The following is a 113,391-nucleotide window of genomic DNA, read 5'->3' as shown; positions in this document are numbered from 1 at the left end:
CCCGAGGCGCGGCCGTGTCCGGTTTCCCCGCCCGAGACGGTGACGGTCGTGGTGTAGAGGGCGTGGAAGCCCTGCCCGCGATACTTGTCGAGCAGGCTCAGCGGGGGGGCTTGCAGCCCCTTGTTGTCCATATGGCCCGCCCGCGTTGTCAGGCCTTCGGCTTCTGGCTCTGTCGCAGCCACGCTTCGAAAGCGGTCTTGCCCAGGCGTGCCGGGCCTTCCGGTACCAGCGTATCGTCTTGCAGCTCGGCGCCGAAATAGCGGGCCTTGCCATCGACGACAACCTTGCGCGGATCCTTGGTGGCATCGAGATAGCGTTGCACGAGGTCGCTCAGGTGGAAGCGTTCCGGCCCGGCGATATCGACGATGCCGTTGACGGGATCGGCAAGGGCGTGGTCGGCCACAGCTTCGGCCACGTCATCCGAGGCAATCGGCTGGATCGATGCGGATGACAGGCGCACGGAATCGCCATCGGCGCCCGACTGGACGATGCCGCCAAGGAATTCGAGGAACTGCGTGGAGCGGACAATGGTGTAAGGGATGCCGGCGTTCCGGATCAGCGCTTCCTGCGCAATCTTGCCGCGGAAGTAGCCACTTTGTGAGAGCTTGTCCGTGCCGACCACTGACAGCGCCACATGGTGCGCGACACCGGCTGCCTTCTCCGCCGCCGCAAGGTTGCGGCCGGACGTCTCGAAGAAATGCAGGACGGCATCATCCGCGAACGATGGCGAGTTGGCCACGTCCACGACAACCTGCGCCCCGGCAAGTGCCTGGCTCAGGCCTTCGCCTGTCAGCGCATTCACGCCGGTCTGCGGAGACGCGGCAACGACTTCATGGCCTTGCCCGGCAAGCCGGGCGACGACCTTGCTGCCGATCAGGCCAGTACCTCCAATCACAACGATCTTCATCATGCACCTCGATTCTGGTGGAAGGGATGGGCATCCAACCCATGTCCCATGCTAGGCGAAGGGGTGCAGTGACGGTAGCGCCGGCGGCGGACGCATGGTGTTTCCCGTTCGGCACCAATGGTGCGGCCGGGTTGTGGCGTTTTCTCAGCCGGTCACCTTCGACCGATACTCGCTGGGCGAGAAGCCCAGGTTGCGCTGGAACGTAAGGCGCATCCGTTCCTCGCTGCCGAAGCCGCACTGCCTTGCGATCTGCTCCACCGGCAGATGCAGGTCCTGGAGCAGCCGGCGTGCGGCTTCCAGCCGGAAATGCTCAACCCCCTTGGCCGGGGTGCGCCCGGTCTTTTGCTTGTAGACCCGGGCAAAGTTGCGGGGGCTCATTCCGACCTGTTCGGCGAGCTGTTCCACTGACAGCCCTTCCCGCGACAGGTTTTCGATGATCCATAGATGGAGCGCCTCGAACAGCGGCACGTGCCGGCTCTGCGCCAGCAGGATCTCGCTGATCTGTGGCTGCGTGCCCGGCCGCTTGATGAAGACCGCCAGCTCCCTGGCCGCGCTCAGCGAGATATCGTGGCCATAGTCGTCCTCGACCAGCGCAAGCGCCATGTCGATGCCGGTGGTCACGCCGGCCGAGGTCCAGATGCGGTCCTGGCGGACGAAAATGGCGTCCCGGTCCAGTTCGACCGCGGCAAAGCGCGCGCGGAACTGCGCATGCATCGCCCAGTGAGTGGCAGCGCGCCTGCCGTCAAGCAAGCCCGCTTGCGCAAGCAGGAAGGCCCCGCTGCAGACCGAGGCAACGCGGCGTACCTGTCCGGCGGCCTGCTGCAGCCAGGCGACCAGCGAGGTGGCGCTGTCGAGCACCCTGACCATCTCGGGGGCACCCGGGAGGATGATCGTATCGATGTGCTGCAGATCGATTTCCGAGAGCGCCATGGCCTGCACGGCGGTGCCTTCGGCCGAGGCAACCAGGCCGCCGTGCTCGCTTGCCAGATAGCTCCGGTAGCCGGCGAAGCCGCGTTCGCGTGCAAACCGGGAGGCAGCCCAGAACACGGTTTGCGGTCCGGTGAGATCAAGCAGGCTCATGTCCGGGAAGGCCACGAACAGAAGATTGCGTGGCTGGTCGTCAAGTGTCCGGGAAGAGGGCGCAGGCGGAGAGGGAACCATGGCAGGGATCTTGAAAGTCGATGGATGTTATGCCGCCGGCGCGATCCCGCGCAAGGCATGTGGCCGGCAAGCACGCGCAGTGCGACGCCTTCGCCACGGATCGCAGCGGAAGGCCCTGTGGACCGGCGCCTTCCGCTGCTTCATATCTGCATTGTCGCCGCTCGCGCCGGGCCGGATGGCAGAAATCCAGGGGCATCTGTCATTTACCCGGGCATGGCGGGTCATTACGATCATGCCATGGTTGTGCACCGCACAGCGTGGACCCTCATTCGTTGCGCCGCGCCGAAAGGCAATGACATGGACATCGTTGTTCCAGACGTTCACCCGACGTCCCCTGTCAACCGCGGGGGGGCGGATAGAGACGTAACCGGTATGCCGCAGCGGGGCTTTCGCCCCGGCCCGCCGGATCGCGCGGACGGGCTGTCCGCCAGTTTCGCGGCAAGCTACGCCGGCATCATCGCCTTCATGGCGGTCGCCACCGAGGGCAGCTTCTCCAAGGCGGGCGAGCGGCTGGGCATCGGCCGCTCAGCGGTCAGCCGCAACGTCCTGAAGCTGGAAACGCAGCTGAGCACGCGGCTGTTCCTGCGCACCACGCGCACCACCCAACTGACCCGCGAGGGCGAGCGCTTCTTCGAGAACTGTCACCAGGGCGTGGCGCATATCGTCGAGGCCATGAACGACATGCTGGAACTGCGCCTTGGACCGCCAAGCGGCCTGCTTCGCATTAGCGCGACGGCCGGCTTCGGGCGCAAGGTGGTGGCGCCGCTGCTGTCGAAGTTCTCGGCGGCTTATCCGGACATTTCCCTGGACCTGGTGCTCGATGACCGGCCAACGGACTTCGCGGCCGGGAACATCGACGTCGCGTTCCGCAATGGCCGCATCGAGGATTCAAGCATCGTTGCGAAGCAGCTGATCCCGATGCAGATGGCTGTGTGCGCGTCTCCTGCCTACGCGGCGCGGCATGGACTACCGTCGACGCTGGAGGATCTCGCCCGGCACGAATGCATCAACACCCGCATCGCCGGCGCGCGCATCCTTGAATGGGAATTCAAGGTCGAGGGGCATGTGCGCAAGGTTGTGCCTGCCGCAAGGCTGACGTTCAATGACCCTGAGCTGGTGCTGGCGGCGGTGCTCGACGGGCTGGGCATCGCGCAGATGGCGGGCTACCAGGCCTGCGACCGCATCGCCCGCGGCGAACTGGTCATCGCCATGGGACGGTATGCGCCTGACGACCGCGGGCATTACATCTGTTACCTCAGCCGCCAGCACCTGCCCTCGCGCATCCGCGTTTTTGTTGACTTCATGATTGAAGAGATCCGGGCGCTCAATCTGCATTGCCTGGCGGATTTCTACACGGACTACTCGACGACAGGCTACCGGTCCTTCAGATAGCGTTGTTGTAAGGGCGCGGGCAATCGAATGTCCCGCCTCAGCTCCCGCACGCGTGAATCAGGAACTCCCTCAGCGCATCCGCCGGCTTGCCCAGCTTGCGCCCGGGCTGCCACAGCATGCCAACCTCCATGTCCGGCACCGCATTGGCAATCGGGCGGGCCTCGATCTGCTTTCCCTCCAGTGACCACGGGCGATACACCATGTCGGACAGCACGGTGACGCCGAAGCCATGCGCCACCAGCCCGCGCAGGGCCTCCATCGAGCCGGTCCGGAATGCGACCTTGGGTGCGAGCCGGTGGCTGCGCCAGTAACGCAGCGTGGATTCCTCGGCCTCGTCCACGGTGATGAGGATATACGGATAGGCCGCAATATCGCGCAGCGAAGGGCGCTCGACGGCCAGCAGCGGATGGCTGGACGAAGTCCACAACTGGCGCCGGGATCGCATCAGCGTATGGCGCTGGAAGCGCTGGGGCCGCTCCAGGTTCGACAGCAGCGCGATGCCCAGCTCGATCTCCCCCGCCAGCACGGCCCGCTCGATATCGGGCCGGTCCATGTCGAGCAGATCCAGTTCGATGTCCGGATAGTTGGTGCGAAAGCGCGCCAGCAGCCCCGGCAGGAAGTAGCCCAGCACCGTATAGGAGGCGGCAAGGCGCACGCTGCCCTGCAACCCGTGCACCTGGAAGCGCGGCTCGCGCAGCGCATCCTCGACCGAATCCAGGATCTGGCGGGCGTGCTGGAAGAAGAGGTGGCCTTCTGCCGTCAACGTCACCCCATGGGGCCGGCGCTCGAACAGGCGTACCGCCAGGCGCTGCTCAAGCGCCAGCACGGCATTGGTGATGGCCGACTGCGAGACATGCTCGGCGGTCGCGGCCATCGAGAATTGCCCGGTCTCCGCGGCCGCGACGAAGTAGCGGAACTGCCTCAGCGTGACTTCCTTGGCCAGTCTTTCCGAGCCTTCGCGCGCCTTGAACATGGGAATCTCCGGGTTATCCGTTTTTCAGATATCAGGTGTTTGAATTCATGATTTTACGATGACGGCACGGATTTCTAAACTGCTCCGGATACAAGAGAACAAGCACGGAGACTGAGATCGTGAATGCCCCGCTGAACCCCGCCTTGCTCGAAGCCCTGGCCAGCGCCAGCCTGGACGACAAGTACACCCTGGAGCAGGGCCGCGTCTACATGAGCGGCGTGCAGGCCCTGGTCCGCCTGCCAATGCTACAGAAGGCGCGCGACCGCGCCGCCGGCCTCAACACCGCCGGCTTTATCTCGGGCTATCGCGGCTCGCCGCTGGGCGGCGTCGACCAGGCCCTGTGGAAGGCCAAGCAGCACCTGGCGGCCAGCGACGTGGTGTTCCAGCCCGGCGTCAACGAAGACCTTGCCGCGACCGCCGTCTGGGGCAGCCAGCAGGTCAACCTGTTCCCCGGCGCCACGCGCGACGGCGTGTTCTCGATGTGGTATGGCAAGGGGCCGGGCGTGGACCGGTCCATCGACGTGCTCAAGCACGCCAATTCGGCCGGCTCGTCGCGCCATGGCGGCGTGCTGCTGCTGGCCGGCGACGACCATGCCGCCAAGTCCTCCACCGTGGCGCACCAGTCGGAGCACGTGCTGCAGGCCGCCGGCATCCCGGTGCTGTACCCCGCCAATGTGCAGGAGTACCTCGACTACGGCCTGCATGGCTGGGCCATGAGCCGGTATTCCGGCCTGTGGGTGGCAATGAAGTGCGTCACCGACGTGGTGGAGTCGACCGCCTCGGTCGAGATCGATCCCGAGCGCGTGCAGATCGCGCTGCCGCAGGACTTTGTCATGCCGCAGGGCGGACTCAATATCCGCTGGCCCGATTCCCCGCTGGAGCAGGAGGCGCGGCTGCTTGACCACAAGTGGTATGCGGCGCTGGCCTATGTGCGGGCCAACCGCCTCAATCGCGTCGTGCTCGATTCGCCGAACGCGCGCTTCGGCATCATGACTGCCGGCAAGGCGTACCTGGACGTGCGCCAGGCGCTCGCAGACCTGGGCCTGGACGATGACACCTGCGCCCGCATCGGCATCCGCGTCTACAAGGTGGGTTGCGTGTGGCCGCTGGAGGCGCACGGCGCCCGTGAGTTCGCCACCGGCCTGGAAGAGATCCTGGTGGTGGAAGAGAAGCGGCAGATCCTCGAATACGCACTCAAGGAAGAGCTGTACAACTGGCGCGAGGATGTGCGGCCCAAGGTCTTCGGCAAGTTCGACCAGCGTGGCAACGATGGCGGCGAGTGGTCGGTGCCGCGTGGCAACTGGCTGCTGCCCGCGCACTATGAATTGTCGCCGGCGCTGATCGCCAAGGCTATCGCCCGCCGGCTGGAACGTTTTGACCTGCCGGAAGCGGTGCGCGCACGCATTGCCGCGCGCGTGGCGCTGATCGAGGCCAAGGAGCGCGAGGCCGCGCAGCCGCGCATCGCGGTGGAGCGCAAGCCCTGGTTCTGCTCGGGGTGCCCGCACAATACGTCCACGCGCGTGCCGGAGGGCTCGCGTGCGCTGGCCGGCATCGGGTGCCACTACATGACCCTGTGGATGGACCGCAATACTGACACCTTCAGCCAGATGGGCGGCGAAGGCGTGGCCTGGACCGGCCAGATGCATTTCACCGGCGACAAGCACGTGTTTGCCAACCTGGGCGACGGCACGTATTTCCACTCGGGGCTGCTGGCCATCCGCGCATCGATCGCGGCCAAGGCCAATATCACCTACAAGATCCTGTTCAATGACGCCGTGGCAATGACCGGCGGGCAGCCCATCGACGGCGTGCTGACGGTGCCGCAGATTGCGCACCAGGTGCTGGCCGAGGGCGCGAAGAAGCTGGTCGTCGTCACCGACGAGCCGCAGAAGTATGGCGACGGCGCCATGCTGCCGTCGGGCGTGACTGTGTTCCATCGCGACCAGCTCGACGCCGTCCAGGTCGAGCTGCGCGATACCGCGGGCGTCACCATCCTGATCTACGACCAGACCTGCGCGACCGAGAAGCGCCGCCGCCGCAAGCGCGGCACCTATCCTGACCCGGCCAAGCGCGCCTTTATCAACGACGCGGTCTGCGAGGGCTGCGGCGATTGCTCGGCCAAGTCCAACTGCCTGTCGGTGGAGCCGCTGGAGACCGAACTCGGGACCAAGCGCAAGATCAACCAGTCGTCGTGCAACAAGGATTTCTCCTGCGTCAACGGCTTCTGCCCGAGCTTTGTCACTGCCGAGGGGGCGCAGGTGCGCAAGCCCGCGGCAGCGGGTGGCAAAGGCACCGGCGCCGACTTCGAGGCGCTGCCGCTGCCGCGGCTGCCGGCCCTGGAGCGGCCATACGGCGTGCTGGTCACCGGCGTGGGCGGCACTGGCGTGGTCACCATCGGCGGCCTGCTGGGCATGGCATCGCACCTTGAACGCAAGGGCGTGACCGTGCTCGACATGGCTGGCCTGGCACAGAAGGGCGGGGCTGTGATCAGCCACGTGCAGATCGCACCGGGCCCGGACCACCTGCACGCGACGCGTATCGCGACGGGTGAGGCGCGCCTGGTGATCGGGGGCGACGCCATCGTCTCGGCGTCGCCCGAGGTGTTGTCGAAGGTCCGGCATGGCCTGACCGCCGCCGTGGTCAACAGCGCCAACACGCCCACCGCGGAATTCATCAAGAACCCGAAGTGGAAGTTCCCCGGTGCCAGCGCCGAGCAGGACCTGCGCGCCAGCGTGGGCGATGCCTGCGCATTCTTCGACGCCAGCGCATGGGCGGTGACCCTGCTGGCCGACGCCATCTACTCCAACCCGCTGTTGCTCGGCTTTGCCTGGCAGAAGGGCTGGATCCCGCTGCAGCGTGAAAGCCTGCTGCGCGCGATCGAACTCAATGGGGTGTCAATCGACAAGAACCGGCTGGCATTCGAATGGGGGCGGTATCTCGCGCACCATGGCGAGGCGGCGGTCAAGGCGCACTTGCCGGGTGCTCCGGCGGCCCCGGCCGCACAGGTCGTGGCAATCCCGCAGGCGCTCGACACCCTGATCCGCAAGCGCGAGACGATGCTGGCCGAATACCAGAACTCTGCATATGCCGCCCGCTACCGCGAGGCTGTCGAGCGCATCCGCGCCGCGGAGCAGCAACTGGGCATCGACCGCAAGCTGCCGTTGACCGAGGCCGTGGCCCGCAACCTGGCCAAGCTGATGGCCTACAAAGACGAATACGAGGTGGCGCGCCTCTACGCCGATCCCGCCTTCCTGGACAAGCTGCGCGCCCAGTTTGAAGGGGAGCCCGGCCGCGACTACCAGCTCAACTTCTGGCTGGCGCCGCCGCTGCTGGCCAAGACCGACAAGGGCCACCCGGTCAAGCGCCGCTTCGGTCCGCGCACGATGACGGCATTCCGCTTGCTGGCGCGCCTGAAGGGGTTGCGTGGCACGGCGTTCGATGTGTTTGGCAAGACTGCCGAGCGCCGCGCCGAGCGGGCGCTGGTCAACGACTATCTGGCCTTGGTCGACGAGTTCGCGGCGTCCCTGAGCGCGGACAACGTCGACACCGCGCTGGCGCTTGCCGCGTTGCCGGAGGATATCCGCGGCTACGGCCACGTGAAGGAGGCCAGTATGGATGCGGCGGCAGTACGGCGGGACGCGTTGCTGGCGCAGTATCGCGGCGCGGCCCGGCGGGCTGCTGCTTGAGGGGCGGGCGGTTCGAGCCCTGCGCCGAACCGCCCCCCTGTCTATGCTTCGCGCCGGGCGAGCGCCAGAAAGGCGCCCAGGCCCAGCATCGTCACGCCCGACATCCGGGTCATCAAGCGGGCGCGAGCTTCGCGGGCGGCGCCGGACTTGAGCAGACGATGCGCGGCAAACACGACAACAACGTCGACCAGCGTATTGAGCGCGACGCAAATGCAGCCCAACAGCACCAACTGCGCCACCAGAGCTTCGCTCGCCGAGACAAACTGCGGCAGGAACGCCAGAAAGAACAGCGCCGTCTTGACGTTCAGGACCTCGACCATGATGCCCTCGACCAGAGCGCGGCGCGCACCTCTGGATGGCATGGTTTCGAGCGTGACCGGCGCCTGCTTGCGCATCAGCATGCGAATCCCCAGGTACACCAGATAAGCAGCACCCAGATACTTGAGCAGGTTGAATGCCACGGCCGACTGGGCAATGACCAGCGACAGGCCCAAGGCTGCCGCGAGCACATGGAGCAAGCCTCCGAGGGCGGTGCCGAAGCATGAAGCCAGGCCTGCGGATCGGCCGCCAGCCACCGTTCGTGCAACGACATAGGCGATGGCCGGGCCGGGGGTGATGGCGAGAACGATGGCTGCGATCAGGAAGGGGATGAATGACATGGCGGGGTATTCGTCAATGGTGAGGAAAAGCTGAGCGCGGGCCCGGGGGCAATTCAACCAGCCTTGCGCATGGACTGCGCAAGTTCGCCATACCCCCGCGCCTCCAGGGTCTCGGCGGCACCGAGGCGGTCCCGCAACTCCTTGTTCTGGCTGAGCTTGACCTTGCCCACCAGCGAAGTGACGGCGATCTCGATGCCCACGATGTTGCGCAGCATGCTGTCGATGTACTCCGGCGCGGAGTCCCCCATCTTCCAGGGCCTGGGTTCGGCTGCCTCGTGCCGCCGTGTCAGGCGCGCAACCAGGCGGCGAACAAAACGCTCGTCGTCATGCACGGTGATCGTGCCGTGCGCGTGCACCACCTCGTAGTTCCAGGTCGGCACCTGGCGGTGCGCCTCATGCTTGCTCGGGTACCAGTTGGGCGAGATATAGGCCTCGGCGCCCCGGAACACGACCATGACCGGCGAGCCGGTGGGGCAACGCTGCCAGAGTGGGTTCGCGCGGGCCACGTGGGCTGTGAGCACGCCGTGGGTTCCCTCGCCGGGATCGAACTCGAACGGGATGTGGTCGGCATCCAGTCCGGCGCTGCCTTGCGTAACCAGCATCCCCAGCGGGTGCTCGCGGATGATGCGGCCCAGTTCCTCTGGCCGGTTTTCAGCAAAGTGAGCAGGAATATACATGGTGGGGAATCGGAAGCGATGGAATGCTCGATACTGTCGCCGACAACTGGCACAATCGGAAGGTCCGGTTTTCATGATTCTTTATGGGCCAGTCACGCCAGCCAGCCGGTACCCGTGCCGGAGCCACGGGCGCGGGGCGCCGCATCTACGATCTTCTGCGTGCCCAGATCGCGGACGGCACCCTGCCGCCGGGCGCCCGGGCGCCGTCCACACGGGCGCTGGCGTCCGAGTTGGGGGTGTCGCGTACCACTGTCACCGCCGCCTACGAACAACTTGCTGCCGAGGGCTTCCTCGTCACTGCGGTGGGGCGCGTGGCCCGAATCGCCAGCCCCCTGGCGGCACCGGCACCAGCCGGGATCAGCGCAGGCCGGCGCGCCAGGTCCGCCCCAACCCTGTCCGAATTCGGGCGCCGCGTGGCGGGACTCGGCATGCCGGCACTGCTGCAGGCTGAACCGGTTCGTTTCGACTTCCTGTATGGGGCGGTGGCTTCGCGGGACTTCCCAACCCTGGCCTGGCGGCGTGCCTACCAGGCCGAACTGCTGCGCCAGCAAAACAGCCTGTCTTACGCCCCGCCCGAAGGTGAGGCGTCGCTGCGACGCGCCCTCCAGGGCTATTTGCGGCGTGCCCGGGGACTGGCCTGCGAGGCCGAGCAGGTTCTGGTGGTGCATGGCTCGCAGCAGGCCATCGACCTGTGCGCGCGGCTGCTGCTGGATGCCGGCGACGCCTTTGCCTTCGAAGATCCCGGCTACCTGATGGCGAGGCGCTGCTTCGAAGCCACCGGCGCCAGGTGCCAGGCCACGCCGGTGGACGGGCATGGCCTGGATACCGCCAGCCTTCCCCAGGACGATCGTGTGCGCCTGGTGTACGTGACACCGTCGCACCAGTTCCCACTAGGGGGCGTGCTGCCGATCGGCCGGCGCCTGGAGCTGCTGCAATGGGCGCAGCGCCACGACGCCTGGATCATCGAGGACGACTACGACGGGGAGTTCCGCTACGGCCAGCGCCCGATAGACACGCTGCGCTCGATCGACACCGACGGCCGCGTGATCTACGTCGGCACTTTCTCCAAGGCGCTGTCGCCACAACTGCGGCTCGGCTACCTGGTGCTGCCGCCTGAGCTGGTGCCGGTGTTCCGGCAGGCCAAGCGGCTGGCCGACCGCCATGCGCCCGTGCTGGAGCAGCGCGTGCTGGCAGCGCTGATCGAAAGCGGTGCCTACGAACGCCATGTGCGGCGCATGCGCCGGGAAAACGAGCGCCGGCGAGCGGCCTTGCTGGATGGCGTCGCACGTTTCCTGCCAGCGGACGCGGAAGTCTGCGGTACGGCGGCGGGGCTGCATGTGGTGCTGTGGTTGCCGTCGCTGCGGCCCCGCGACGAGACAGCGCTGGTGGCCGCTGCGCGCAGCCAGGATGTGGGGGTCTACCCGGTATCACCGTTGTTTGCAGGGGCCCGGCCGCACGGACAGCGTCGAGCGGCCGGGCTGGTGCTCGGTTATGCGAGTTTGACGGTGGAGCAGATTCAGCGGGGGATGCAGATTTTAGGGGCGGTGATTGCGGCGATGGGGCGGGCGCAAGGCCAGCCATATCAGCTTGATGGCCGCCTGACTACTGGTCAGGAGGCTCCAGGCGGGGGCCGCATCAATAGTTCATCGTCACGTTGAGCATGGCCACCCGCGGATTGCCCACTGGTAGCACGTTGTTGTTCAGGCCGCCCGCGTAGTACATCTTGTCGAACACGTTCTTGACGTTGAACGCCGCGCGCCAGTGCGATGCCACGTAGCCGACGGCAAGATCGGCCACCGTGTAGCCCGGCACGGTGTAGTTAAAGCTGTAGCCGCGCTTGGCGCTCTCGCCGCGCACGCCGGCACCGACGTACCAGCCAGCCAGCGCGCCGCGGAAGCGGTACTGGCTCCACACCGAGAAGCTGTGCCGGGGCACGCTGTTGAGCGGCTTGCCGACGTTCGCAGCCGTGGTGTCTTCGGTGACTTCGCTTGCGATATAGGCATAGGCGCCCGAAACACTGAGGCCATTGCCGAGATCCTGCGTCAGCTCCATTTCCAGCCCGCGCGAACGCTGTTCGCCCACGGCCACGCTGAAGCCTGTGTTAACCGGATCGGTACTGAGCACATTGGTGCGGGTCAGGTCGAACGCGGCCAGGGTCAGCAGGCCGGTCTTGTCCGGCATGTCGAACTTGATGCCCACTTCGTACTGGCGGCCCTTCTCGGGCTTGAACGTGGCGCCGTTGACGTCGGTGCCGGCGTTCGGCAGGAACGAAGTGGCGAAGCTCAGGTACGGACGCGCCCAGTGCGTCAGGTCGTACATCACGCCCGCGCTGCCGGTGACGGCGTTGTCGTCGTTGCCGGTACGCGACCGCGCCAGCCGGTCCGTCGTGCTCGTCTGCGCGGATTCGTAGCGCACGCCGCCGGTCACGGTCCAGCGCTCGGCGATACGGATCTGGTCGCGCAGGTAGAGGCCAACCGCGTTTAGCGTATCGGTCGCGTCCAGGCTATAGGCGGACGGGCAGTTGATGCTGGCGCCATAGACCGGGTTGTAGACGTTCAGCGCTGCCACGCGGCACGTCTTCTGCAGGCGGTCTTCCTTCGTATGGCGGTAGTCGATGCCAAAGGTCACGCTGTGGGCATGCCCCGTGAACGCGAAAGTCCGCTGCACGTTAGTGTCAACACCGAACGAGTCCCCCGAGAAGCTCTGCTGCGTGCCACTGCGGTTCATCGCCTGGCTGTTGACGGCCATGGTGCCGGCCGACACCAGCGTGCCGGTCAGCGACGACGTCTGGTAGCGCAGGTTCTGGTTCAAGGTCCAGCCGGAGTCGAAGCGGTGCGTCAGCGCGTAGCCGATGCGGTTCTGCTCGCCGTCATAAGACGGCGCATTCGGCTCGCCGATGAAGCGGTTGCTCGGCACCACGCCATTGCGGTTCGGCACCAGGGTGCCATTCACTGGCAGGCCCTGCTGGCGCACGTAGTTGCGTTGGCTGTGGCTGGCCAGGATCGTGAAGTCCGTGCGCGTGCCAAGGTCGAGCGTCAGCGATGGCGCGATCCAGCGGTTGCGATACCAGACGTAGTCGGTCGGATCGTCGCTGTTCATCATCAGCGCGTTCAGGCGGAACGCGGCCTTGCTGTCCTTGGCCAGCGGCGTGCCGACGTCGACCGTCGCCTGCCGGAAGCCGTAGTTGCCGACGGTCAGGCCCAGTTCACCGAACAGTTCGGCACGCGGGCGCTTGCTGACCATGTTGACCAGGCCGCCCGGCTGCACCGCGCCGAACAGGATCGAGGCCGGTCCCTTGAGCACTTCCACGCGTTCCACGCCGAACAGCTCCTGCGCCACGCGGTTGTTGCTGTCGACGAGCAATCCGTCGGCAAAGATCGATTCCGATGCACGCTGGCCGCGGATGATGAAGTCGTCCCAGCCGCGCCTGCCATAGACGTTGGTGACCACGCCGGCTGAGTTCTGCAGCGCGTCGCTGAGGTTCTGTGCCTGCTGGCTGTCGAGCAGGTCACGCGTAATGACGGTGATCGACTGCGCGGCGTCGGCCGCGGATTGATCCGACTTGGTCACTCCGGCCGGCCGCCGCGTGCTGAAGCCTACGTCAGTTTGCCCGTCGGCGGCGGCGCTGACCGTCACGGATGGCAGCGTGGCGGGATCTTCGGCGGCGTGGGAAACGACGGGAGGCAGGAGCAGGCAACTGACGGCGGCGGGTATGGCAAGACGGCGGACAAGCATGAGGGCGCAAGGTGAAAACGACGAAAGTGGCGCATCATAAATGAGAATGGTTTGTATTTACAAGAATTTCGTCCGGCAAAAGCCGTACTAACTTTTTGATTCGTATCCATCAACGCCGTTTCTATGGCACATGCTTTCCCTACATAGCGGTCCCTGCGCAGCCCCGTTGCTGCTATCAATGTTCTCTTCCCGGCCGCCTGCCCATGAAACGCACCACCACCATTCCAACCCCGCCGCCCGATGCCGCACATGTCCTGGTGCCGGCCGACGCGCAGGCGGGCCATGCCTGCGCCGACGACCGCAACTTCGTCACCGCGCTGGCACGCGGCATGGAGCTGTTGCGCGCCTTCGGGCCGCAGGACGATTACCTGGGCAACGCCGAGCTGTCGCGGCGCACCGGCATCCCGCGCCCGACCGTGTCGCGGCTCACCTACACGCTGGCCACGCTCGGCTATCTCACCTACATCGAAGCCACTGAGAAGTACCGGCTGGGGCAGGGCGCGATGGTGCTGGGCCACCGCTATGTAGGCGGCGCCGGCATCCGCGAGATCGCGCAGCCGCTGATGCAGTCGCTGGCGTTTGCCTCCGATTGCACGGTGGCACTGGCCATGCCGGACCGGCACGCCATGGTCTACCTGGAAAGCTGCCAGCCGCGCGGGGCGCTGGTGATCCGGCTGGCGCCGGGCGCGCGCCTGCCGATGGCCACCTCGGCGATCGGCCGCGCCTGGCTGGCGGGGCTCGATGCCGATCACCGCGAGGCCGCGCTGGCCGAACTGGCGCGCCACTATGGCTCGCGCTGGCCCGCCGTGCGCACCGGCATCGACCGTGCGCTGCGCGACTACGCACGGCGCGGCTTCTGCGTGGCGCATGCCGAATGGGACCGCACCGTCAGCGGCGCCGCCGCGCCGCTGCGCCTGGCGGGCAGCAGCGAGGTGCTGGCGTTGAATATCGGCGGGGCCGCGACACGGCTGTCGCCCGAGATCCTGGAAAGCAACCTGGGCCCGCGCATCCGCGAACTGGCCGAGACCCTGCAGGCGCGGCTGTGGCAACCCGGCGGCGCGCGCGCGACCGCCCGCTTTGCTTCCGCGCAGCCAGACCCTGATACCCATACCCACGCGTCCAACGCATGACGCGGGCACTGAATTCAACGAGGAGACAACCCATGGAAGTACGCAACAAGACCGTCGTGGTGACTGGCGCGGCCACCGGCATCGGGCGCGCGCTGGCGCTGGCCTTTGCGCAGGCCGGCGCGCGCGGCGTGGCCGTGGCCGACCTGAACGCGGCCGGCGCCGCCACCGTTGCCACCGAGGTCCAGGCCGCGGCGCCTGCGTGCCAGGTGTTCGCCCAGCCGGTCGACGTGGCCGATGCCGCCGCCGTGCAGGGCCTGGCCGACGAGGCCACGCGCCGCTTTGGCCAGGTCGACATCTTCTGTTCCAACGCCGGCATCATCCTGCGCAAGGGGCTGGATGCGAGCGCCGACGAGTGGCAGCGCATCTGGGAAATCAACGTGATGGCGCATATCCACGCGGCCAGGGCGGTGCTGCCGCAGATGCTGGAGCGCGGCGACGGCTACTTCATCAACACGGTGTCGGCAGCGGGCCTGTTGTCGCAGATCGGCTCGGCGCCGTATGCGGTGACCAAGCACGCCGCCATCGGCTTTGCCGAGTGGCTGTCGATCACCTACGGCGACCGCGGCATCAAGGTCAGCTGCATCTGCCCGCAGGGCGTGCAGACCAACATGCTGTTCGGCGAGAAGGGCGAGCGCAAGGGCTTCCTGCAGGAAGGCTCGGTCACCGCCGAGCACGTCGCCGCGGTGACGCTGGAAGGGGTGGCCGATGAGCGCTTCCTGATCTTGCCGCACCCGGAGGTGCTTGAGTACTATCGCCGCAAGGGCCAGGACTATGACCGCTGGCTGCGCGGCATGCGGCGCCTGCATGACAAGGTGATGCAGGAGTTCGGCGGCATCGCGGTATAGAGCTTAGCAGGTTCAGACGGCGGCAGTGGCCGCCGTCTTCACATAGCAGGCGGCCACGCAGCCGCCGGCAACAGGAGGAACACCCATGCGTTTCGGCACCCTTGCCGCGGCAATGCTTGTCACATCCGCGCTGGTCGGCGCGGCCCCCGCGCTCGCGCAAACCTGGCCCGCCAAGCCGATCCGGATCGTGGTCGGCTTCCCGACCGGCGGCGCGCCCGATACGCTGGCGCGTATCGTCTCGGAGAAGATCTCGCCATCGTGGGGCCAGCCCGTGATCGTGGACAACAAGCCCGGCGCGGGCGGCAATATCGGCGCCGAGGCGGTGGCGCACGCGCCGGCGGACGGCTACACCCTGGCACTGGGCACGGTCGGCACGCACTCGATCAACGGCGCGCTGTACAGCAAGATGCCGTACGACATGGTGAAGGACTTCGCGCCGGTCATGATGATCGCCTCGACGCCCAACGTGCTGGTGGTCAACCCCGGCGTGCCGGCGAAGACCACGGCCGAGCTGATCGCACTGGCGAAGAGCAAGCCCGGCGCGCTGACCTTCGGCACCCCCGGCGTCGGCACCTCGCCGCACGTGGCCGGAGAAATGTTCAATTCGATGGCCGGCGTCAAGATCACGCACGTGCCCTACAAGGGCCGAGCCATGGCCATCCCCGACCTGCTCGGCGGCCATATCACCATGATGTTCGACAACCTGCCGTCGGCCTTGCCCGTGGTGCGCGAGGGCAAGCTGCGCGCGCTGGGCATTACCAGCGCGAAGCGCTCGGCCTCGGCACCGGATATCCCGACACTGGCCGAGCAGGGCTTGCCTGGATTTGAAGCCGATTCATGGTTCGCCGTGTTCGCGCCGGCCAATACGCCGAAGGATGTGGTGGCCAGGCTCAACACTGAACTCAACCGCATCTTCACGCTGCCCGATGTGCAGGCGAAGCTGAAGACGCTGGGGCTGGATCCGATCCTGGGGACGCCGGAGAAACTGGCGGCATACCAGCGCCAGGAGATTGCAAAATGGGCGAGGGTGGTGAAGGAATCGGGGGCGAAGGCGGAGTAGGCCTTTAAACCCAGAGGGTTTGCTCCCCTCTCCCGCTTGCGGGAGAGGGGAGCACGCAATCACTGATCAGGCGTCCGGCTCCACCGCCCCCCGCGCAGGTTCCGCGCCGCTGGCATCGCGCAACCTGCTCAGGCTGATCAAGGCCCCCAGCGCCGCCACCACCGCCGCCAGATACAGCGCAATGCGCGCCGCGCCGGTCGGCGTCAGGCTGAACAGCAGCGCCACCACCGCTGTGCCGCTGGTCTGCCCCAGCAGCCGCGTGGTCGCCTGCGCGCCGCTGGCGCCGCCGCTGCGCTCGGGCGGCGTGGCGCCGATCATGGCGCGGTTGTTGGGGGACTGGAAGAAGCCGAAGCCCGTGCCGCACATCGCCATGCGCCAGACGATATCCAGGCTGCCGGCGTCCGGGCCCAGCGTGGCCAGCCCGACCAGCCCGCCCGCCAGCATGGCCAGGCCGATGCCGGCGAGGATGCTGGCCGGATAGCGGTCCGACAGCCGGCCCGACACCGTGGCCATCACCGCCACCATCAGCGGCCAGGGCGTGATCAGCAGGCCGGTTTCCTGCAGGGAGCGGCCGAGCTGGTATTCGAGATAGAACGGCAGCGCGATAAAGGCCAGCATCTGCGTCATGAAAGAGCAGAACGAGGTGCCCACCGCCAGCGTGAAGGAGCGGCTGGAAAACAGGTCCACCGGCACCAGCGGCGCGGGGCGCCCGTGCTGGCGCCGCACCAGCAGCCAACCCAGCATCACAGCGGCGGCCATGCCCGCGGCGCCTGCGATGCGCCAGCGGGCGTGGCCCAGGCCGTCGACGCCGAGGATGAACATGCCGAACACCAGCGCCGACAGCAGCGCGCTGCGGTAGTCGAACTCGCGCGGCTGCGGCGGCGTCGCGGGCAGCGAAGTGCGGCTCAGCACCAGCGCGACGATGGCCACCGGCACGTTGACCGCGAACAGCCATTTCCAGCTGGCGACCGCCAGGATCAGCGCGCCCAGCGACGGGCCCACGGCGATGGTCACGCCGACCACCAGCGCGTTCAGCCCGATGCCGCGGCCCAGGCGCGTGGGCGGGTAGATAAAGCGCACCAGCGCCGTGTTGACGCTCATGATGCCGGCGCCGCCGATGCCCTGCAGCACGCGCGCGGCCACCAGCATCGGCAGGTTGACCGCCAGCGCGCACAGCAGCGAGCCCAGCAGGAAGGTGGCCAGCCCCGCCCGGTACACGCGCTTGTAGCCAAGGATGTCCCCCAGCGACGAGAGCGGCAGCAGGCACACGGTCACCGTCAGCTGATAAGCGTTGACCACCCAGATCGTGCTGGACGGATCGGCCTGCAGCTCGCGTGAGATCGAGGGCAGGGCGATGTTGGCGATCGAACCATCGAGCACGGCCATGATCAGGCCGAAGAAAACAGTGAGGATCGCCCAGGTCCGCTGTGGCTGGGGAAGGCCTTGTTCTGGCTGCATGGGGAGAGACATTGAAGACAATGCCGCGCCAGCATTGCTCAGGCATGGCCAGGACGGCCATGGCGCAGCGTTGCCATTATCGTCCCGCGTGGCGATGCTCGCAAATCCGCTAATTGTGGTAAGGCGCAGCGCGCCGCGCGCATTATTCCGCTGCGGCGGCCTGCGCGTATCCGCGCAGCCGTTCATGCAGGGCTTCGGCCGCGGCTGCGGCGGCCGGGGTCCACGCCTGGGCGCCGTCACACAGTGCTTCCAGTGCCAGGCATGCCCCGACGATGGGCTGGCGGCGCACAATCATGAAGGCGCCGGCTGCGGCATGGACCCAGTGCCGCAATGCCGGCAGGTCCTGCTGCGCAATGATGTGCGCCAACGCTGGCAGGTCTTGTTGCAGCTGCCGGCGCAGCATGGCTTCGTAGCGGCGGCGATCAGCGGTTTCTGCCTGGGAAGCCGCAGCTGGCTCGTCATTGGTGCGAGGGGCCGCGGCATGCCGGCGGCCGGGCAGGCCATGCAGGCATGCCTGCAGGTCCTGCAACGACGCCGGCTTGGCGATAAAGCCGGAAAAGCCGCGCAGGCGCCAGTCTGCGCATGGCTCGCTGCCAGTGAGTGCGCTGAAGGCCAGTACCGGCATGTCGGGATGCTGCGCGCGCACCGCGCGCAGCAGCGCATGGCCGTCCATGACTGGCATATGGATATCGGTCAGCACGGCGTCGATGTGCGTGCTCTCCAGCTCCGCCAGTGCCTGCCTGCCGTTGCCTGCAACGATCGGGTGGCAGCCAAGTGCCTGCAGCTGTTCGGCGATCAGGGTCTGGTTCAGCGCATTGTCCTCGGCGACAAGGATCGTCAGCGGCGCCTCGGCCGATGCCGGGAGTGCCTGCGCCGCCGGCGCGCTGCCGTCTGCCGTCGCAAGCGCCGGCGCCGGGCCTTCGGCCGCCTGGGCCACGCAGTCGAGCAGCGCGCGGTGGCTGTAGGCCGTGACTTCGTGCATGCCGGGGGCGCACTGGCACGGCCGATGCGGGCCCTCCTGCGTCACCCACACAACCGGGACCTTTGCCGCATCGCGCAGGCCGGCCAGTGCGGCCAGGGGGTACTCTTCAGTGGCGACGATAACGCGTGGCACCTTGACCTGGAAAGACGCCAGTGCGGCCGCCTGCGATGCCAGCACATCGGCACGCCAGCCTGCCGTGGCGAGCCACGCGGCCAGGGCCTCGCCGGTGCGCATGTGCTGGCACAGCACGACCACGTCGCCGCACTGCGCCGCGGCGGGCGGGACCGGCGGCAGCGGCGTGCCAGCGGCCGCCGGCAGCGGCACCGAGACCGTGAACGCGCTGCCCACGTCCGGCACGCTGTCCACGCTGATGCTGCCGCCCATCAGCTCGCACAGCCGGGCGCAGATCGACAAGCCCAGGCCAGTGCCGCCGTAGCGGCTGGCGGTTGCGGCATCGCCCTGCACGAAGGGCTGGAACACGCGCGCCGCCAGCGACGGCGGCATGCCGATGCCGGAATCGCTGACGCGGCAGACCAGCCGCTGCGTGCCGTGGTGGTCCTGGCGCAGCTCGCCGCTTAAGGTGATGCGGCCGCTGGCAGTGAACTTGAAGGCGTTGCTCAGCAGGTTGTTGAACACCTGCACCAGGCGCATGCGGTCGCCTGTGACCTCAGCATCCAGCGATGGCGACAGCTGCAGGTGGAAGCGGATGGGGCGGCCGGCCACCATCGGCGCATGGGTCAGCGCCACGCTTTCCAGCGCCTCGACGGGGCGGAAGGGCGCGTTGACCAGCCTGAGCTTGCCGGCATCGATCTTGGAAAAATCCAGCACATCGTTGACGATCCGGCGCAGCGCCTCGGCGGCGCTGTCCAGCGCCCTGAGCCGGGGCGCGTGTGCCGCCAGGCCGCTGCCGCGCGCGAGCAGCTCCAGGTTGCCCAGCAATGCGTTCAGCGGCGTACGGATTTCGTGGCTCATCGCGGCGAAGAAGGTCGAGCGTGCGCGCATCATTGCCTCGGTGGCCTGCTGGGCGGAGCGCAACTGCTCTTGCAGTGCCTGCTGCGCGGTACAGTCCTGCACGGCGCAGAACAGCACTGCCTCATCGCGGTAGCGCGCCGGCGCGTAGGTGATTTGCAGGAAGTGCTGGGTGGCGTCGCCGTGGCCGGATGGCTCATCCGCCGGCACGCGCGGCGGTGCCGCGACGGTAAAGCTGGAAATGGACGCTTGTCCGCTGCTGCCACCGCATGGCTGTTTCTTGAACGCCTCCGCTACGGCATCGGGCAGGTGCCCATGGGGCTGCCATTGCAGCAGCACGCCGGCCAGCGGGTTCGACGTCAGGACGGCGTAGTCGTGCTGGCGCACGATGCAAAGGCCGATCGGCGTGGCATTGACCAGCACCTGGTTCATCAGCTCGCTTTCCAGCGCACGCGAGGCTTCGGCGTGCGTGCGCCGCAGCAGGTGCCGGCTCCAGTAGCGCGCGGCCAGCCCGATGGCGCCGGTCAGCAGCAGCATGGCGCCGGCGATCACGGCCAGCTCCGCTGCCAGCGCCGTGCCCAGCATGCGATACGGCAGGTGGTAGACCAGCTGCCCGAAGCCTGCCGGCAGCGGCTGCACCAGCCGCATGCCCGATGGCGTGACATCCAGCCTGCTGTGCGACAGCAGGCGCGTGCCGGCTGCCACATCGTTGACGCTGGCCGAGGCCGCCGGCCAGTCTTGCGGCGATACATCGATGACCTGACCGGCTGGATTGAGCAGTGCCAGCAGCGCCGGATCCTCCGCGCGCTGCAAGTCGGCCAGGAAGGCGTGCAGGGGCACGCAGGCGGCCACCAGCATGGTGGGCGTGTCGCCGGCATAGGCGGCGCCGGCCAGCACCATGACCGGAGTGTCGTCCACCGGGTGGCGCAGCGGACCCACCCAGACCTGCTGCTCGCGCGCCGGCACGCTGCGGCCGCTGCGCTCCAGCAGCGCCTGGGTCAGCCATGTGCGCAGCAGCGGGATCAGCGCCGGGTCGAGCGCGAGCGGTGGCGCGCCGGCCTCGGGCTGGCTGATGACCACGGCGCTGTCCTCGTTCAGCGCGACCGCGTAGGCCCCGTGGTCGAGATCGAACGCCTGTTGCGTGGCCACCGCAGCCAGGGCAATCTGCCGCAGCCGCACGTACTGCGCCGGCAGCCCGGCGCCCCAGCCCTGCCGCGTTGCCTCGGTGGCAAGCAGGTGATAGTCCTTGCGCACGGCATCGACGTGGAGGCTGGTGGTGCCGGTGCGCCGGAAGGCCCCGAAGCCGGGATCGCGCGATGGCTCCGGTGCGGGTGCATCCAGGTTGTAGCGGATGCCCAGCACGGTGCGCCGCAGGAACGAGGACTCGTTATGCAGCAACTGCGAGACCGAGCCGGCGTACCGCGAGACGTCGCTGCGGCGGTAGTCCAGGTGTTGTTCCGTGGCCAGGCCGGCAAGCAGCAAGCCGGAGAACAGCACGATGGCGATCAGCACCGCAATGGTCACTGAATACTGGTGTTGCTGGCGCCTCGCATTGTCGGCAAGCGCATCGAAGGCGCTGGCCAGGGTTTCACGGGTACGGTCGACGGTTCGCTGCATCGGCGGGTTCCGGCCGTGTCAGATCAGGCGGTTTTCATAGGCGTAGCGGATCAGGCCGGTATTGGTCTGCACCCCCAGCTTGCGCATGGCCACGGTCTTCTGGCTGGAGATGGTGCTGACCGAGCGGCCGAGCTTGCCGGCGATGTCGGTCAACTGCAGGCCCTGCACATAGAGCCGGATCACTTCCAGTTCGCGCTGCGTCAGTTCGGTGGCCGGTGCGCCGGCCAGCGTGGCGTGTTGCAGGATGGTGTGCACCGCGGGGGAATAGAAGCAGCTGCCGCCGGATGCGACGTGGATGCAGGCGCGCACGACCTCCTCCAGGTGGTCTTCCTTGCTGACGAAGGCGCGCACGCCAAGCTTCATGGCGCGGCGGATGATGGCGGGATTGGTCTGGGCGCTGATCACCACCACGCGCGTCAGCGGATGGCGACGCGCCAGGCGGCCCAGCAGGTTGAAGCCGTCCAGCGAGGTATCGCCGTGGCCCATGCAGAAATCGGTGATGGCGATATCGGCGTGATGTTGGTCCAGCGCGCCGAGCAACTCGGTGCCGTTGCGGCATTCGCAGCTGATCTGGGCACTGCCGCTGCGCTGCAGGCAGTCGCGCAGGGCGGCCACGACCAGCGGGTGGTCGTCCGCCAGGGCGACACGCAAGACTCCGTCGTACATAGCTATCTCCGGATGGGCGGCAACCGGTCCACGCCGGCTGCACTGGGCGATTGCGCCACCACAAATCCGAGATTCTGGCTATGTTCCACACCTCCTTGAATCGTAATTCAGCTAGTTCAGGGAACTAGCTGAGGCGGGCATGGACACGGCCAGTTTGGGAAATGCGTGACCTGCCAATAGAACGGCGCCATGCCGCGATGCTTGACCTGGGTTTGCGCAGCATTGCGTCGCTTGTTCCGCGGCGAGCGCGGCCGGCTATTTGCCTTATGTCAATGCGTGGCGGAAGACGCATTCACGCAGCGGCAGGCAGGAGCGCCGCGAGAGAAAGTGAATTCGCGGTGACATCCCCGCATGCGCGCAGCGCGCCGGCTCCGGCACGGCGAATTTTCACGCTTCGGGGCACGGACCGCTGTCCTAGAATGAAGCTGACACGCGCCCCGCGGCGCGTGCACCGCGTTGGGGAACGCCATGCCCGTCTACCAATACCGCTGCGAGAAGTGCGGCCATATGTTCGAGAAAACCGAGCATCTCGCAGAACACGCCTCTGCCCATCCGAACTGCCCGAACTGCGGCAGCCAGTCCGTCCAGCACGCACCGGCCCCGTTCGTGGCAGTGACCCAGCGCAAGAGCTGAGTCCGCTGAGTCCGAACAACTACCTCCCAGGAGGGTTTGCGGCCCGCCGCAGTTGTGCGGCGGGCGCGCAGGTGTGCCGCCGGCCGACGGCCGCGGCATGTCTTTTCCAGGCGTGGTGCCCGTGCACCACGTGCGTTAGCGCTGCGCGCAAGCGGCGATCTCAACCTTGACGGAGGATGCCATGGCAACGAGACCGTTCACCGAATTTCCCGCCGACGAGCAGCAACAGGTCCTGCAGGTATGCAGGCAGGTCGGGCTGGCGGCCGAGATGTTCGAGATTTTCGAGGAAAGCCGCGAGGCCGGGGTGCGGCGCATCAGCGTGCGCCGGGTCGGCACGGACAAGACCAGTGTCTACGAGGCAGGCCCCGGTTCGGTCTGGGTCGAGGAATTCGAGAGCGACCTGGAGTGCGGCCTGTTCGGCCAGGTGACGGCCTGACGGCGAGGCTCAGTGCCGTCCGCGTTCGCCGGTGCGCGACACCACTGACGCGCCGGCGATCAGCTCCTTGAGCAAGGCCAGCGACGCCGCACCGCAGGTGCGGTACGGATCCAGTTCGGCGCGCGCCGAGAACTTGAGCAGGGTGGCGGTGTTGATGCGCGCCGCATTGACCTGGCCCATCGCCCAGCCGGCAAAGTCGCGCGTGCAGGTTTCCTCGAAATGCAGCAGGGTCACGTCGTGGTGGCGCGGGTCGCGTGCGATCGCCTGGAACAGCTGTGATACGTCCTGGCGGTCGCCTTCCAGCGCCTGCAGGAAGATGCCGTTGCCGTGGCACAGCACCCCGGTGATGCCGTGGCGCGGATTGCGTTCCAGGCTGGTGGCCAGGATGGCGTCGAGCAGGGCGGCGTCGATGGCCTGGCGGGCACGGCTGGCATAGAGCAGGCGGACTAGCATGGGCGTGGCGCTCGGTTGTGGCGGCTGGTGGGCGGGGCGTGCGGCCTAGCCGCGGTTGTGGTTCAGCAGCGTGAGGAACTCGCGGCGCAGGCTGTCGTCCTTCAGGAACGAGCCGCGCATCACGCTGTTGGTCATCTTGGCATCGGTGTCGCGCACGCCGCGCCAGTGCATGCAGAAGTGCTCGGCTTCCATCACGATGGCCAGGCCGTCGGGATTCATCTTTTCCTGCAGCAGGTCGGCGACCTGTGCCACCGCCTCTTCCTGGATCTGCGGCCGGCACATGATCCATTCGGCTAGCCGCGCGTACTTGGACAGGCCGATCAGGTTGGAATGCTGGTTCGGCATCACCCCTACCCACAGCTTGCCGATGATCGGGCACAGGTGATGCGAGCAGGCACTGCGCACGCGCAGCGGGCCGACGATCATCAGTTCGTTGAGCTGGCCGACGTTGGGGAACTCGGTCACCGGCGGCGCCTTGGCGTAGCGGCCGGCGAAGATCTCCTTCAGGTACATCTTGGCGACCCGGCGCGCGGTTTCCTGGGTGTTGTGGTCGTTGTCGACGTCGATCACCAGCGCGCGCAGCACGTCCTCCAGGCGCGCCTGCACTTCGGCCTGCAGCTGCTCCATCTCGCCCGGCTCGATGTGGTGCGAAATATTGTCGTTGGCGTGGAAGCGCTCCTGCGCGGCCTCGAGCCGTGCGCGGATGCGGGCGGAGACGCTGTGGGCGTGGGGGTGGCCGGCATCGTCGCCGGCGTTGCTGTCCTTCGCGCGGTGCGCCGCGTCCTTGCTGGTCATGGTTATGCGTGGTGGGATGGATGACTGCGCAGCGGGTGTGCCGGATTCACTATATGGCAGATGCCGTGGCCTCACAACCCGCACGGGGCATGGCAAGGTGCGGCGCGGTGGGCCGATTACGCCACAAGCCGACGTTGCTCCGTGAATAGTTCATGACATCGCTAAAGCCCGCGCCGCACAACGCCGACAAGCGCACATAATGTCTGCACAACGCCAGGCAGCCCGCCATAAAGCCGCCGGCACCCGGCCGCTGCAGCGCGCGGCCTGACTCTTTGTCGGGAATAACGTCATCATGCCGATTGCCTTTCCGTGCAGCAGCCTGATGCTGCTCCATGTGGTCACAGTGCCGCTGCCGGCCACGCCGGTGGAAACTGGCGTGGCGGAACACCACGCCAGTGCCGTGCGCCATGGCGCGACCGGCCTGCGCCGGCCCCTGCTGCAGGCCGCCAACACCCCCGCGGCCAATGACGCCGCTACCAGCTGAGCCAGCAGCCTAAAGCAGCAAAAGCGCCAGTGCCGGCAGCATCGCTGCCGGCATCACCACGGCCCCCACGCGCAGGAACTGGCCGGCGCTGACCATATGCCCTTCGCGCCGCAGCGCCGTGAGCCACAGCAGCGTGGCCAGCGAGCCGGTGACGGACAAGTTGGGGCCAAGGTCAATGCCGATCAGCACGGCACCGGTCACGGCATGCGAGGCATGTCCGCCCGCCAGCGCCGAGGCGGCGATCAGGCCGGCCGGCAGGTTGTTGGCGATATTGCCCGCCAGCGCCACCACCGCGCCCACGCCCAGCAGGGCCAGTGCGCCGCCGTCGCGCGATGCCGCTGCGACGGCATCGGCCAGCTGGCCGATCACCACGGTCTGCTCCAGTGCCGCGACCAGCACGAACAGCCCCGCCACCATCGGCAACACCCCCCATGACACCTCGCGCAGCGCCGGCACCAGCAGCTCGCGCCGGGTCGCGCAGACCAGCAGCAGCGTGGCCACGCCCGCCGCGCAGGTCGGCCAGCCCAGGTCGTTGCCGCGCAGCGAGGCCACCAGCAGGATCAGGCCGGTCAGCACGATGCCCAGCGCGGTCAGCCGGGCCTGCGGCGACAGCGGCGGCACCGGCACGTCATGTTCGATGGGCTCGGCCAGCGCCGCGCGCTGGGTCCACCACAGCGCTGCCAGCGTGGCCAGCACCGCGGCCAGCGACGGCAGCGCGAAGCTCGCCAGCCAGCCCGCCAGCGGCGGCATGCGTGTGCCGAAGATGACCAGGTTGGCCGGGTTGGAGATCGGCAGCACGAAGCTGGCGGCATTGGCGATGAAGGCGCACGCGTACAAGTAGGGCAGCGGATGCCGGACCCGCGCGGCGCGGGTGGCGGCCAGCACCGCGGGCGTCAGCACCACGGCGGTGGCGTCGTTGGACATGAATGCCGTCACCAGCGTGCCGAAGCCGTACACCATCAGGAACAGCCGCGGCGCCGAACCGCGCGCCCGGCGCACGGCGAGCGCGGCGACGTGGTCGAACAGCCCGGTCTTGCGGGCCAGCTCGGAGATCAGCATCATGCCCGCGAGAAACAGGTACACGTCGTAGCCGCGCAGCACCGCCGCCAGCGCGTCGGGCAGCGTCATCAGGCCGGTGACGCACAGCAGCAGGGCGCCGGCGGCGGCCCAGAAGGCTTCGGGCAGGCGGAACGGGCGGAACAGGACGCCGGCCGTGGTCAGCGCGGCGACCGACCAGATCAGCAGCGGGGCGTGGCTGGACATCGGGATCGGGGACAGTGGAAAGCCGGAAGTCTACAGCCTGGCGTCCGCGGGGACGGCCGGCGTGGCAGCGCCGGGCGCCGGCAGGCCAGTTGCCTCGCTGGTGACAGGTGTCGGCGCGGGGGCAGCCGGGGCCGGCGCCGCGGTCCCGCCGAGGTTGCTGGCGACCGGATCGACCGCCGGCGCCGCCGCGGGTGCCGGCGGCGGGAAGCCGATGGCGGCGATGCCGTGGCTGCCATCCGCATACTCCGCGTACATCCAGTCATCTCCCACGCGGACCACGCCGGCGGGCGCTTCAGCTTCAGGCACGGGCACGCCCGCAAGGCGGCCCTCCATATAGGCGGCCCACACCGGCAGCGCGGTGGTGGCGCCGAACTCATGCTCGCCCAGGCTGCGGTTGTCGTCGTAGCCCATCCACGCCACCGTGACGACGCCGCCGGCGTAGCCCGCGAACCAGCCGTCGACCGAGTCATTGGTGGTGCCGGTCTTGCCGGCCACGTCGGCGCGGCGCAGGTAGCGGCGCACGCCGGCGCCGGTGCCGTCGTCGACCACGCTGCGCAGCAGGCTGTCCATGACGAAGGCGTTGCGGGCGCTGATCACGCGCGGCGGGGCCGGGCTGTCCGCGGCGTCCTCCGACTCGGCAGAGAACAGCACCTTGCCTTCGCTGTCGGTGATGCGCGCGATCAGGTAGGGCTCGATGCGGTGGCCGCCGTTGGCAAAGACGCCATAGGCCGCGGCCAGGCGCAGCGGCGAAGTGGTGCCGGTGCCCAGTGCCAGCGGCAGGTAGCGCGGCAGCCGCCTGGGCGCGAAGCCGAAACGGCTGGCGAACTCCACCGTGTACGGAATGCCGATCGCCTGCAGCGTGCGGATCGCCGGCAGGTTGCGCGATTCCGCCAGCGCCTGGCGCACGGTGATGGGGCCGACAAAGCGCCCGTCGTCATTGGACGGCTGCCAGCGCGAACCATTGGGCAGCGGCGCGTCGTTGATCAGCGTGCCGGGCGACACGCCGCGCTCCAGTGCCGCCGCATAGACGAAGGGCTTGAAGGTCGAGCCCGGCTGGCGCTGCGCCTGGGTGGCGTGGTTGAAGCGGCTGGTGGCAAAGTCGGCGCCGCCCACCATCGCCTCGATCGCGCCGGTGGCGCTGTCCAGCGATACCAGCGCACCCTGCGGGCCCTGCGACAGGTCCTTGACGAACTTGCGGTGGCGCCGCGCGTAGCCTTCCAGCCCGCCGTGCACCGCATCGTAAGCCAGGGTCTGGCGCACCGACGACACCGTGGTGTAGACGTTCAGGCCGCGCGTGTAGGCCTCGTCGCCAAAGCGCTCGCGCGCCAGCTGGCGCGCGAGTTCGGCCACGTACTCGGCATGCCCGGCAAAGCTGCCGGGGCTGTCGTCGGAGATTGCCAGGCGCGCGGCGCGGGCCTCGCGGTAGTCGTCCTGGCTGATCATGCCCAGTGCCAGCATGCGGCCCAGCACATATTCCTGGCGCCGCTTGGCGCGCGGGAAGTTGACCACCGGGTTGATGGACGAAGGGGCCTTGGGCAGCCCCGCCAGCATCGCCGCCTCGGCCAGCGACAACGACGCCAGCGGCTTGCCGAAGTACGCATGCGCGGCGCTGCCGAAGCCGTAGGCATGCTCGCCCAGGTAGACCTGGTTCATGTACAGCTCAAGGATGCGGTCCTTGGGCAGGGTCTGGTCGATGCGCCAGGCCAGCAGCATTTCATACCACTTGCGCGCCAGCGTCTTCTCGCGCGACAGGTAGAAATTGCGCGCCACCTGCATGGTGATGGTGGACGCGCCCTGCGCATAGCCCTGGCCCAGGTTGGCCAGCGCGGCGCGCAGCACGCCGGGCATGTCGACACCCTCGTGCTCGTAGAACTGGTCGTCCTCGGCTGCCAGCAGCGCCTGGACCATGCGCGACGGCATCTGCCCGAAGGGGATGAACTCGCGGTGCTCGCTGCCGAACTCGCCGATCTGCACATTGTCGCTGGTGTAGATCCGCAGGGGCACGTCGGGCCGGTAGTCGCGCAGGGAGTCGACTGCGGGAAGCTGCCGCAGGCTTACCACCGCGGCAAAGCCGGCAAGCAAGGCACCGGCTGCAGCCAGCGCCAGTACGGCGCCGCCTGCCTTGACTGCGATTTTTTTCATGCGCGCATTTTACCCGCTGCCTGACTGGCGCTAGCGGCCGGCCGCCAGCGGCAGCGGGTTGCCGAGCTCGTCATGGTCGATGGGCGGCGTGCCGGTGGCGGCCGGCGGTGCGGGCTGGGCTGTAGCCACGCGCAGCCTGGCCTGGCCGTGATGCCGGGCAAATTCGCACAGCGCCAGCCAGGTTTCCTCGCGTTCGATAATGGTGAAGTGATTCGTGGCTGGCACGGTCTGCAACGCCACCGGGCCGGGCCAGGCAGCCATGAGCCGTTCCGAGCATTCATGCGGCACCACTTCATCGGTCTCGGCCAGCAGCACCTTGGTGCTCTGCACGACCTTCTTGCAATGCGAGATCGAATCGAAATGGTGGCGCATCAGCTGGCGCAGCGGCACCAGCGGGAAGCGCTTGCGCACCAGTTCAAGCAGCGAGTCGTAGGGCGTGATCAGCTGCAGGCTGTCGAAGTCCTGCAGATCCGCCAGCTGGATCGCGACGCCGGTGCCCAGGCTGCGGCCCACCACATGCACCCGGGTGTCGGGGAAGACACGCCGCGCATGCAGCAGGAACTGGCTGGCGTCGGCCACTGCGGCGCCCTCGGACGGCAGGCCGTCGGAGTGTCCCAGGCCGCGGTAGTCATAGGTGGCGAAGGCCATGCCGGCGGGCAGCCAGCGCGCGTACTGCAGCGTTTCGAGCACATCCTCGCCACGCCCGGGCAGGTAGAACAGCAGGTCGCGCACGTTGTCGCCGGGGCTATGGTAGATGTAGCCGCGCACCACGCCGCCGGGGATCAGGTGCGAGTAGCCAATGATGCCGTCGGGCAGGTCGCGCGGCGGACGCCGGCGTGCATCGAACAGCAGCCGTTCCTGGTTGAGCGCCAGGTAGGTCCAGTAGCAGGCGAAGCCGCTGGCAGTCATCAGCGCGGCTGCCAGCGTACGGCGGGTGATCAATGGCATGGCTAGTCTTCAGTGTCGCTGCCAGGCGGGGCGCACCAGCGCCGGCCTTGCCGCCCAGCCGCGCAGCCTACCTCATTTTTGTCAGGCGCGAGCGCGCAGCGCAAGCCGCCCGGCGCAGTTCTTGTACGATATACCTCATTCACGCGCGCGCACCCCCTCCCGAGACGGCGCGCATACGGAGCAAACGGGCATGAGCGAGCAGAAACACGAGCAATACCGCGCCGAAGAGGCGCAGGCCATGGAACGCGTGGTCGCGGCCACGCGGCAGGTGCAGGTGGCCTTCACCGCCTTGCAGGCCCACTATCCGCCGCAGGGCAGCGGCAAGCCTTCCAAGCTTGCGCTGCAGACGTTCGATGCGGCGCTGCAGGCGCTGGAAGATGCCCAGGCCACCTTCGACGAAATCCTGAACGACCTGCTCGACGAAAAACGCTGACCCCGGCCCGGCATGGCGCGGGGGCAATACATGGCCGGGAGCCTGTGATAAGGTTGCCGGACTACAGCCGCCCGGCCTGCCGCCGCACCTGAGCTGCACGGCACGCGCCACGGGACGGCAGGCAGCGGCCGCGACGCGCGCCGCCTGCTGATACAGGAGACCCGCCGCCATGCACCGTGCCGCCCATCCCGCTGCGCCTTCCGATGTTGCCCGCCAGGCTGCCCATGTCGACCCGGCCGATGCCGACCGCGCCGGCCTGATCGCCCGCGCGCATGCGCGTTCGGCCGGCTTCGGGCTGGATGTGCGCCATGCGCCCGGCTTCGATGCCGTCAGCCCGCGCGCGCTGGGTGAGCTGGTGGACGCCAGCCGCGACTTGTACCGCCATGCCTTGCCGGTGATGGAGACCCTGCACGCGCAGATCGCCAATACCGACAGCATGGTGCTGCTGACCGACAGCAGCGGCGTGATCCTGCACAGCCTGGGCGACGGCGAATTCGTCGCGCGGGCGCGGCGCGTGGCGCTGGCACCGGGGGTATCGTGGTCGGAGCCGAGCAAGGGCACCAATGCCATCGGCACCGCACTGGCGGAGGCCCGTCCCACCCTGATCCATGCCAGCGAGCATTTCCTCGAGTCCAACCACCAGCTGACCTGCTCCTGCGCGCCGATCGCCAGCCCGACCGGTGCCATCCTGGGCGCGCTCGATGTCAGCGGCGATCATCGCGGCTTCCACCGGCACACCATGGCGCTGGTGCGGATGTCGGCGCAGATGATCGAGAACCACCTGTTTGCCAACCACTTCCCGGACGCGCTGCTGGTGCGCTTCCATGCGCGGCCCGAGTTCGTCGGCACGCTGTTCGAGGGCGTGGCGGCGTTCTCGCCCGACGGCGCCTTCCTGGCTGCCAACCGCAGCGGCCTGTTCCAGCTGGGGCTGGCCCCGCACGCGCTGGCGGACGCCGGTTTTGCCGGGCTGTTCGGCCAGCCGGTGCGCGCGGCGATGCAGGCGCGCGGTGGCGCGGCGGGATCGCTGCAGACGCTGACGCTGCCCAGCCGGGTGCAGGTGTTTGCCCGCATCGAATACCTGGCCGCGCCCATCGCGGTGCGCCAGCCCGGCGCCGAAGACCCGCTGCCGCCGGCACTGGCCGCGCTCGATACCGGCGACGCCGCGGTGGCCGCGGTGCTGCGCCGCGTGCGCAAGGTCAGCGGGCGCGATATCACCATCCTGGTCCAGGGCCGCACCGGCACCGGCAAGGAGTGGCTGGCGCGCGCCATCCACGCCGCCTCGCCGCGCGCCGGCGGGCCTTTCGTCGCGGTCAACTGCGCGGCCATCCCCGAATCGCTGATCGAGGCCGAACTGTTCGGCTATGAAGAAGGCGCCTTCACCGGCGCGCGTCGCCGCGGGAGCGAGGGCAAGGTCGTGCAGGCGCACGGCGGCACGCTGTTCCTGGACGAGATCGGCGACATGCCGCTGGCACAGCAGGTGCGGCTGATGCGCGTGCTGCAGGAGCGCGCGGTCACCCCGCTGGGCAGCGCCCGCGCGCTGCCGGTCGATGTGCGCGTGGTCTGTGCCACCCACCGCGACCTGCGCGCGATGATTGCCGATGGCGCTTTCCGCGAAGACCTGTACTACCGCATCAATGCGCTGGCCGTGACCCTGCCGCCGCTATGCGAGCGCAGCGACCTGCCGCTGCTGGTCGATCGCATCCTGCAGCGGCAGTGCGAAGAAGCCGGCCTGCCGTCCCCGGTGCATGTCGACGCGCAGGTGCTGGCGCTGCTGCGCCGGCACCCGTGGCCGGGCAATATCCGGCAGCTTGCCAACGTGCTGCGCACCGCGGCGATCCTGGCGGAAGGGGAGGCGCAGATCGGGGTGGAGCACCTGCCGGAAGGGTTTGAGCAGGAGTGCGGCGATGAGGCGGAGCGCTGTGACGCGGCGGCTGCCGTGCAGGCGCCGGCGCCATCAAAATCCGCCCGCATGCGCGACTGGGAAGCAGGCCTGATCCGGCAGGCGCTCGCCAGGCACGGCGGCAATGTCAGCCACGCGGCGCGTGAGCTGGGGGTGTCGCGCAATACGATCTATCGGAGGTTGAGGGAGGGGTTGGAGGGCGACGAGGAAGCGGAGCGCTGAAGGCCTTCCGATCCCGCTTGTTTGCTCCCTCTCCCGCTTGCGGGAGAGGGAGCACTCCGTCGGCAAGCAACTACCGACATCAGCAAGCAATCATCCTCACAACCCCGGCTGCGCCGCGAGCCACGCGGCCTCTTCATCGCTGAACAACTCCGACCGGGTCAGGAACCGCTTCCCCGTCCGTCCCTCCAGCGAGAACATCCCGCCCGCCCCCGGCACCACATCGATCACCAGCCGCGTGTGCTGCCAGTACTCGAACTGCGCCCGCGTCATGTAGAACTGCGCGCCGCCGATCTCGCCCAGGCAGACATCGGCCTGCCCCACCAGCAGTTCGCCGGCGGGGTAGCACATCGGCGCGCTGCCGTCGCAGCAGCCGCCGGACTGGTGGAACATCAGCGGGCCATGCCGCGCGGCCAGCTCCGCGATCAGCGCGAGCGCGGCCGGGGTTGCCACCACGCGTGCGACCGGCGCGGTGGCGGGAGCGGACGTCGGGCCCGCCATGGTCAGAAGAACCCGAGCGCGTTGGGGCTGTAGCTCACCAGCAGGTTCTTGGTCTGCTGGTAGTGGTCGAGCATCATGCGATGGTTCTCGCGGCCGATGCCGGACTGCTTGTAGCCCCCGAATGCCGCATGCGCGGGGTAGGCGTGGTAGCAGTTGGTCCACACGCGCCCCGCCTGGATGCCGCGGCCCATGCGGAATGCGCGCGCGCCGTCACGTGTCCAGACACCCGCACCGAGCCCGTAGAGCGTGTCGTTGGCGATGGCCAGCGCTTCTTCCTCATCCTTGAAGGTGGTCACCGAGACCACCGGCCCGAAGATCTCTTCCTGGAAGATGCGCATCTTGTTGTGGCCGGCGAACACGGTCGGCTTGACGTAGTAGCCGCCCGCGAGGTCGCCGTCCAGCACGTTGCGCTCGCCGCCGGTGAGGCACTGCGCGCCTTCCTTGCGGCCCAGGTCGATGTACGACAGGATCTTCTCCAGCTGTTCGGCGGACGCCTGCGCGCCGATCATGGTGCCGGTGTCGAGCGGATGGCCCTGGCGGATCGCGGCCACGCGCTTGAGCGCGCGCTCCATGAAGCGGTCGTAGATCGATTCCTGGATCAGCGCGCGCGACGGGCAGGTGCAGACCTCGCCCTGGTTCAGCGCGAACATGGCAAAGCCTTCCAGCGCCTTGTCGAAGAAGGCGTCGTCGGCAGCCAGCACATCCTCGAAGAAGATGTTGGGCGACTTGCCGCCCAGCTCCAGCGTCACCGGGATCAGGTTCTGCGACGCGTACTGCATGATCAGCCGGCCGGTGGTGGTCTCGCCGGTGAAGGCGACCTTGCTGATGCGCGGGCTCGATGCCAGCGGCTTGCCGGCTTCCAGGCCGAAGCCGTTGATCACGTTGACCACGCCCGGCGGCAGCAGGTCGCCGATCACTTCCATCAGCACCAGGATCGAGGCCGGCGTCTGCTCCGCGGGCTTGAGCACCACGCAGTTGCCGGCGGCCAGCGCCGGCGCCAGCTTCCAGGTGGCCATCAGCAGCGGGAAGTTCCACGGGATGATCTGGCCGACCACGCCCAGCGGCTCATGGAAATGGTAGGCAATGGTGTCGGCGTCGATCTCGGAGATGCCGCCTTCCTGCGCACGGATGCAGCCGGCGAAGTAGCGGAAGTGGTCGACCGCCAGCGGCAGGTCGGCGGCGGTGGTTTCACGCACCGGCTTGCCGTTGTCGATGCTCTCGGCCACGGCCAGCAGCTTCAGGTTGGCCTCGATGCGGTCGGCGATGCGGTTCAGGATATTGGCGCGCTCGGTGGTCGAGGTGCGAGCCCACGCGGCCTTGGCGGCGTGCGCGGCGTCCAGCGCGGCGTCGACATCCTGCTGGCCGGAGCGCGGCACGCGCGTGAACGGCTTGCCGGTGATCGGCGTGGTCGATTCGAAGTACTCGCCGCCGGCGGGCGGCACCCAGGCGCCGCCGATGTAGTTCTCGTACTGCTGCTTGTAGGGGTTGCTGACGCCCAGCTGGGCGATTTCCGCCATGTTCATGTCTCGCTCCGTTCAGAGATTTCTGTGGTGTCGTCACGGCATTCCGGCCGTGCGCACGGCAGGCAGATCGCAAGAGCTGTGCCGGGGCGTGAATCGAACGAAAAAACGGGGAAAAGCGGGGGGCGCGTGCGCGTGGCACGGGTGGGAGATGTCACGCGCCGGCACGGCTGTGCCAGCGCGTGACACCGGGTGTTCCAGAATGGAACACCCGGGGCAGGGCTTACCCCTGCCGCTGGCGCCGGCTGTCGGGCACGAAGTGCCGGAGCGAACCGTCGCCATAGGCGCGCTGCACTTCGGATATCACCACGTGATAGCCGTCATACCACTTGCGGTACTGGCGCTTGGCGTCCAGGTGCCGCGGGTGGGTGGCGAAGGCCTGCAGGGAGTCCTTGTCGCGCCAGTAGTAGCTGGCGTTGGACAACTGGCCATCTGGCGAGCGCCAGGACTCGGCACCGACAAAGCCGGGTATGCCGGCGGCGATCTCGTCGATCAGGGCGCTAAGGCGGTGGAACTCGTCATCGGCCTGGCCGGGCCGGTAAATAAAGGCTGCGATATACATCAGGGGCTCTGCGTGGGAAACGGGTTCAGGCCGGGCGTGAGGTCAGCACCAGCCGCAGCGCCAGCAGCACCAGCACGGCTGCCAGGCCGCGCGACTGCAGTGTTGCCGCCTTGGGATGGCGTGACAGGAAGCGGCGCACGGTGCCGCCAGCCGCGCCGAGCAATGCGTGAAACACGGTGGCGATCACCGTCAGGACCAGGCCAAGCACGAGCAGCTGCCGGGCCACGCCGCCCTTGCCGGGATCCACGAACTGCGGCAGGAAGACCATGAAGAACAGTAGCGCCTTGGGATTGAGCAGGCTGTTGAGCATGGCGCGCACGAACACCGAGCGCAACGACGCCTGCGTCACCACTGCCTCTTTCAGCGCAAGCGGCTGCCGCAGCGCCTTGACCGCCATCCACAGCAGATAGGCCGCGCCGGCATAGCGGATCAGGTCGAACGCCGGCGCCCACGCCATCACCAGGGCGGTGATGCCGGTGGCTGTCAGGACCGTGAGGATCAGGTCGGCCACGGCAATCCCCAGTGCCGTCGCGACGCCGCCCCGAGGGCCATAGGTGATGCCATGTGCCATCACGAAGGCCATGTTCGGGCCAGGTGACAGGAGCAGCAGCATCACTGCCGCGGCGAAGACCGACAGGGTGGTCAGGGCAATCATGTGCAGGAAATGGTTAGCGTTGACTAGGCATGCAGGTTATTCTTCTGGCCCTGATACACGCAAAGCATTGTTCTAGATACAAAGCATGGCCCACGCGCGCTACAAAACCATTGTTGACGAGATTGCCGCGCGCATTCATCGCGGCGAACTGCCTCCGGGCACGCAACTGCCGACGGTGCGTGCGCTGATGAAGCAGTACGGCGTGGCGCTGGCGACCGCGGCACGCGTCTACGTCGAGCTGGAGGCCGTCGGCCTAGTGGTCGGCGAGACCGGCCGGGGCACGTTCGTGCGCGATACCTCGCTGCCGCGTGGCCTGGGGCTGGAGCAGCATCCGGTGCGCGCCGGCGCGGTGGACCTGACTTTCAACTATCCGTCGCTGCCCGGGCAGGTTGAACTGTTGCGCGATGGCTTGCGCAGCATCGCGGCTTCGGGCGACCTTGACGCGTTGCTGCATTCCGCGCCGCAGGGCGGGCGCCCGCACGAACGGCAGGCCGTCGCCCGGCACCTGCGCAACCGCGGTATCCGGGTGCCGGGCAGCCAGGTGCTGATCGTCAACGGCGCGCAGCAGGGCCTGGCGGTGACGGTGATGGGGCTGCTCAATCCCGGCGACGTCTTGGCGGTTGACGCGCTGACGTACCCGGGCATGAAGGCGCTGGCGCAGTTGTATCGGCTCGACCTGGAGCCGTTGCCGGTGACCGCCGCGGGCCTGGACCTGGATCGCCTTGCCGCGCTCTGCAAGCGGCGTCCGGTGCGGGCGGTCTACACCATGCCGACCATGCACAATCCGCTGGGCTATGTCATGAGCGAGGCGGACCGCGGTCGCCTTGCGGCCCTGGCGCAACGGCATGATCTGCTGATCATTGAAGATGGCGCCTACGCCTTCCTTGCCGAACCGGCGCCGAAACCGGTGTTCACCTTCGCGCCAGAGCGGACCGTCTACGTCTCGGGCCTGTCGAAGAGCGTGGCATCGGGACTGAGGATGGGGTTTGTCGCGGCGCCCGCGCCGCTGGTGCCGGCCCTGGAACGCGCCATTCGCGTGTCAACCTGGAACACGCCGTCGCTGACAGTGGCGCTCGGCTGCCTCTGGATCGAAGCCGGCATCGTCGATGACCTGGAAGATCGCAAGCGCAAGGATGCCCGGCGCAGGCAGAGCCTGGCGCGGCGCATCCTGCGCGGCTGCCGCGTCACGGCGCACCCGTCTTCATACTACCTGTGGCTTGAACTCGAGGAGGACCTGCGCGCCGACCAGGTCGTGGCCGCCCTGGAGCACGAGGGTGTGCTGGTGACGACGGCCGAGCCGTTCGCGGTCGGCGCGAGCGTGCCGCATGCGCTGCGGCTGGCGCTCGGGTCGATTTCCATGGATGCGCTGGAGCAGGCGTTGCGCAAGGTCCGGCGGGCGGTGGCCGGCTGAAGCTGCGGCAAAGGCTGCCGCGTCAGCGGAACACCAGGGTCCTGCCGCCGTTGCACAGGACCCGATGTTCCGCATGCCATTTCACCGCACGCGCCAGCGCCACGCATTCCACGTCGCGTCCGATGGCGGTCAGCTGTGCGGCGTCCATGGCATGGTCCACGCGCGCGACTTCCTGTTCGATGATGGGGCCTTCGTCGAGGTCGCCGGTCACGTAGTGCGCTGTGGCGCCGATCAGCTTGACGCCGCGCTCATAGGCTTGCGCGTACGGGCGCGCGCCCTTGAAGCTGGGCAGGAAGGAATGATGGATGTTGATGGCGCGGCCCTCCAGGCGGCGGCACAGCTCGTCGGACAAGACCTGCATGTAACGGGCCAGGACGACCAGGTCGATGCTGTAGTCGCAGACCAGGTCCCACAGCCGCGCTTCTTGCGCGGCCTTGCCTTGCGGCGTGGCATTGAGCAGGGGCAGGTGATGGAACGGGATGTCGTAGCTCGCCGCAAGCTGGTAGAAGTCCTTGTGGTTGGAGACGATGGCCGGAATCTCGATGGGCAGCTGGCCGGTGCGGTAGCGGAACAGCAGGTCGTTCAGGCAGTGGCCGATCCTTGACACCATCAGCATCACGCGCGGCTTGCGCGCGGCGTCGTGGAGGGACCAGTCCATCTCATGCGCGGCCGCCACGCCTGCCAGCGTGCTGCGCAGGGCAGCGAGCGCATCGCCGGCATCCTGGCCTTCGGGCAGCGGCCGCTGGAAGTGCACGCGCATGAAAAACCGTGCGCTGTCGCGATCGCCGAACTGCGCGGAATCGACGATATTGGCGCCGGCTTCCACCAGCAGCGCCGAAATGGCATGGACAATGCCGGGACGGTCGGGGCATGACAGCGTCAGGATGTAGCTGGCGGTTTCGGTCTGGATCACTGGCATGGACACTCCGGTATCCGCTTGCATCGAGGTTCAGGCCTTGGTCCGCTCGCTGGCCGGATCGTACGGCGCGCGCAGGTGGATGCGCGCGGGCAGCAGTTCCCCGGCCAGGTCTACGTGATACTTGCCGCCCTCGATCCATGCCGCGTCGGCCGGACCATCGGCGCGTGCCAGCAAGCCCATGCCCACTGGACAGCCAAGGGTGTGGCCGAACGCGGCCGACGTGACGAAGCCGGCCGGGCGCACGGTGCCGTCCGGGGCGGTGCGCAGGATCGCCTCGCCGCCCCAGAGCATGGCCTCGCTGGCGCCGTCCAGCGTGACCACGGCAACGCGCCGCCGCACCTGCGCGGCACCGCCGGCAGCGCGCAGCTTGAGCAGCGCTTCGCGCCCGCGGAACGGGATGTCCGTGTTCAGCTTGCAGGCAAACGACAGCCCGGCCTCGAACGGATGGATGTCGGTGGTCAGTTCGCGGCTCCAGGCGCGGTAGCCCTTCTCTATACGCAGCGATTCGATGGCGTAGTAGCCGGCGTTGACCAGTCCGAAGCGTTTCCCGGCCTCGTGCAAAGTGTCATGGACGCCCACGGCGAATTCCACCGGGACATACAGCTCCCAGCCCAGTTCGCCCACATAGGTCAGGCGTGTGGCGCGCACCGTGGCATAGCCGAGATCGATTTCTTTCGAGGTGCCGAACGGGAACGCCTGATTGGAAAAATCGGTGCGCGACACGCTCTGCAGCAGCTCGCGCGAGCGCGGGCCCATCACCGCCAGCACGGCGTACTGCCCGGTGACATCGACAATCGCGCAGCGCTTGTCGGCCGGAATCAGGCGCTCGATATAATTGAAGTCGCGCGTGGTCTGCGCCGAGCCGGTCACCAGCAGGTACTGGTCGTGCGCCAGCCGCGTCACGGTCAGGTCGGATTCATAGGTGCCGCGATCGTTGAGCATGGCGGTGTACACGGTCTGCCCCGGCGGCACGGCCACGTCGTTGCTCATCACGTATTGCAGCACGGCCTCGGCATCGGCACCCTTGACGATGTACTTGGAGAACGAACTCATGTCGAACAGCGCCACCGCCTCGCGGCAGGCGCGGTGTTCCGCGCCGCTCCACGGCAGCCAGTTCTGTTGCCCGAACGAGTAGCGGATCTCGGGCGATTGTCCGGCAGGCGCGAAGAAGTTTGGCCGCTCCCAGCCCATCTTGCTGCCGAAATTGGCGCCGGCAGCGTGCAGGTGGGCATAGAGCGGCGAGCGCCGGAACGGCCGCGCCGTATCCAGTTCCCGGTTGGGCCAGGGCATCGCGTAGTGCAGGCCCAGCGTTTCCCTGACGCGGTCGTGCAGCCAGCTTTGGTTGCCGTTGAAGCCGGCAAAGCGGCGGATATCGACCGGCCACAGGTCCATGGTCGGCTCGCCCGCGACGATCCATTCCGCCAGTGCCATGCCGGCGCCGCCGGCAGACGCGATCCCCATTGAGTTGAAGCCCGCGCCCACGTAGAAATTGCGCAGCTCGGGCGCTTCGCCGAGGATGAAGTTATTGTCCGGCGTGAAGGACTCGGGCCCATTGTAGAACTGCTTGACCTGCGCCGACTCCAGTGCCGGAACGCGGATCAGCGCGTTCTCCATCAGGATCTCGAACTGATCCCAGTCATCAGGCAGCAACTGGAACTCGAACGGCTCAGGAATGCCCTGCATGCCCCACGGCTTGGCATTGGGCTCGAAGCCGCCCATCACCAGCCCGCCCACTTCTTCCTTGAAGTAGATGAAGCCGTCCGGGTCGCGCATCACCGGCAGGTCAGGATGCACGCCGGCAATGCGCTCGGTGACGATGTAATAGTGCTCGGCCGAGTGCAGCGGCACGGTCACGCCGCACATCTGCCCGACCTGGCGCGCCCACTGGCCGGCGCAGTTGACGACGATCTCCGCCTCGATGCGGCCTTCGTCGCCGGCCTTGTTGCGCCAGCTCACGCCGGTGGCGCGGCCATCGCGGGTATGGATCGCGGTGATCTTCGTATCCTGCGCGATGACCGCACCGCGGCTGCGCGCGCCGCGCGCCAGCGCCTGGGTCAGGTCAGTCGGGTTGGCCTTGCCGTCGCCCGGCAGCCAGACCGCCCCAAGCAGGTCGTCAGTGCGCATCACCGGCCATAGTTCGCCGGCCTGGGCGGGCGAGATCACCTCGCAATCCACGCCATAGGCCCGCGCCACCGCCGCGGTGCGGCGCAGTTGCGTCATGCGTTCCGCGGTGCGCGCGACCGACAGCGAGCCGCATTGCTTCCAGCCGGTGCCGAGGCCCGTTTCCGCTTCCAGTTCGCTGTACAGCTGGGTGGAGTAGCGGATCAGTTTCGTCATGCTTTCCTGCGAGCGCAGTTGCCCGACCAGCCCGGCCGCGTGCCAGGTGGTGCCGCAGGACAGTTGTCCCTGTTCCAGCAGGACCACATCCTTCCAGCCGAGCTTGGTCAGGTGATAGGCGACGCTGCAACCGATGATGCCGCCGCCGATGATGACGACGCGGGAGTGGGATGGGATGACAGGGGACATGGCGGGAAAACCTCGGCAGGAAAGGGTTTGGCGTTGCCTGCCATGTTATGCAAAAAAACGCCAACAAACAACACAAAATGCAACATGCGTCGACGGATCAGCGCGCCAGTTGCAGTGTCAGGATCCCCGCCAGGACCAGCGCGGTCGCAATCAGCCGCCGCCGGTCGAAGGGCTCGCGCAGCAGGAAGTGGCCCAGCAGCGCGGCAAAGATCACGCTCGATTCACGCAGCGCCGCCAGCTTGGTCACGGGCGCCATGGTCATCGCCCACAGCATCAGCGCATACGAGCCCACCCGGTTGATGCCGCCGATCCACGCGCGCTTCCATTCCGTGCGCATCAGCGTGACCAGCGCGTTGCCGCGCCGGCTGAAGGCGTAGGTCGGCATGAAGATGTGCGACATCGCCTGCAGCCAGACGATGTAGGTGAAGACCTCGCCGTAGCGCTTGACCGCGGTGCCGTCGATCACGGTGCCGGCCGCCAGGCAGGCACCGGCCAGCAGCGCAAAGCCGAGCAGGTCGGGCGATTGCCGGCGCCAGCGCACCAGGCTGACCAGCCCGCAGCAGATCAGCGCGATGCCGGCATAGCCGCCTGGCCCCAGCCGTTCGCTGCCGGCCAGCAGCAGCAGGATCGCCACCATCATCGGCGCCGAGCCGCGCATCAGCGGATAGGCCTGGCTGAAGTCACCACGGTTGTAGGCAGCCACCAGCGACAGCTTGTAGCCGACTTCCAGCGCCACTGTGGCCAGCAGGAAGGGCCACACCTGCGGCGCGGGCAGGGGCACCAGGAACAGGAAGGGCAAGGCCACCAGCAGGCAGAAGGTGTCGATCAGCGCCATCGACGACAAGCGGTCGCCGCCGATCTTGACGATGGCGTTCCACGACGCGTGCATCAGCGCGGACAGCATCACGGCGGCAAAGGCGAGGCCGTGAAAGTCTTGGGGGAGGGGCATGAAGGGTTGAGTTTGCGAACCGATGGTTTGCTCCCCTCTCCCGCTCGCGGGAGAGGGGAGCCTGCTGCTAGGCGAGTGAGGTGAAGATGCTCAAGGGGTCAAGCCGCTTCTGCCAGCGGCGCCTGCATCTTGATCCCCATCTCGCGCAGCACCTCGCCAATCGCCGTCACCACATTGCGCATCTCGTTGTCATCGATCGCACCAATGCACCCGACGCGGAAGGTCTCCATCTGCGTCAGCTTGCCCGGATACAGGATGTAGCCGCGCTCGCGCACCCTGGCGTAGAAGGTCTTGAAGTCATAGCGCGCGTCGGCCGGCGCATGGAAGGTGACGATGATCGGCGCCTGCACCGCCGCCGGCAGGAAGGCGCGGAAGCCGAGTGCGGCCATGCCCTGCACCAGCGTGTCGCAGTTCCTGCGGTAGCGCGCGCCGCGCACCGGCTGGCCGCCTTCTTCCAGGAACTGGTCGAGCGCGGTGCGGAACGCCGCCACCACGTGCGTGGGCGGCGTGAAGCGCCACTGCGTGGTCTTCTGCATGTAGACGTACTGGTCGTACAGGTCCAGCGCCAGCGAGTGGCTGTTGCCCTGGCTGGCTTCCAGCACGTCTTTCTTCACCAGCACGAAGCCCATGCCCGGCACGCCCTCGATGCACTTGCCGGTGGCGGCCACCAGCGCGTCGAACGGCATGGTGCGGGCGTCGATCTCGATCGCGCCGAACGAGCTCATCGCGTCGACGATCAGCCCCTTGCCCAGCCGCTGGCACAGCGCGGCGATTTCCTGCAGCGGGTTGAGCACGCCGGCGCCGGTCTCGCAGTGCACCTGCGCCACGTGCGTGATCGACGGGTCGCGCCGGATGGCCTCTTCTATCAGCGCGGCGGTGGCGGGCTGGTCTTCGGGGATCGGCAGTTCCACGCTGGCGCGGCCAAGCACCTTGCAGATCTTGAGGATGCGCTGGCAATAGGCGCCGTTCTGCGGCACCAGCACCTTGCCGTGGCGCGGCACCACGTTGGCGATGGCGGCCTCCACCGAGAACGTGCCGCTGCCCTGCATCGGCACGCACACATGGGTGCCTTCGCCGTGGACGATGCGCACCAGGTCGTCGCACAGGCTGCGCGTGATGGCGTTGAAGGCGGCGTCCCACGAGCCCCAGTCGCGCAGCATGGCCTGCTTGGTGGCGAGCGAGGTGGTCAGGGGACCGGGGGTCAGAAGGATCGGGTCGTTGCCGCGAATCATGATGAGCTCCTGATTGGGAAGGAGTGGAAACAGGGGAAAGGTCAGTCGTTGCCCTGGCGCCAGGCCTGGGTCTTGCAATCGAGCACGCGTTGCAGCAGGTAATAGAGCAGGCAGGCGAAGGCCGAGGTCAGCACCACCAGCGTCGCCATTGCCGCCGCGGGGCCGATGTCGCCGGATTCATCCAGGTTGACGATCTCGACCGAGGCCAGCTTGGTGTCGGCGCCGTACAGGAACACCACTGCGGAGACCGTAGTCATCGCATTGATGAACAGGTAGCGCGAGATCTCCAGGATGGCCGGCAGGCAGGCCGGCACCGTGACCTTGAAGAAGGTCTTGTAGAACGGCACCTTGAGCGATGCGGACACGGCCTCGAACTCGCTGTCGAGCTGCTTGAGCGCGGTGACCGCCGTCAGGTGGCAGGACGCGTAATAGTGGACGATGGTCACCAGCACCAGGATCCCCAGCGTCTGGTACAGCCCGTGCATCGGGTTGGCCTGCGGCACGAAGAAGAAGATGTAGCCCAGGCCCAGCACCAGCCCGGGCACGCCCATCGGCAGCACCGCCATCAGCCGCACGAAGCTGCGCAGCCAGTCCATGCCGCGGGTCTTCTCCAGCAGGTAGGCGGTGGCGAAGATGAACACCGGCCCGATCACCGCGGCCAGTCCCGCCATGCGCAGGCTGTTCAGGTAGGAATCGACCACGCCGCCCTCGACCAGCCCCACCCGGTAGTGGTTCAGCGACAGCGAGAAGTTGTACGGCCACAGCTTGACGAAGGACGCGTAGATCGCCATGCCCATCACCGCCAGCATCAACGCCGCCATCAGCCAGCAGAGCATCGCCATGGCCAGGTCGAAGCGGCGGCTGCGGCGCGGCACGTAGGGCACCGAGCGTGCCGACATCAGCGCCATCTGGCGGCGCTGCACGCGCGCATCGACATAGTAGGTGACGGCCACCGGCACCAGCAGCATCAGCGACACCACCGCGCCCTGCGAGAAGTCCTGCATGCCGATCACCAGCTTGTAGATGTCGGTGGCCAGCATATGGAAATTGCCGCCGATCACCTTGGGGATGCCGAAGTCCGAGATCGCATAGGTGAACACCACCATGGCCGCGCTGACCAGGCCGTAGCGCGCGCCCGGCACGGTGATGGTGAAGAACTTGCGCACGGTCGAGGTGCCCAGCGCATCGGCCGCCTCGTACAGCCGCGCGTCGGTCAGCGACAGCGCGGTGATCAGGATCATCAGCGCATGCGGGAAGGTGGCGAACACCAGCGAGGCCACGATGCCCAGCGGCCCGTAGATCTGGGTGCTGCCCATCCACGGCTTGAACAGCCCCTGGTTGCCGAACCAGAAGATGAAGGAGATCGCCGCCAGCAGCGATGGCGCCAGCAGCGGGATCAGCGCCAGGTTGCGCAGCAGGCCCTTGCAGGCGATGCGGCTGCGCGTCAGCGCATAGGCAAAGCTGAATGCCAGCGGCAGGGTGATGCAGGTGGCCAGGGCAGAGACCCACAGGCTGTTCCACACCGAGCGCAGCAGCGCGGGCGACTCGAAATACGCGCGGAAGTGCGCGATGCCGGCCAGGCTGCCGTCGCGGTTCTGCACGCTCTTGGCCAGGATCATCACGATCGGCGCCAGCACGAAGCAGGCGAGCGCCAGCGCGGCCAGCGCCAGCAGCACGTGGGCGAGGCGGTCGGTCCAGTGCGCGCGCACGGCGGTTGCGACCAGGGCCGGCGGCGCGGGTTGCGCGCCAGGGTTGGCAGGCCCGGCCGGCCCGCTGGTGGCGGGAGCGGGGATGGTATCGGTGGCCGGCATGGTGGCAGACGTATTGGCCGGCGCCGCAGTGAGGCTCATGCGCATGCGTGGCGGAAAATGCGGATACGGTCAGCGGGAATGGCCAGGCGCAGCAGGTCGCCGGTGTTCGGGCGCAGCTCGTGCAGGTCATTGAGGGAGAGGTCCGCGTACAGGGCGCCGGACGCTGCGTCAGGCAGGCGCAGCGTCAGCCGCGAGAACGCGCCGAGGAACTCGATCTTGTCCACGGTGGCCTCCAGCACGTTGGGGCCATGCTGTTCGATGCCGCGCACGCATACGTCTTCGGGGCGGAAGAACACCTGCACGTCCTCGTCGGCGCAACAGCCCGGGGGCGCGGCGCAGCGCATGCGCACGCCGCCCAGGTGCAGCTCGCCGTCGCCGCAGACGCGCGCGCCCAGCATGTTGGTCTTGCCGACGAAGTCCGCGGCGAACGGCGTGGCCGGGCGCTGGTAGATCTGCGCCGGCGTGCCCACCTGCTCGATCGCGCCCTGGTTCATCACCACGATGCGGTCGGCCATCGACAATGCCTCTTCCTGGTCGTGCGTGACCAGGATGGTGGTGATGTTCAGCCGTTGCTGCAGCGCGCGGATCTCGCTGCGCAGCCGCACCCGCACGCGGGCATCGAGCGCGGACAGCGGCTCATCCAGCAACAGCAGGCCGGGCGAGGTGGCCAGCGCGCGCGCAATCGCCACGCGCTGCTGCTGGCCGCCGGACAGCTGCGCCGGGTACTGGTTGCCGCGCTCGGGCAGCCCTACCAGCGTCAGCAGCTCATCCACGCGGGCGCGGCGCTGGTCACGCGGCATGCGGCGGTTGACCAGGCCGTAGGCCACGTTGTCCGCCACCGTCAGGTTGGGGAACAGCGCGTAGGACTGGAACACGATGCCGTAGTCGCGCTCCATCGGCGGCAGCGTGGAGATGTCGCGCCCGCCCTGGCGGATGGTGCCGGCGCTCTGCGATTCCAGTCCGGCGATGATGCGCAGCAGCGTGGTCTTGCCGCAGCCCGACGGGCCCAGGAAGCACAGCAGCTCGCCCTGGCGCACGTCCAGGTCGATATTGTGGAGTGCGACGAAGGCGCCGCTGCTGCCGCCGAAGCGCTTGTGGATGCCTTTCAGGCTGAGGTAGGTCTCGGCCGTGGATGGGGAGGTCTGCATGGCGTGGGGCCCGGTGAGTTCTGTTGGGGGACCCGGCGTCCTCTGCCCCAGGGGGCGAGGGCGCCGGTACAGGACGGCGCTCAGGCGCTCAGGGCTGCTTCTCCGACTTGCTGGCATAGCGCTTCTGCCACTCGGCCAGCACGCGCTCACGGTTCTTGGCGATATGGCTGAAATCGTTCTTGACCAGCATCTGCTCGTAGTTGGCCGGGATGGTCTCGATCTTCCTCGCCACGCCCGGATAGGCGACGATGGCCCAGTCCTTGGCAAACAGCTGGTTGGCCTCCTTGCTGGCCAGCCAGTCCATGTAGCGCTGCGCGGCCTCCATTTTCTTGGTGCCCTTGACGATGCCGGCAGCCTCGATGTCGTAGCCCAGGCCTTCCTTGGGGAAGATCATCTCGATCGGCGCGCCCGAGGCCAGCGTCTTGTGCGCGCGCAGCTCGAACGAGATGCCGATCGGGAACTCACCAGAGCCGGCCTGCTTGCATGGCTTGGAGCCCGAATGGGTGTACTGGGCGATGTTCTCGTGCAGTGCATCCATGTACTTCCAGCCATCCTGCTCGCCATAGAGCTGCAGCCAGGCGGTCACGTCCAGGAAGCCGGTGCCGGAAGAGGCCGGGTTGGGCATCACGATGGTGCCCTTGTAGACGGGCTTGGCCAGGTCCTTCCAGGTCTCGGGGCGCGGCAGGTTGCGCTTCTTGGCTTCGATGGTGTTGAAGCAGATGGTGGCGCCCCAGACGTCCAGCCCCACCCATGACGGCGGCGTGGCCTTGTCGCTGTAGTCGCGCGTCAGTTTCTCGAAGCCCTTGGGCGAGTAGGGCGCCAGCATCCCTTCCTGCTTGAGCAGTTCCAGGCTCGACGCAGCCAGCCCGGCGATCACGTCGGCCTGCGGGTTGCCTTTTTCGGCGAGCGCCTTGGCGGTGATGACGCCGGTGGAGTCGCGCACGTACTTCAGTTCGATATCGGGCGCCACCTTGGCAAAGCCCTCGGCGTACGGCTTGAGGGTCTCGATCTCCCACGCCGTGTAGACGGTGAGGGTGGTCTTCTGGGCCAGCGCCGTGCCGGAGGCGGCTAGCGCAAGCAGGGCGGCGGCGGTGCGCAGGGTGGAAGTGAAGGACGGTTGCATGGGGACTCCTTCTGGCATTGTAGGTGGAGATATGTGTCAATTTGGTGAATATGTTGCATTGCCATAGGGCGTGCTGCACAACATTGAATCACCGTGAAACCCTTGTGCTACAACACTTGCAAGACATATGCCTGGGTTTTCGCGCTCCGTGCGTCACCATCCACGCCACATCGATGTCTTGATTGTTGACAATATACAAACCGCTTGCTTTAATGGCAATAAGGATTTTCGATATTGCGCAATCCCTCACAAACGGGAGTTTTCATGTCACGCCAAGCACCGCTGGCGAGCGAAATCACCATCCTGCAGAGCCAGTCCCTGGCCACCCTGGTGCAGCGCGAACTGGAACTGCGGATCATGTCGGGCGACCTGCCCCCCGGCGCCAAGCTCAATGAGATCGAGGTGGCAGGGCAGCTCAATGTGTCGCGCGGACCGGTGCGGGAAGCCTTCCGGGCGCTGGAGCAGGCCGGCCTGCTGCGCACCGAGAAGAACCGCGGCGTGTTCGTGCGCGCCATCTCGGTGGAAGAAGCCGATGAGATCTATGAGCTGCGCGCCGTGCTGGATGAGTTCATCGGCCGCCAGCTGGCCGCCCGCATCACGCCCGAGGGCCTGCGCGAACTGCGCGCGCTGGTGGAATCGCTGGGCGTCGCCAGCCAGGCGCGCGATGTCGATGAATACACGCGGCTGAACCTGGAGTTCCACGACCGCATGGTCGAACTGGCCGGCAACCGCAAGCTGCTGGATACCTACCGGCGCCTGGTCAAGGAACTGACGCTGTTCCGGCGCGAAGCGCTGTCCGGCAGCCACGCCGCCATGCCCGACTCCACCCGCGAGCACCGCGCCATCGTCTCGGCGATTGCCGCGCGCGACGGCGAACTGGCCGCGCGCCTGATGCGCGAGCACGTGGAGCGTGGCCGCGCCCGCATGCATGCCGCGGTGGACCCGGCCAGCGCCGACAAGGGCGCCGCTGCCTGAATCCGACCGTATCCATGGAAAGTACCGACCCCGATCGCGCCCAAGCACAGGAACCCCAACATGCCTGACACCAATGCCCGCACCATTACCGTCAACCAGCGCACCTACCGCTGGATGCAGCAGCCCGTCGTGGTGGTCTGCGTCGACGGCTGCGAGTTCGACTACCTGGAAGCCGCCGCCGCCAGCGGCCGCGCGCCCTACCTGAAGCGACTGCTGGAAGCCGGCTCCGCCTTCCACGGCGCCTGCGTGGTGCCCACCTTCACCAACCCCAACAACCTGTCCATCGTCTGCGGCGCGCCGCCGGCGGTGCACGGCATCTGCGGCAACTACTTCTTTGACCGCAGCGCCAACGGCGGGCGCGGCGAGGAAGTGATGATGAACGACCCCAAGTACCTGCGCGCCGGCACCATCCTGGCCGCGTTTGCCGATGCCGGGGCCAGCGTCGCCGTGGTGACCGCCAAGGACAAGCTGCGCCGCCTGCTGGGCCACGGCATGCAGGGCATCTGCTTCTCGTCGGAGAAGGCCGACCAGGCCACGGTGGAAGAGAACGGCATCGACGGCGTGGTCGAACTGGTCGGCATGCCGGTTCCAGACGTGTACAGCGCGGAGTTGTCGGAGTTCGTCTTCGCCGCCGGCGTGCGCCTGATGGAAACGCGCCGCCCGGACCTGATGTACCTGTCCACCACCGACTATATCCAGCACAAGTTCGCACCCGGCTCGGACGGCGCCAACGCTTTTTACGCCATGATGGACAAGTACCTGGCGCGGCTGGACGAACTGGGCTGCGTGGTCGCGCTGACCGCCGACCACGGCATGAACGCCAAGCACGACGACGCCACCAAGGCGCCCAACGTGATCTACCTGCAGGACCACCTGGACGCATGGCTGGGCCGCGGCGTGGAAGACGGCGGCGCGCGCGTGATCCTGCCGATCACCGATCCCTACGTGGTCCACCACGGTGCGCTCGGGTCCTACGCCACCATTTATCTGCCCGACGATGCGGACCCGGCCGCGATCAAGGCCCGGCTGTCCGACCTGCAGGGCGTGGAAAGCGTGCTGACCAATGCCGAGGCCTGCGCGCGCTTTGAACTGCCGCCCGACCGCGTCGGCGACCTGGTGGTGACCAGCGACAAGCATGTGGTGCTGGGCACCAGCCACAGCCGCCACGACCTGTCCGGGCTGGACGCGCCGCTGCGCTCGCACGGTGGCGTGTCGGAGCAGACCGTGCCGCTGGTATTCAACCGCGCCACGGCCGGTATCCCCGGCAAGGCCCTGCTGCGCAACTTCGACATTTTCGATGTCGCGCTGAACCATCTGCACTGAGTGCATCGAGCCGTACCGAACCGTGTTGACCGGAGGAGACTTATGAACGCCCCCCAATTCCCCGCTGGCGCCGTCAGCCCCCATTTCCGCGCCGAGGCCCTGCGCATCGACGGCCAGAAGATCGTGCGCGAGCGCATGATCGAAGTGCGCAACCCGTATGACGGCACTCTGGTCGGCACCGTGCCCAAGGCCACGCTTGACGATGTGCGCCGTGCCTTCGAAGTGGGCCAGGCCTACCGCTCCACGCTGACGCGCTATGAGCGCGCCGCCATCCTGAACCGCGCCGCCGCGCTGCTGCGCGAGCGCACTGAAGAAGCGTCGGACCTGATCACGCTGGAATCCGGCCTGTCCAAGAAGGATTCGCTGTATGAGATCGGCCGCGTCGCCGACGTGCTTGGCTTTGCCGCCACCGAGGCGCTGCGCGACGATGGCCAGCTGTTCTCGTGCGACCTGACCCCCCACGGCAAGAAGCGCCGCGTGATGACCCAGCGCGAGCCGCTGCTGGGCGTGATCTGCGCCATCACGCCGTTCAACCACCCGATGAACCAGGTGGCGCACAAGGTGGCGCCGTCGATCGCCACCAACAACCGCATGGTGCTCAAGCCGTCCGAGAAGGTGCCGTTGTCGGCGTTCTACCTGGCCGACCTGCTGTATGAAGCCGGCCTGCCGCCGCAGATGCTGCAGGTGATCACCGGCGACCCGCGCGAGATCGCCGACGAGCTGATCACGCACCCCGCCGTGGACCTGGTGACCTTTACCGGCGGCGTGGCGATCGGCAAGTACATTGCCAGCAAGGCCGGCTACAAGCGCGTGGTGCTGGAACTGGGCGGCAACGACCCGCTGATCGTGCTGGACGATGCCGACCTGGACCGTGCTTCGGACCTGGCGGTGCAGGGCTCCTACAAGAACTCGGGCCAGCGCTGCACCGCGGTCAAGCGCATGCTGGTGCATGAGGCCGTCGCCGCGCGCTTTACCGAACTGGTGGTCGAGAAGACGCGCGCTTGGAAATACGGCGACCCGATGGATCGCGGCGTGGACATGGGCACGGTGATCGACGAGCAGGCCGCGATGCTGTTCGAGGCGCGCGTCAATGAAGCGGTAGCGCACGGCGCGCGCTTGCTGGTGGGCAACCACCGCAACGGCGCCAGCTATTCGCCGACCGTGATCGACCGCGTGGACCCGTCGATGACGGTGGTGCGCGAGGAGACGTTCGGGCCGGTGTCGCCGATCATTACCTTCCGCGATGTCGATGACGCCATCCGGATTTCCAACGGGACCGCGTTCGGGCTGTCTTCCGGCGTGTGCACCAACAATATCGAGGCCTTCACCAAAATCGCCAACTCGCTGCATGTGGGCACGGTCAATCTTTGGGAAGTGCCGGGCTACCGCATCGAACTGACGCCGTTTGGGGGCATCAAGGATTCGGGGCTGGGCTATAAGGAAGGCGTGCAGGAGGCGGCCAAGAGCTTTACCAACCTGAAGACGGTGACGTTGCCGTGGGCGTGAAGCACCGGGGGAAATGAATCTGTCGCTGGTTTGTCCCCTCTCCCGCAAGCGGGAGAGGGGCATGGTCCTTGGCACACCGCAGCACCCGCTGCGCTAGAATCAGCCCCCAGTCCCTGACGCTTCCGGAGTCACCGTGCTCGCCGAACAACGGCAGAAATACATCCTCGACCAGCTCTCCGCCACCGGCGCGCTGGCTATCAGCGAACTGGTGACCGAGCTCGACGTCTCGCGCGAGACCGTCCGGCGCGACCTCAACGCGCTGGCCGCCCGTGGCCTGCTGGTGCTGACCCACGGCGGCGCGCTGGCTTCTGACCGCACCGAGCCCGATACCCAGACCCGCGCCGCGGTCAATGCCGAAGGCAAGCGCGCGATCGGCGTGCGCGCCGCCGAGCTGGTGCGCGACGGCGCCTCGCTGATCCTGGACTACGGCACCACCACCCACGCGGTGGCGCAGGCGCTGCATGGCCACCACAACCTGCTGGTCTACACCAACGACCTTGCCATCGCCCAGCTGCTGGGCCGGCGCAACGGCAACCGGGTGATCGTGCTGGGCGGGGAGCTGCAGGACAACGAAGACGCCACGCACGGCTGGGACACCATCGAACAGCTGTCGCGCTACCACACCGACTTTGCCTTTGTCGGCATCGGCGGCGTCACGCCGCGCGGCGAGATCTGCGACTTCTCCCGCGCCGCGGCGGAACTGCGCAGCCGCATGCTGCTGGCCGCCGACGTGGCCTGCGTGGTGGCTGACCATACCAAGTTCGGCCGCAATACCGGCGTGACCATCAAGCATTTCGACCTGGCTGCCTGGCTGATTACGGACATGGCGCCGGAGCCGGAACTGGCCGCGGCGCTCAAGGAGCGGGGCGCCAAGCTGCTCATCGCCTGAAGGCCCAGAGCGTCCGCCCCAGTCGGATTCCCAAAGGCGGCGCTGTCCGCTGATCGCACGGAAATCCCCGCCTGATGCACTAAAATGCGGCTTTCACGCCGCTGTCACAGGTGTTTTGACTGTCGTGTGCCCCACGCTGGTGCTAAAGTGCTGCATTGTCCGACAGGCACGGCCCCGCCGTGAATGTGCGGACAACCGGAGGCCACCCACCTTCCATCGGCGCAACGCCAGACGGCACCACAGACCGGCACCAAGCCGGCAAGGCTGCCGGATCCAGCCACTCCAGCACAGCAAGAGACATCCGTGAATTCTCCCTCCCTTGACGCATTCCTGGCGGGGGTTGCCCGCCGCGACCCCAATCAACCTGAATTCCTCCAGGCCGTGAAGGAAGTGATGATGACGCTCTGGCCCTTTGTCGAGCGCAATCCGCGCTACGCCGACCAGGCCCTGCTCGAGCGGCTGGTGGAGCCCGAGCGCGTGATCCAGTTCCGCGTGGCCTGGACCGACGACCAGAACCGGGTGCAGGTCAACCGCGCCTTCCGCGTGCAGCACAGCTCGGCCATCGGCCCGTTCAAGGGCGGCATGCGCTTCCACCCGACTGTGAACCTGTCGGTGCTGAAGTTCCTGGGCTTCGAGCAGACCTTCAAGAACGCGCTGACCACGCTGCCCATGGGCGGCGGCAAGGGCGGCTCGGACTTTGATCCCAAGGGCAAGTCCGATGGCGAAGTGATGCGTTTCTGCCAGGCGCTGGTGACCGAGCTGTTCCGCCACCTGGGCCCGGATACCGACATCCCGGCCGGCGACATCGGCGTGGGCGCACGTGAAGTCGGCTTTATGGCCGGCATGATGAAGAAGCTTTCCAACCAGTCCGCCTGCGTCTTCACCGGCAAGGGCCTGGCCTACGGCGGCAGCCTGATGCGCCCGGAAGCGACCGGCTACGGCACGGTCTACTTTGCGCAGGAGATGCTGCACCGGCGCGGGCGCGCTTTCGACGGCCTGCGCGTGCTGATCTCGGGCTCGGGCAACGTGGCCCAGTACGCGGCCGAGAAGGCGATCGAGCTGGGCGCCACGGTGCTGACGCTGTCCGATTCAGGCGGCGTGCTGCACTACCCGCAGGGCATGACTACCGAGCAGCTGGCCGAAGTGATGGCCTTCAAGAATGAAGAGCGCGGCCGCCTGTCTGACTTTGCCGCCCGCCACGGCATGGCCTTCGAAGCCGGCCGCACCCCGTGGCACGTGCCCGCCGACGTGGCGCTGCCGTGCGCCACCCAGAACGAGCTGGACGGCAACGACGCCGAGACCCTGCTCGGCAATGGCGTGATCTGCGTGGCCGAAGGCGCCAACATGCCGTCGACGCTGGAAGCCGTGGACCGCTTTGTCGATGCGAAGATCCTCTACGCCCCGGGCAAGGCCAGCAATGCCGGCGGCGTTGCCACTTCCGGCCTGGAAATGTCGCAGAACGCCATGCGCCTGTCCTGGCACCATGCCGAGGTCGACGAGAAGCTGCACGCGATCATGAAGGACATCCACCAGAACTGCATCCACCACGGGCAGAAGGCGGATGGCTATATCAACTACGTGGAAGGCGCGAACATCGCCGGCTTCGTCAAGGTAGCCGACGCCATGCTGGCGCAAGGCGTGATCTGACCTGAAGTTCCGGCCGGCGCAATGCCGGCCGTTGCCAGGCGGGTGCAGGCACGTACCCGCCTGGCGCATCTCGCCCCGAGTCCCCCTCTGGCAGTACCCACCCCGCAGCGCTGGGCAGCGCCCTCACGCTCGCCATTTCCCGCCACGGCCCGCCGCCCGACTGCATCTCCCGATTATTCGCAAATCGCGAACACTGTCCTCGGACTTTGCTACGTAGTCAGTGCACGGCGCCTTGCCTACTATGCACACACCCCAGGCGAACACCACTGGTGAACGAATACAGCGGTAGCAATAACTAACTTCACAGCCTATCCAGGCGCCCCTGACCGGAGATCATCATGACGAACCCCAAGCTCGAAGTCCTGACCCCGCAAAACAGCCAGCTGATCTTTATCGACCACCAGCCGCAGATGGCCTTCGGGGTGCAGTCGATGGACCGCCAGGCCCTGAAGAACAACACCGTTGGCCTGGCCAAGGCGGCGAAGATCTTCAATATCCCGACCACCATCACCACGGTGGAAACGGAGTCGTTCTCGGGCTTCACCTACCCGGAACTGCTGGATGTGTTCCCGGACCACAAGCTGCTGGAGCGCACCTCGATGAACTCCTGGGACGACCAGAAGGTGCGTGACGCCCTCAAGGCCAACGGTCGCAAGAAGGTGGTGGTGTCCGGCCTGTGGACCGAGGTCTGCAACAACAGCTTCGCCCTTTGCGCCATGGCCGAAGGCGACTATGAGATCTACATGGTGGCCGATGCCTCCGGCGGCACCTCGAAGGAAGCCCACGACTACGCCATGCAGCGCATGGTCCAGGCCGGCGTGGTGCCGGTCACGTGGCAGCAGGTGCTGCTGGAATGGCAGCGCGACTGGGCCCACCGCGACACGTATGACGCGGTGATGAAACTGGTCAAGGAGCACTCGGGCGCCTACGGTATGGGGGTGGACTACGCCTACACCATGGTCCACAAGGCCGCGCAGCGCACCGCCACGCCGCATGAGGCACTGGCCGCCGTGCCTGCCCGCTGAGCCGGCACTGAACCAGCCGCAAGCTCACCCGATCCCTTGATTGCATCCAGGAGTCCCATCATGACCACCATTACGACGCAGGACGGCACGCAGATCTTCTACAAGGACTGGGGCAGTGGCAAGCCCGTGGTCTTCTCCCACGGCTGGCCCCTCAATGCCGATGCGTGGGACGCGCAGATGCTGTTCCTGGTGCAGCAGGGGTTCCGGGTGATCGCCCATGACCGCCGCGGCCACGGGCGATCGGACCAGCCGGCGCAGGGCAACGACATGGACACCTACGCCGACGACCTGGCCGCGCTGCTGGACGCGCTGGACCTGCGCGATGCCACGCTGGTGGGGCATTCCACCGGTGGCGGCGAGGTGGCGCACTACATCGGCCGCCATGGCACCGGCCGTGTCGCCAAGGCGGTGCTGATCGGCGCGGTGCCGCCGATCATGCTCAAGACCGCGGCCAACCCCGGCGGGCTGCCGATCGATGTGTTCGACGGCATCCGCAAGGGCGTGGCCGACAACCGCTCGCAGTTCTACCAGGACCTGGCGACGCCGTTCTTCGGCTTCAACCGCCCCGGCGCCAAGGTCTCGCAAGGCACCATCGATGCCTTCTGGGCGCAGGGCATGGCCGGCGGCATCGTGGGCCAGTACGCCTGCATCAGGGAATTCTCGGAAGTGGACTACACCGAGGACCTGAAGAAGTTCGACGTGCCCACGCTGATCCTGCATGGCGATGACGACCAGATCGTGCCCATCGATGCTGCGGCGAAGCGGTCGGTGGAACTGGTCAAGGGCGCGACCCTCAAGGTGTATCCGGGCGCTTCGCACGGCATGTGCGTGGTCAATGCCGACCAGGTCAACGCCGACCTGCTGGCCTTCCTGAAGGCCTGAGCCCGATGTCAGTCACCCGCCGGCAATTTATCGCCTCGGCCGCCGCGCTCGGCGCGGCGCCGCTCTCGGAGACCTTCGCCATGCCGCCTGGCAGCCAGCCCAGCCTCATTCTCGTCAACGGCAAGTTCGCCACGCTCGACAAGTCCAGGCCGCAGGCGGACGCCGTTGCGATCCGCGACGGGCGTTTCGTCGCCGTCGGCACGCGCCAGGACATCATGAAGCTGGCCGGCGCGCAGACGAAGGTGGTCGACCTGAATGGCCGGCGCGCCATTCCCGGGCTGATCGACAGCCATATGCATATCATCCGCGGCGGCCTGAACTACAACATGGAGCTGCGCTGGGACGGCGTGCGCTCGCTCGCCGACGCCATGCGCATGCTGAAGGAACAGGTCGCGCGCACGCCAGCGCCGCAATGGGTGCGGGTGGTGGGCGGCTTCACCGAGCACCAGTTCGCCGAGAAGCGGCTGCCCACCATCGAGGAACTGAATGCCGTGGCGCCCGACACCCCGGTCTTCATCCTGCACCTGTACGACCGCGCCATCCTGAACGGCGCCGCGCTGCGCGCGGTGGGCTACAGCAAGGACACCCCGAACCCGCCCGGCGGCGAGATCGCGCGCGATGCGCGCGGCAATCCCACCGGCCTGCTGCTGGCCAGGCCCAACGCCACCATCCTCTACGCCACGCTGGCCAAGGGCCCGAAGCTGCCGCCTGAATACCAGAAGAACTCCACGCGGCATTTCATGCGCGAGGTCAACCGGCTGGGTGTCACCGGCGTGATCGACGCCGGCGGTGGCTACCAGAACTACCCGGAGGACTACAGCATCATCGAGGAACTGCACCAGGCCGGGCAGCTCACGGTGCGCCTGGCCTACAACCTGTTCACGCAGAAGCCCAAGGAAGAGCTCAGCGATTTCAAGACCTGGGCCTCCAGGGTGAAGCCTGGCCAGGGCGACGACCTCTACCGCCACAATGGCGCCGGCGAGATGCTGGTCTACACCGCTGCCGACTTCGAGGACTTCCGCGTCGAGCGCCCCGAGATGGCGCCGTCGATGGAGGCCGACCTGGAGCCGGTGATCCGCCTGCTCGCGGAGAAGCGCTGGCCGTGGAGGCTGCATGCCACCTACGACCAGACCATCTCCCGTGCGCTCGATGTCTATGAAAAGGTGGCCAAGGACGTCCCGTTCAACGGCCTGAACTGGTTCTTCGACCACGCCGAGACCATCTCCGACCGCAATATCGACCGCATCGCCGCACTCGGCGGCGGCATCGCGGTGCAACACCGGATGGCCTACCAGGGCGAGTACTTTGTCGAGCGCTACGGCGCACGCGCGGCCGAGGCGACGCCGCCGGTGAAGAAAATGCTGGAGAAGGGCGTCAAGGTCGGCGCCGGCACCGATGCCACGCGCGTGGCCTCTTACAACCCGTGGGTGTCGCTGTACTGGCTGACCACCGGCAAGACCGTGGGCGGCATGTCGATGTACCCGCAGGCCAACCTGCTCGACCGCGAGACCGCGCTGCGGCTGTGGACCGAGGCCAATACCTGGTTCTCGTCCGAAACCGGCAAGAAGGGCCAGATCAAGGCGGGCCAGCTGGCCGACCTGGCGGTGCTGTCCGCGGATTACTTCAGCGTGCCGGGCGACGAGATCCAGGACATCACCTCGGTGCTGACCATCCTCGGCGGCGAAGTGGTCTATGGCGACGGCGACTTCGGCAAGCTGTCGCCCGCCATCCCGCCGGCCATGCCGGACTGGTCGCCGGTGCGCCACGCGGGCGGCTACCAGCCGCGCCCGCAAGCCCAAAAGCTGGCCTTGAACACAGCCTGCGGCTGTGCCAGTTCATGCGGCGTGCACGGCCATGCGCATGCCAGGGCCTGGACGGCCGGCGTGCCCACCTCGGACGAGAGTACGTTCTGGGGCGCGCTGGGTTGCTCATGCTGGGCGTTCTGATGCCGCTGCGTTGCCGATACCAGGAGACCCGACCATGACTGCCCATCCCATCCGCCCCACGGCGCGCGCGGCGACCACGCCCGGCGCGCCCTCGGCCTGGCTGCGCTGGCTGGCGCTGCTGGCACTGTCCGCGCCCTACCTGCAGGGTGGACTGGTCAAGGCGGCTGACTTCGGTGCCGCCATCGCCGAGATGCAGCACTTCGGCCTGGCGCCGGCCGCGCCGCTGGCAGCGGCCGTGATCGTGCTGGAACTGGGCGCGGCCGCGCTGATGCTGAGCGGGCGGCTGCGGTGGCTGGGCGCGCTGGCGCTGGCCGTCTTCACCTTGTTGGCAACCTTTGTCGCCAACCGCTTCTGGCAGGCGCCGCCGGATGCACGCTTCGGGCAGGCCAACGCCTTCTTCGAGCATATCGCGCTGGCCGGCGGCCTTTGCCTGGTCGCCTGGGAAGACCTGCGGCAACGCCGCGCGGGCAGGGGCCAGGCATGAGCCCGGCCGCCAAGCCCGCGCCGATCCCCGGTGCCGCCGCGCCGGCCGGCGGCAGCTTCGCGCCGCTGGCGCATGGCACCTTCGCCGTGCTGTGGGCGGCGACGGTGCTGGGCAATATCGGCAGCTTCATGCGCGATGTGGCCAGCGCCTGGCTGGCGACTGACCTGTCGGGCTCGCCCGCCGCGGTCGCCATGATCCAGGCGGCCGGCACGCTGCCGGTGTTCCTGCTGGCGATTCCCGCCGGCGTGCTGTCTGACATCCTCGACCGCCGCCGCTTCCTGATCGTGATCCAGGTGGGGCTGGCAATGGTCAGCGGTTCGCTGATGCTGCTGGCATGGCAGGACGGGCTGACCATCGAGCTGCTGATCGGCCTGGCTTTCCTGGGCGGCATCGGCACCGCGATGATGGGGCCGACCTGGCAGTCGATCGTGCCGGAACTGGTGCCGGCCGGTGAACTGAAGCCGGCGGTGGCGCTGAACTCACTGGGCGTCAATATCGCGCGCGCCATCGGGCCGGCCGCGGGCGGCCTGTTGCTGGCCGCGTTCGGCGCGGCGGCGACCTATGGCGCGGACGTGGCCAGCTATCTGTTCGTGATTGCCGCGCTGCTGTGGTGGAAGCGCCCGGCACGCGCCGAAGACCCGCTGCGCGAGCATTTCTTCGGTGCTTTCCGCGCCGGCGTGCGTTTTGCCAGGGCGCACAGCAAGCTCCATGTGGTGCTGCTGCGCGCGGCCTGCTACTTCGCGCTGGGCAGCAGCATCTGGGCCTTGTTGCCGCTGGTGGCGCGCCAGATGCTGCACGGCGGCGCATCGCTGTACGGCATGCTGCTTGGCGCGGTCGGCGTGGGTGCGATCCTGGGCGCGCTGGTGATGCCGCGCCTGCAGAAACGGCTGGACCTGGACCAGCTGATGCTGGCCGCGGCACTGGCTACCGCCGCGGTGATGGCGGTGCTGTCGGTGGCGCCGCCGGCATGGGTCGCCATGCTGGCGCTGCTGCTGCTTGGCGCCGCGTGGATCCTGGCGCTGACCACGCTGGCCGGCACGGCCCAGGCGATCCTGCCCAACTGGGTGCGCGGCCGCGCGCTGGCGGTCTACCAGATGGTGTTCAACGGCGCCATGGCGCTGGGCAGCCTGGTGTGGGGCTTTGTCGCGCAGGGGCTGGGCACTCCGGCGGCGCTGATGATCGCCGCGGCCGCGCTGTGCGTGGCCGCCTTCGTCATGCACCGCGTCAAGCTGCCGCGTGGCGAGGAAGACCTCGGCCCGGCACGGCACTGGCCAGCGCCCGAAGCCGCCGAGGAGGTGGCGCACGACCGCGGCCCGGTGATGATCCTGATCGAATACCGCGTGCGCGTGGCCGACCGCCAAGGCTTCCTGCAAGCCATCCACAAGCTGTCCGAGGAACGGCTGCGCGATGGCGCGTTCAACTGGGGCGTGATGGAGGACCCGGCCGATGCCGAGGCCTACACCGAGTGGTTCCTGGTCGAATCCTGGGCCGAACACCTGCGCCAGCACGAGCGCGTGCCGCACGCGGACGCAGACCTGCAGCGCGAGGTCGCGCGCTTCCACACCGGCGAAGGGCCGCCGCGGGTGCGGCACCTGCTGGCAGCGGGGCGGCCTCTGGAATAAGCAAGCCATAGCGACGGCCTTCCGATCTGCCGCTGCGGAACTCCCCTCTCCCGCTTGCGGGAGCGGGGCAGGGGTGAGGGCAGGCGTGGCGACCGACACCGCCCTTCAGGCAATGCCGCCACCCTGCCACCTACGCGTCCCTCGTCCCCCAAGGACCCCCCATGCACAACCAGCTGTTTATCGACGGCCGCTTCGTCGACGCCCTTGACGGGGACACCCTCGACGTCGTCAATCCGCACGACGGCAGCCTGATCACGCGCGCGGCCGCGGGCGCGCAGCTCGATATCGACCGCGCCGTGGCCGCGGCACGCCGCGCCTTTCCCGCATGGTCGCGCCTCGCCGCCGGCGAACGCGGCAGGCAGCTGGCACGGCTGGCCGACGCCATCGAGGCCGACACGGGTCTGGCCGAACTCGAAAGCGCCGACACCGGCCACCCCATCCGCGATGCGCGCGGCCTCGACGTACCGCGCACCGCCGCGTGCTTCCGTTACTTCGCGGGCATGGCCGACAAGATCGAAGGCACCGTGGTGCCGGTCGAACCCGGTTTTCTCAACTATGTGCAACGAGCCCCGGTCGGCGTGGTGGGGCAGATCGTGCCGTGGAACTTCCCGCTGATGTTCACCGGCTGGAAGCTGGGGCCGGCACTGGCGGCGGGCAATACGGTGGTGCTCAAGCCGTCGGAGCTGACGCCGCTGTCCGCGCTGCGCGTGGCGGCGCTGGCGGCTGACGTCGGTTTCCCGCCGGGCGTGATCAACGTCGTGCCCGGCTTCGGCAACGTGGCCGGGCAGCGGCTGGCCAATCATCCCGACGTGGACAAGATCGCCTTCACGGGGTCCACTGCCACCGGCCGGCGCATCGTCGAGGCCTCGCGCGGCAACCTCAAGCGCATCCAGCTAGAGTTGGGCGGCAAGGGCGCCAATATCGTCTTTGCCGATGCCGACCTGGATACCGCCGTGGCGGGCGCGGCCTGGGCCAGCTTCCACAACCAGGGCCAGGCCTGCATCGCCGGCTCGCGCCTGCTGCTGCATGAGGACATCGCCGATGCCTTCCTCGAGCGCTTCGTGGCGCTGGCGCAATCGATCCGCGTGGGCGATCCGGCCGACCCTGCCACCGAGATGGGGCCGCTGACCTCGGCCGCCCACCGCGACCGCGTGCTGGAGTCTGTGGAGATGGCACAGGCCCAGGGCGGCACCGTGCTGGCCGGAGGCAAGGCCCCTGCCGACCCCGGCCTGCGCCAGGGCTTCTATGTCGAGCCCACTGTGGTCGCTGCGCGCCCGCAGGACCGCATCGCCCAGGAGGAGGTCTTCGGCCCGGTCGTCACGGTGCTGCGCTTTGCCAGCGACGAGCAGGCGCTGGCCATCGCCAACGCCACGCAATACGGGCTGGGCAACGGGCTATGGACGCGCGACCTGGCCCGCGCGCACCGCCTCGCGCGCGATATCCGCGGCGGCATGTGCTGGGTCAACTGCTACAAGCGCGTCCATCCGGGCAGCCCCTTCGGCGGCGTGGGTGAATCCGGCTACGGGCGCGACATGGGGTTCGAGGCGATGCACGGCTACACCGAGTCGCGCTCGGTATGGATCAACGTGGATGCCGGCATTGCGCCGCACTTTGCGCGCTGAAGCCCGCGCGGCACCACCAATCATTTCAGGGAGAACGCAATGAAGCTCTATCTGGTATCACTGGCCGCCGGTATCCTGGTCGGCATCATCTATGCCCTGCTGCAGGTGCGCTCGCCGGCGCCGCCGGTGGTGGCGCTGATCGGCTTGCTGGGCATGCTGATCGGCGAGCAAGTGGTGCCGCCCGTCAAGCGCCTGCTGGCGGGCGAGGCGGTCACGGTGGCCTGGTTCCGTGGCGAGTGCGTGCCGAAGATCACCGGCGCACCGTCGGCGCCGACGGCGGCACGCCCGGCTGCGGAAGCTGCACGGGACGAGCCGCAGGCGCACTAGGCATCGCGCTAGCTCAGCGCCAGCGTGCGTTGCCGCGCCAGTTCCGCCCAGCGCGCCGCTTCGGAAGCGACCAGTGCATTCATCGCCTCGCGTCCGCTGGCCACGACTTCAAAGCCATTGTCGTACAGGTACTGCGTGACGGCCGCTTCGCGCAGCGTCTGGCTGACTGCGGCGGCCAGGCGGTCGAGCTGCGCGGCCGGCGTGCCGGCCGGCGCGATCATGCCGACCCAGGAATAGGTGACCAGGCCCGGCCAGGTGTCGGCCAGCGTGGGCACCGTCGGCAGATGCGGATTGCGCGCAGAAGAGCTGACCGCGAGCGCCCGCAGCTTGCCGGCCTGCAGTTGCGCCAGCACCAGCGGCAGGCTGGCGAACATCGAATCGACATGGCCGCCCAGCAGGTCTTTCAGTGCCGGGGCGCCGCCGCGGAACGGCACGTGCAGGCCATGGGTGCCGGCGGCCTGGTGGAACCATTCGGCGGTCAGGTGGTTGGAACTGCCGACACCCACGGAGGCATAAGACACCTCGCGCCATTGTCGGCACGCCCGCACATAGTCCTGCAGCGTGCGCCACGGCGACGCGGCCGGCACCACCAGCGCCATTGGCGCGCGCACCATATACGACACGCCGGTGAGATCACGCCCGGCGCGGTAAGGCAGGTTCGGGTAGGCCAGCGGCTCGGTCGCATACGAGTCATAGACCAGGCCGATGGTGTGGCCGTTGGCCTTGCTGCGCGCCACGATGCCCGTGCCGATGGTGCCGCCGGCGCCGTCGTGGTTCTCGATCACCACGGTCTGGCCGAGCCGGCGTCCGAGGCCAACATGGACTGCGCGCGCGGTCTTGTCGACCACGCCGCCTGGCGCAAACGGCACGACCAGCACCAGCGGGCCGTTGCTGCGCGCTTGTGCGCCGGTGCGGCCGGCCAGCAGCATGGCCGCGGCGCCGCCCAGCACCAGGCGACGGCGATGCAATGCACGGATCTGCATGACGGATCTGCCCCTCGTTCGCTATGATTGCCGTCGAACTGCCTTCTGATCGCGGCCGGGATGTCGCCGCGCCTCACCGTTGTGCAAGCAACCGCGGTACGTTGTCGGCCTTGCTGGCCCGGCGAGGGCCAGATGGTAGCACTGCGGTGGGTCATGATCCTCTTCGCACGGGTTTGCCATGGACCGTTTTCTCAGTATCGAAGCCTTTGTCAGGGTCGCGGACACGTTAAGCTTTGCCGAGGCCGCGCGCCAGCTCGGCGTGACCAATTCCGTCGTCAGCCACCGCGTGCAGCAGCTCGAGAAGTACATCAACGCGCCGCTGTTCCATCGCAGCACGCGGCACGTGCGCCTGTCGGAAGTGGGCGAGACCTACTACCGTCAATGCGCCGACGTGGTCGCCAACCTGGCCGACCTGACCGACCAGATGCGCGACCTGCGCGCCACCCCGGCGGGGCGCCTGCGCATCCAGGTGCTGCCCGGCTTCGCCATTGGCCACTTCGCCGATATCCTGGCCGGCTTCAGCCAGCAGTATCCGGATATCGAACTGGACGTCGTCGTCAACGACCGCGTCATCGACCCGATCGAGGAAGGCTTCGACGTGGCCTTCCAGATCTTCGCGCCCCAGAACGATTCGCTGATCGCGCGGCGCCTGTTCACGCTGCGCCGCATCTTCTGCGTGGCCCCGGAGTTCATTGAACGCTGGGGCAAGCCGGAGCGGCCGGCGGACCTGATCTGCAGCAAGGTGGCGCTGTACTCCGCCTACCCGACCCGCAACAAGTGGACCTTCTCGCGCGATGCCGAATCGGTCGAGATCGACCTGGCCCCGCGCATGCGCACCAACTCCGTCCACCTGCTGCGCGACTATGCGGTCAGCGGTGCCGCCGTGGTTTGCCTGCCCACGCTGGTCGCCAGCGAAGACCTGCTGGCCGGCCGGCTGGTCCCGGTGCTGCACGACTATGCGCTGTCATCGTTCGAGTTCGCCGCCGTGTATCCGGCCACGCAGCGGCAGGCGCTGAAGGTGCGGGTGCTGGTGGACTACCTGGCGGAAAGGCTGCAGGGCGAGCCGCCGTGGGATGTGCCGTTGATGGAGAGGGGGTGGGTGCGGTAAGGGGGAGCGATAAGCCAGTGCGACGAGGCTTCACTATCGCAGGCCGATGTAGGGGAGCATCGAGCCTTGGGACGTCCGGCGATGCCCAGAGACACGGTCGCGGCATTCATTTCCGTTGCCGAAAGGATGGTTGATATAACGCCCGGAAACGGTATCCGCCCGCTCGATTTCTTCAAACGTGAGCGCCTTGGCCCATGCGCCGAAGGGCCGGGCCTCGGGGTAGCGGGCCAGTTCGTAGAAGCCATCGTGGCCTTGCCACAGGCCTGGCTGTTGCTGACCGCGGCCACCGACCCGTCCGCCTGCAGGTCCACCGCGAAATCCTTGCGTTGGTAGCGCAGCAACTCGGCGGCGCCGGGCATCAGGCCGGGGCCGGCTGCGGTGGTGCGCTGGAACGAGCGAGCCCCGTCAGCGGAAATGCGGCTACGATAGCGTCGATCCCCAATCGTTCACCGCAAGCGATATGCTGGAACTCAGACCGGGCTGCGAGCATTGCAACAAGCCCCTGCCACCCGCATCGACCGAAGCCCGTATCTGCTCGTACGAATGCACCTTCTGCGCAGACTGCGTGGATACGCTCCGCAATGTCTGCCCGAACTGCGGGGGCGGCTTCGTGCCGCGTCCGGTGCGCCCGGCACGCGACTGGAAGAACGGCAACTACCTCGGCAACAACCCGGCCAGCACCAGGGTCAAGCACCGGCCGGTGGACCTCGAGGTGCATGCCCGCTTTGCCGGGGCGATCGCCCCGGTCCCGCCCGAGCAGCGCTAGCGGTGGCCTGGGCTAGCCCTTGGATTTCGGCTTGAGCAACTCGCCAGCCTCCTTCACATTCTGCTCGGCGCGCTTGCTGATCACGGCCAGCGCTTCGGCCTGCGCCTTCTGCGCGGTTTCGGCCAGCGCGCGCATGTTCTCCAGTGCCTGGTGCAGCTGCTGCTGCACGAATTCGCTGTGCTTGGCCATGGCCTCGGCAGGATTGCCCGCGGTGCTGTACTGCTGAGCGGCCGCCTGCAGCTGCTGCATGGTCTGGGCGAAGATCTCCTGCTGCTTCTGCACCAGGGCCTGGATGCCCTCATAGGCCAGCTTGTTGGCCTCGGTCAGGGCCTCGATGTCCTTGCGGCGCGCTTCCATTACCGCGCTCATGTCCACGCCCGGCAGGCGGAACTGTTCCATCATCTTGGTGAAGTCTGCAAAGGGATTGGGAGGCGTGGCCATGCTGGGTCTCCTTCTGGAAGGACTGGCAGGGTGGCCGGCGGCGGGGATGGAGCGTGCCCTTCGGCCGGGTTCCTGTCCACTATAGCCGGTATCCGCACACTTCTGGCCGTCAATCGAGGAAGACCCTAAAGTTTCCGGACCCCATGCCGTTGGCATCCATAGCCCGCAAGTGCGTCGGCCCGAGCGGGCCCGTCCGCGGACGATGAGAGCGAAGAACGCCGCGCCGTCCCAGGCGCGGACCGGCACTTCGCCGTAACCAGTGCTAATCAGGTAGAAGACATGAAGAATCTAGGCATCGGGGTCCGCCTCGGCATCGGCTTTGGGGTGGTATTGCTGCTTTCTGCGTTCATGACGGTATTCGGCATGATGCGCCTGCAACAGGTGGCTGAGCGCACGCACGCGATGATGCAGCAGCCGCTGACCAAGGAGCGGCTGGTCAGCGACTGGTACCGCCTCATGCACACCAGCGTGCGCCGCACCACGGCGGTGGCGCGCAGTGCCGACCCGTCGCTCGGCGCGTTCTTCGCGGCCGAGACCAAGGCGTCGATCGAAGGCATCGCCGCCTTGCGCGACAAGCTCCAGCCCATGCTCAGCTCGGCCGAGGAAAAGGCCGCATTCCAGAAGATCCTGAGCGTGCGCGACCCGTACAACAACGGCCGCGACAAGATCACCAAACTCAAGCAAGAGGGGCTGACCGAAGAGGCCAACCAGGTGCTGGAGAAAGAGTTCGTCCCGGCCGGCGACGCCTACCTGGGCGAGATCCAGAAGCTGCTCGACATCCAGCGTGCCAGCATCGACGCCACCGCGCGCGAGATCAACGGCATCTACGCCAACGCCCGCAACAGCCTGATCGGGCTCGGCGTGGTGGTGCTGGCGATCGGCATCGCGTTCTCGGTATGGCTGACGGCGGGCATCACGCGGCCGCTGCATCGCGCCGTGGCGGTGGCGCGCACCGTGGCGTCGGGCGACCTGACCAGCCGCATCGACGTCGACAGCCGCGATGAAACCGGACAGCTGCTGCAGGCACTGGCGGACATGAACGCCAATATCCTGCGCATCGTGCGCCAGGTGCGCGCGGGCACCGAGTCGATCGTGTCCGGCACCAGCCAGATCGCGGCCGGCAACACCGACCTGTCGCAGCGCACGGAAGAACAGGCCTCGTCGCTGCAGCAGACCGCGGCCAGCATGGAAGAGCTGACCAGCATCGTGCGCCAGAACGCCGACAACGCGCGCCAGGCCAGCACGCTGGCGGTCAATGCCTCGGACATCGCCGAGAAGGGCGGCGACGCGGCGGGCAAGGTCGCCGAGACCATGGAGGAGATCAACGGCGCGTCGAGGAAGGTGGTCGACATCATCGCCGTGATTGAAGGCATCGCTTTCCAGACCAATATCCTGGCGCTCAATGCCGCGGTGGAAGCCGCGCGCGCCGGCGAACAGGGCCGCGGCTTCGCCGTGGTCGCGGGCGAGGTGCGCACGCTGGCGCAGCGCAGCGCTTCCGCAGCCAAGGAGATCAAGGCGCTGATCGGCGATTCGGTCGATCGCGTCGAGAAGGGTTCCATGCAGGTGACGCAGGCCGGCCAGACCATGGTGGAGATCGTTGCCGCTGTCAAGCGCGTGACCGACATCATGGGCGAGATCAGCGCGGCCTCGGCCGAGCAGAGCGCCGGGATCGAGCAGGTCAACCAGGCGGTGACGCAGATGGATACCGTGACGCAGCAGAACGCGGCGCTGGTGGAAGAGGCCGCTGCTGCAGCAGGCTCGCTGGAGGAGCAGGCGCAGCGGCTGAAGGAGGCGGTGTCGACGTTCAGGCTGGCGGCGTAAGCGTAGCCTGTTTGTTTTCTCCCCTCTCCCGCAAGCGGGAGAGGGGAGCACCCCCCATCACAGCAGACGCTCACCGCGCCTTCAGGAACTCCCCCACCTCCAGCAACACCAGCTCGTTGTCGTCCGCCTTGTTCGGCTCGCGGCTGCTGCTGAAGGGCAGGTTGTTGTCGTTGCCCACCACGATATGCGTGGCGTCGACCACGTCGACGTTCTCGATGGTGAAGAACGGGAACGCCAGCACGCCATCGGTCAACGGCTTGCGCGCAAGCTTGCCCGGGTCGGCAATGCGCAGCAGGTCGATATAGCCGATCTTGCGCAGCGGCCCGCCGGCGTTGGCATCGCTCAGCTCGACCTTGTACACGCGCTTGAACTTCGCCACATCGTCAAAACAGTCCGGGCGCTTCTGCCCGGCCGGGCAGGCCTTGTCCGGCGTGCCTTCGCCGTTGTCGCGCTCGATGATAAGGCCGGTGGTGGCATCGATCATGTTGAAGTCGCCGATGGCGTGGCTGGCGCCTTCCAGTACGTACTTCCAGTGGCGGCCGGTCCAGGCCTGCTGCCTGACATCAAACTCCAGCACGCGCAGGTAGGGCTTGCCGCCTTCGTTCTCGTAGCCCTTGGCGGCCTCGTCCCACAGCGCGCCTTCCAGCAGCGCGTACAGCTTGCTGCCATCGGGCGAGGACGCCATGCCCTCGAAGCCCTTGGAGCGCCGCACCTGGAACTTCACGCTGCCGTCTGGCGCACCGGGCGCGGTGACGGCGGGATGGTCGGGCGAGCGCACCACCTTGCCGTCGACCTTGGTGTCGAACACGGCCAGCACCTTGCCGTCCAGGTCCGCCTTGATCAGGAACGGGCCGAACTCGTCGCCGATCCAGATCGCTCCGTCGGCGAACTGGAAGCTCTCCGTATCGAAATCCGACCCCGTCAGGTAGCGCTGCCTGGTGCCCTCGTGGACGATGCGGAACGGCACCTTCTGGTCCGGGTCGTGCAGGAAGATGGTCTTCAGGCGCTGCAGGCGGCCGCTGCCGAAGTCCACCTTGTAGTGGTTCAGGTACAGCATGAAGTCCGGCGAGTTGGCCTTGGCGCCGGCGCCGTTGTCGGTCAGCACCCAGAAGCTGCCGTCGGCCATGCGCTTGATGCCGGAATGCCCCTGTGCCGGCTGGCCGCGGAACGGCAGCGACACGCCGGTGGGGCGGCCATTGGACTTGCCTTCGACCGTGCCCGGCGTGTCCACGCGCTGCGCGGTGGTGAACTTACCGCTGACCTGCAGGTCAGCGGGCGCGTCCTTCGGCACGGCAAGCAGGGTCTGGGCCGGCAGCACCGCGTGGCCTGCCAGCCTGGCGGGGTAGGCGACAGGGGCCTGCGCCCACGCCTGCGCCGCGCCCAGGCAGCCCAGTGCGATGGCCGCCGGGGCCAGCAGCAAATGACGAGACATTGTGGTTTTCCTTGGCGTTGAAGAGGACAAAACCCTGCATTGTCGGCGCCAAGTTTGACAGAACTGTGATCCGTGGGGCGCACGGCCCCGGCATGTTGCGTCGCAGCGTAGATGCGATATGGGCACCGTGCCGGTGCAATCTGCGAACGATCATGCTGTGCGGGCGGGCCCAACGCGGCACCGGCATCCGGATTTCTGCCGATAGCCGCGCAAAAAGCAGTGGGTTTTCAGGCCCCTGAAAGCAAACTGAGGCAAAATTCTATTTTTCGCCTAGTATGCCGCCGCGCTGTGACCCAGCAGGCGGATGTCCTACCACCCGTTCGAGGATCTGAGAGAAGCAATGAGTACCCAGCAACCCACCATCATCTACACGCTGACCGACGAAGCTCCGCTGCTGGCGACCAGTGCGTTCCTCCCGATCATCCAGACCTTCACCAAGCCCGCCGGCATCAACGTCACCACCAGCGACATCTCGGTGGCGGGCCGTATCCTGGGCGAGTTCCCCGAATTCCTGACCGAAGCGCAGCGCGTGCCGGACAACCTGGCCGAGCTGGGCAAGCTGACCCAGCTGCCGGACACCAACATCATCAAGCTGCCGAACATCAGCGCCTCGGTGCACCAGCTGGTCAGCGCCATCCGCGAACTGCAGGGCAAGGGCTACAAGGTGCCGGACTATCCGGAAGATCCGAAGAACGACGAAGAAAAGGCAATCCAGAAGCGCTATTCCAAGTGCCTGGGCTCGGCCGTGAACCCGGTCCTGCGCGAAGGCAACTCCGACCGCCGCGCACCGGCAGCGGTCAAGAACTTCGCGCGCAAGCACCCGCACAGCATGGGCGAGTGGAGCATGGCCTCGCGCACGCACGTGGCGCACATGAAGCATGGCGACTTCTACCACGGCGAAAAGTCCATGACCCTGGACCGCGCGCGTGACGTCAAGATGGAGCTGGTCACCAAGAGCGGCAAGACCATCGTGCTCAAGCCCAAGGTCTCGCTGCTGGATGGCGAGATCATCGACAGCATGTTCATGAGCAAGAAGGCGCTGTGCGACTTCTATGAAGAGCAGTTCGAAGACGCGCGCAAGACCGGCGTGATGCTGTCGCTGCACGTCAAGGCGACCATGATGAAGGTGTCGCACCCGATCGTGTTCGGCCACGCCGTCAAGATCTTCTACAAGGAAGCCTTCGCCAAGCACGGCGCGCTGTTCGACGAACTGGGCGTGAACGTCAACAACGGCCTGGTCAACCTGTACGAGAAGATCGAGGCGCTGCCCAGCTCCAAGCGCGAAGAGATCATCCGCGACCTGCACGCCTGCCACGAGCATCGCCCGGAACTGGCGATGGTGGATTCGGCCAAGGGCATTTCCAACCTGCACGCGCCCAACGACGTGATCGTGGATGCCTCGATGCCGGCCATGATCCGCATCGGCGGCAAGATGTGGGGTGCCGACGGCCGTCCGAAGGACACCAAGGCCGTGATCCCGGAAAGCACTTTTGCCCGCATCTACCAGGAGATCATCAACTTCTGCAAGACCAACGGCAACTTCGACCCGACCACCATGGGCACCGTGCCCAACGTGGGCCTGATGGCGCAGAAGGCCGAAGAATACGGCTCGCACGACAAGACCTTTGAGATCGCCGAAGACGGCGTCGCCAACATCGTCGACCTGGCCACCGGTGAAGTGCTGCTGACGCAGGATGTCGAGCAGGGCGACATCTGGCGCATGTGCCAGGTCAAGGACGCGCCGATCCGCGACTGGGTCAAGCTGGCCGTGACGCGCGCGCGCAACTCGGGCATGCCGGCGGTGTTCTGGCTGGACCCGTACCGTCCGCACGAAGCCGAGCTGATCAAGAAGGTCGAGACCTACCTGAAGGACTACGATACCAACGGCCTGGACATCCAGATCATGTCGCAGGTGCGCGCCATGCGCTACACGCTGGAGCGCGTGATCCGCGGCCTGGACACCATCTCGGTGACCGGCAACATCCTGCGCGACTACCTGACCGACCTGTTCCCGATCATGGAACTGGGCACCAGCGCCAAGATGCTGTCGATCGTTCCGCTGATGGCCGGTGGCGGCATGTATGAGACCGGCGCCGGCGGTTCGGCTCCGAAGCATGTCAAGCAACTGGTGGAAGAAAACCACCTGCGCTGGGATTCGCTGGGCGAGTTCCTGGCGCTGGCGGTGTCGCTGGAAGACGTTGGCATCAAGACCGGCAATGCCAAGGCCAAGATCCTGGCCAGGACGCTGGATGCTGCCACCGGCAAGCTGCTGGACAACAACAAGAGCCCGTCGCCCAAGACCGGCCAGCTGGACAACCGCGGCAGCCAGTTCTACCTGGCGATGTACTGGGCGCAGGAACTGGCCGCCCAGTCGGAGGACGCCGAACTGGCCGCGAAGTTCGCGCCGCTGGCCAAGACGCTGACCGACAACGAGCAGAAGATCGTTGGCGAACTCGGCGCCGTGCAGGGCCAGCCGGTGGATATCGGCGGCTATTACATGCCGGAAGCCGACAAGCTCAGCGCCGCGATGCGCCCGAGCCAGACGCTGAACGCCGCGCTGTCGACCGTGACGGCCTGACCGGACTGGCCCGCTCGGCGGGCCGGCAGGTGTCGCAACCCCGGGCCCTGGCCCGGGGTTTTTCTTTGCGCCGCGGAAGGCGTTATGGCTGCTGCGCTTCCATATGGATGTCCCACCCCTGTTCCGGGCCGCTCTTCTGGTCCCGGTAGGTCCAGAGCGCGCCGCAGTCCTGGCAGACGAAGCTGCTGATGGTGACGGCGGCGGAGCCGGCGGGCTTGATGCGTCGGGTGTCGGTGATGCGCAGTGCCGCGTGCCCGGGGGCGCCGCGCACGTGGCGTTCAATGGCCTGGCAGGCAGTGCAGAGTGTCATCCGTGTCTGTTCCGTTCGATCGGCCACTGTAGCATGCCGGCGCCTTCGGGGCCGGAAGTGGGAGGGGTACATGCCGCATACACAGGATTTCGCCCGGCGAGACCCTCAACCCGCACTTTCCCCGTGATTTGGGCCCGATCCGGTGAAGTTCGTTGACACGCCTGGGTGGGGCCTGTATAAGGATGAGTGCAGGATCTTTCAAGCAGCAACCTAGAAGTCCAGGTGCTTGCCCACACGGCGCCACTTTTTCTCCTTGTGTCTTCCTTGATCGTCATGCCTTGCCGGCGCTTTTGCCGGTGAGAAAAAACTTATTGAGGAATCCAACATGGAAACCGGTACCGTCAAGTGGTTCAACGATTCGAAGGGTTTTGGCTTCATTACGCCTGATGCAGGCGGCAACGACCTGTTCGCGCACTTCTCCGAAATCCAGGGCAACGGCTTCAAGTCGCTGCAAGAAGGCCAGAAGGTGCGTTACGTCGCTGGCGTCGGCCAAAAGGGCCCGGCCGCGACCAAGATCGAGCCGATCTGAATCGCACCGACCTGAGTTGAGCTGAGCGCCGAGGCGCCAGTCCAATGAAAAAAGCTCCGCCAACGCGGAGCTTTTTTATTTCCGTTGCCGCAATTCCCCGCAACCGTGAAATAAAGCCACTGCTGGCGCGGCAACAAGCGTAGAGTGGGGGCAGGATCACCAAACGGCGGAGGCTGCCATGGATATCTATCCGGCTGCAACTTACAAGGGCTACGACCTCTATCCCCTTGTGTACAAGCACGCCGCCGAGCGCGTGTGGCCCGAGCCGCGGCCGGACCGTTCCTTCGATGCTGCCGTGGTGATCTGCCTGGAAGGCGAGTCGCCAGAAGGCATGCAGGCGCGCACGTTCCGCCTGGACGCCGCACCGTGGGATAACGTCGGTGGCGCGCGACGCGGTGCGTTGCGCTATGCCGAGGCCATCATCAATGGCGCGGTGCCGGGGGTGTCGGTAATAGCGGCCGGCGCGCCGATGGCATCCTGAAGCTCCGACGACGGGCCCTGGCGCCGTGGTGCATTTGCGCCGCTGACGCCCGCGCCGGGCCATGGCTCATGCCGTGCGCGTGATCCAATGAGTTCAGCAATCCTTCCCATCAGCGCGGCACGATGCCGCATGGAGATGTCGTGAGCGACAGCAGTCCCAGCCGCAGTCCCGGCAACACTGTTCCCGGCAGTACGCCCTTTGCCAGCTACAAGGGTTTCGATCTGTATCCCCTGGTTTATCGCCATCGGCCTGAGCAGGCCTGGCCGCGCACCAAGCCCGACAACAGCTTCCTCGCGTCGATCGTGATTTGCCGCGAGGGCTATCGCCCTGGCAGCGACCATGCGCGCGTGTACCCCATGAGCGAGTCGCGCTGGGAGAACATCGGCTCGGCGCGCCGCGGCGCGCTGCAGTTCGGCGAAGACATCATCAATGGCCTGGTCGCCGGCGAATCCGTGACGTCGATCTAGGTATCCGGTTCCGTAGCGCGGCCTGGTCACAGGCCAAGTTGCGGAGCGGGGAAACAGGCGCGGCGCTATCCGTCAGACTGCAAGGAGTCCGTTCATGGACATGCGTTCGGGATCATCTGGTTTTCTGTGCACGTTGCCCGGTGAGGGCAAAGGCATCACCTATCACGTTGCAGTCTGCTTTATCGATGCGGAGCGCCCCACCGGGGTGCTGTTCACCAGCTTCGTGGGTGTGGGGCGGCGGTCGTTCGGCGTGTTGGCCGAGCCAGGGGCCCTGCAGGGCCAGCTTGCCGCCAGCGGCGAGGTGCTGTGCCGCCTGGCCATTGGCCAGGTGGTACGCGACCAGTTGCACGACAAGGCGCGCGAAGGCGATGCGGTGCTGGACCTCGCCGCCGCGCCATGGGACGGCGAACTGAGGCCGGTCGGCGCGGGGCTCAGGACGGCCCGGCCGCATGTGCGCGTGCTTGGCTGAGGCCGCACGCAGTCGTCAAGCCAGGTCAGTCAGATCTGGAATACCGGGTCGCCGTGGCGCTCCAGCAGCGCTTCGATCAGCGCCATGTCGGTAATCTCGGGAGTACGGTCTTCAACCGCGCGCGACGGCCCGCAATAGGTGGCCGTTACGTGGCGCCTGACGGTCAGCACGCCGGAAGCGGGCGGTGCGACTTCAACCGCCTGCCACGGTGCATGCCGGTAACTGCCTGCCTGCCAGCCTTCGGGCGTCAGGTGCACGGCTTCCCATTCTTCGATGACGGACATGATCGGTTCTCCTTGATTGAGGGATGAATCGTTAGCGGGACGGCACGCGCCGGCGCGGCGCATGCCATGACGACGGCCTACGACTTGTGCCGGTAGTTGATGCGCCCCTTGGTGAGGTCATAGGGCGACATCTCCAGCGTGACGCGGTCGCCCGCCAGCACGCGGATGCGGTTCTTCTTCAGCCGCCCGGACGAATACGCCCAGACTTCGAAGCCGTTTTCCAGGATCACGCGGAAACGGTTGTCGGGCAGGACTTCCGACACCTTGCCGCCGAATTCGACCAGTTCTTCTTTTGCCAAGGAGGCTCCTTGCTGTAGCCGCGCCGCTTGTGCGCGAGCTGTTGTGACGGCCAACTGGACACCAACTGGCCGATGGGATGGGGCTTACGGTGCCTGGCTTACTGCTGGCGCAGGCGTGCTGCGGCGCGTTCGCCGGCACGGCGGGCGGACTGCCTGGCGCGGGCTTCAGAGCGGTGCGTGTCGTGGCGCATTGCCACGTTGGCGACGATGCGTTCGGCGCCATTGCGGTATTCCGCAATCATGTAGGTCGCGAACCAGAGGCCGGGTTCCTGCTGGATGGGATAGACGGAAACGGTGTAAGGGGTAGGGTTGACTCGATTCAATGTGATGCCTGTTCTGAGGCACGGCCGCAGGGGCGCGGAGCATCGTTCCGATGCAGGCGTCGCGCGGTGGCGGCCGTTCGCCGTTGCTGTAGGCCAGCGTCGGGCCCGCGCGGCTGCGCAGGCGTTGCATCTGGCGTGAAGTGGACCATGCCTGCGCAGGCCGATGCGCCAGGTACAGGAGCGATCGTTGCGGAGCGGACGTGCCGCTGGTCGGATAGGGTGGTGGGCCGTTCTGCATCGGCTGGCCCAAAGACGCATCGGGTGTACGCCCGATAAGCCGCCGCTAATGCTTTTGTGGGATTGTTTGCGGCTGGCGCACAGAGGTCGGGCGTTGCCGATCCGTGCATAGGATCCTGGATGATACCACTTCCGGGCCAATCCTGCCCGCGTGACGGGCAGTGCCCCTGGCGCGGCCGCCTTGCGATGCCTAGAGTTCGCTGATCTGCGCGAAGCGCTGCGACAGGAAGTCGATCAGTTCACGCACCGAAGGCAGCAGCCCGCGCCGTGACGGGAACACGGCGTGGATCACGCCGCCCCTGACCGACCAGTCCGGCAGGACTTTTACCAGCCGGCCATCGCGCAGCTGGTCGGTCATCATCATGACCGGCAGCTGCACGATGCCGGCACCGGCCACGGCCGCGGTGCGCAGCATGATCATGTCGTCGGTGACCAGGCGGGGCTTGTGGTGCAGCTCGGCGCTGGCGCCATCGGGGCCGTATAGCGACCAGGTGTGCGAGGGGCGCGGCGGCCCCAGGTCCAGCGTTGGCAGCGCGTTGAGGTCCGCGGGTGCCAGCAGCGGCCCATGGCCGGCCAGCAGCGCCGGGCTGGCCACGAAGCACCAGGCGCGCTCGGCCAGCACGCGCATCACCAGGTCGCTGTCTTCGAGTGGCGGCACGCGCACGCGGATGGCCAGGTCGATCCCCTCCGCCACCACGTCCACGCGCCGGTTGGTGGCTTCCAGGTGCACGATGACCTTGGGGTTGGCCGCCATGAAATCCGCAATCATGTCGCCCACCCGTGCGTGCAGCAGCGCCACCGGGCAGCTCATGCGCACCAGGCCGCTGGGTTCGGCGCGGGTTTGCTCGATCGCGCTCTCGGCCGCTTCGGCCTCCACCAGCATGGCCTTGCAATGGGCGTAGTACGTCTGCCCCAATTCTGTCACGGAGAAGCGCCGCGTCGAGCGCTGGATCAGGCGCACGCCCAGGCGTTCTTCCAGCATCGCCACGCGCCGGCTCAGCTTGGACTTGGGTATGCCGAGCACGCGCCCGGCGGGCGCAAAGCCCTGGTGATCGACTACCTGCGCGAAGTAATACAGGTCATTCAGGTCGGGATGCAAGCGGGCGGCTCCTGTCGTCCTGCCAGTAGGACGCTGAGGGCAGATTTTCCATCCTAGCGATGCGATCTGCCAAGACCTATGCTTTGGCCACACGGTCGGCTTGAGAATTGCCCGGAGTCGCCGGTTTCGCCAACCGCATAGGAGAAAGCCAAATGACCACACCCGCGAATTTCAACGGCAAGCGTCCGGTACTGGATCCCGCCGATACGGCCATGCTGCTGATCGACCACCAGAGTGGCCTGTTCCAGACCGTTGGCGACATGCCGATGCCTGAGCTGCGCGCCCGTGCGGCCGCGCTGGCCAAGATGGCGACGCTGTGCAAGCTGCCCGTGATCACGACGGCATCCGTGCCGCAAGGCCCGAACGGCCCGCTGATCCCGGAAATCCACGAAAACGCCCCCCATGCCAAATACGTCGCGCGCAAGGGCGAGATCAACGCCTGGGACAACCCCGACTTCGTCGCCGCGGTGCGTGAGACCGGCAAGAAGACCCTGATCATCGCCGGCACCATCACCAGCGTGTGCATGGCATTCCCGTCGATCAGCGCGGTGGCTGACGGCTACAAGGTGTTCGCGGTGATCGATGCGTCGGGCACGTATTCCAAGATGGCGCAGGAAATCACCCTGGCGCGCGTCGTCCAGGCCGGCGTGGTGCCGATGGATACCGCCGCCGTGGCCTCGGAGCTGCAGCAGAGCTGGAACCGTCCGGACGCGCAGGAATGGGCCGAGGTCTACACGCAGATCTTCCCGGCCTACCGCCTGCTGATTGAAAGCTATCTCAAGGCGCAGGACGTCGAGAAGAAGCACGAGGTGCTGGACTCCCAGCGCTGACGCCTTGCCGGTAACGCACGGCATACCCAGGGGTACGCGCGCGTGGCTCAAGCCAAGCGTGCGTACCTTTTTTGTTGACAGGAGCACACCATGAGCAAGCCCTACAAGCGCCTTGACAAGAGCCAGGCCGCCGTCCTGATGGTCGATCACCAGGCCGGCCTGCTGTCGCTGGTGCGGGATATCGAGCCCGACAAGTTCAAGAACAATGTGCTGGCACTGGCCGACCTGGCCAAGTACTTCAAGCTGCCGACCGTGCTGACCACCAGCTTCGAGGATGGTCCCAACGGACCGCTGGTGCCTGAGCTCAAGGCCATGTTCCCTGACGCGCCGTTCATTCCGCGCCCGGGCCAGATCAACGCCTGGGATAACGAGGACTTTGTTGCCGCGGTGCGTGCCACCGGCAAGAAGCAGCTGCTGATCGCCGGCGTGGTCACCGAAGTGTGCGTGGCCTTCCCGGCGTTGTCGGCGATCGAAGAGGGTTTCGAAGTCTTTGTCGTGACCGATGCCTCGGGCACCTTCAATGAAATCACGCGCGATTCGGCCTGGCAGCGGATGTCGGATGCTGGCGCGCAACTGATGACGTGGTTCGGTGTGGCTTGCGAACTGCACCGCGACTGGCGCAACGACATCGAGGGTCTGGGCACGCTGTTCTCGAACCATATTCCGGATTACCGGAATTTGATTACGGCGTACACGACGGTGAAGGGCAGCAAGTAAGCTACGTCCTTCAGCGCTGCCGGTTCGCTCCCTCTCCCGCAAGCGGGAGAGGGAGCGAACAACTGGCGGTTGACTTCTCTCAGGCCTCCTTCACAGTTCCTCGCACCGGCGCCGCAGCGACTTCCGCCTGCGCCGACGCCGACCTCCGGTGGTTGATCATCGACACCGCCCCCACTGCAATCACCGCCGGGATCGCCATCGCCATAAAGTTCTGCTGCAACGGCAACGACATCCCAACCAGCACGCCGATCACGATCGGTGCCAGGATGGCGCCGCTGCGTCCCACGCCGGACGCCCAGCCGATGCCGGTGCCGCGCACCGCCATCGGATAGAACTGGCCCGCATAGGCATAGGTGACGATCTGCGTGCCGATGGTGGAAGCACCTGCCAGGCCCACCACGACGAACAGCGCTGCGCTGGGCATCGGGTAGCCCAGCAGCGTGATCGACACTGCCGCCAGCGTGTACATGCCGATCAGCACATGCTTGATCGGCAAGCGGTCGGCCAGCCAGCCGCCGCCGATGGCGCCGAGCATGGCGCCGAAGTTCAGCACCAGCACGAAAGTCAGCGCCGAGCCCAGGCTGTAGCCTGCGCCGGCCATCAGCTTGGTCAGCCACGAGCTGAGCGCGTACACCATGAACAGGCACATGAAGAACGCCACCCAGAACATCACCGTGCTGAAGCCGCGGCCGTCCTGGAACAGGCGGCGGATCGGCGCGCTGCCGGCCTTGTCGTCCGCAGCCAGCGTAAAGACGTCGCCGGCTTGCGCGCGATGCGACGGCACCAGGCGCGATACCACGGATTGCAGAGCGTCGGTCTGGCCGGTGCGGAGCAGGTAGGGCATCGACTCCGGCAGCGAGCGCAGCACCAGCGGGACCAGCAGCACCGGCAGGCCGGCGGCGAGGAACACCGACTGCCAGCCATAGCTTTCGATCAGTCCCTTGCCCAGCAGCGCGGCCAGCATGCCGCCCACCGAATAACCGCTGAACATCAGCGTCACCAGCGTGCCGCGCAGCTTGCGCGGCGAGTACTCGGTCATCTGCGCCACCACGTTGGGCATCACGCCGCCGATGCCCAGGCCCGCCAGGAAGCGCGTGACGCTGAACGTCACCGGGTCGCTGGTAAAGCCCGCCGCCGCGGTGAAGACACTGAACAGCACGATGCAGATGGCGATGGCGCGCCTGCGGCCGATGCGGTCGGCCACGGTGCCGAGGAAGATCGCGCCGAACATCATGCCGAACAGCGCCGAGCTGACCATGAAGCCGGCGCTGGTTGCGGTCACGCCCATCTCTTTCATGATCGACGGCAGGGCGATGCCGGCCACGGCCAGGTCGTAGCCGTCGAAGATGATGATCAGCGCACACCAGAACAGGATGAGCGCATGGAAGCGGTTGAAGCGGGCCTCGTCGGCCAGCTTGTGGACATCGATCTGACGCATGGTTTGTCTCCGGTATGGTGGTATGACGGGGCGGGCGGCGTTGCCGCTCACGCCGCCGCGACGGCGCGCTCTGCGGCGGCCTTCAGTTCGCGTTCGCGCAGCATGAAGCGCTGGATCTTGCCGGTGGCGGTCTTGGGCAGCGTATCGACGAACTCGATCGCGCGCGGGTACTTGTAGGCCGCCAGCCGCTCCTTGACGAAGGCCTTCAGTTCGCCGTCGCCAAGCTGCGCGCCCGCCTTCAGCACCACGAAGGCCTTGGTCTTGACCAGTCCTTCATGGTCGGGTACGCCGATCACCGCGGCCTCCAGTACTGCCGGGTGCTGCACCAGCGTGGCCTCGACCTCGAACGGCGAAACGTAGATGCCGCTGACCTTGAGCATGTCGTCGCTGCGCCCGGCGTAGCTGTAGGTGCCATCCGGGTTGTGCACGTATTTGTCGCCGCTCTTGGTCCAGCCGCCGCGGAAGGTCTCGCGCGACTTCTCGCGGTTGGCCCAGTACATCAGCGCGGCGCTGGGGCCCTGGATATAGAGGTCGCCGATCTCGCCGTCGGGCACCGGGCGTCCTTCTTCGTCGCGCAGCTCGATGGCGTAGCCCGGCACCGGCCAGCCGGTGGTGCCGTAGCGCACCTGGCCGGGGCGGTTGGACAGGAAGATATGCAGCATCTCGGTGGAGCCGATGCCGTCGATGATCTCGCAGCCGAAATGCGCGGTGAAGCGCTGGCCGATATCGGCGGGCAGGGCCTCGCCGGCGGACGAGCACAGCCGCAGCGTGACCTCGGCGCGCTGCGGCAGCGCCGGCGAGGCGAGCATGCCGGCGTATCCTGTCGGCGCACCGAAGAACACCGTTGGCCGGTGTTGCAGCCAGCGGCGGAAGGTGGCCTCGGGTGTGGGCCGCTCGGCCATCAGCACCACGGTGGCGCCCACGCTGAGCGGGAAGCTGAGGCCGTTGCCCAGCCCGTAGGCGAAATACAGCTTGGCCGCAGAGAAGCAGACGTCCTGCTCCTGCAAGCCGAGCACCGGGCCTGCATAGAGCGCCGCGGTCCAGTACGGGTTGCCGTGGCTGTGCACCACGCCCTTGGGCTGGCCGGTCGAGCCGGACGAGTAGAGCCAGAAGCCGGGGTCGTCGCAACTGGTGGCGGCAGGCGCCTGCAACGGCGTTTGCGCGGCAAGCAGCGCATCCAGCGCCGTCATGCCATCGGGCAGAGGCTCATGCGCACGGGACACGAACACTTGCCCGACTTCATGCCCCGGACGGGCCAGCGCCTCCTGCAGCACGGGCAGCAGCGCGGCCGACACCAGCACAGCCTGCGCGCGGCTGTGCTGCAGCATATAGCTGTAGTCGTCGGCGGTCAGCAGCGTGTTGACGGCCACCGGGACGATGCCGGCGTACATCGCGCCCAGGAAGCAGACCGGCCAGTCGCTGCAGTCGTGCATCAGCAGCAGCACGCGTTCCTCGCGGCGGATGCCGGCGCCGAGCAGCGCCGCGGCCAGGCGCCGCACCTGCTGCGCCAGTTCGCCGTAGGTGAGCTGGCCCTCGTCATCGATATAGGCGACCTTGCCGGCGCGCCCGGCATTGCAGCCGAGCAGGTGCCCGGCAAAGTTGAAGGACGTGCCGGGTGGCCGGACGGGTGGTTCTGCGGGCGTGGCGGTCATGGGTGTCTCCCCGTTGCTGGTGTACGGTGTGCCGCGCGCCGCCATGCGGACGTGGCGGCGCGGTGAAGCGGGTTGGCTTGAACGGTCAGGCGAGTTCGTCGAGCACCGCGGTACTGGCCTGAATGGCGCTGCGCCGGTGATAGAAGTGCAGGGCGCGCAGTCCGCCCAGTTCCTCGCCGCCGCCGGCGCGGCCGGGGCCGCCATGCAGCGATTGCGGCATGACGTTGCCGTGGCCGGTGTGCAGCTGCGCCACGTCGGGCGAGATCACATGCACGCGGCCATGGCTGTCGGCCAGCTCGACGGCGGCCGCACCGAGCGCGGCCGCGTCGCTGCCATAGAGCGATGCCACCAGCGAGCCCTGTCCACGGCGCACGAGTGCCAGTGCGTGGGCGGTATCCCGATAGGGCAGCAGCGTGGCCACCGGCCCGAACACTTCGGTGTCGTGCACCGCGGCGGCGGCGTCCGCATCGGTCACGCCCAGCAGCGTCGGGCCGATGCAGCAGGCCACGGCCGGATCGGCATCGACCAGCGCCTGCTGCGTGCCGTCATGCAGCACCTGTGCGTGCTTGCGCAGGGTTGCCAGCCGGTCTTGCACGGCGTTGAACTGCGCACGGCTGACCAGCGCACCCATGCGCACCGTATCGTTGCGCGGGTTGCCCACGGTCACTTTCGACAGCCGTGCGCCGATCGCCTCGGCGGCCAGGCCATACAGCGCTTCAGGCACGAACACGCGCCGGATCGCGGTGCATTTCTGGCCGGACTTGACCGTCATCTCGCGCACGACTTCCTTCGCCAGCAGGTCGAAGGCGGCGGTATCGGGGCCGTCCTGCGGCAGCAGCACGGCGGAATTGATGCTGTCCGCTTCGATATTCACGCGAACAGAGCGTTGCGCGATGGCGGGATGCGAGCGGATCACCGCGGCCGTATCGGCCGAACCGGTGAACGACACCACGTCAAAGGGCTGCAACTGGTCCAGCAGGCCGGCCGAGCTGCCGCACACCACCGACAACGCGCCGGCCGGCAGCGCCCCGGCCTCGACCACGTCGCGCACCATGCGCTGGGTCAGCCAGGCGGTGGCGGTAGCGGGTTTGACGATCACCGGCACGCCGGCCAGCAATGCCGGCGCCGCCTTTTCCCACAATCCCCAGCTCGGGAAGTTGAAGGCATTGATAAACAGCGCCACGCCGCGCGTCGGTACCAGCACGTGCTGCGACTGGAACAACGGGTCCTTGCCCAGCCGCACGGCCTCGCCATCCGGCAGGTAGTGCCGGTCGCCGAGCGCATCGCCCAGCCTGGCGTAGGTGCCCAGCGTGAAGATGCCGCCGTCGATGTCGACCGCGGAGTCGTTCCTGACGGTGCCGCTGTTGGCCGTGGCGATGTCGTAATAGGCATCGCGATTGGCCTGCAGCACCTTGACGATGTCAGCCAGCAGCGCGGCACGCTGGCGATAGGTCAGCGCGCGCAGGGCCGCGCCGCCCTGTTCGCGGGCAAAGGCGAAGCCGGCAGCGAGGTCCAGCCCGGTGGCGTCAACGCGCACCAGTTCGTCGCCCAGCACCGGATCGAACAAGGGCGTGCCGGCACCGCTGCCGGCCTGCCACTTGCCGCCGAGGTAGTTGGATAGCAATTCAGTCATCGGGAATCTCAGCGCGTGAAGTCGATGCGGCCTTCCGGCAGCAGGTAGAGCACCAGCGCGCGGCCGTTGCTGACGGTGGGGCGGTGGGCGCTGCCCGGCGGGCATACCAGCCAGCCGGCGGGGCGGCCGTCGAACTGCGCGTCGCCCTCGAGCGGCATGATCAGGTCGATCTCGCCGTTGGGATGGGTGTGATGCGGGCCGGCAATGTCCTGCATCTCGACCACGTCGACGGAAAAGCCGTGCAGGTCGTCGGCCGGCTTGAAGATGCGGCCGTAGCGGATGCCGCCGCCTTCGCGGTCGCACAGCCAGCCTTCGGCCACGCCGGCCTGGCAGGCGTCCTTAAGTTGCTGGTAGGTGGGGCTGCCGGCGCCGTGCTCGGCATTGAGCCAGGCATCGAGTGCGGCATCCAGCGGACGGCCTGCCAGTTGCGCGGTGAACTGCGCGATCTGGCTGCGGAATTCTGTGGGGGACATAGTGGGGGGCTCCGTCTGGTTCGCCAGTTGCCATCACTGGCTTCATGCATTATTGTGCATGTATGAAAAATAGAGCCGCGCCGAAATCATGTCAAGCACTATATTGCATGAATCTGGGTTAACCCCGGAAGTTGACCTGCATCATGATTCAGATGCACGTGCTGCCAACGGCAATGACAAGAACCCGTTTCTGGTCGCGCTGGGCGAGCGTGTGCGCGAGTTGCGCGCCTGCCGCGGCCTGACCCGAAAGGCCGCCGCGCAGGCCGCCGGCGTGTCGGAGCGGCACCTGGCTAACCTGGAATACGGCAGCGGCAACGCTTCCATCCTGGTGCTGCAGCACATTGCCGATGCGCTGCAGTGCTCGCTGGCCGGGCTGCTGGGCGACATCACCACGTCGTCGCCTGAATGGATCCTGTTGCGCGAACTGCTGGAGCACCGCGACGAAGCCACGCTGCGGCGCGTGCGCATTGCCGTGGGCGAGATGCTCGGCACGGGTGGCGAGAATGCCGGCCAGGCTGCGCGCAGCCCGCGTGTGGCGCTGATCGGGCTGCGCGGCGCCGGCAAGAGCACGCTGGGCGGGATGCTGGCCGAAGACCTCGACTTCCCCTTTATTGAGCTGAGCCGCGAGATCGAGAAGTTTGCCGGCTGCAGCATCTCGGAGATCCAGGGCCTGTATGGCATGAACGCCTATCGCCGCTACGAGCGGCGCGCGCTGGAAGAAGCCATCCAGATCTATCCCGAGGCCGTGATCGCCACGCCCGGCGGCCTGGTCTCTGATCCGGCCACCTTCAACCTGTTGCTGGCCCACTGCACCACAGTCTGGCTGCAGGCGGAGCCGGAAGACCATATGGAGCGGGTGCGCGAGCAGGGCGACTTCCGCCCGATGGCGGCCAGCAAGGAGGCGATGGAGGACCTGCGCCATATCCTGGCCGGGCGCGCGGCCTTCTATTCCAAGGCGGAGTTCTCGCTGGACACCAGCGCTCAGCCGCTGGAACCCACATTTGCCGCGCTGCGCGAGCTGGTACGCCAGGCCTTGCGCATGCCGTTGTGACGGCAGGGGCGCAATAACCCGGCATCAGGAGCGGTGACCCGCATCTCTTGAAAGATCTGCACAATAGTGCTTGCAGGAAATCTGATTGATGAACTATAGTTCGTGTTATCAGATTCCTGTTCATGCATGATAGTGCAGTTTCGCAGAGGAGACACCGCCGTGACCACCGCCCCCCGCGTCGATTACCAGACCGCCCCCGCCCAATACAAACACCTGAAGCTGACGTTCGACGGCCCCGTCGCCACGCTGGCGGTGGACATCGACGAGAACGCCGGCCTGCGCCCCGGCTACAAGCTCAAGCTCAACAGCTATGACCTCGGCGTCGACATCGAACTGAACGACGCGCTCAACCGCGTCCGCTTCGAGCACCCGGAAGTGCGCACCGTGGTCGTCACCAGCGGCAAGGACAAGGTGTTCTGCTCCGGCGCCAATATCTTCATGCTGGGCGTCAGCAGCCATGCGTGGAAGGTCAACTTCTGCAAGTTCACCAACGAGACCCGCAACGGCATCGAGGACTCGTCGCAGCACAGCGGCCTGAAGTTCCTGGCCGCGGTCAACGGCGCGTGCGCCGGCGGCGGCTATGAACTGGCGCTGGCCTGCGACGAGATCCTGCTGGTGGACGACCGCTCGTCGGCCGTGAGCCTGCCGGAAGTGCCGCTGCTGGGCGTGCTGCCGGGCACCGGCGGCCTGACCCGCGTGACCGACAAGCGCCATGTGCGCCATGACCTCGCCGATATCTTCTGCACCACCACCGAAGGGGTGCGCGGCCAGCGTGCCAAGGACTGGCGCCTGGTCGACGATATCGCCAAGCCCGCCGTGTTCGCGCAGAAGGTGCAGGAGCGCGCGCTGGCGCTGGCCGCGCAGAGCGATCGTCCGGCCGATGCGCAGGGCGTGGCGCTCGAGCCGATCGAGCGGACGATCGAAGCGGATGCGCTGCGCTATATGCATGTGACGGTCGAGATCGATCGCGCCGGCCGTACCGCGACCTTTACCGTGAAGGCACCCGTCGGTGCGCAACCGCAAAGCATCGAGGAGATCGTCGCCGCCGGCGCCGCCTGGTACCCGCTGCAACTGGCACGCGAACTGGAAGACGCGATCCTGTCGATGCGCACCAATGAACTGGACATCGGCACCTGGCTGATCAAGACCAGCGGCGACGCCGCCGCGGTGCTGGCCACCGACGCCGCGCTGCTGGCGCACAAGGACCACTGGCTGGTGCGCGAGACCATCGGCCTGCTGCGCCGCACGCTGAGCCGCCTGGATGTGTCGTCGCGCAGCCTGTTCGCGCTGATCGAGCCGCAATCGTGCTTTGCCGGCACCTTCCTGGAACTGGCGCTGGCCTGCGACCGCAGCTACCACCTGGCGCTGCCGGACGACGAGGAGCGCGCGCCGAAGATCACCGTGGCGGAAGTCAATTTCGGCCTGTACCCGATGGCCACCGGCCAGAGCCGGCTGGGCCGCCGCTTCTACGACGAGCAGCCCGCGCTGGACGCGGTGCGCGCCAAGGCCGGCCAGCCGCTGGATGCCGATGCCGCGTATGCGCTGGGCCTGGTCACCGCCAACCCCGACGACATCGACTGGACCGACGAAGTGCGCATCGCGCTGGAAGAGCGCGTGGCGATGTCGCCCGATGCGCTCACCGGTATGGAAGCCAACCTGCGCTTCAACGGCCAGGAAAACATGTTCACCCGCATCTTTGGCCGCCTGACCGCATGGCAGAACTGGATCTTCCAGCGCCCCAACGCGGTGGGCGACAAGGGTGCGCTCAAGGTCTACGGCAAGGGCGACAAAGCCGCCTTCGACTGGAACCGCGTCTGATCCAGCCTTACACGACAACCGAATCGTCCCCTGAAGGAGACCACAATGTCCGGCATCAACTACAGCGACAAGATCCCCAACAACGTCAACCTGAGCGAAGACCGCACCCTGCAGCGTGCGCTCGAGCAATGGCAGCCCAACTACCTGAGCTGGTGGAACGACATGGGGCCGGAAGGCTCGCACAGCCATGACATTTATCTGCGCACCGCGATCAGCGTCGATCCGCAGGGCTGGGCTCACTTCGGCCACGTCAAGATGCCGGACTACCGCTGGGGCATCTTCCTGAACCCGGCCGAGGCCAACCGCAAGATCCATTTCGGCGACCACAAGGGCGAAGACGCCTGGCAGGACGTGCCCGGCGAATACCGCGCCAACCTGCGCCGCATCATCGTGACGCAGGGCGATACCGAACCGGCGTCGGTCGAGCAGCAGCGCCACCTGGGCCTCACCGCCCCCAGCATGTACGACCTGCGCAACCTGTTCCAGGTCAACGTGGAAGAGGGCCGCCACCTGTGGGCGATGGTCTACCTGCTGCACAAGTACTTCGGCCGCGACGGCCGCGAGGAGGGCGAGGCCCTGCTGGAGCGCCGCAGCGGCCAGCAGGACAATCCCCGCATCCTGCAGGCGTTCAATGAACAGACCCCGGACTGGCTGTCGTTCTTCATGTTCACCTACTTCACCGACCGCGACGGCAAGTTCCAGCTGTGCGCGCTCGCGGAAAGCGCCTTCGATCCGCTGGCGCGCACCACCAAGTTCATGCTGACCGAAGAAGCGCACCACATGTTCGTGGGCGAGTCCGGCGTGTCGCGCGTGATCCAGCGCACCTGCCAGGTGATGAACGAACTCAAGACCGACGATCCCGCCAAGCTGCGCGCGGCCGGCGTGATCGACCTGCCGACGCTGCAGCGCTACCTGAACTTCCACTACAGCGTCACCATCGACCTGTTCGGCGCCGATGAGTCGAGCAACGCCGCCACCTTCTACAGCACCGGCCTCAAGGGCCGCTACGAAGAAGGCAAGCGCATGGACGACCACGTGCTCAAGGGTCAGACCTACCGCATTCTGCAGGCGCAGAACGGCCAGCTGACCGAGAAGGAAGTGCCGATGCTCAACGCGCTCAACGAAGTGCTGCGCGACGACTACATCAAGGACAGCATGGGCGGTGTGGAGCGCTGGAACAAGGTCATCGAGAAGGCCGGCATCCCGTTCCGCCTGAAGGTGCCGCACAAGGCCTTCCACCGCAATATCGGCGCGCTGGCGGGTGTCAAGGTATCGCCGGACGGCCGCGTGATCTCCGACGCCGAATGGCGCGACTTCCGCGACCAGTGGCTGCCCAGTGAAGGCGACCGCGCCTTTGTCGCCAGCCTGATGGGCCGCGTGGTCGAGCCGGGCAAGTTCGCCAACTGGATCGCGCCGCCGGTGATGGGTATCAACCGCCAGCCGGTGGATTTCGAGTACGTGCGGTTCAACTGAGCCACGGCCTTACCCATTGCTCCCTGTTTGCTCCCCTCTCCCGCTTGCGGGAGAGGGGCCGGGGGAGAGGGCAGGCGCGTCCATAAAGCGCCGCTGCAACAACGACCCTCACCCCGAAACGCCCCTGATCCTGTGGAGACCGCCATGGACATGGCAGAAATTCAAGTCATCAAGCAGCACCTGATCGATCCCGAGATCTGCATCCGCTGCAACACCTGCGAAGCGACCTGCCCGGTGGGCGCGATCACGCACGACTCGCGCAACTACGTGGTCGATGCCGACAAGTGCAACCTGTGCATGGCCTGCATTTCCCCGTGCCCGACCGGCTCGATCGACAACTGGCGCGCCATGCCGAAGCTGCGCGCCTACAGCATCGAAGAGCAACTCAGCTGGGACACGCTGCCGGAAGAGCTGACGCCCGAGCAACTGGCCGACCTGGCGCCCGGCGCCGAGCTGCAGACCGCCGCGCCGGAGATTCCCGCCGCGTCGCCGCTGGCCGGCACCGGCGAAGACGCCGTCAACAGCGCCCGCTACGGCGCCACCGTGCCGCCGTGGTCCGCCGCGCATGCCTACACCAACCTGTATGGCGCCAAGTCCGCCAACAAGACCATCACTGCTACCGTGACCGGCAATGTACGCGTGACCGAAGTGGGGCGCGAGTACGACACGCACCACATCGTGCTGGACTTTGGCGCGACCCCGTTCCCGGTGCTGGAAGGCCAGTCCATCGGCATCGTGCCACCGGGCACCGACGCCGGCGGCCGCCCGCACCATGCCCGCCAGTACTCGATCGCCAGCCCGCGCAACGGCGAGCGTCCCGGTTACAACAACCTGTCGCTGACCATCAAGCGCGTGCTGCAGGACCATGACGGCAACCCGGTGCGCGGCGTGGCCTCCAACTACATGTGCGACCTGAAGGTTGGCGACAAGGTGGAGGTGATCGGCCCGTTCGGCGCCAGCTTCCTGATGCCGAACCACCCGCGCTCCAACATCGTGATGATCTGCACCGGCACCGGCAGCGCGCCGATGCGGGCCATGACCGAATGGCGCCGGCGCTTGCGCAAGGCTGGCAAGTTCGACGGCGGCAAGCTGATGCTGTTTTTCGGGGCGCGCACGCAGGAGGAACTGCCGTATTTCGGCCCGCTACAGAACCTGCCCAAGGATTTCATCGACATCAACCTGGCGTTCTCGCGCACGGCGGGGCAGCCGAAGCGCTACGTGCAGGACCTGATGCGCGAGCGCGCGGCGGACCTGGCAGCGTTGCTGGCGGGTCCCGATACCTGCTTCTATGTGTGCGGGCTAAAGAGCATGGAAGAGGGCGTGGTGCTGGCGCTCAGGGACGTCGCGCAGCAGGCGGGGCTGCAATGGGAGGCGCTGGCTGAAGGGTTGAAGCGGGAAGGGCGGCTGCATCTGGAAACGTACTAGATGCAGCCGCGGGCGCGAACCCCTCAATCCGTATCCTGCTGCGCCTTGTGTTTCGATGCCATCTTGTCCTGCTGCGCCGGCGGCACGTTGTCGTAGTGGCTGAACTGGATGGTATAGCTGCCGTGGCCGCCGGTGATGCTGTTCAGCCGTGACTGGTAGTCGTTGAGCTCGGACAGCGGCACCTGGCCGGCCACCACCACGGCGTTGCCGACCGCGGTGCGCGTGCCGTGGACCTGGCCGCGCTTGGTTGAGAGGTCGCCGATGATGTCGCCCATGGCTGTGCCCGGCGCCGTCACCTCGATGTCGACGATCGGTTCCAGCACGCTGGGCCTGGCCTTGAGCACCGCGTCGATAAAGGCCTTGCGCCCGGCGGTCGCGAACGCGACTTCCTTGGAATCGACCGGATGGCTCTTGCCGTCATACACGGTCACGCGCACGTCCTGCATCGGGAAGCCCGCCAGCGGGCCGCTGTCCAGCACCTGGCGGATGCCTTTTTCCACGGCGGGAATGAACTGGCCGGGAATCGCGCCGCCTTTGACCGCATCGACAAAGTCGAAGCCCTCGCCGCGCGCCAGCGGCTCCACGCGCAGCATCACTTCACCGAACTGCCCGGCGCCGCCGGTCTGCTTCTTGTGCCGGTGATGGCCCTCGGCCTTGCCGCCGATGGTTTCGCGATAGGCAATCTTGGGCGGGCGCGTCACCACCTCCAGCTTGTATTGCTCGGTCAGCCGCTCCAGCGCGCAGCGCAGATGGAATTCGCCCAGGCCGAACACCACGGTCTCATTGGTGCCAACCGGATGCTCGACGCGCAGGCACGGGTCTTCCGCGCTGAGCTTGTGCAGCACTTCGGCCAGGCGCTGCTCGTTGCCGCGCCGCGCCGGTTCGATCGCCAGCCCGTAGATGGGAGTTGGGAACTCCAGCGGCGTCAGGTGGATATTGCCGTCCTCGGTGGCGTCGTGCAGCACGGCATCGAAGCCCAGTTCGTCGACCTTGGCCACCGCGCAGATATCGCCCGGGCCGGCCCGCGGGATCTCCTGGGTCTCCTTGCCCTGCAGCCGCAGCAGGTGCGCCACCTTGAACGGCTGGCGCCCGTCGCCGATATAGAGCTGGCTGTCGCGCGTGACCGTGCCCTGGTGGATGCGGAACACCGCCAGCTTGCCGACATAGGGGTCGATCACCACCTTGAAGACATGGGCCAGCACGTGCTTGTCAGGCACGGGCTCGGCGCGCACGGCCTTGCGGTGTTCGCTGCCATCGCCCGTATCGCGATAGAACAGCGGCGGATTGCCTTCAGTCGGGTTGGGCAGCAGTTGCACGAACACGTCGAGCAGTTCCGTGATGCCGGCGCCGGTGGCGGCCGAGGTAAAGCAGATCGGCACCAGGTGGCCTTCGCGCAGCGCGCGCTCGAATGGCGCGTGCAGCTGCTCCGGCGTGATCGCCTCGCCTTGTTCCAGGTACAGCTCCATCAGTTCGGGATCGATCTCGATCACCTGGTCGATCAGCGCATCGTGGGCGGCGGGAACAGATAAAAAATCCGACTCGCCGGCCGGATTGAAGAAGCAGTCCACCACCTGGCTGCCGTTGCCGGCAGGCAGGTTGATCGGCAGGCATTCCTTGCCAAAGGCCTCCTGGATGTCCGCAAGCAGCGCGGGCAGGTCGACCTTGTCGCCGTCGATGCCGTTGACGATGATCATCCGGCACAGCTGGCGCGCCTGCGCCCACGCCATCGCGCGGCGCGTGGTCATCTCGATGCCGGTCTGGGCATTGATGACGATGGCGGCGGTTTCCACCGCCGCCAGCGCGCTGATGGCGAGGCCGGAGAAGTCGGGATAACCGGGGGTGTCAAGCAGGTAGATGCGGGTGTCGCGGTAGTGCAGGTGGGCGGCGGCGGTGGTGAGCGAGCGTTTGTACTTGCGCTCGAGCGGGTCGCTGTCGCACACCGTGGAACCGCGTTCGACGCTGCCGGGCGTGTGCAGGGCACCGCCCTTGTGCAACAGCGCTTCGACCAGCGAGGTCTTGCCGCACCCCGCGTGCCCTAGCAAGGCGACGGTGCGGATGGCATCGGGACTATCGTGCATGGTGGCTCTCGTCCGGCAATGGCTGTCCGGGAATTATTGGCGAAATTCGCCGGAAGCGACATACGCGGATGCCCGACTCGGTGCATTGCCTGACGCAAGATGGCCCGCAAGTGGCGAGGCCGGCGCTCGGTCGGCCTCGTTTCGCGTGTCGCACGGCATGCCCGCATTGCAGCAAACCGTGCGGTGGTGCGCTGCAGCAAGATCAGCGGCGCACGTCGTCGTGGTCGGTCGACACCGCCAGCGCCTGCCACGCGGCCAGTTCGCTTTCCACCTTGCGGTTCTTCTCGGTGATGCGGTAGACCGTGTCCGAGCCCAGCGGCAGCCGCACTGGCGGGGTTTCGCTGTCGGCCAGGGTCAGCAGGGCTGCCGCCAGCTTGGCCGGGTCGCCGGGCTGCTGGTGGTTGGCCGAAGCCATGTGCTCGCGCATTGCCCCGACCGTATCGGCATATGCGGCGATCTCGGTGCGCACGCGCACCAGCGAGCTGGCATCGAGGAAGTCGGTGCGGAAGAAGCCCGGCTCGACCACGGTGGCGCGGATGCCCAGCGGCGACAGTTCCGCATCGAGCGCTTCGGTCAGGCCCTCCACCGCGAACTTGGTGGCGCCATAGACGCCCCAGCCGGGATACGCGGCGTAGCCACCGATCGACGAAATGTTGAGGATGCGGCCGCTGCGCTGACGGCGCATCTGCGGCAGCACCGCACGCGTCACGGTCAGCACGCCGAACACGTTGGTGGCGAACTGCTGCTCGACTTCCTCTGCGGAGGCCTCTTCGACCGCGCCGAGCAGGCCGTAGCCGGCGTTGTTGACCAGCACGTCGATGCGGCCGAAGCGGGCCACGGCGGCCTCGGCGGCGGCGATGGCCTGCGCTTCGTTGGTGACGTCCAGCGCCACGCCCACCAGGTTATCGTGCTCGCCCAGTGCGGCGGTGATGGTTTCCGGGCGGCGCGCGGTGGCGACGACCCGGTCGCCGCGTGCCAGCGCGGCACGGGTCAGTTCCAGGCCGAAGCCGCGCGAAGCGCCGGTGATGAACCAGACCTTGCTGGCAGCGTTGATGGCGGTGTTGGTGGTGTTGGCGGACATGGTGAATCTCCTTTCAGGGTGCTCGGTTTGACTGCGATGTCTGATGGCGGGGGCCACGGAGACAAATTTAGGCAGGCAACGCCCACAACACTAGGCGGTGCAATCGCGTTTCAATGACAACTATTAGTTTTGAATGGAAGTCCGGCGCGTCGATTGAGAAAGCCTCAACCGTATGGCAGACTCCCCGGCATGGACAAACTGCCCCCACTGAACGCGTTGCGCGCCTTCGAGGCCGCCGCCCGGCACCTCAGCATCACCACGGCCGCCGAGGAGCTGCATGTCACCCCCGGCGCCGTCAGCCGCCAGATCCGCGCGCTGGAGGACGGGCTGGGCGTGCAGCTGCTGCATCGCGGCCACCGCCAGATCTCGCTCACGCGCACCGGCGAGGACTACTACCGCGCCGTGACCAGGGCGATGGACGACCTGCGCGAGGCCACGCGGCGATTGAGCAAGCGCGCCAAGCGCAAGCAGCTGAAGGTGCGCGCCTACACCACCTTTGCCATGCGCTGGCTGATCCCGCGGCTGTCGAGCTTCCATGCCGCCAATCCCGGCATCGAGGTGCTGCTGACGGCGTCGCTCGATCCGGTCGACTTCCGCAAGGAAGACATCGACGGCGCGATCAGGCTGGGTGACGGCAAGTGGAGCGGCGTGAATACCTACCGGCTGGTGTCGAACATCCTGGTGCCGGTATGCAGCCCGGGGCTGCTGGAGGGCGGGCCGAAGGTGAAGAAGCCCGCCGACCTGCAGCACCAGACCCTGCTGCACTCGATCGCGCGGCCCGACGATTGGGCCCACTGGCTCAAGGCCGCGCGCGCCGACAAGGAGGTCGATGCGCGCAGCGGCATGACCTTCCAGAGCTCGGCCATGGCCTATGCGGCCGCGGCAGAAGGGCAGGGCTTCGCGATCGCGCAGCGCTTCCTGGTGGCGGCGGATCTCGACGCCGGCCGGCTGGTGGCGCCATTCCGCCAGACTATGGACATGGGCGACTTCACCTACTACCTGCTGACGCCTGCCGATCGCAAGGAGAGCCCGAGCATGGCAGTGTTCCGGCAATGGCTGCTGGCGCAGTTTGACACTCAGGGTTGAGCGCGCTCACGATGCCGCCGCGACCACGTGTCGCTTTTCCTCGATATCGCCGCAGTGGATAGCGCCCCGAGACGACAGCGCGGCGATTTCGTCGCGGCTGTAGCCAAGCTCGCCCAGCACCGCCTGCGTATGCTGTCCGCAAGCTGGTGCCGGCCGCGATGGCAACGCGTTCTCCTGAGCGCTGTTGATCGGGAATCCCGGCATGCGGATCTCGCCCAGCGTGTCGTGCCGGACGCGCTGCACCATGCGGTTGGCGGCCACCTGCGGATGCGCCATGACGTCCTCGTAGGTCGCCACGGGGGCGCACAGAATGTCGGCGTCCTGGAGCAACGCCAGCCATGTGTCGGTCGCGCGGGTGACGAAGGCACTGGTCAGCACCTCCACCATTGCCGCGCGATTGACCACGCGCAGCGGTGAAGTCGCAAAGCGCGGATCGTCGGCCAGTTCGGGCCGGCCCAGCACATCGCACAACCGGCGCCAGCGCTCGGGCATATAGGCGGCCACCATGACCCAGCCATCGGCGGTGCGGAAGGCCTGGTTGGGCGCTGAGTAGGGCGCCGCGCTGCCCACACGTTCCGGCAGTTGCCCGTCGGCGCAGTAGCTGGTGATGGACGACTGCTGCAGCGCCAGCGCCGCATTGAGCAGGTTGACGTCGAGATGGCCGCCCAGGCCGTCGCGGGCCCGCTGCGCGAGCTTCGCCAACACGCCCACGGAGGCCACGTAGCCGGTCATCACGTCGACGACCGGCGCCTGCACCTTGCACGGCTCGCCGTCGGGCAGGCCGATCAGGCTCATCAGGCCGGAATCCGCCTGCATGATGCCGTCGACGCCGGCGCGGCTCGCATATGGTCCCTCCTGCCCGTAGGCGGAGATCGAGCAGTAGATCAGCGCGGGGTGTTCGTCCGCCAGTTGCGCATGGCCAAGGCCGAGGCGTTCCATCACGCCGGGCCGCATGCTTTCCACCACGATGTCGGCACCCACGATCAGGCGGCGGGCCACGGCCACGCCGTCGGCGGACTTCAGGTCGATCGCCACGCCCAGCTTGTTGCGGTTGAAGCCGTGAAACAGCGCGCTGTCGTCGCCGAGCCAGCCGGGCCCCAGCCCGCGGCCCATCTCACCGCCCGGCGGCTCCACCTTGATGACCCTCGCGCCCATGTCGGCCAGCAGCATGGTGCAGGTCGGCCCGGCGCCGATCTGCGTGAAATCGATGACGGTCAGGCCGTCCAGTGCGTCGCGCAACATGTCATGCCTCCGGTAGGGTGCGGGATCGTTTGAACGTGCCTTGCGCGGTCGCCACCAGCACGCCGGCATCGGTGGTCAGCTCCGCCGAGGCGAAGTACAGGCTCTTGCCGGCGCGGGTGAGTTGCGCCGTGGCGCGCAGCCGGCCCGTGCTGGCCTTGCTGAGATAGCTGATCGTCAGCATGACGGTGACCGCGTGGCCGAGCGTGCCGTCCGGGCCGGCGGGCAACCCGGCGTAGCCGCAGGCGGCGTCGAGCAGCGTGGCGGTGACGCCGCCCTGCACGCTGCCCTGCCGGTTCAGGTGGCGTGGCTCGAGGTCGAGCTCGAAGGTGCAGCGGCCGTCGCCGACGCTGGCCAGGCGGATGCCGAGGTAGTCCAGCAGCGGGTTGTCGGTTGACGGCACCGTGGCGGGATGCATGTTCATAAGGCCACCTTGATGCCGTTGTCCTGGATCAGCCGCTGCCAGCGCGCCATTTCCTTGCCGATATAGGTCTTCAGCTCGGCCGGCGACGACGCCTGCGGCTCGAAGCCTTGCTTTGCCATCTGCTCGGCGATGTCAGGCGATTTCAGCGCGGCCACCAGTGCGGCGTTGAGCTTGTCGACCACTGGCTTCGGCGTCTGCGCCGGCGCCAGCAGGCTGTACCACAGCTCGGCGTCGTAGCCGGCGATGCCTGCTTCCGCAAAGGTCGGCAGGTCGGGCATGAGCGCGGTGCGCTTCTTGCCGGCGATGCCCAGCGCGCGCAGTTTGCCGGCGCGCACATACTGGATCGCCGAAGCAAAGGTCGCGAACGAGATCTGCACTTGCCCGCCCATCAGATCGGTGATCGACGGCCCGGTGCCGCGATAGGGCACGTGCAGCAGTTCGGTCTTGTTGAGCCTGGCAAAGACTTCACCGGCCAGGTGCTGGGGCGTGCCGTTGCCCGGGCTGCTATAGCTGAGCTTGCCGGGATTGGCGCGGGTGTACTGGATAAAATCCTGCAGCGTGCGGAACGGCTGGTCGGGGTTGGCGACCAGCATGATCGGCACTGACGCGATCCGCCCCACCGGCTCGAAGTCGCGTTCGATGCTGAACGGAATCTTCGTGCCGAGAAACGGGTTCATCGTCACCTGGCTGGATGCGATCACCAGCGTATAGCCGTCCGGCGCCGCGTGGGCGACATAGTCGGCGCCGAGATTGCCGCCCGCGCCGGGCTTGTTCTCGATCACGACGGTCTGGCCCAGCAGCTTGCCCATCTTCGGCGCGATCAGCCGCGCGAGGATATCGTTGCCGCCGCCGGGGGCGAACGGCACCACCAGCGTAATCGGTTTTTGCCTGGGGAAGGGCGCCTGCGCGGCGGCGCCCAGCGCCGTGGCTGCCAGCATGCCGGCCAGCGCCACGCGTGCGAATCGGGTAATGCGGGTCATGGTCTGTCTCCTGTCTGTCTGTTTGCGAACGCTTAGCGCCCGGTGTAGCGGGGCTCGCGCTTCTCGGCGAAGGCCTGCCGGCCTTCGGTGCGGTCCGCGGTATCGCGCAGCACGCCCCAGTAGAGTTCGGTCAGTTGCTGGGCGTCGGCTTCGCTGAGGTGGCTGGTCTGGCGCGACAGCTTCTTGACGGCCTGCACCGCCAGCGGCGCATTGGCGGCGATGCGGGTCGCGATCGCCAGCGCACGGTCGAGCAGCGTGGCAGGCGCCACCGTCTCGGTGACCAGCCCGATGCGCGCGGCCTGCGCCGCGTCGATTCGCTCGCCGGTCAGCACCATCTGCATCGCATGCGCCGCCGGCACGGCCTTCAGCAGGCGATGCAGGCCCGAGACAGCGGGGATTGACCCGACCGCGGCTTCGGGCAGGCCGAAGCTCGCTTGTTCTGACGCGATCCGCGCATCGCATTGCAGCGCTATCTCAAGCCCCGCTCCAAGGCAATGGCCGTTGACCGCCGCGATCAGCGGCTTGAACAGGCCCAGGTCGGTCAGGTCCATCAGCCGGATATAGAGCCCCAGGTCGGCGGCCTGCTCCGGCGCGCGGAACAGTGCTTCCGGATAGGTCGCGGGCGAGCTGCGCGTGCCTTTCAGGTCGGCGCCCGCGCAGAAGGCGCGCGTGCCGGCGCCGGTCAGCACCGCCACGCGCAGGTCGTCGCGGTCGCGCACTTCGATGAGGTGCGCGCGCAGTTCGCGCAGCGCGGCCACGTCCAGCGCATTGAGGGCATCGGGCCGGTCGATCGTTAGCACGGCGACCGCGCCTTCGGTGTGGAGTCGTACGGTCATGGCTTGCCTCCTTACACGCTTGGCGACGACAGGCTGCGGCCGCCACAGACATAGAGCACCTGCCCGGTCACGTAGGACGACTGCGGGTCGAGGAAGAAGCTGACCGCGTTGGCGATATCGTCGGCGGTGCCGATGCGCTGCACCGGGACCGACTTCTGCAGCCGGGCCTGCACGTCGGGCGCGAAGCCGCGGAACAGCGGGGTATCGACGATGCCCGGCGCCACTGCATTGACGGTGATGCCCTTGCTCGCAAACTCGATCGCCAGCGAGCGCGTCAGGCTGACTACGCCGCCCTTGGCCGCGGAGTAGTTAGCCTGTCCGAATCCGCCCAGCCACGCCCGCGACGAGATATTGACCACGCGCCCGTAGCCGCGCTCGACCATGCCGGGCAGCGCCGCGCGGCAGCACAGGAACTGCGAGCGCAGGTTGGTATCGATGACCAGGTCCCAGTCGTCGTCGGTCATCTTCAGGAAGCGCATGTCGCGCACGGCGCCGGCGTTGTTGACCAGGTAGTCGACGCGGCCAGTGCGCGCCTGGATTTGCGCGAAGGCATCGTTGACCGCGGCCGAGTCGGTCAGGTCGGCACTGGCGCCAAAGGCGTTGAAGCCCTCGGCAACCAGCGCACCGACGGCGGTATCGAGCGCGGCGGCGTCGCGGTCGAGCAGGGCCACGGCCAGCCCCTGGCGGGCCAGTTGCGTGGCGATGCCCAGGCCGATGCCGCGCGCTGCGCCGGTGACCACCGCCACATGGGAAGGATCGAAGCGTTGCGTGCCCATCTCAGACTCCCAGCAGGTGGACGGAAGAAGCGGCGTGGTCCACGCCCGCGATGCCGCCGCCGGTGCATTGCGTCAGGCCGATGCGGGTATCCGCCACCTGGCGTTCGCCGGCGCGGCCTTGCAGCTGCCACAGGATCTCGACCATCTGCGCCACGCCGGTGGCGCCCAGCGGATGCCCCTTGGCCAGCAGGCCGCCGCTCGGGTTGACCGGCACGCGCCCGCCCAGGCGCGTCGCGCCGGACTTGAGCAGCGCCACGGCATCGCCACGCGGCGCCAGGCCGAGGGCTTCGTAGTAGAGCAGTTCGGCGATGGTGAAGGCGTCGTGCAGTTCGACCACGTCGACGTCCTGCGGGCCGAGCCCGGCCTGTTCGTAAGCCTGGCGCGCGGCGCGCGCGGTGATCTCGGCATCGAGGATATCGTCGTCGGCCTCCTCGCGCATGCCCGACACCACTACAGACGACAGCACCTTCACCGGCCGCGCCTGCGCCGGCCGGCGCGTGCTCAGCACCACCGACGCCGCGCCATCGACCTGCGACGGGCAGCACTGCAGCAGCGTCAGCGGGTCGGCGATCATGCGCGAGGCCAGCACTTCCTCGACCGTGGTGGTCTTGCGCTGCTGGGCATACGGGTTCAGCGAGCCGTGGTAGCGGTTCTTCACGGCCACTTCAGCGAGGTCGGACGGATTGGCGTCGCGCTCGTGCAGGAAACGCGTGCCGCGCATCGCATACACCGCGGGCAGTACCATGCCGGACTTCGCATAGAGGTCGGTCTTGTGGTCATTGCGCTGCAGCGGGATGGTGCCGCCGCCGAGCGCGGTCAGCTGCTCGATGCCGAAGACCAGCACCGTGTCGTATTGCCCGGCCAGCAGCGCGTGCCGTGCCAGGTGCACGCCGGTGGCGCCGCTGGCGCAGGCATTCTCGACGTTGTAGACCGGGATGCCCTTGAGCCCCAGATCGCGCACGATCAGCTGGCCGAGGATCATGCCGCCCAGGACGTTGGCGCAGTAGACCGCCTGGATGCGGCCGGCCGGCACGTCGGCATCGGCCAGCGCCTTCAGGATTGCCTGTTGCGCCAGCTCCGGCGCCAGCACGCCGGGGTGCCGGCCGAACGGCGTCATCGCGCCGCCATGGATGTAGATGTCCTGCATCTTGCTTACCTCTCCTTCTCTCGATCGATCAGACCGTGACGGCCTCGAAGACATAGCCCAGCTCGGCGTCATGCCGCTGCGCGTAGCGTTCGCCGATGACCGGACGCGCCGCGCCCTGCAGGCGGCCGAAGATTCGCACCGGCCCGACGAAATCGACATAACCCAGCGCATACGGAGCCAGTCCGCTCTTGGGCGCGGGATGGATCACGGTGAAGCTGTAGAGCACGCCCGTGCCGGTGATGGCGACGGTCTCGTGGCCGTCCGCCAGCGGCGAGTCGGCGGGCAGCGCCGGGAAGATCCACTCGCCGGTGGCGCGGTCACGCGAGGCGAGCAGGTGGGGGACGGGTTCCGCGCTCCAGAGCGGATAGGGCTGGTCTGACATGGCTGTCTCCTGTGGGTTGGCCTTGGCGTAATAGTTGTCGTCGGCGGCCTGCGCGACAAACGATATTTCCGGCGTTTTCGGTTGAGAAAAAGTCAAACGAAAAGGCGAGGCAGGGCGTCTGGAAAAGCGCTTTGTCCGGGGATTGGAGTCAGCCGTTCAGGGCTCGTCCTGCCGCGTTGCGTCGACTTCGGACCGGGCGATCACACCCACGCCGATGCGCCATTCAAGGCCGTGCCGCGCAGGCGCGGATTGCCTTCGACCGCACGGGCACCCTCGGTGTACGGATAGAACTTTCGCCCCGGCGTGGCCGAGACCCCGCTGCGGTCGAGCCCGGCGACGAGCGCAGTGGCGCCACTGTCATGCGCGCCTTCGGAGAAGGTGTCGAAGCGGCCCTGCCGCTGGCCGTCGGTGAACACGTCATGCGTGCGCGCTGCCACGCTGGCGGGCGCGCTGTTGCCGGCTTGCGCGGCATTGGCGTTCTGGAGGGAGACGGCGGCCACCAGCGAGATGGCGGCGGGAACAAGGGTGCGTGCGAGTTGGGCAATCATGATGTCGCTCCTGGAGACTGGTCATCAGAGAAAGAGGCGGACGGTGGCTGCTGCGCGTTTCCCGGTGTGGTTCCGGGGATGGCGCTGTGCAGCCGCCGTTGAGACCAATTTAGGCGTGGAGCGAACGTCGCACTAGAGAGTGGAATGGCGTTTCAATAGCAACTTCTGGTTGTCTGTGCTGCGGGGTAGCAGGCTCAGGTCACGACCCCGACCAGCCGTGACAGCGACTGCTCCGCGCCCCGGCCCGCTTCCACCACGAAGTCGATGAAGCGCCGGACCCGCACCGGCATCTGGCTGCGATGCGGGTAGTACATGTACATGCCGACATTGCTGCTGCTGTACCCCGGCAGGATCGCCTTCAGCCGCCCGCTCACGAGGTCGGCGTGGATCATGTAGGCGGGCAGCTGGCCGATGCCCATGCCGGCGCGCACCGCTTCGACCTCGGTTTCCACGTCATTGAAGCTCGCCACGGCAGGCACCTCCTGGTAGATCAGGTCGCCGTCCACCTGCAGCTCCCACGGCACCATGCGCCCGGTCGCGGGGCGGCGGAAGCCGGTGCACTGGTGCTGCGGCAAGTCGTCGAGGGTTGCCGGCTCGCCGTGCCGCGCCAGGTAATCCGGCGCCGCGCAGATGACCAGCGGCAGGTCGCACAGCCGCCGCGCCACCAGGTTCTGGCCGGGGCTGGTGCCGACGCGGAAGCCGACGTCGATCTTGGCTTCGACCAGGTCGGTGAAGAGGTCGCTCAGCACTACATCGAAGGTGATGCCGGGGTATTGTTCGCGAAAGCCCCGCACCAGCGGGACCAGCACGCGGCTGCCGAGCGACGGCGGAGCGGTCAGGCGGATCAGACCGTCGTTGTCGCTCTTGCTGCTGCGGACCTGCTCGAGCGCTTCGTCGAGCTGGCGCATGCCCGGCGCGGCCAGCTCGAACAGGCGTGCGCCTTCTTCCGTCAGGCTGAGCTTGCGCGTGGTCCGGTGCAGCAGGCGCACGCCGAGATGATCCTCCAGCGTGCGCACGGCCTTGCTGGCGGCCTGCGGGGTGACGCCAGCTTCCACCGCGGCGCGGTGGAAGCTGCCGGCGCGTACCACGCCGAGGAAGAGGGTGAGGACACGGGCCTTGTCCATGACTGGCAACGGATGGTGGAGAATGCCGCCATCATAGTGCCGATTTGGGGACAACCGGCGGGCGTGGGCCGCCACAGACCCCGTGCCTGTGAATTGCGGATAGAGCGAACAGAGCGGATTGAGCGGGCAGAGGCGTCTACTTCAGCTCGCAATGCATGCACAGCCCTGGCGGTATGCCTGCAATCCTGAGCGTGTGCGACGCGCGGACTTCAGCGGGAAGGTTCTCCGCGGAGACCAGCTGGAAGCCATAGCGGGCGAAATGACTCGGGCAATTGCTGGTCGCCAGTACGGCGCGACGCACGCCTTGCGCGCGCGCCCGCATCAATACCGCGGAGACCAGGTGAGTCGCCACCCCGAGCTGGCGATATTCGGGAAGGACGGCCACAGACCGGATGACGACGAGATCGTCGTATCGTTCGGCGCCGGCGCATCCAACGATGCGGCCTTCCAGCACGGCAACATGGAAAGTCTCCAGATGCGCTTCGATTTCGTGCTCGTCCAAGCCGCATTGCGCGAGAACCTTCGAAATTGCCGGCAGATCTTGCGTGCCCGCAGAACGAATGCGTAGATCTTTGATCATGATGAAGCCTGTCGCCGGCGGTCCTTGACGCGTGGGCGGATACGGAGTGTTTTGGTGTTGGCGGGAGAAAAGTACCTTATCAATCCCCGGCAGCCTAGGTTTTCGTACACTAGAAAACCCTAGGTCCTCGGGTAAGCCCTGTAGAGAAATACATTTCAAAATCGCGTCGAGCCTGCGGATCCCCGCCGACGCCGTCAGTTTGGGCGGCGTCGGCGGCATGTCGCACTTGCCGGACTAGTGCTCGACCAGGTGCTCGATGCGGATCGGAAGCTCCCGCACGCGCTTTCCCGTTGCGTGAAACACGGCGTTGGCTACGGCCGGCGCCACGCCCACCAGCGCGATTTCACCTAACCCCTTGACGCCCAGTTCGTTCACATGGGGATCGACCTCGTCGACAAAATGCGCTTCCAGCCCGTGGATATCCAGGTTGACGGGCACGAGGTAATCCGCCATGTGCGCATTCACCGGCCGGCCGTCCCGCGGATCCAGCGCGGTTCGCTCCATCAGCGCCATGCCGATGCCGCCGACCATCCCGCCCGTGCATTGGCTGGCTGCGAGCCGCGGATTCACGATACGACCCGCGCCATAGGCGCCGACCACGCGCCGGACACGGATCGTGGCGACATCGGGATCGATGGCGACTTCGACGAACACGGCACCGAAGGCATGCATGGAAAACCGGCTGCGCACCTCGCCATCCGGGCCTGCCGTGGCGCTCGCTTCGATGGCGCCGTCCGTGCGATCCGCGCGCGCCTGGCGCTGGTCCAGCGCGGCAATGCAGGCCGCGCGCACGGCCGAGCCGACGGACGCGAGGGTCATCGAGCCCCCGTGCGGCGGGGTAGGTGGGAAATCCGAACGGCCAAGGCTGAAGCGCACGCTGTCCATCGGCAGGCCCAGCGTCTCGGCGGCAATCTGCGTGATCGAGGTGTAGGTGCCGGGCCCCATGTCGCTGGCGGCGGCTTCGACTTCGGCCGTTCCGTCGGCAAGCAGGCGCACGCGGGCGCTGGCCTGGCCGTGGAAGACCGGGTAGCTGGCACAGGCCATCCCCCAGCCGATATGCAGGCGGCCGTCCCGCATCGAGCCGGGCGAGAGCGTGCGGCGGGACCAGCCGAACGCGTCGGCGCCGCGTTCGTAGCAGGCAAGCATGGAGCGACTGGAGAACGGCAGTTGCATGCCCTCGTCGAGCCCGGGTTCATTGCGCCGCCGCAGTTCCAGCGGATCCATCTCGAGGGCGTAGGCCAGCTCGTCCATCGCGCATTCCAGCGCAAAGACGCCGGTGGCCTCGCCCGGACCCCGCATAAAGGTCGGCGTGCCGATGTCCAGCGGCACCAGCCGGTAGCGAGTGCGCACATTGGGACAGCGATAGAGGAACGGCGTCACCGCAGTGAGTGCCTCGGTGAACTGCTCATGGCGGCTGGTTTCGCCGGTGCCTTCGTGCACGATGCCGGTCAGCCTGCCGTCGGGCGTTGCCGACAGCGCAATGCGCTGCACGGTGCGCGGCCGGTGCCCCGTCTGATGGAACATCTGTCGCCGCGACAGCACCAGCTTGACGGGCTTGCCCACTTCGCGCGCGGCGACTGCCGCCAGCGTGACATGCGGCCAGGTGCGCAGGCTGGTGCCGAAGGCGCCGCCGATAAACGGGCAGATGACGTGGACGTTCTCAGCCGGGATGCCGAGGATCGCCGCGATCTCGGCCTGCTCGTTGATCACGAACTGGCTCTTGCTCCAGAGCGTCAGCTGGTCGCCTTGCCAGGCGGCAACGGTGGCGTTCGGTTCGATCGGGAAGTGATTTTCTCGCGCGGCATCGTAGGTGGCGTCGATGCTGACGGCAGCCGCCGCCAGCGCGGCCTCGGGGTCGCCGCGGACCCGGTCCGCCGAATGGGGGCCTGGTTCGCGTCCCGCCTCCGGCACCACGGCTTCGGCGCGCTGGTCGAGCGGGTCGGAGACCGGTGATTCCTCGGCATAGCGAATCAGCAGCAGGCAGGCCGCATGCTCGGCCTGGTCCAGCGTCTGCGCCACGACCACGGCAACCGGCTGGCCATAGAAGCGGACGTGATCGTCCTGCAGGACATGCAGACGTTCGCCGTGTTCCGGATCGATAAAGCCCTTGTGCGGGGCGTACGCCAGTTTCGGCGCGTTTTCGTGCGTCAGTACCGCCAGTACCCCTGGCAGTCGGCGCGCGGCTTCGGCGTCGAGTGCGATCACGCGACCGAGTCCGATCGAAGCGCCCACGATCACCGCGTAGGCCTGTCCTGGCTGGTTGAAGTCGGCGGCATACTGCGCGCTGCCGGTCACCTTGGCGCGCCCGTCGACGCGGGCATGCGGCTGGCCGATATGGTTTGCGTTCATCTGCCTTCTCCTGCGAGTTCGAGGGCCCGTACCACCGTTCGTTGCAGCAGCGCGACCTTGTAGCGGTTGCCTGGCAGCGGGGTGGCGCCTGCAATCGTGGTAAGCGCTGCCGCCTCGAAGCTCGCGCGCGTGGGCGGCCTGCCTTGCAGCGCGAGTTCGGCCGCGCGCATGCGCCATGGCCGGGTGCCCACGCCACCGCATGCGAGGCGAGCGGCCTGGATCACGCCATCCCTGACCTCGAAGGCTGCCGCGGCAGATACCAGGGCAAACTCATACGAGGCCCGGTCCCGCACTTTCAGATAGCGCGCAGTCCGTGCATAGGCGAGCGGTGGAACTCGCACCTCGGCAATGAGTTCTCCGGCCTGCAAGGTGTGTTCGAGATGCGGCGTGGTTCCGGGCAGGCGGTAAAGGTCTTCCACGCGGAAATGGCGCGCGCCGTGCGGACCCCGTACGTGGACCACCGCGTCCAGCGCGACCAGGGCAACCGCAAGGTCGGACGGATGCGTTGCGGAGCAATGGTCGCTGGCGCCCAGGATGGCATTGCCCGCGTGCAACCCGTCGATGGCCGCGCAGCCGCTGTCCGGGGTGCGCTTGTTGCAGGCGGCATCGAGCATGCGGAAGTAAGGACAGCGCACGCGCTGGAGCAGGTTGCCGCCGATGCTGGCCATGTTTCGCAACTGGGGAGAGGCGCCCTCGACCAGCGACTCGGCGATCACCGGGTGGAGCCGGCAAACGTCGGGGTGCGCGGCGACATCGGACATGCGGGCCAGCGCGCCGATGACCAGCTCGTCGCCCTCCATGCGGATATGGTTCAGCGGCAGCGCGTTGATGTCTACCAGTTGCGTGGGCTGTTCCACGTGCTCGCGCATCAGGTCCACCAGCGTGGTGCCGCCGGCGATGAAGCGGGCCCCGGCCGCGGCCGCCGCCAGCGCTTCAGCTTCCGAGCCGGCTTTCTGCAGTGTGAACGGGATCATGGCAGCATCCTCCCGCCGACCTCGGCGATCGCCGCGACGACCCCCGCGTAAGCCCCGCAACGGCAGATATTGCCGCTCATCCAGAAGCGCACATCGTCGGCGGAGGTGGCATGACCCTCATTGATGCAGGCGACGCCAGACATGATCTGGCCTGCCGTACAGAATCCGCATTGGAAGCCATCGTGCGCGATAAACGCGGCCTGTAGCGGATGCAGCTCGCCGTCGGCCGACGACAGGCCTTCGATCGTGCTCACGTGGGCGTCGTTGTACATGGCGGCCAAAGCCAGGCAGGCGTTGATCCGGCGCCCGTCCACCAGCACCGTGCAGGCCCCGCACGCGCCCTGGTTGCAGCCCTTCTTCGTGCCCGTGAGGTCCAGGCGCTCGCGCAGTACGTCAAGCAGGGATTCGCGCGGATCGATATCGAGGCGATGCAGCGTGCCGTTGACCGTCAGGCACAGCGGCATGCGGGTTGAGCCGTAGCTATCGCCAGGCTGTGGTTGGCTTGCGTCGGAACGAACAGAACTGGACATAGTCGACATTCCTCTTTGCATAGCCCGGATGATTCGGGCGGTTGGGGACAGGGACTTCGCCCGGGCCTGCGCCAGCTTCGGCAGCGAACTGCCGGAACGACTGGGGGCGCATTCTGCAAGTCTCTGCAGGTTCGGCCTGACACTGGCCTGCCTCGGGACCGGAAGGTGTGTGGCTGCCTCGGACTGGTGGGACAGTCGTTGAAACGCTACAGGCACCGGCGGTCATCGCAATAGAACGTGGTTGCGCTGCGGTGGACGATTCTTGCGCTGACTCGTTGGATGATAGGTATGAAAAGGAGGACCAGCCGGCATGGCTTGCGTCAGGTCCCGCGGATTGTGCGGGCCGCTTTACTTCAACCGGATAAATTCATATGCTTTCATGCGCAGCGGGGACCTGGCCCTTGCCCCGACGCTACCGTCGTGGGCCCTTGCGGGGTATGTGCCTATGCGATCGCCGACGAGACATGGCGTGATCGATGCGGAGTTGCCGGTTCGTCCCGATGTCAGCAGCAGCGGACGCCCGTGGGCTGGCATCACCGTGCAGATCCATCACTGGCGCTCGGCCGGATCGGTGTCCTCTCCGGAGCTGGACCACGACATGCTTGCGATGCGACTCGCGGGACACGCCAGGCTTGAGCAGCGGCGACTGGGCCAGGTGCATCGCGGCATCGTTGTTCCCGGCAATATCAGCCTGCACCCGCGGCTGGTCGAATCCAGCTGGAGTTGGGACAGGCCCGGTTCCATCGTCATTGCGAGGATTCCGCAAAGCCTGCTGGCCGAAGCCGCTGATGCCACGATCCGCCAGCCACGCGCCGCGCACAGGCTCCGCAATTGCTTCGGGCAGCGCGACGGCTTCGCCGAGACCATTACCTTTACGCTGGCGCGAGAGATCCAGGCGGTCGCGCATCCGGCGCAAATGCTGATCGCCGAGTCCCTTTCCTGCGCGCTGTCGGCGCATCTAGTGCATCGCTTCAATGTCAGTGACCCGGGCGCCTCGTCACTTCCCGGCGGGCTCCATCCGCAGGCCCTCAGCAGGGTCCTGGACTATATCCACGGTACACCGGAGGCGGTGAAGCTGCAGGCGCTGGCGGATATGGCCAATGTCAGCCGCTTTCATTTTGCGCGCATGTTCAAGCGCAGCATCGGCGAAACGCCGATGGCGTATGTCGAGCGCGTTCGCTTGCTGCGCGCGCGCGAGATGATCCGCTCGGGAGACTATCCGTTGGCATTGGTTGCCACGCTTGTCGGTTTCGCCGACCAGTCTCACTTTGGACGGCGGTTCAAGCGGCATTTCGGATGTACGCCGGGTGAATTTGCCGGGCATAAGGATGCCAGTCAGGGAGCCGCTCTTTAGGCTGTCATGGGGCGGCGGTGGCCATGGCCGGTCCGGCGCCCGTCACCTGCCTCGGCGATTTCATCCATTCCGACGACGCCTTGAACCCTTCGCCATGTGAACAATGTCCCACCCCCCAAGGAGACAATCACATGACAAAGCATCCATTCGACCTGAGCGGCAAAGTGGCACTGGTGACCGGCGGCAACGGCGGCATCGGCCTGGGCATTGCCGAAGGGCTGGCCGCGGCCGGCGCCGATATCGCGATCTGGGGCACGAATGCCGACAAGAACGCTGCCGCTGCCGACCGCCTGGCCCAGCATGGGCGCAAGGTGCATACCGAGCTTTGCGACGTCGGCGACGAGCAGGCGGTCGATGCTGCAATGCGGCGCACGGTGGCGGCGCTGGGGCGCATTGACGGCTGCTTTGCCAATGCCGGCGTGGGCAGCGGCAGCAAGGGGCCGTTCGACCAGATGCCGACCGAGGCCTGGCGCAGGACCATGCGCGTCAACCTGGACGGTGCCTTCTTCACGCTGCGCGCCGCGGTGCGGCAGATGCTGGTGCAGGGCGAGGGCGGGGTGCTGTGCAGCACGGCCTCGGTCGCGGCGATTGAAGGCGCGCCGCGCTCCGAGCACTATGCGGCCACCAAGGGCGGCGTGATCTCGATGATGCGGGGGCTGGCGGTGGAGTACGCGCGCAAGGGCATCCGCGCGCACTCGATCCTGCCGGGCTGGATCAGGACCGAGATGACCAGCGTGGCCCAGGGTAACGATGCCTTCCAGGAAATGGTGCACAAGCGCGTGCCGATGCGCCGCTGGGGTGAGGGTAGTGACTTCGCCGGGATTGCGGTGTACCTGATGAGCGCGGCGTCGGCCTACCACACGGGCGATACCTTTGTGATCGACGGGGGCTACACGCTGTTCTGAGGCGGGCCAGAAGCGTGGGCGCGCCAGGCGGCACGCCCACGCGCGAGTTACAGCACGTCGTCCTTCAGGTGATACCAGTGGTACAGCACCCGCTGCCCCATCCTCCGGAACGGCGCGAACATCTGCGATTCCACCATCTCCCGCACATTCGGGAACGGCAGCGGCGAACGGAAGATCGGCAGTTCTGGCAGCGCGGAAGCCTTGCCAGCAATCAACGCCGCCAGCCGCTTGCCAGCCTGCGCGGAGTACATCACGCCATTGCCGCCGTACCCCATTGCGTAATAGATCGACTGCGCCGGATCCGGCTGCGTGATACGCGGCATCATGTCGTGGCTGACATCGACCCAGCCCCACCACGAGTAATCGACCTGGATCCCCTGCAGCGCCGGGAACTTGCGGTGCATGTCGCCGATCAGCTTCTGCTTGTACTGCTCCTGCGGCGCGTCGTTGCCGGTGATGGCGCTGCGGCTGCCGATCTGCAGGCGGCCGTCTGGCATCAGGCGGTAGTAGTGGCGCAGGATGCGGGTGTCGGTGATGACCTGCGTGGTGCGGAAGTTGCACGCGGCCAGTTCGCTGGCCGTGAGCGGGCGCGTGACGATGGAGTTCGACAGGATCGGGAACAGCCGGTTCTTGAGCTCGCGGTGCAGCGTCTGCGAGGTATAGCCGCCGGTGGCCACACCCACCGTACGGGCGCGCACGATGCCGCCGGGGGTGCGCAGGTAATGCACGCCGTTACGCGTTTCCCAGCCGGTCACCGGGCTGGACGGATGCACCCTGGCGCCCAGCTCGCGCGCGCGGCGCAGGTAGCCGAAGGCGAGCTTGCCGGCGTGGATGCCGATGCCTTCGGGCTCATGCATGGCGCCCGCGGCTTCCTTGTCGTCGACATACTCGCGCCGCACGGTGTCGGCGTCCATGATCCGTGCGTCGTACTTGAAGACTTCGCGCAGGAGCTTGGCTTCCTTCTCCAGCGCCGGCATCACCTTGGCGCGGTGCGCGATATACAGGTGGCCGCCGGGCTGCGGGTCGCAGTTGATGTCTTTGATCAGGCCCTTGAAGGTCTCCATGCCGTCGCAGACTTCCTCATGCAGGCGCAGCGCGGTATCCAGGCCGTAGCGCTGGATCCACTGCGAGCGCTTGAGCCGCCCGGACGCGCATTGCGCCTGGCCGCCGTTGCGCGTGCTGCAGCCCCAGCTGACGCGGTTGGCTTCGAGCACGGTGGCCTTGATGCCGTATTCCTGTGCCAGGAAGATGGCGCAGGTCAGGCCGGTGAAGCCCGAGCCGATGATCGCCACATCCACGTCGATGTCGTGCGTGATCGGGCCGTCGTCGGCGGGCGGCTCGCCCGCGGTGCCGATCCAGTAGGTGGGCGCGTACTCGCGGCCGTGGCCGGGATTGGGGGTGTGCAGCGGGTCGTAGGCGGGGTCGTACGGGCGGGCGGGAGCGGTGGACTGCTCGCCGGCAAGGAGGCTGCGGGGGGCTACGGCTTGCATGGCGCGTCTCCTCGGTCAGGCTGCGGGCGCTACGACGGGCGGGCGATCCTTGCGGTACGCGTTCTTGACCGCGATCTTGCCGTCGCGGAAGGTGAAGACGTCCACCATGCGCGCCTCGATGCGGGCGCCGTCGGCACGGGTGCCGCGGAAGGTGGATTCGCTCACGCCGCGGTCGCCCACGACAAAGTGGTCGCCATCGACCCACTGCGCGTCGGGGAAAGTCTGCCAGGCCAGCTGGAAGCCTTCGCGCACCGCGTCGCGGCCGATAAAGCTGCGGCCCAGCAGCTCGGGCCCGGCCACGCCGTGGAAGGCGCAGTCATCGGCCATGAAGCCCATCAGGGCCTCGATGTCGTGGCGGTTCCAGGCGTCGTTGAAGGCCTGCAGCAGTTCGATGCCGGCGGCGGTGTTGTCCTTGGACATGGGTTGGTCTCCTGAGTGTTGTCTGCCGGTCCGTGGGGAACCGGCCATGACTCGAGGATAGGGAAGCCGCGCGCGGCGCTGTAGCGCCAGTTCGGGACAATCGCTTGGGCCAGCGGCGGCAGACACCGCCGCGGGCCGGCTCAGGCCGCGGGACGGACCCGGGAAGTGACGGCGGCGATGGTTGCGGCGCCGCTGGCGGTGGCCTGCAGCTCACGCGCCACGCCCGCCAGCACGCGGATGCCGGGCTCGATGCGGTCCAGCGAGATCGACGAGTATCCCAGCCGGAAGCCATTGCGCGGCGCGGGCTCGGCCATGAAGAAGACGCTGCCGGGCTCTATCAGCACGCCCTGCAACTCGGCCAGCCGCGCCAGCGCATCGGCATCGAGCCAGGACGGCCCCTCGATCCAGCATGAGGCGCCGCCGGCGATCGGCACCGCGCGGAAGTCAGGCATATGCGTGGCCAGTGCCGCCAGCACGGCTTCGGCGCGCTCGCGGTGCGCGGCCGCCAGCCGGCGCAGGTGCGCGTCATAGTGGCCCAGCGACAGGAACAGCGAGAACGCGCGCTGGATATACGCCGACGGATGCCGAAGCATCAGCCGCCGCGCGCCGCGCAGCTCGGCGATCAGTGCCGCCGGCCCGACGATATAGCCGATGCGCAGCCCCGGCGCCAGGCTCTTGGACAGGCTGCCGACATAGATCACGCGGTTGCTGCGGTCCAGGCTCTTGAGCGTGGGGGTGGGGTCGCCTTCGAAGCGGCTTTCGCTTTCGTAGTCGTCCTCGATCAGCACGAAGTCAGCTTCCTCGGCCTGGCGCAGCAGGGCCTGGCGGCGCGCCAGCGGCATGGTGACGGTGGTGGGGCACTGGTGGCCCGGGGTCACGTAGACGTAGTCGCAGGCGCGTTGCGCGTCAGACAGGGTCAGGCCGTCGCCGTCGACCGGCAGCGGCACCAGGTGGGAGGTGTGCGAGCCAAAGATATTGCGTGCGTCCGGATAGCCGGGGTCCTCGATCCCCACCGGCGTGTCGGGGCTGACCAGCAGGTCGGCCAGCAGGTACAGCGCCTGCTGCGCGCCCACGGTCACCACGATCTCGTCGGCGCCGGCCCACACGCCGCGGCGCGGCAGCACGCGGGTGCGGATCTGCTGCACCAGCGATTCGTCGTCGCGCAGGATCATGTCCTGGGCCCAGTCGTGGATGTCGAGCACGCTGAGCGCCTTCAGGCAGCATTCTCGCCAGTCCGCCGTGGGGAACAGCACCGGGTCGTACTGGCCGTAGATGAAGGGATAGGGGTAGTCGCGCCAGTTGGCGCGCTTGACGATATTGCGCTGCTGCGTGGGGCGGAACACAAAGCGCCGCTCCCAGTCCGGCTCGCCTGAGCGGGCGGGCACCGCCTCGCCGCGCAGCGAGGCCACGCCGCTCACGCGCGTGCCCAGGATCTCCGGGTTGACGAAGTAGCCGCTGCGCTCGCGCGCCACCAGGTAGCCTTCATCGACCAGCTGCTGGTAGGCCAGTACCACCGTGTTGCGCGCCACGCGCAGTTGCGCCGACAGCTCGCGGCTGCTGGGCAGCGGCTCGCCCTGCGGCAGCTGCTCGTCAAGGATGGCCGAGACCAGCATCTGGCGGATCTTGCCCTGCAGGCTCAGGCCCGAGTGGGCATGCTGCTGGAACAGCTGGGACCAGAGGGTGGTGGGAGACTTCAGGCTCATGGGGCAGGGGCGTTGCCTAGACGGCGAAGCGCGCCAGCATACCGCACCGGCGCGCCACGTCAGTCATGGTCAGTCATCAATACTCATGCAGGTCCGGGCGCGGCATCTCCGCCAGCGGCACTACCGGATCCACGCTACCGCGAAACAGGTGCCGCGCGGCGTAGGCCACCAGCAGGATGCCCAGGCTCACCACACCCAGCGCAAGCGGCGTGCGCTGGTCGGGGATGAAGGCCATCGCCACCACGATGCCGATCATGCCGACGATCGCCAGGTAGGTGAGGTACGGGTAGCACCACATGCGCACGCGCAGCTGGCCCGGCGCTTCGCGCTCCAGGCGGGAACGCAGGCGCAGCTGCGAGATCGCGATCAGGATGTAGACGAAGATCGCCACCGTGCCGTACGAGTTCACCAGGAAGGCAAACACCGTATCAGGCGAGACATAGGACATCACCACCGCACCGTAGCCGAACAGGGTCGCCACCAGGATGGCGCGCACCGGCACGCCGTTGCGGCTCACGCGGGCCAGCGACTTGGGGGCGTCGCCACGGCGGGTCAGCGCGAACAGCATGCGCGACGAGGCATAGAGGCCCGAGTTAAGCGCCGACAGCACCGCGGTCAGCACGATCGCGTTCATGATCTGCGCGGCCGCCGGCACGCCCATCACGTTCAGTGCGCTGACGTACGGCGTGGCGATGCTGTTGGAGTTCCACGGTACCAGGCAGACCACCAGCAGGATCGAACCCACATAGAAAACCAGCACGCGCGTGATCACCGAGCTGGTGGCCTTGGCCACTGCCTTCTGCGGCTCGGCGGTCTCGGCGGCGGCGATGGTGACGATCTCGGCCCCGAAGTAGAAGCCCGTGGCGGCTACCGCTCCGGTCAGCACCGGTACGATGCCGTGCGGCATGAAGCCGCCGTTGGCGGTCAGGTTGGCCACCTGCATGCCATGGGCACCGGGCGCCAGGCCCAGCACATAGACGCCGGCGACGAACAGGAACACGATGATCGCGGCCACCTTGATCGACGCGAACCAGAACTCGAACTCGCCGAAGGACTTGACCGACACCAGGTTGGTCAGCGTCAGCATCACCAGCAGCACCAGGCTGATGATCCAGTTGGGCACGTCGGGCAGCCAGTAGCGCACCAGGTCGGCACCGGCCACGGCTTCCAGCGCCACCACGATGACCCAGAAGTACCAGTACATCCAGCCGGTCAGGAAGCCGGCCAGGTTGCCCACCGCCGGGCGGTCGCGCCAGGCTTCGCGCGCATACTCATAGAAACCGCCGGTGCCGGGCATGGCGCAGGCCATCTCGCCCAGCATGCGCATCACCAGCACCACCAGCAGGCCGGTGATCAGGAAGGAAAGGACCGCGGCCGGGCCGGCGGACTTGATGACGACGCCGCTGCCGACAAAGAGGCCTGCGCCGATCACGCCACCCAGCGCGATCATGGTCATGTGGCGTTGCTTCAGGCCGTGGGATAGCCCGTTGCCGGACTCTGGTTGTTGGATCATGTTGTGTCTCCTGTGCTGCGCTAGCTGTCGGTACTGCGTTGCAGCCAGTACAGCGTTTAAGGCAGGCGCCACGGCTTCTCTTCGGTATAGATGGCAGGGCAGTAATTGCCAGCCTGGGGCCGTGGTCGTTCAGTATTTGCAATCCCGGGGAGGGATGGCCTATCCGTACATGTCGACTTGTCTCCGGTGATCGCTTAAAAACTGGAACCAGAAGTTCCGAAAAATTGTTCTTTCACTGGAATGTAGGCCGTTCGCAGGGGAAGGTCAACCAGAAGTTTCGATAATTGATATGATTTGACTCTGAAAATGAAACTTACCTATGATGGAGCCAGGCATGAACGATATGCGCCTCGCCAAAAGTGACGCCAAGCCGGATGGAGACACGCCGGCACTGCGTTTGTTCGGCCTGCTCGAAGTCATCGCGGAGAAGGACCAGTCCTTCAACCTGCAGGCGCTGGTGGAAGAAACCGGACTGCCCAAGCCCACGCTGCACCGCATGCTGCAGCAGCTGGAGGCGGCGGGCCTGATCCAGCGCAACGGCGACGGGCGGCAATACGGCACCGGCCTGCGGCTGCGCCGGCTGGCGGAGAACCTGTTGCTCAACAGCACCTCGCACGGTGCGCGCCACATGGTGCTGCGCCGGCTGGTGGAAGAGGTGGGCGAGAGCTGCAACCTGACCGCGTTCTCCGGCGGCGAGGTGCTGTACCTGGACCGCGTGGAAACGGCGGCGCCGCTGCGCTTCTACCTGCATCCGGGCTCGCGCGTGCCCGCGCACTGCTCAGCCACGGGCAAGCTGTTCCTGGCGCAGCTGGCGCCGGCGCAGCGCCAGCGGCTGCTGGCCAACGTTGAGCTGGAACGCTACACGCAGAACACGCTGACCGACCACGCGCAGCTGGAAGCCGAACTGGAGCGCGTGAAGCGCGACGGCTACGCGATGGACGATGAAGAGTTCCTGCCGGGGCTGGTCTGCATCGGCGTGCTGGTGCCGGCCGTGGACGGCGGCAAGTCCAACCTTGGGCTGGCGCTGCAGGCCCCGGTGATGCGCGTGACGCGCGACAAGGTGCTGCAATTGCTGCCCGCGCTGCAGCGTGCGGCGGGCGCGCTGGCGGCGATCGAGGCCGACAGCGCCGGCAGCTGGCAGGGCGGCGCGGAAGAGGACGAATAGCGCGCACGGCGTCACGCGGATTGCTCCGCTTGCCGCAGTGCCGATGGCATGGCAGCAAGCAACAAGGAGCATGAGGTGACGCAAGACCAGTTTGGCAAGCCGGACCGGATGATTCCGGTGCGCAGCGCGTTCGGCATCGATTCCGGCCTGATGGTGCCGGCCTTCAGCCAGCGCGACGACCACGTGCCGGAGATCGATCCGGCCTACCGCTTCCAGCCCGAGGTGACGCTGGCAATCCTGTCCGGCTTCATGCGCGACCGGCGCGTGATGGTGCAGGGCCTGCACGGCAGCGGCAAGTCGACCCATATCGAGCAAGTCGCCGCGCGGCTGAACTGGCCTTGCGTGCGCGTCAACCTGGACGGGCATATCAGCCGGCTGGACCTGGTCGGCAAGGACGCCATCGTTATCCGCGACGGGCGCCAGGTCACCGAATTCCAGGAAGGCATCGTGCCGTGGGCGCTGCAGCGCCCGGTGGCGCTGATCTTCGACGAATACGACGCAGGCCGGCCTGATGTGATGTTCGTGATCCAGCGCATCCTGGAGCGCGACGGCAAGTTCACGCTGCTGGACCAGAACCGCGTGATCCGCCCGCATCCGTCTTTCCGTTTGTTTGCGACCTCCAATACCGTCGGCCTGGGCAACGTCAACGGCCTCTACCACGGCACCCAGCTGCTCAACCACGCGCAGATCGACCGCTGGAACGTGGTCGCCACGCTGGACTACCTGCCGCATGAAGAGGAGGCCGGCATCGTGCTGGCGCGCGTGCCGGAGCTGGACCACGACGCCGGGCGCGCGCTGGTCGATGCGATGGTGGCGCTGGCCGGGCTCACGCGCCGCGGGTTTGCCGCCGGCGATGTGTCGGCGCTGATGTCGCCGCGCACGGTGATCAGCTGGGCCGAGAACTGCCAGATCTTCCGCGACCCCGCGCTCGCCTTCCGGCTGACCTTCCTGAACAAGTGCGACGAAGCCGAGCGGCCGGTGGTGGCCGAGTACTACCAGCGTTGCTTTGGCCACCTGCCGGGCGAAGCCGCCGGCGTCAGCTCCGAGTCGGAGCCCGCGCGATGAGTGCGGCCACGGTCGCGCAGCAGTTGCGCCGGCGCCAGCGGCAGGATGAGCTGTCCGGTGCCGCGGTGCGCGCGATCACTGGCGATGCGGCGCTGCATTTCCGCGACGGCCAGCTCTGGCGCGCGATGCGCCCGGTGCCGCAGCATGCGCCGCACTTGCGCACGGACCTGGAAACTGACACGGCCACCTGCCTGCGCGGCGCGGCCGATGGTGCCGCCCTGCGCCAGGCGCATTCCGACGCCGCGCTGCATCGGCAGCTGTGCCCGGCAGATGCGGTCGAGCGCCTGGTCTTCGAACTGCTTGAGCAGCTGCGTTGCGAGACCCGCCTGCCGCGCGGCATGGCCGGCGTGGCGGCCAACCTGCGCCACCGCTTCATGGCGTGGTCGCGGGCCTTCCATCGCTCCGGGCTGACCGAGGGGCATCTCGGCATCCTGCTCTATACCGTGGCGCAGGTGTCGTGGTCGCGCCTGACGGGTGAGCCGGTGCTGGAAGAGACCGAAGACCTGATCGAAGCCACGCGCGCCGCCATCGTGCCGGTGCTCGGCACCGCGCTGGCCGGCCTGCGCGCGCAACGCCACGACCAGGCCGCCTACGCCGCGCACGCACTGGCGCTGGCGCGCGCGGTGGCGCAGATGATCCGTACCGAAGCCCCGCTTGCCGGCGAAGACGACGACAACGCAGCCTCGGCTGCGCGCGCCGGGTTTGCGCTGTGGCTGGATTTCGACGAACCGCCTGCGGAAGACTTTGCACTGGCCGACAGCGGCCACAGCCGCGTGCTGGCCGACGCCACCGACGGCTACCGCGTCTTCACCACCTGCTACGACCGCGAAGTGCGCGCCGCCACGCTGGTGCGCCGCGCCTTGCTGGACGAGTACCGCACGCGGCTTGACGCACGCATCGCGCGCGCTGGCGTGAACATCGCCCGGCTGGCGCGCCGGCTGCGCGCCGCGCTGTCGCAGCCGCGCGTGGACGGCTGGTCCTTCGGCGAGGAAAGCGGCCGTATCGACGGCCGCCGCCTGGCGCAGCTGGTCTGCTCCCCCTCCGAGCGCCGGCTCTTCCGCCTGGAAGCGCACAAGGCTCATGCCGACTGCGTGGTCGGCTTCCTGATCGACTGCTCCGGCTCGATGAAGGCGCAGGCCGAGCCGCTCACGCTGCTGATCGACATGCTCACGCGCGCACTCGACCAGGCCGGCGTGGCCACCGAGGTGCTCGGCTTCACCACCAACGCCTGGAACGGCGGCCGCGCCCGCGCCGACTGGCTCGCGCGCGGCCGCCCG

At 67.3% G+C, this 113,391-nt stretch carries 101 protein-coding genes (1 of these 101 only partly in view); 44 read left to right on the top strand and 57 right to left on the bottom strand.

Going from position 1 to position 113,391, the window contains the following annotated elements:
• The 3 genes from C265_RS02415 to C265_RS02405 form a co-directional block, all read right to left on the bottom strand.
• Window positions 1-131 carry the 5' end (the start) of an Ohr family peroxiredoxin gene (locus C265_RS02415; protein ID WP_010812771.1) on the bottom strand. 370 nt of this gene lie to the left of the window's left edge, so the window shows 131 of its 501 coding nt (coding positions 1-131); its start codon is at window positions 129-131; the stop codon falls past the left edge of the window.
• 17 nt (window positions 132-148) lie between these two features.
• A complete protein-coding gene (locus C265_RS02410; RefSeq protein ID WP_010812772.1) occupies window positions 149-907 on the bottom strand; it encodes an SDR family oxidoreductase in 759 nt (252 codons plus the stop codon).
• Between the two features lie 144 nt (window positions 908-1,051).
• Window positions 1,052-2,068, bottom strand: a complete 1,017-nt coding sequence (locus tag C265_RS02405) for a GlxA family transcriptional regulator (RefSeq protein WP_037023370.1) — start codon at window positions 2,066-2,068, stop codon at window positions 1,052-1,054.
• 372 nt (window positions 2,069-2,440) lie between these two features.
• Here C265_RS02405 and C265_RS02400 point away from each other — a divergent pair, with 372 nt between their 5' ends.
• Window positions 2,441-3,460: a LysR family transcriptional regulator gene (locus C265_RS02400; protein WP_010812774.1), complete on the top strand. Its 1,020-nt coding sequence runs from the start codon at window positions 2,441-2,443 to the stop codon at window positions 3,458-3,460.
• 37 nt (window positions 3,461-3,497) lie between these two features.
• Here C265_RS02400 and C265_RS02395 read toward each other — a convergent pair whose 3' ends face one another.
• Window positions 3,498-4,433 (bottom strand): LysR substrate-binding domain-containing protein, encoded by a 936-nt coding sequence (locus C265_RS02395; protein WP_010812775.1) that lies wholly within the window; start codon window positions 4,431-4,433, stop codon window positions 3,498-3,500.
• A 119-nt stretch (window positions 4,434-4,552) separates the two neighbouring features.
• Between C265_RS02395 and C265_RS02390 the strand changes: the two genes are divergently transcribed.
• On the top strand, window positions 4,553-8,119 hold the full coding sequence (locus C265_RS02390) for an indolepyruvate ferredoxin oxidoreductase family protein (RefSeq protein ID WP_010812776.1): 3,567 nt from the start codon (window positions 4,553-4,555) through the stop codon (window positions 8,117-8,119).
• 41 nt (window positions 8,120-8,160) lie between these two features.
• Here C265_RS02390 and C265_RS02385 read toward each other — a convergent pair whose 3' ends face one another.
• Window positions 8,161-8,778: a LysE family translocator gene (locus tag C265_RS02385; RefSeq protein ID WP_010812777.1), complete on the bottom strand. Its 618-nt coding sequence runs from the start codon at window positions 8,776-8,778 to the stop codon at window positions 8,161-8,163.
• Window positions 8,779-8,831: 53 nt separating this feature from the next.
• On the bottom strand, window positions 8,832-9,455 hold the full coding sequence (locus C265_RS02380; RefSeq protein WP_010812778.1) for an FMN-binding negative transcriptional regulator: 624 nt from the start codon (window positions 9,453-9,455) through the stop codon (window positions 8,832-8,834).
• Window positions 9,456-9,538: 83 nt separating this feature from the next.
• On the opposite strand from C265_RS02380, the gene C265_RS02375 reads away from it, so the two are divergent.
• Window positions 9,539-11,113 carry a PLP-dependent aminotransferase family protein gene (locus C265_RS02375; RefSeq protein WP_010812779.1) on the top strand — a complete coding sequence of 525 codons (1,575 nt, stop codon included), beginning with the start codon at window positions 9,539-9,541 and terminating at the stop codon, window positions 11,111-11,113.
• Here C265_RS02375 and C265_RS02370 read toward each other — a convergent pair.
• The gene (locus C265_RS02370) at window positions 11,091-13,190 is read right to left on the bottom strand and encodes a TonB-dependent siderophore receptor (protein WP_037023368.1); all 2,100 of its coding nucleotides are present in this window, start codon (window positions 13,188-13,190) and stop codon (window positions 11,091-11,093) included. The two genes, C265_RS02375 and C265_RS02370, sit on opposite strands and share 23 nt — an antisense overlap.
• A 203-nt stretch (window positions 13,191-13,393) precedes the next feature.
• Between C265_RS02370 and C265_RS02365 the strand changes: the two genes are divergently transcribed.
• From C265_RS02365 to C265_RS02355, 3 genes are all read left to right on the top strand, one after another.
• Window positions 13,394-14,320: an IclR family transcriptional regulator gene (locus C265_RS02365; RefSeq protein WP_010812781.1), complete on the top strand. Its 927-nt coding sequence runs from the start codon at window positions 13,394-13,396 to the stop codon at window positions 14,318-14,320.
• 32 nt (window positions 14,321-14,352) lie between these two features.
• On the top strand, window positions 14,353-15,165 hold the full coding sequence (locus C265_RS02360) for an SDR family oxidoreductase (RefSeq protein ID WP_010812782.1): 813 nt from the start codon (window positions 14,353-14,355) through the stop codon (window positions 15,163-15,165).
• Window positions 15,166-15,250: 85 nt separating this feature from the next.
• On the top strand, window positions 15,251-16,225 hold the full coding sequence (locus C265_RS02355; RefSeq protein WP_010812783.1) for a tripartite tricarboxylate transporter substrate binding protein: 975 nt from the start codon (window positions 15,251-15,253) through the stop codon (window positions 16,223-16,225).
• Between the two features lie 66 nt (window positions 16,226-16,291).
• Here C265_RS02355 and C265_RS02350 read toward each other — a convergent pair whose 3' ends face one another.
• The 3 genes from C265_RS02350 to C265_RS02340 all read right to left on the bottom strand — a co-directional run bounded on the left by C265_RS02350 (window position 16,292) and on the right by C265_RS02340 (window position 21,917).
• Window positions 16,292-17,683, bottom strand: coding sequence for an MFS transporter (locus tag C265_RS02350; RefSeq protein WP_010812784.1), 1,392 nt, complete (start codon window positions 17,681-17,683; stop codon window positions 16,292-16,294).
• 142 nt (window positions 17,684-17,825) lie between these two features.
• Window positions 17,826-21,251, bottom strand: a complete 3,426-nt coding sequence (locus C265_RS02345) for an ATP-binding protein (protein ID WP_010812785.1) — start codon at window positions 21,249-21,251, stop codon at window positions 17,826-17,828.
• 18 nt (window positions 21,252-21,269) lie between these two features.
• Window positions 21,270-21,917 carry a response regulator transcription factor gene (locus tag C265_RS02340; protein WP_010812786.1) on the bottom strand — a complete coding sequence of 216 codons (648 nt, stop codon included), beginning with the start codon at window positions 21,915-21,917 and terminating at the stop codon, window positions 21,270-21,272.
• A 468-nt stretch (window positions 21,918-22,385) separates the two neighbouring features.
• Here C265_RS02340 and C265_RS31165 point away from each other — a divergent pair, with 468 nt between their 5' ends.
• Both C265_RS31165 and C265_RS02330 read left to right on the top strand, forming a co-directional pair.
• Window positions 22,386-22,550, top strand: a complete 165-nt coding sequence (locus C265_RS31165) for a zinc ribbon domain-containing protein (RefSeq protein WP_010812787.1) — start codon at window positions 22,386-22,388, stop codon at window positions 22,548-22,550.
• A 181-nt stretch (window positions 22,551-22,731) separates the two neighbouring features.
• Window positions 22,732-22,986, top strand: coding sequence for a hypothetical protein (locus C265_RS02330; protein WP_010812788.1), 255 nt, complete (start codon window positions 22,732-22,734; stop codon window positions 22,984-22,986).
• Window positions 22,987-22,995: 9 nt separating this feature from the next.
• On the opposite strand, the gene C265_RS02325 is transcribed toward C265_RS02330, so the two are convergent.
• A complete protein-coding gene (locus C265_RS02325) occupies window positions 22,996-23,439 on the bottom strand; it encodes a BLUF domain-containing protein (RefSeq protein ID WP_010812789.1) in 444 nt (147 codons plus the stop codon).
• A gap of 45 nt (window positions 23,440-23,484) precedes the next feature.
• The gene (gene folE / locus C265_RS02320) at window positions 23,485-24,234 is read right to left on the bottom strand and encodes a GTP cyclohydrolase I (RefSeq protein WP_010812790.1); all 750 of its coding nucleotides are present in this window, start codon (window positions 24,232-24,234) and stop codon (window positions 23,485-23,487) included.
• Window positions 24,235-24,526: 292 nt separating this feature from the next.
• Between folE and C265_RS02315 the strand changes: the two genes are divergently transcribed.
• Window positions 24,527-24,718, top strand: coding sequence for a hypothetical protein (locus tag C265_RS02315; RefSeq protein ID WP_010812791.1), 192 nt, complete (start codon window positions 24,527-24,529; stop codon window positions 24,716-24,718).
• 9 nt (window positions 24,719-24,727) lie between these two features.
• Here C265_RS02315 and C265_RS02310 read toward each other — a convergent pair whose 3' ends face one another.
• The 3 genes from C265_RS02310 to C265_RS02300 are packed head-to-tail and all read right to left on the bottom strand — an operon-like array spanning window position 24,728 to window position 29,071.
• The gene (locus tag C265_RS02310) at window positions 24,728-25,981 is read right to left on the bottom strand and encodes an arsenic transporter (RefSeq protein WP_010812792.1); all 1,254 of its coding nucleotides are present in this window, start codon (window positions 25,979-25,981) and stop codon (window positions 24,728-24,730) included.
• Between the two features lie 30 nt (window positions 25,982-26,011).
• Window positions 26,012-28,123 (bottom strand): penicillin-binding protein 1A, encoded by a 2,112-nt coding sequence (locus C265_RS02305; protein ID WP_010812793.1) that lies wholly within the window; start codon window positions 28,121-28,123, stop codon window positions 26,012-26,014.
• A gap of 30 nt (window positions 28,124-28,153) precedes the next feature.
• Window positions 28,154-29,071 carry an alpha/beta hydrolase gene (locus tag C265_RS02300; RefSeq protein WP_010812794.1) on the bottom strand — a complete coding sequence of 306 codons (918 nt, stop codon included), beginning with the start codon at window positions 29,069-29,071 and terminating at the stop codon, window positions 28,154-28,156.
• Window positions 29,072-29,261: 190 nt separating this feature from the next.
• Between C265_RS02300 and C265_RS02295 the strand changes: the two genes are divergently transcribed.
• Both C265_RS02295 and C265_RS02290 read left to right on the top strand, forming a co-directional pair.
• Entirely contained in the window at window positions 29,262-29,504 is a 243-nt protein-coding gene (locus C265_RS02295) for a hypothetical protein (RefSeq protein ID WP_010812795.1), read from the top strand.
• Window positions 29,505-29,673: 169 nt separating this feature from the next.
• Window positions 29,674-31,626: a sigma-54-dependent Fis family transcriptional regulator gene (locus tag C265_RS02290; RefSeq protein ID WP_010812796.1), complete on the top strand. Its 1,953-nt coding sequence runs from the start codon at window positions 29,674-29,676 to the stop codon at window positions 31,624-31,626.
• A gap of 96 nt (window positions 31,627-31,722) precedes the next feature.
• Here the strand turns inward: C265_RS02290 and C265_RS02285 are convergent, their stop codons facing one another.
• The 4 genes from C265_RS02285 to C265_RS02270 form a co-directional block, all read right to left on the bottom strand.
• Window positions 31,723-32,124 carry a DUF779 domain-containing protein gene (locus tag C265_RS02285; protein ID WP_010812797.1) on the bottom strand — a complete coding sequence of 134 codons (402 nt, stop codon included), beginning with the start codon at window positions 32,122-32,124 and terminating at the stop codon, window positions 31,723-31,725.
• Between the two features lie 2 nt (window positions 32,125-32,126).
• The gene (gene adh / locus C265_RS02280) at window positions 32,127-33,647 is read right to left on the bottom strand and encodes an aldehyde dehydrogenase (protein ID WP_010812798.1); all 1,521 of its coding nucleotides are present in this window, start codon (window positions 33,645-33,647) and stop codon (window positions 32,127-32,129) included.
• Window positions 33,648-33,867: 220 nt separating this feature from the next.
• Window positions 33,868-34,206, bottom strand: coding sequence for an antibiotic biosynthesis monooxygenase (locus C265_RS02275; RefSeq protein ID WP_010812799.1), 339 nt, complete (start codon window positions 34,204-34,206; stop codon window positions 33,868-33,870).
• A 25-nt stretch (window positions 34,207-34,231) separates the two neighbouring features.
• Window positions 34,232-34,861 (bottom strand): LysE family translocator, encoded by a 630-nt coding sequence (locus C265_RS02270; RefSeq protein ID WP_010812800.1) that lies wholly within the window; start codon window positions 34,859-34,861, stop codon window positions 34,232-34,234.
• A gap of 85 nt (window positions 34,862-34,946) precedes the next feature.
• Between C265_RS02270 and C265_RS02265 the strand changes: the two genes are divergently transcribed.
• Window positions 34,947-36,272 carry a PLP-dependent aminotransferase family protein gene (locus tag C265_RS02265; RefSeq protein ID WP_010812801.1) on the top strand — a complete coding sequence of 442 codons (1,326 nt, stop codon included), beginning with the start codon at window positions 34,947-34,949 and terminating at the stop codon, window positions 36,270-36,272.
• Between the two features lie 22 nt (window positions 36,273-36,294).
• Here C265_RS02265 and purU read toward each other — a convergent pair whose 3' ends face one another.
• From purU to C265_RS02230, 7 genes are all read right to left on the bottom strand, one after another.
• Window positions 36,295-37,191, bottom strand: a complete 897-nt coding sequence (gene purU, locus C265_RS02260; protein WP_010812802.1) for a formyltetrahydrofolate deformylase — start codon at window positions 37,189-37,191, stop codon at window positions 36,295-36,297.
• Window positions 37,192-37,221: 30 nt separating this feature from the next.
• Window positions 37,222-39,717, bottom strand: coding sequence for an FAD-dependent oxidoreductase (locus C265_RS02255; protein WP_010812803.1), 2,496 nt, complete (start codon window positions 39,715-39,717; stop codon window positions 37,222-37,224).
• A gap of 97 nt (window positions 39,718-39,814) precedes the next feature.
• Window positions 39,815-40,666 carry an EamA family transporter gene (locus C265_RS02250; RefSeq protein WP_010812804.1) on the bottom strand — a complete coding sequence of 284 codons (852 nt, stop codon included), beginning with the start codon at window positions 40,664-40,666 and terminating at the stop codon, window positions 39,815-39,817.
• Between the two features lie 98 nt (window positions 40,667-40,764).
• The gene (locus C265_RS02245; protein WP_010812805.1) at window positions 40,765-41,898 is read right to left on the bottom strand and encodes a 2-aminoethylphosphonate--pyruvate transaminase; all 1,134 of its coding nucleotides are present in this window, start codon (window positions 41,896-41,898) and stop codon (window positions 40,765-40,767) included.
• Between the two features lie 41 nt (window positions 41,899-41,939).
• Window positions 41,940-43,754 (bottom strand): putative 2-aminoethylphosphonate ABC transporter permease subunit, encoded by a 1,815-nt coding sequence (locus C265_RS02240; RefSeq protein WP_010812806.1) that lies wholly within the window; start codon window positions 43,752-43,754, stop codon window positions 41,940-41,942.
• On the bottom strand, window positions 43,745-44,857 hold the full coding sequence (locus tag C265_RS02235) for a putative 2-aminoethylphosphonate ABC transporter ATP-binding protein (RefSeq protein WP_010812807.1): 1,113 nt from the start codon (window positions 44,855-44,857) through the stop codon (window positions 43,745-43,747). Before C265_RS02235 ends, C265_RS02240 begins: the two co-directional genes overlap by 10 nt.
• A gap of 88 nt (window positions 44,858-44,945) precedes the next feature.
• On the bottom strand, window positions 44,946-45,980 hold the full coding sequence (locus C265_RS02230; protein WP_010812808.1) for a putative 2-aminoethylphosphonate ABC transporter substrate-binding protein: 1,035 nt from the start codon (window positions 45,978-45,980) through the stop codon (window positions 44,946-44,948).
• 264 nt (window positions 45,981-46,244) lie between these two features.
• Here C265_RS02230 and C265_RS02225 point away from each other — a divergent pair, with 264 nt between their 5' ends.
• From C265_RS02225 to C265_RS02170, 12 genes are all read left to right on the top strand, one after another.
• On the top strand, window positions 46,245-46,955 hold the full coding sequence (locus C265_RS02225; protein ID WP_010812809.1) for a phosphonate utilization associated transcriptional regulator: 711 nt from the start codon (window positions 46,245-46,247) through the stop codon (window positions 46,953-46,955).
• Between the two features lie 60 nt (window positions 46,956-47,015).
• On the top strand, window positions 47,016-48,278 hold the full coding sequence (gene phnA / locus C265_RS02220; protein WP_010812810.1) for a phosphonoacetate hydrolase: 1,263 nt from the start codon (window positions 47,016-47,018) through the stop codon (window positions 48,276-48,278).
• Window positions 48,279-48,320: 42 nt separating this feature from the next.
• A complete protein-coding gene (gene phnY / locus C265_RS02215) occupies window positions 48,321-49,784 on the top strand; it encodes a phosphonoacetaldehyde dehydrogenase (RefSeq protein ID WP_010812811.1) in 1,464 nt (487 codons plus the stop codon).
• A gap of 133 nt (window positions 49,785-49,917) precedes the next feature.
• Window positions 49,918-50,673 (top strand): DeoR/GlpR family DNA-binding transcription regulator, encoded by a 756-nt coding sequence (locus C265_RS02210; RefSeq protein ID WP_010812812.1) that lies wholly within the window; start codon window positions 49,918-49,920, stop codon window positions 50,671-50,673.
• Between the two features lie 303 nt (window positions 50,674-50,976).
• Window positions 50,977-52,320, top strand: coding sequence for an NADP-specific glutamate dehydrogenase (gene gdhA, locus C265_RS02205; RefSeq protein WP_010812813.1), 1,344 nt, complete (start codon window positions 50,977-50,979; stop codon window positions 52,318-52,320).
• Between the two features lie 338 nt (window positions 52,321-52,658).
• On the top strand, window positions 52,659-53,345 hold the full coding sequence (locus tag C265_RS02200; RefSeq protein WP_010812814.1) for a hydrolase: 687 nt from the start codon (window positions 52,659-52,661) through the stop codon (window positions 53,343-53,345).
• Between the two features lie 60 nt (window positions 53,346-53,405).
• Window positions 53,406-54,227 carry an alpha/beta fold hydrolase gene (locus tag C265_RS02195; protein ID WP_010812815.1) on the top strand — a complete coding sequence of 274 codons (822 nt, stop codon included), beginning with the start codon at window positions 53,406-53,408 and terminating at the stop codon, window positions 54,225-54,227.
• Between the two features lie 5 nt (window positions 54,228-54,232).
• On the top strand, window positions 54,233-56,173 hold the full coding sequence (locus tag C265_RS02190) for an amidohydrolase (RefSeq protein WP_010812816.1): 1,941 nt from the start codon (window positions 54,233-54,235) through the stop codon (window positions 56,171-56,173).
• 34 nt (window positions 56,174-56,207) lie between these two features.
• Window positions 56,208-56,657: a DoxX family protein gene (locus C265_RS02185; protein WP_010812817.1), complete on the top strand. Its 450-nt coding sequence runs from the start codon at window positions 56,208-56,210 to the stop codon at window positions 56,655-56,657.
• Window positions 56,654-58,279: an MFS transporter gene (locus tag C265_RS02180; RefSeq protein WP_010812818.1), complete on the top strand. Its 1,626-nt coding sequence runs from the start codon at window positions 56,654-56,656 to the stop codon at window positions 58,277-58,279. The genes C265_RS02185 and C265_RS02180 overlap by 4 nt, the downstream gene beginning before the upstream one ends.
• A gap of 161 nt (window positions 58,280-58,440) precedes the next feature.
• The gene (locus tag C265_RS02175; RefSeq protein WP_010812819.1) at window positions 58,441-59,901 is read left to right on the top strand and encodes an aldehyde dehydrogenase family protein; all 1,461 of its coding nucleotides are present in this window, start codon (window positions 58,441-58,443) and stop codon (window positions 59,899-59,901) included.
• Window positions 59,902-59,940: 39 nt separating this feature from the next.
• Window positions 59,941-60,228, top strand: a complete 288-nt coding sequence (locus tag C265_RS02170; protein ID WP_010812820.1) for a XapX domain-containing protein — start codon at window positions 59,941-59,943, stop codon at window positions 60,226-60,228.
• A gap of 8 nt (window positions 60,229-60,236) precedes the next feature.
• On the opposite strand, the gene C265_RS02165 is transcribed toward C265_RS02170, so the two are convergent.
• Window positions 60,237-61,211, bottom strand: coding sequence for a tripartite tricarboxylate transporter substrate-binding protein (locus C265_RS02165; protein ID WP_010812821.1), 975 nt, complete (start codon window positions 61,209-61,211; stop codon window positions 60,237-60,239).
• A 178-nt stretch (window positions 61,212-61,389) separates the two neighbouring features.
• Between C265_RS02165 and C265_RS02160 the strand changes: the two genes are divergently transcribed.
• Together C265_RS02160 and C265_RS02150 are read left to right on the top strand one after the other, a co-directional pair.
• Window positions 61,390-62,319 (top strand): LysR family transcriptional regulator, encoded by a 930-nt coding sequence (locus C265_RS02160; protein ID WP_010812822.1) that lies wholly within the window; start codon window positions 61,390-61,392, stop codon window positions 62,317-62,319.
• A gap of 460 nt (window positions 62,320-62,779) precedes the next feature.
• On the top strand, window positions 62,780-63,085 hold the full coding sequence (locus C265_RS02150; protein ID WP_010812824.1) for a DUF1272 domain-containing protein: 306 nt from the start codon (window positions 62,780-62,782) through the stop codon (window positions 63,083-63,085).
• A 12-nt stretch (window positions 63,086-63,097) separates the two neighbouring features.
• On the opposite strand, the gene C265_RS02145 is transcribed toward C265_RS02150, so the two are convergent.
• Window positions 63,098-63,526: a phasin family protein gene (locus C265_RS02145; protein ID WP_010812825.1), complete on the bottom strand. Its 429-nt coding sequence runs from the start codon at window positions 63,524-63,526 to the stop codon at window positions 63,098-63,100.
• 279 nt (window positions 63,527-63,805) lie between these two features.
• Between C265_RS02145 and C265_RS02140 the strand changes: the two genes are divergently transcribed.
• Complete coding sequence (locus C265_RS02140) at window positions 63,806-65,347, top strand: methyl-accepting chemotaxis protein (RefSeq protein ID WP_010812826.1); 1,542 nt, start codon at window positions 63,806-63,808, stop codon at window positions 65,345-65,347.
• A gap of 70 nt (window positions 65,348-65,417) precedes the next feature.
• Here the strand turns inward: C265_RS02140 and C265_RS02135 are convergent, their stop codons facing one another.
• Window positions 65,418-66,779, bottom strand: coding sequence for an esterase-like activity of phytase family protein (locus C265_RS02135; protein ID WP_037023364.1), 1,362 nt, complete (start codon window positions 66,777-66,779; stop codon window positions 65,418-65,420).
• Between the two features lie 340 nt (window positions 66,780-67,119).
• Between C265_RS02135 and C265_RS02130 the strand changes: the two genes are divergently transcribed.
• Window positions 67,120-69,357, top strand: a complete 2,238-nt coding sequence (locus C265_RS02130) for an NADP-dependent isocitrate dehydrogenase (protein WP_010812828.1) — start codon at window positions 67,120-67,122, stop codon at window positions 69,355-69,357.
• An 82-nt stretch (window positions 69,358-69,439) separates the two neighbouring features.
• Here the strand turns inward: C265_RS02130 and C265_RS02125 are convergent, their stop codons facing one another.
• Window positions 69,440-69,667, bottom strand: coding sequence for a hypothetical protein (locus C265_RS02125; RefSeq protein ID WP_010812829.1), 228 nt, complete (start codon window positions 69,665-69,667; stop codon window positions 69,440-69,442).
• A gap of 325 nt (window positions 69,668-69,992) precedes the next feature.
• Here C265_RS02125 and C265_RS02120 point away from each other — a divergent pair, with 325 nt between their 5' ends.
• From C265_RS02120 to C265_RS02105, 4 genes are all read left to right on the top strand, one after another.
• On the top strand, window positions 69,993-70,196 hold the full coding sequence (locus C265_RS02120) for a cold-shock protein (protein WP_010812830.1): 204 nt from the start codon (window positions 69,993-69,995) through the stop codon (window positions 70,194-70,196).
• A gap of 178 nt (window positions 70,197-70,374) precedes the next feature.
• The gene (locus C265_RS02115; RefSeq protein ID WP_010812831.1) at window positions 70,375-70,677 is read left to right on the top strand and encodes a hypothetical protein; all 303 of its coding nucleotides are present in this window, start codon (window positions 70,375-70,377) and stop codon (window positions 70,675-70,677) included.
• A gap of 140 nt (window positions 70,678-70,817) precedes the next feature.
• The gene (locus tag C265_RS02110) at window positions 70,818-71,144 is read left to right on the top strand and encodes a hypothetical protein (protein ID WP_010812832.1); all 327 of its coding nucleotides are present in this window, start codon (window positions 70,818-70,820) and stop codon (window positions 71,142-71,144) included.
• A gap of 94 nt (window positions 71,145-71,238) precedes the next feature.
• Entirely contained in the window at window positions 71,239-71,613 is a 375-nt protein-coding gene (locus C265_RS02105; protein ID WP_010812833.1) for a hypothetical protein, read from the top strand.
• A 29-nt stretch (window positions 71,614-71,642) separates the two neighbouring features.
• Here the strand turns inward: C265_RS02105 and C265_RS02100 are convergent, their stop codons facing one another.
• The 4 genes from C265_RS02100 to C265_RS02085 form a co-directional block, all read right to left on the bottom strand.
• Complete coding sequence (locus C265_RS02100; RefSeq protein ID WP_010812834.1) at window positions 71,643-71,897, bottom strand: hypothetical protein; 255 nt, start codon at window positions 71,895-71,897, stop codon at window positions 71,643-71,645.
• Between the two features lie 77 nt (window positions 71,898-71,974).
• Complete coding sequence (infA, locus tag C265_RS02095; protein WP_008646230.1) at window positions 71,975-72,196, bottom strand: translation initiation factor IF-1; 222 nt, start codon at window positions 72,194-72,196, stop codon at window positions 71,975-71,977.
• Between the two features lie 98 nt (window positions 72,197-72,294).
• Window positions 72,295-72,519 carry a hypothetical protein gene (locus C265_RS02090; RefSeq protein ID WP_037023361.1) on the bottom strand — a complete coding sequence of 75 codons (225 nt, stop codon included), beginning with the start codon at window positions 72,517-72,519 and terminating at the stop codon, window positions 72,295-72,297.
• 427 nt (window positions 72,520-72,946) lie between these two features.
• The gene (locus C265_RS02085) at window positions 72,947-73,855 is read right to left on the bottom strand and encodes a LysR family transcriptional regulator (protein ID WP_010812836.1); all 909 of its coding nucleotides are present in this window, start codon (window positions 73,853-73,855) and stop codon (window positions 72,947-72,949) included.
• 152 nt (window positions 73,856-74,007) lie between these two features.
• Here C265_RS02085 and C265_RS02080 point away from each other — a divergent pair, with 152 nt between their 5' ends.
• Entirely contained in the window at window positions 74,008-74,685 is a 678-nt protein-coding gene (locus tag C265_RS02080; protein WP_010812837.1) for an isochorismatase family protein, read from the top strand.
• 90 nt (window positions 74,686-74,775) lie between these two features.
• Window positions 74,776-75,402, top strand: a complete 627-nt coding sequence (gene ycaC, locus C265_RS02075; protein ID WP_010812838.1) for an isochorismate family cysteine hydrolase YcaC — start codon at window positions 74,776-74,778, stop codon at window positions 75,400-75,402.
• A gap of 79 nt (window positions 75,403-75,481) precedes the next feature.
• Here ycaC and C265_RS02070 read toward each other — a convergent pair whose 3' ends face one another.
• The 4 genes from C265_RS02070 to C265_RS02055 all read right to left on the bottom strand — a co-directional run bounded on the left by C265_RS02070 (window position 75,482) and on the right by C265_RS02055 (window position 80,598).
• Window positions 75,482-76,840: an MFS transporter gene (locus C265_RS02070; protein ID WP_010812839.1), complete on the bottom strand. Its 1,359-nt coding sequence runs from the start codon at window positions 76,838-76,840 to the stop codon at window positions 75,482-75,484.
• A 47-nt stretch (window positions 76,841-76,887) separates the two neighbouring features.
• Window positions 76,888-78,492, bottom strand: coding sequence for a benzoate-CoA ligase family protein (locus tag C265_RS02065; RefSeq protein ID WP_010812840.1), 1,605 nt, complete (start codon window positions 78,490-78,492; stop codon window positions 76,888-76,890).
• A gap of 85 nt (window positions 78,493-78,577) precedes the next feature.
• Window positions 78,578-80,125, bottom strand: coding sequence for a 3,4-dehydroadipyl-CoA semialdehyde dehydrogenase (locus C265_RS02060; RefSeq protein WP_010812841.1), 1,548 nt, complete (start codon window positions 80,123-80,125; stop codon window positions 78,578-78,580).
• Between the two features lie 8 nt (window positions 80,126-80,133).
• Window positions 80,134-80,598, bottom strand: a complete 465-nt coding sequence (locus C265_RS02055) for a DUF4863 family protein (protein WP_010812842.1) — start codon at window positions 80,596-80,598, stop codon at window positions 80,134-80,136.
• Window positions 80,599-80,686: 88 nt separating this feature from the next.
• On the opposite strand from C265_RS02055, the gene C265_RS02050 reads away from it, so the two are divergent.
• The 4 genes from C265_RS02050 (at window position 80,687) to boxA (ending at window position 86,365) form a co-directional block, all read left to right on the top strand.
• Window positions 80,687-81,649, top strand: a complete 963-nt coding sequence (locus tag C265_RS02050) for a helix-turn-helix transcriptional regulator (protein ID WP_010812843.1) — start codon at window positions 80,687-80,689, stop codon at window positions 81,647-81,649.
• 159 nt (window positions 81,650-81,808) lie between these two features.
• A complete protein-coding gene (boxC, locus tag C265_RS02045; protein WP_010812844.1) occupies window positions 81,809-83,467 on the top strand; it encodes a 2,3-epoxybenzoyl-CoA dihydrolase in 1,659 nt (552 codons plus the stop codon).
• A 45-nt stretch (window positions 83,468-83,512) separates the two neighbouring features.
• Entirely contained in the window at window positions 83,513-84,940 is a 1,428-nt protein-coding gene (gene boxB / locus C265_RS02040; protein ID WP_010812845.1) for a benzoyl-CoA 2,3-epoxidase subunit BoxB, read from the top strand.
• Between the two features lie 144 nt (window positions 84,941-85,084).
• A complete protein-coding gene (gene boxA, locus C265_RS02035; RefSeq protein WP_010812846.1) occupies window positions 85,085-86,365 on the top strand; it encodes a benzoyl-CoA 2,3-epoxidase subunit BoxA in 1,281 nt (426 codons plus the stop codon).
• A gap of 23 nt (window positions 86,366-86,388) precedes the next feature.
• Here the strand turns inward: boxA and fusA are convergent, their stop codons facing one another.
• On the bottom strand, window positions 86,389-88,443 hold the full coding sequence (gene fusA, locus C265_RS02030; protein WP_010812847.1) for an elongation factor G: 2,055 nt from the start codon (window positions 88,441-88,443) through the stop codon (window positions 86,389-86,391).
• Window positions 88,444-88,645: 202 nt separating this feature from the next.
• The gene (locus tag C265_RS02025; protein WP_010812848.1) at window positions 88,646-89,524 is read right to left on the bottom strand and encodes an oxidoreductase; all 879 of its coding nucleotides are present in this window, start codon (window positions 89,522-89,524) and stop codon (window positions 88,646-88,648) included.
• A 189-nt stretch (window positions 89,525-89,713) separates the two neighbouring features.
• Between C265_RS02025 and gcvA the strand changes: the two genes are divergently transcribed.
• Window positions 89,714-90,610: a transcriptional regulator GcvA gene (gene gcvA / locus C265_RS02020; protein ID WP_010812849.1), complete on the top strand. Its 897-nt coding sequence runs from the start codon at window positions 89,714-89,716 to the stop codon at window positions 90,608-90,610.
• Between the two features lie 6 nt (window positions 90,611-90,616).
• Here gcvA and C265_RS02015 read toward each other — a convergent pair whose 3' ends face one another.
• From C265_RS02015 to C265_RS01955, 13 genes are all read right to left on the bottom strand, one after another.
• Window positions 90,617-91,852 carry a CaiB/BaiF CoA-transferase family protein gene (locus C265_RS02015; RefSeq protein WP_010812850.1) on the bottom strand — a complete coding sequence of 412 codons (1,236 nt, stop codon included), beginning with the start codon at window positions 91,850-91,852 and terminating at the stop codon, window positions 90,617-90,619.
• A 1-nt stretch (window position 91,853) separates the two neighbouring features.
• Complete coding sequence (locus C265_RS02010; protein ID WP_010812851.1) at window positions 91,854-92,273, bottom strand: PaaI family thioesterase; 420 nt, start codon at window positions 92,271-92,273, stop codon at window positions 91,854-91,856.
• A complete protein-coding gene (locus tag C265_RS02005) occupies window positions 92,270-93,253 on the bottom strand; it encodes a tripartite tricarboxylate transporter substrate binding protein (protein ID WP_010812852.1) in 984 nt (327 codons plus the stop codon). The genes C265_RS02010 and C265_RS02005 overlap by 4 nt, the downstream gene beginning before the upstream one ends.
• 32 nt (window positions 93,254-93,285) lie before the next feature.
• Entirely contained in the window at window positions 93,286-94,089 is an 804-nt protein-coding gene (locus C265_RS02000) for an enoyl-CoA hydratase/isomerase family protein (RefSeq protein ID WP_010812853.1), read from the bottom strand.
• A gap of 11 nt (window positions 94,090-94,100) precedes the next feature.
• Window positions 94,101-94,865 (bottom strand): SDR family NAD(P)-dependent oxidoreductase, encoded by a 765-nt coding sequence (locus tag C265_RS01995; protein ID WP_010812854.1) that lies wholly within the window; start codon window positions 94,863-94,865, stop codon window positions 94,101-94,103.
• Between the two features lies 1 nt (window position 94,866).
• Window positions 94,867-96,012, bottom strand: a complete 1,146-nt coding sequence (locus C265_RS01990; RefSeq protein WP_010812855.1) for a thiolase family protein — start codon at window positions 96,010-96,012, stop codon at window positions 94,867-94,869.
• 28 nt (window positions 96,013-96,040) lie between these two features.
• Window positions 96,041-96,394 (bottom strand): Zn-ribbon domain-containing OB-fold protein, encoded by a 354-nt coding sequence (locus C265_RS01985; protein WP_010812856.1) that lies wholly within the window; start codon window positions 96,392-96,394, stop codon window positions 96,041-96,043.
• 200 nt (window positions 96,395-96,594) lie between these two features.
• Complete coding sequence (locus C265_RS01980; protein ID WP_010812857.1) at window positions 96,595-96,942, bottom strand: hypothetical protein; 348 nt, start codon at window positions 96,940-96,942, stop codon at window positions 96,595-96,597.
• Window positions 96,943-97,136: 194 nt separating this feature from the next.
• Complete coding sequence (locus C265_RS01975) at window positions 97,137-98,066, bottom strand: LysR family transcriptional regulator (RefSeq protein ID WP_010812858.1); 930 nt, start codon at window positions 98,064-98,066, stop codon at window positions 97,137-97,139.
• A 136-nt stretch (window positions 98,067-98,202) separates the two neighbouring features.
• On the bottom strand, window positions 98,203-98,646 hold the full coding sequence (locus tag C265_RS31160) for a GNAT family N-acetyltransferase (RefSeq protein ID WP_010812859.1): 444 nt from the start codon (window positions 98,644-98,646) through the stop codon (window positions 98,203-98,205).
• A gap of 234 nt (window positions 98,647-98,880) precedes the next feature.
• Window positions 98,881-100,995, bottom strand: coding sequence for a xanthine dehydrogenase family protein molybdopterin-binding subunit (locus C265_RS01965; protein ID WP_010812860.1), 2,115 nt, complete (start codon window positions 100,993-100,995; stop codon window positions 98,881-98,883).
• Complete coding sequence (locus C265_RS01960; protein WP_010812861.1) at window positions 100,992-101,969, bottom strand: xanthine dehydrogenase family protein subunit M; 978 nt, start codon at window positions 101,967-101,969, stop codon at window positions 100,992-100,994. Before C265_RS01960 ends, C265_RS01965 begins: the two co-directional genes overlap by 4 nt.
• Complete coding sequence (locus C265_RS01955; protein ID WP_037023357.1) at window positions 101,966-102,499, bottom strand: (2Fe-2S)-binding protein; 534 nt, start codon at window positions 102,497-102,499, stop codon at window positions 101,966-101,968. Before C265_RS01955 ends, C265_RS01960 begins: the two co-directional genes overlap by 4 nt.
• A 469-nt stretch (window positions 102,500-102,968) precedes the next feature.
• Between C265_RS01955 and C265_RS01950 the strand changes: the two genes are divergently transcribed.
• Window positions 102,969-103,853 (top strand): helix-turn-helix transcriptional regulator, encoded by an 885-nt coding sequence (locus C265_RS01950; RefSeq protein WP_010812863.1) that lies wholly within the window; start codon window positions 102,969-102,971, stop codon window positions 103,851-103,853.
• 131 nt (window positions 103,854-103,984) lie between these two features.
• Window positions 103,985-104,758 carry an SDR family NAD(P)-dependent oxidoreductase gene (locus tag C265_RS01945; RefSeq protein WP_010812864.1) on the top strand — a complete coding sequence of 258 codons (774 nt, stop codon included), beginning with the start codon at window positions 103,985-103,987 and terminating at the stop codon, window positions 104,756-104,758.
• A 47-nt stretch (window positions 104,759-104,805) separates the two neighbouring features.
• On the opposite strand, the gene C265_RS01940 is transcribed toward C265_RS01945, so the two are convergent.
• The 4 genes from C265_RS01940 to C265_RS01925 all read right to left on the bottom strand — a co-directional run bounded on the left by C265_RS01940 (window position 104,806) and on the right by C265_RS01925 (window position 109,884).
• The gene (locus C265_RS01940; protein WP_010812865.1) at window positions 104,806-106,248 is read right to left on the bottom strand and encodes an FAD-binding oxidoreductase; all 1,443 of its coding nucleotides are present in this window, start codon (window positions 106,246-106,248) and stop codon (window positions 104,806-104,808) included.
• 15 nt (window positions 106,249-106,263) lie between these two features.
• A complete protein-coding gene (locus C265_RS01935; protein ID WP_010812866.1) occupies window positions 106,264-106,668 on the bottom strand; it encodes a nuclear transport factor 2 family protein in 405 nt (134 codons plus the stop codon).
• A 140-nt stretch (window positions 106,669-106,808) separates the two neighbouring features.
• Window positions 106,809-108,371, bottom strand: a complete 1,563-nt coding sequence (locus tag C265_RS01930; RefSeq protein WP_010812867.1) for a PLP-dependent aminotransferase family protein — start codon at window positions 108,369-108,371, stop codon at window positions 106,809-106,811.
• Window positions 108,372-108,447: 76 nt separating this feature from the next.
• A complete protein-coding gene (locus C265_RS01925; RefSeq protein WP_010812868.1) occupies window positions 108,448-109,884 on the bottom strand; it encodes an amino acid permease in 1,437 nt (478 codons plus the stop codon).
• Between the two features lie 334 nt (window positions 109,885-110,218).
• Here C265_RS01925 and C265_RS01920 point away from each other — a divergent pair, with 334 nt between their 5' ends.
• From C265_RS01920 to C265_RS01910, 3 genes are all read left to right on the top strand, one after another.
• Window positions 110,219-111,049: an IclR family transcriptional regulator gene (locus C265_RS01920; RefSeq protein WP_011617529.1), complete on the top strand. Its 831-nt coding sequence runs from the start codon at window positions 110,219-110,221 to the stop codon at window positions 111,047-111,049.
• Between the two features lie 48 nt (window positions 111,050-111,097).
• On the top strand, window positions 111,098-112,114 hold the full coding sequence (locus C265_RS01915; protein ID WP_010812870.1) for an AAA family ATPase: 1,017 nt from the start codon (window positions 111,098-111,100) through the stop codon (window positions 112,112-112,114).
• A partial coding sequence (locus tag C265_RS01910) for a cobalamin biosynthesis protein (protein WP_010812871.1) occupies window positions 112,111-113,391 on the top strand: 1,281 nt, incomplete at its 3' end. The genes C265_RS01915 and C265_RS01910, both read left to right, overlap by 4 nt.

This window comes from Cupriavidus sp. GA3-3, assembly GCF_000389805.1.
GTDB classification, from domain to species: domain Bacteria; phylum Pseudomonadota; class Gammaproteobacteria; order Burkholderiales; family Burkholderiaceae; genus Cupriavidus; species Cupriavidus necator_D.
This window is presented reverse-complemented; position numbering and strand designations above follow the sequence as displayed.

What these genes read in the sequence shown, in the direction of transcription:
- C265_RS02410 (WP_010812772.1), bottom strand. Translation starts at nt 907, where the DNA reads ATGAAGATCGTTGTGATTGGAGGTACTGGCCTGATCGGCAGCAAGGTC.
- C265_RS02405 (WP_037023370.1), bottom strand. Translation starts at nt 2,068, where the DNA reads ATGGTTCCCTCTCCGCCTGCGCCCTCTTCCCGGACACTTGACGACCAG.
- C265_RS02400 (WP_010812774.1), top strand. Translation starts at nt 2,441, where the DNA reads ATGCCGCAGCGGGGCTTTCGCCCCGGCCCGCCGGATCGCGCGGACGGG.
- C265_RS02395 (WP_010812775.1), bottom strand. Translation starts at nt 4,433, where the DNA reads ATGTTCAAGGCGCGCGAAGGCTCGGAAAGACTGGCCAAGGAAGTCACG.
- C265_RS02385 (WP_010812777.1), bottom strand. Translation starts at nt 8,778, where the DNA reads ATGTCATTCATCCCCTTCCTGATCGCAGCCATCGTTCTCGCCATCACC.
- C265_RS02380 (WP_010812778.1), bottom strand. Translation starts at nt 9,455, where the DNA reads ATGTATATTCCTGCTCACTTTGCTGAAAACCGGCCAGAGGAACTGGGC.
- C265_RS02375 (WP_010812779.1), top strand. Translation starts at nt 9,539, where the DNA reads ATGGGCCAGTCACGCCAGCCAGCCGGTACCCGTGCCGGAGCCACGGGC.
- C265_RS02370 (WP_037023368.1), bottom strand. Translation starts at nt 13,190, where the DNA reads ATGCTTGTCCGCCGTCTTGCCATACCCGCCGCCGTCAGTTGCCTGCTC.
- C265_RS02365 (WP_010812781.1), top strand. Translation starts at nt 13,394, where the DNA reads ATGAAACGCACCACCACCATTCCAACCCCGCCGCCCGATGCCGCACAT.
- C265_RS02360 (WP_010812782.1), top strand. Translation starts at nt 14,353, where the DNA reads ATGGAAGTACGCAACAAGACCGTCGTGGTGACTGGCGCGGCCACCGGC.
- C265_RS02355 (WP_010812783.1), top strand. Translation starts at nt 15,251, where the DNA reads ATGCGTTTCGGCACCCTTGCCGCGGCAATGCTTGTCACATCCGCGCTG.
- C265_RS02350 (WP_010812784.1), bottom strand. Translation starts at nt 17,683, where the DNA reads ATGCAGCCAGAACAAGGCCTTCCCCAGCCACAGCGGACCTGGGCGATC.
- C265_RS02345 (WP_010812785.1), bottom strand. Translation starts at nt 21,251, where the DNA reads ATGCAGCGAACCGTCGACCGTACCCGTGAAACCCTGGCCAGCGCCTTC.
- C265_RS02340 (WP_010812786.1), bottom strand. Translation starts at nt 21,917, where the DNA reads ATGTACGACGGAGTCTTGCGTGTCGCCCTGGCGGACGACCACCCGCTG.
- C265_RS31165 (WP_010812787.1), top strand. Translation starts at nt 22,386, where the DNA reads ATGCCCGTCTACCAATACCGCTGCGAGAAGTGCGGCCATATGTTCGAG.
- C265_RS02330 (WP_010812788.1), top strand. Translation starts at nt 22,732, where the DNA reads ATGGCAACGAGACCGTTCACCGAATTTCCCGCCGACGAGCAGCAACAG.
- C265_RS02325 (WP_010812789.1), bottom strand. Translation starts at nt 23,439, where the DNA reads ATGCTAGTCCGCCTGCTCTATGCCAGCCGTGCCCGCCAGGCCATCGAC.
- folE (WP_010812790.1), bottom strand. Translation starts at nt 24,234, where the DNA reads ATGACCAGCAAGGACGCGGCGCACCGCGCGAAGGACAGCAACGCCGGC.
- C265_RS02315 (WP_010812791.1), top strand. Translation starts at nt 24,527, where the DNA reads ATGCCGATTGCCTTTCCGTGCAGCAGCCTGATGCTGCTCCATGTGGTC.
- C265_RS02310 (WP_010812792.1), bottom strand. Translation starts at nt 25,981, where the DNA reads ATGTCCAGCCACGCCCCGCTGCTGATCTGGTCGGTCGCCGCGCTGACC.
- C265_RS02305 (WP_010812793.1), bottom strand. Translation starts at nt 28,123, where the DNA reads ATGAAAAAAATCGCAGTCAAGGCAGGCGGCGCCGTACTGGCGCTGGCT.
- C265_RS02300 (WP_010812794.1), bottom strand. Translation starts at nt 29,071, where the DNA reads ATGCCATTGATCACCCGCCGTACGCTGGCAGCCGCGCTGATGACTGCC.
- C265_RS02295 (WP_010812795.1), top strand. Translation starts at nt 29,262, where the DNA reads ATGAGCGAGCAGAAACACGAGCAATACCGCGCCGAAGAGGCGCAGGCC.
- C265_RS02290 (WP_010812796.1), top strand. Translation starts at nt 29,674, where the DNA reads ATGCACCGTGCCGCCCATCCCGCTGCGCCTTCCGATGTTGCCCGCCAG.
- C265_RS02285 (WP_010812797.1), bottom strand. Translation starts at nt 32,124, where the DNA reads ATGGCGGGCCCGACGTCCGCTCCCGCCACCGCGCCGGTCGCACGCGTG.
- adh (WP_010812798.1), bottom strand. Translation starts at nt 33,647, where the DNA reads ATGAACATGGCGGAAATCGCCCAGCTGGGCGTCAGCAACCCCTACAAG.
- C265_RS02275 (WP_010812799.1), bottom strand. Translation starts at nt 34,206, where the DNA reads ATGTATATCGCAGCCTTTATTTACCGGCCCGGCCAGGCCGATGACGAG.
- C265_RS02270 (WP_010812800.1), bottom strand. Translation starts at nt 34,861, where the DNA reads ATGATTGCCCTGACCACCCTGTCGGTCTTCGCCGCGGCAGTGATGCTG.
- C265_RS02265 (WP_010812801.1), top strand. Translation starts at nt 34,947, where the DNA reads ATGGCCCACGCGCGCTACAAAACCATTGTTGACGAGATTGCCGCGCGC.
- purU (WP_010812802.1), bottom strand. Translation starts at nt 37,191, where the DNA reads ATGCCAGTGATCCAGACCGAAACCGCCAGCTACATCCTGACGCTGTCA.
- C265_RS02255 (WP_010812803.1), bottom strand. Translation starts at nt 39,717, where the DNA reads ATGTCCCCTGTCATCCCATCCCACTCCCGCGTCGTCATCATCGGCGGC.
- C265_RS02250 (WP_010812804.1), bottom strand. Translation starts at nt 40,666, where the DNA reads ATGCCCCTCCCCCAAGACTTTCACGGCCTCGCCTTTGCCGCCGTGATG.
- C265_RS02245 (WP_010812805.1), bottom strand. Translation starts at nt 41,898, where the DNA reads ATGATTCGCGGCAACGACCCGATCCTTCTGACCCCCGGTCCCCTGACC.
- C265_RS02240 (WP_010812806.1), bottom strand. Translation starts at nt 43,754, where the DNA reads ATGCGCATGAGCCTCACTGCGGCGCCGGCCAATACGTCTGCCACCATG.
- C265_RS02235 (WP_010812807.1), bottom strand. Translation starts at nt 44,857, where the DNA reads ATGCAGACCTCCCCATCCACGGCCGAGACCTACCTCAGCCTGAAAGGC.
- C265_RS02230 (WP_010812808.1), bottom strand. Translation starts at nt 45,980, where the DNA reads ATGCAACCGTCCTTCACTTCCACCCTGCGCACCGCCGCCGCCCTGCTT.
- C265_RS02225 (WP_010812809.1), top strand. Translation starts at nt 46,245, where the DNA reads ATGTCACGCCAAGCACCGCTGGCGAGCGAAATCACCATCCTGCAGAGC.
- phnA (WP_010812810.1), top strand. Translation starts at nt 47,016, where the DNA reads ATGCCTGACACCAATGCCCGCACCATTACCGTCAACCAGCGCACCTAC.
- phnY (WP_010812811.1), top strand. Translation starts at nt 48,321, where the DNA reads ATGAACGCCCCCCAATTCCCCGCTGGCGCCGTCAGCCCCCATTTCCGC.
- C265_RS02200 (WP_010812814.1), top strand. Translation starts at nt 52,659, where the DNA reads ATGACGAACCCCAAGCTCGAAGTCCTGACCCCGCAAAACAGCCAGCTG.
- C265_RS02195 (WP_010812815.1), top strand. Translation starts at nt 53,406, where the DNA reads ATGACCACCATTACGACGCAGGACGGCACGCAGATCTTCTACAAGGAC.
- C265_RS02190 (WP_010812816.1), top strand. Translation starts at nt 54,233, where the DNA reads ATGTCAGTCACCCGCCGGCAATTTATCGCCTCGGCCGCCGCGCTCGGC.
- C265_RS02185 (WP_010812817.1), top strand. Translation starts at nt 56,208, where the DNA reads ATGACTGCCCATCCCATCCGCCCCACGGCGCGCGCGGCGACCACGCCC.
- C265_RS02180 (WP_010812818.1), top strand. Translation starts at nt 56,654, where the DNA reads ATGAGCCCGGCCGCCAAGCCCGCGCCGATCCCCGGTGCCGCCGCGCCG.
- C265_RS02175 (WP_010812819.1), top strand. Translation starts at nt 58,441, where the DNA reads ATGCACAACCAGCTGTTTATCGACGGCCGCTTCGTCGACGCCCTTGAC.
- C265_RS02170 (WP_010812820.1), top strand. Translation starts at nt 59,941, where the DNA reads ATGAAGCTCTATCTGGTATCACTGGCCGCCGGTATCCTGGTCGGCATC.
- C265_RS02165 (WP_010812821.1), bottom strand. Translation starts at nt 61,211, where the DNA reads ATGCAGATCCGTGCATTGCATCGCCGTCGCCTGGTGCTGGGCGGCGCC.
- C265_RS02160 (WP_010812822.1), top strand. Translation starts at nt 61,390, where the DNA reads ATGGACCGTTTTCTCAGTATCGAAGCCTTTGTCAGGGTCGCGGACACG.
- C265_RS02150 (WP_010812824.1), top strand. Translation starts at nt 62,780, where the DNA reads ATGCTGGAACTCAGACCGGGCTGCGAGCATTGCAACAAGCCCCTGCCA.
- C265_RS02145 (WP_010812825.1), bottom strand. Translation starts at nt 63,526, where the DNA reads ATGGCCACGCCTCCCAATCCCTTTGCAGACTTCACCAAGATGATGGAA.
- C265_RS02140 (WP_010812826.1), top strand. Translation starts at nt 63,806, where the DNA reads ATGAAGAATCTAGGCATCGGGGTCCGCCTCGGCATCGGCTTTGGGGTG.
- C265_RS02135 (WP_037023364.1), bottom strand. Translation starts at nt 66,779, where the DNA reads ATGTCTCGTCATTTGCTGCTGGCCCCGGCGGCCATCGCACTGGGCTGC.
- C265_RS02130 (WP_010812828.1), top strand. Translation starts at nt 67,120, where the DNA reads ATGAGTACCCAGCAACCCACCATCATCTACACGCTGACCGACGAAGCT.
- C265_RS02125 (WP_010812829.1), bottom strand. Translation starts at nt 69,667, where the DNA reads ATGACACTCTGCACTGCCTGCCAGGCCATTGAACGCCACGTGCGCGGC.
- C265_RS02120 (WP_010812830.1), top strand. Translation starts at nt 69,993, where the DNA reads ATGGAAACCGGTACCGTCAAGTGGTTCAACGATTCGAAGGGTTTTGGC.
- C265_RS02115 (WP_010812831.1), top strand. Translation starts at nt 70,375, where the DNA reads ATGGATATCTATCCGGCTGCAACTTACAAGGGCTACGACCTCTATCCC.
- C265_RS02105 (WP_010812833.1), top strand. Translation starts at nt 71,239, where the DNA reads ATGGACATGCGTTCGGGATCATCTGGTTTTCTGTGCACGTTGCCCGGT.
- C265_RS02100 (WP_010812834.1), bottom strand. Translation starts at nt 71,897, where the DNA reads ATGTCCGTCATCGAAGAATGGGAAGCCGTGCACCTGACGCCCGAAGGC.
- C265_RS02080 (WP_010812837.1), top strand. Translation starts at nt 74,008, where the DNA reads ATGACCACACCCGCGAATTTCAACGGCAAGCGTCCGGTACTGGATCCC.
- ycaC (WP_010812838.1), top strand. Translation starts at nt 74,776, where the DNA reads ATGAGCAAGCCCTACAAGCGCCTTGACAAGAGCCAGGCCGCCGTCCTG.
- C265_RS02070 (WP_010812839.1), bottom strand. Translation starts at nt 76,840, where the DNA reads ATGCGTCAGATCGATGTCCACAAGCTGGCCGACGAGGCCCGCTTCAAC.
- C265_RS02065 (WP_010812840.1), bottom strand. Translation starts at nt 78,492, where the DNA reads ATGACCGCCACGCCCGCAGAACCACCCGTCCGGCCACCCGGCACGTCC.
- C265_RS02060 (WP_010812841.1), bottom strand. Translation starts at nt 80,125, where the DNA reads ATGACTGAATTGCTATCCAACTACCTCGGCGGCAAGTGGCAGGCCGGC.
- C265_RS02055 (WP_010812842.1), bottom strand. Translation starts at nt 80,598, where the DNA reads ATGTCCCCCACAGAATTCCGCAGCCAGATCGCGCAGTTCACCGCGCAA.
- C265_RS02050 (WP_010812843.1), top strand. Translation starts at nt 80,687, where the DNA reads ATGTCAAGCACTATATTGCATGAATCTGGGTTAACCCCGGAAGTTGAC.
- boxB (WP_010812845.1), top strand. Translation starts at nt 83,513, where the DNA reads ATGTCCGGCATCAACTACAGCGACAAGATCCCCAACAACGTCAACCTG.
- boxA (WP_010812846.1), top strand. Translation starts at nt 85,085, where the DNA reads ATGGACATGGCAGAAATTCAAGTCATCAAGCAGCACCTGATCGATCCC.
- fusA (WP_010812847.1), bottom strand. Translation starts at nt 88,443, where the DNA reads ATGCACGATAGTCCCGATGCCATCCGCACCGTCGCCTTGCTAGGGCAC.
- C265_RS02025 (WP_010812848.1), bottom strand. Translation starts at nt 89,524, where the DNA reads ATGTCCGCCAACACCACCAACACCGCCATCAACGCTGCCAGCAAGGTC.
- gcvA (WP_010812849.1), top strand. Translation starts at nt 89,714, where the DNA reads ATGGACAAACTGCCCCCACTGAACGCGTTGCGCGCCTTCGAGGCCGCC.
- C265_RS02015 (WP_010812850.1), bottom strand. Translation starts at nt 91,852, where the DNA reads ATGTTGCGCGACGCACTGGACGGCCTGACCGTCATCGATTTCACGCAG.
- C265_RS02010 (WP_010812851.1), bottom strand. Translation starts at nt 92,273, where the DNA reads ATGAACATGCATCCCGCCACGGTGCCGTCAACCGACAACCCGCTGCTG.
- C265_RS02005 (WP_010812852.1), bottom strand. Translation starts at nt 93,253, where the DNA reads ATGACCCGCATTACCCGATTCGCACGCGTGGCGCTGGCCGGCATGCTG.
- C265_RS02000 (WP_010812853.1), bottom strand. Translation starts at nt 94,089, where the DNA reads ATGACCGTACGACTCCACACCGAAGGCGCGGTCGCCGTGCTAACGATC.
- C265_RS01995 (WP_010812854.1), bottom strand. Translation starts at nt 94,865, where the DNA reads ATGGGCACGCAACGCTTCGATCCTTCCCATGTGGCGGTGGTCACCGGC.
- C265_RS01990 (WP_010812855.1), bottom strand. Translation starts at nt 96,012, where the DNA reads ATGCAGGACATCTACATCCATGGCGGCGCGATGACGCCGTTCGGCCGG.
- C265_RS01985 (WP_010812856.1), bottom strand. Translation starts at nt 96,394, where the DNA reads ATGTCAGACCAGCCCTATCCGCTCTGGAGCGCGGAACCCGTCCCCCAC.
- C265_RS01980 (WP_010812857.1), bottom strand. Translation starts at nt 96,942, where the DNA reads ATGATTGCCCAACTCGCACGCACCCTTGTTCCCGCCGCCATCTCGCTG.
- C265_RS01975 (WP_010812858.1), bottom strand. Translation starts at nt 98,066, where the DNA reads ATGGACAAGGCCCGTGTCCTCACCCTCTTCCTCGGCGTGGTACGCGCC.
- C265_RS31160 (WP_010812859.1), bottom strand. Translation starts at nt 98,646, where the DNA reads ATGATCAAAGATCTACGCATTCGTTCTGCGGGCACGCAAGATCTGCCG.
- C265_RS01965 (WP_010812860.1), bottom strand. Translation starts at nt 100,995, where the DNA reads ATGAACGCAAACCATATCGGCCAGCCGCATGCCCGCGTCGACGGGCGC.
- C265_RS01960 (WP_010812861.1), bottom strand. Translation starts at nt 101,969, where the DNA reads ATGATCCCGTTCACACTGCAGAAAGCCGGCTCGGAAGCTGAAGCGCTG.
- C265_RS01955 (WP_037023357.1), bottom strand. Translation starts at nt 102,499, where the DNA reads ATGTCCAGTTCTGTTCGTTCCGACGCAAGCCAACCACAGCCTGGCGAT.
- C265_RS01945 (WP_010812864.1), top strand. Translation starts at nt 103,985, where the DNA reads ATGACAAAGCATCCATTCGACCTGAGCGGCAAAGTGGCACTGGTGACC.
- C265_RS01940 (WP_010812865.1), bottom strand. Translation starts at nt 106,248, where the DNA reads ATGCAAGCCGTAGCCCCCCGCAGCCTCCTTGCCGGCGAGCAGTCCACC.
- C265_RS01935 (WP_010812866.1), bottom strand. Translation starts at nt 106,668, where the DNA reads ATGTCCAAGGACAACACCGCCGCCGGCATCGAACTGCTGCAGGCCTTC.
- C265_RS01930 (WP_010812867.1), bottom strand. Translation starts at nt 108,371, where the DNA reads ATGAGCCTGAAGTCTCCCACCACCCTCTGGTCCCAGCTGTTCCAGCAG.
- C265_RS01925 (WP_010812868.1), bottom strand. Translation starts at nt 109,884, where the DNA reads ATGATCCAACAACCAGAGTCCGGCAACGGGCTATCCCACGGCCTGAAG.
- C265_RS01920 (WP_011617529.1), top strand. Translation starts at nt 110,219, where the DNA reads ATGAACGATATGCGCCTCGCCAAAAGTGACGCCAAGCCGGATGGAGAC.
- C265_RS01915 (WP_010812870.1), top strand. Translation starts at nt 111,098, where the DNA reads ATGGCAGCAAGCAACAAGGAGCATGAGGTGACGCAAGACCAGTTTGGC.